Raw genomic sequence first — 115,062 nt, 5'->3', positions numbered from 1 at the left:
TACGGAGCTCAGCAGGTGGGCGGACCTGTCGAACCGCTGGAGCAGGAACTCCGGTACGGAGCGGACCTTGGAGCGGTAGTAGAACGGCATCATCACCAGGCCGAGGAAGACCATGGCGGGGATGGCGCCGATCCAGTACCAGTGGACCACCGCCACGCCGTACTGCGCGCCGGTCGCCGCCATGCCGAGGATCTCGGTGGCCCCGAGATTCGCCGCGACGAAGGCGAGACCGGTCACCCAGGCGGGCAGCGACCGTCCGGAGAGGAAGAAGTCGAGGCTCGTCCTCACACTCGCCCGGGCCATGAACCCGATGCCGAGAACGACGACGAAGTAGATCGCCAGGATGGCGTAGTCGAGCCCGTTCGTGGGGAGACGGAGCCCTTCGGCCAGTGTCTGCATGGGGGGTACTCGCTTCGTTGCGCGAACTGAACCCGACGGAACCTACGCCTCTGCGTTCGTTAAATGAACAGTTTCGTTGAGGTTCTTTGTTTGATCGTGATCGAGCGCGGGGAAATATTCAGGTATGCCCGTATGTGGTGCGCGCCGGGCGCCCCGCGTCGCGCGCGGCCATTGACGGGGATGTTTGCTCGTGATTTGTTATGTGCGCTTATGTTGGCTGGGGGAACGGGTGGAGGATCCTGGTGAAGAAGACGGTTACGCGCCTGGCCGACGGACGTGAGCTGATCTACTACGACTCCGTCGACAGCACCGTCCGGAACGCGGTCGACCGCCGCCCGCTCGACGCCGTCGCCACCTCCTCGGAGATCCGCCACGACCCGCTGCTCGGGGACGCGGTCGCCGTCGCCTCGCACCGCCAGGCCCGCACCTACCACCCGCCCGCCGACGCCTGCCCGCTCTGCCCCACCCGGGACGACCGCCTCAGCGAGATCCCCGACAGCCACTACGACGTCGCCGTCTTCGAGAACCGCTTCCCCTCCCTCGCCGGCGACTCCGGCCGCTGCGAGGTCGTCTGCTTCACCTCCGACCACGACGCGTCCTTCGCCGACCTCACCGAGGAGCAGGCCGCGCTCGTCCTCGCGGCCTGGACCGACCGCACCGCCGCCCTGGGCGCCCTCGACCAGGTCACCCAGGTCTTCTGCTTCGAGAACCGGGGCGCCGAGATCGGTGTCACCCTCGGCCACCCGCACGGCCAGATCTACGGCTACCCCTTCGTCACCCCGCGCACCGAGCTGATGCTCCGCTCCGCCGCCCGCCACCGCGCGGAGCACGGCGGCAACCTCTTCGACGACGTGGTCGCCCGCGAGGAGAAGGACGGCAGCCGGATCGTCCTCGCCACCGACGACTGGATCGCCCATGTCCCGTACGCCGCGCACTGGCCCTACGAGGTCCACCTCCACCCCCGCCGCCGCGTCCCCGATCTGATCGCGCTCGACGAGGCCGCGCGGGCCGAGTTCCCCCGGGTCTACCTGGAACTGCTGCGCCGCTTCGACCGGATCTTCGGCCCCGGCGAGCCGCCGACCCCGTACATCTCCGCCTGGCACCAGGCACCGTTCGGGATCGCGGACCGGGAGGAGTTCGCGCTGCATCTGGAGCTTTTCACCATCCGCCGCACATCCGGCAGACTGAAGTTCCTGGCGGGCTCCGAATCGGGCATGGGCGTGTTCATCAACGACGTGCCTCCGGAGGCCGCTGCCAGTCGTCTGCGAGAGGTAGCGAGCACGTGAGCAACCCGAAGAAGAAGTACCTGGTCACCGGCGGCGCCGGCTACGTCGGCAGCGTGGTCGCCCAGCACCTGCTGGAGGCCGGGCACGCGGTGACCGTCCTGGACGACCTCTCGACCGGTTTCCGCGAGGGCGTCCCGGCGGGTGCCACCTTCATCGAGGGCCGCATCCAGGACGCCGCCCGCCACCTCGACCCCTCCTTCGACGGCGTCCTGCACTTCGCCGCCTTCTCCCAGGTCGGGGAGTCCGTCGCGGACCCCGAGAAGTACTGGGTCAACAACGTCGGCGGCACCACCGCCCTCCTCGCCGCCATGCGCGAGCACGGGGTGCGCACGCTCGTCTTCTCCTCCACCGCCGCCACCTACGGCGAGCCGGTCTCCAGCCCCATCACCGAGACCGACCCCACCGCCCCCACCAGCCCCTACGGCGCATCCAAGCTCGCCGTCGACCACATGATCAGCGGCGAGGCCACCGCCCACGGCCTGGCCGCCGTCTCGCTGCGCTACTTCAACGTGGCCGGGGCGTACGGCAGCTGTGGCGAGCGCCACACCCCCGAGTCCCACCTCATCCCGCTCGTCCTCCAGGTCGCCCTCGGCCGGCGCGAGTCGATCTCCGTCTTCGGCGACGACTACCCCACCCCCGACGGCACCTGCGTCCGCGACTACATCCACGTCGCGGACCTCGCCGAGGCCCACCTCCTCGCCCTGGACGCCGCCGCCCCCGGCGAGCACCTGATCTGCAACCTCGGCAACGGCAACGGCTTCTCCGTGCGCGAGGTCATCGAGACCGTCCGCAAGGTCACCGGCCACCCGATCCCCGAGACCCCGGCCCCGCGCCGCGGCGGCGACCCCGCCGTCCTCGTCGCCTCCGCCGCCACCGCCATCGAACGCCTGGGCTGGCAGCCCTCCCGCGCCGACCTGGCCGGAATCGTCGCCGACGCCTGGGAGTTCGCCCGCCGACAGGAGACCACCACCGCATGACCGCAACCGCCGGACCGTCGAACGAGTACGGGCACGGGACCGAGCCGTCCGCCACCTTCACCACGCTGTACGGGGCCGAGCCCCACGGGGTGTGGGCGGCACCGGGGCGGGTCAACCTCATCGGTGAGTACACCGACTTCAACGACGGCTTCGTCATGCCGCTCGCCCTCCCGCACACCGCCCGCGCCGCCGTCGCCCCGCGCACGGACGGCGTGCTGCGGCTGTACTCCACCGACGTGCCCGGCGGTGTCGTCTCGCTCCGCGTCGACGCACTCGCCCCCCGCTCCGGCCACGGCTGGGCCGCCTACCCGGCGGGCGTGGTCTGGGCGCTGCGCGAGGCCGGCCACCCGGTGACCGGCGCGGACATCGCCCTGACCTCCACCGTCCCCACCGGCGCCGGGCTCTCCTCCTCCGCCGCCCTGGAGACCGTCACCGCGCTCGCGCTCAACGACCTCTTCCACCTCGGCCTGAGCGCACCCGAACTGGCCGTCATCGGGCGCCGCGCCGAGAACGACTTCGTCGGCGTGCCCTGCGGGATCATGGACCAGATGGCGTCGGCCTGCTGCACCGAGGGCCACGCCCTCCATCTGGACACCCGTGACCTCACCCTGCGCCAGGTCCCCTTCGACCTGGCCGCCCAGGGCCTCACCCTCCTGGTCGTCGACACCCGGGTGAAGCACGCGCTCGGGGACGGGGCGTACGCGGAGCGCCGGGCGGGCTGCGAGGAGGGCGCCCGGCTCCTCGGGATACCCACCCTGCGCGACCTCCCGTACGACGGTCTCGACGCGGCCCTGACCGTCCTCGCGGACGCCGGGGCGGACGAGTCCGTCCTCCGCTGCGTACGCCATGTCGTCGGCGACAACCGCCGGGTCGAGCAGGTCATCGCCCTGCTCGACGCGGGCGAGGCGCGGGCGGCGGGCCCGGTCCTGAACGAGGGCCACCGCTCGCTCCGGGACGATCTGCGGGTCTCCTGCCCCGAGTTGGACCTGGCGGTCGCGGCGGCCCAGGAGGCGGGGGCGCTCGGCGCACGGATGACCGGGGGCGGCTTCGGCGGCTCCGCGATCGTGCTGGCGGAGGCCGCGGAGGCCGACGCGGTGGCCGGGGCCGTCACCAAGGCGTTCGCCGCGGCGGGCCACGCGGCACCGGGCGTCTTCGCCGCCGTCCCGTCGGCCGGAGCCCGCCGCCTGAGCTGAACTCCCTTACGGGTGGGCTGAGTTCAGACGAGCTGCTTGACGAGGATGAACTCCGTGACGCCCGGCGGATAGTCCTCGACCCGGCCGATCACCTCGTACCCCTGCTTCCGGTAGAACTCCGGGGCCTGGAAGTCCCAGGTCTCCAACCGGGAGCGGGTGCAGGCCCGTTCGGCGCGGGCCGTCCGCTCGGCCTCGGCCAGCAGCCGCGAACCGAGGCCGGAGCCGCGGTGGCGGGCGTCCACCCAGAGCAGGTCGACATGGAGCCAGTACGCCCAGGTCCGCCCGGTCAGCCCGCCCGCCAGCGCGCCGTCCCGGTCCAACGCCCACACCTCCAGCGGGACTTCGTGCTCGGCGGGGGTGGCGAGCAGGGCCCGCAGGCCGGCCGAGGCCGCGATGTTGTCCTCCTGGAGCCGCTTGCTCAGCAGTCGGTGACGTTCTTTGTCCACTTCTGTCTCAAGACGGAACATGCACCCCACCCTAAACACGAGGGGAACCGCCCCGGTCCATCAGTTCCGCCAATTCCCCTCCGCCCGGGGCCCCCGCCCGTACGCTGATCCCAGCACCGGTGGGGGCCGGTGCCGAATCAGGGGGCGAGAGAGTCGGGTGCGGCGCCCGGGACGGGGTGGCAGGCGGTGCGGACGACGGCGGTCGGCGCACCCGGGTCCACCGGCAGCGACGGCCAGGGGGCCGTCACCAAGGTTCCGGGCGCCGTACCCGCGGCTGTCCGCCCCGTCGATGGGGGTCTCGCTGTGGCTCGAATCCGGGTTCTGGTGGTCGACGACCACCGCATCTTCGCCGAATCGCTCGCGGCGGCCCTCGCGGCCGAACCGGATGTGGAGGTGGCGGCGGCGGGCAGCGGCCCGGCCGCCCTGCGCGCGCTGGAGCGGGCCGCCGCCGAGGCGCGCCCGTACGACGTGATCCTGGTCGACGCCGAGCTGGGCGCCCTCGCCCCCGGCGGCGGCGCTCCGGCCCTCCCGCTGCCCCGGCAGGAGGAGCCCGGCGCGGTCGACGGGATCGCGCTGGTCGCCCAGGTCCGCGCCGCCCGGCCGGGCGTCCGCTCGGTGGTGCTCGCGGAGAAGGACGACCCCCGGTGCGCCGCCCGCGCCCTCCAGGCGGGGGCCTCGGGGTGGGTGGCCAAGGACTGCTCGCTGCAGCGGCTGCTCACGGTGGTCCGGGGAGTGCTGCGGGACGAGACGCATCTGCCGCCGGCCCTGCTGACGGGGGTGCTGCGGGAGCTGACGGCGACCCGTAAGCACCGCACCGAGAGCCAGCAGCTGGTGGAGTCGCTGACCCCGCGCGAGCGCGAGGTGCTGCGCTGCATGGTGGCCGGGCTCGGCCGGAAGGCGGTGGCCGAGCGGCTCTTCCTCTCCCCGCACACGGTCCGCACCCATATGCAGAACGTGCTGGGCAAGCTCGGGGTGCACTCGACGCTGGCCGCCGTGGCGCTGGCCCGGCGTGCGGGGGTCGGCCCCGCGGAGCCGGTGGCGACGGCCCGGCTAGCCGGGGATGTTGTCGAACGGGGCAGTCAACTGGCGTAGCAGCCCGGCCAGTTCGCCGCGCTGGTGGCGGGACAGCTCGCCGAGGATGGCCCGCTCCTGGTCGAGCAGCCCGGCCAGCGACTGGTCGGCCTTGTCGCGCCCCTCGGCGGTCAGCCGCACGAGCACCCCGCGCCGGTCGCTGGGATCGGGCAGCCGCTCGACCAGGTTCTTCTTGGTGAGCCGGTCGATGCGGTTGGTCATGGTGCCCGAGGTGACCAGGGTCTGGGTGAGCAGCTGGCCGGGGGAGAGCTGGTACGGGGGGCCGGCCCGGCGCAGCGAGGTGAGGACGTCGAACTCCCACGGCTCCAGATGATGCTCCGCGAACGCTATGCGGCGGGCCCGGTCGAGGTGGCGTGCCAGGCGGGAGACGCGGCTGAGCACCTCGAGTGGTTCCACGTCGAGGTCGGGGCGCTCGCGGCGCCATGCAGCGACCAGTCGGTCGACCTCGTCCTCCATGTCGATCAGTGTAGAGGGTCTGTCGACATGAAGTCTCTTGAATTCAAGTGTCTTGACATCAAGATATTGTGCGGGGCACCCTGTCCCCCATGACGCCCCCTCCCGAACCCACCTGGGATCCGCGGCAGTACCTGCGCCACGCGGACCACCGCACCCGCCCCTTCCAGGACCTGCTGGCCCGGATCGGGGACCTTCCCGGCCACCCCGCACCCCGGATCGCGGACCTCGGCTGCGGCGCCGGAAACGTCACCGCACTCCTCGCCGACCGCTGGCCGCAGGCCCGTATCACCGGCTACGACAGCTCCCCGCAGATGCTCGCCGAGGCCGCCGCCCACGCCCGCCCGCCCCTGCTCGACTTCGTCGAGGCCGACGCGGCGACCTGGACGCCCACCGGGACGTACGGCCTGATCGTCTCCACCTCCGCGCTCCAGTGGATCCCCGGCCACACCGCGTACTTCCCCCGCTGGATCGACGCCCTCGCCCCCGGCGGCACCTTCGCCTTCCAGGTCCCCGGCAACTTCACCGCCCCCAGCCACACCCTCCTGGCCCGCCTCCGCGCATCCGACCGCTGGCGCCCCCGCCTCCACTCCGCGGGCGACCGCACCGCCGCCGTCCTGGACCCCGCCGACTACCTCACCCGCCTCCGCGACCTCGGCTGCACGGCGGACGTCTGGGAGACCACCTACCTCCAGACCCTGCACGGCGAGGACGCGGTCCTGGACTGGGTCAAGGGCACCGCGCTGCGCCCCGTCCTCACCGCCCTGGCCGACGACCCCGAGGCCCGCGACGCCTTCCTCACCGACTACCGCGACCTGCTGCGCGAGGCGTACCCGCCCGGCCCGTACGGCACGGTCTTCCCGTTCCGCCGCATCTTCGCGGTAGCCCGCAAGGAGCGGCCATGACCGGACGGGTGGGCCTCGCTGCCGTCGACCACGTCCAGCTCGCCGCCCCGCCCGGCTCCGAGGACGCCCTGCGCGCCTTCTACGGGGACGCCCTGGGCATGACCGAGATCCCGAAACCCCCGGTGCTCGCCGCCCGCGGCGGCTGCTGGTTCGCCGCCGGACCCGTCCAGCTCCACCTCGGCATCGAGGACGACTTCCACCCCGCGAAGAAGGCCCACCCGGGCCTCCGCGTCACCGGCATCGTGGAGTACGCCGCCCGCCTGGAGGCCCACGGCGTCCCCACCGCATGGGACGCGGACCTCCCCGGCCACCGCCGCTTCTACGCCCACGACCCGGTGGGCAACCGGCTGGAGTTCCTGGAACCGGAGCCTCCGGCGGGGTGAGCCCGGGCACCGCCTGCGGGGCGGGCCCGGCGCCCGCTCCTCAGCTCTTCCGGTGCCCTATCAGCCGCGGCTTCGCCTCCAGGTTCTCCAGCCCGTGCCAGCACAGGTTCACCAGGTGGGCGGCGACCTCCGCCTTCTTCGGCTTGCGGACGTCCAGCCACCACTGGCCCGTCAGCGCCACCATGCCCACCAGCGCCTGCGCGTACAGCGGGGCCAGCTTCGGGTCGAAGCCGCGGGCCTTGAACTCCAGGCCGAGGATGTCCTCCACCTGCGTGGCGATATCGCTGATCAGCGACGCGAACGTGCCCGTCGACTGGGCCACCGGAGAATCCCGGACCAGGATCCGGAAACCGTCCGTGTACGACTCGATGTAATCCAGCAGCGCGAACGCCGCCTGCTCCAGCAGCTCGCGCGGATGACCCGCCGTGAGCGCACCCGTCACCATGTCCAGCAACTGGCGCATCTCGCGGTCGACCACCACCGCGTACAGGCCCTCCTTGCCGCCGAAGTGCTCGTACACCACCGGCTTGGAGACCCCGGCGCGCGAGGCGATCTCCTCCACCGACGTGCCCTCGAACCCCTTGTCGGCGAAGAGGGCCCGGCCGATGTCCAGCAGCTGCTCCCGACGCTCCTTGCCCGTCATCCGGACCCGCCGGGCCCGCCGGGAGGACGGAGGTCTGCTCTTCTCGCTGCTGGAGTCGGTCGCCACGTCGTCAATCATGCCGGGTCGGCCGGTACGGGCGTGCGCCGGGAGGCGATGCGGTCCGCGTCGGGCCAGCGCACGTCGTACGCCCACCCCAGCTTCTCGAACCAGCGGATCAGCCGGGCGCTGGAGTCGATCTGCCCCCGCATCACCCCGTGCCGCGCGCTCGTCGGGTCCGCGTGGTGCAGGTTGTGCCACGACTCGCCGCACGAGAGCACCGCCAGCCACCACACGTTCCCCGAACGGTCACGGGACTTGAACGGACGCTTGCCCACCGCGTGGCAGATCGAGTTGATCGACCACGTCACGTGGTGCAGCAGCGCCACCCGCACCAGCGAGCCCCAGAAGAACGCCGTCGCCGCACCCCACCACGACATCGTCACCAGGCCGCCCACCAGCGGCGGGATCGCCAGCGACACGATCGTGAAGGTCAGGAAGTGGCGCGAGATCCCCCGGATCGCCGGGTCCTTGATCAGGTCGGGGGCGTACTTCTGCTGCGGGGTCTGCTCCTCGTCGAACATCCACGCGATGTGCGCCCACCACAGCCCCTTCATCAGGGCCGGCAGGCTCTCCCCGAACCGCCACGGCGAATGCGGGTCGCCCTCCGCGTCCGAGAACTTGTGGTGCTTGCGGTGATCGGCCACCCACCGCACCAGGGGCCCCTCCACCGCCAGCGACCCCATCACGGCCAGCGCGATCCGCAGCGGGCGCTTCGCCTTGAACGAACCGTGCGTGAAGTACCGGTGGAAACCGATCGTGATCCCGTGGCAGCCGATGAAGTACATCGCCACCAGCAGCCCGACGTCGAGCCAGCTCACCCCCCACCCCCAGGCCAGCGGCACCGCCGCCAGCAGGGCGATGAACGGCACCACGATGAACGCCAGCAGCGCGAACTGCTCGATCGACCGCTTCTGGTCCCCGCCCAGCGTGGCGGCGGGAAGGACCGGAGGGCCGGACGGTGCGGGGGAGGGCGAGGGGATGGGGCCCGTCTCGTCGAGGACATCGGGAGAGGACGGCATGAAGGGATACCTCGGAGGGTGAGGAAGCAGTTCCGGACGGCCGTGGCTACGGTTCCGTAACCTACGGCTTGGTAAGTATGGCAGTGACGGGGCCCACAACACGAGAGGCCGGTCCAGCCCGTCACCCGCGGTACCCCACGCCTCCCACGGGGTAGGGCACCCATGGCCGACGGCATCCGCCCGCACCCCGCCAGGGCAGCGGACACGCCGAAGGCGACGACACCTATCCTGGGAGGGTCGGACAGCGCGGTCCGCACCCGCTCGTCGGGGCGTGGCACCAGCACCCGCTGCCGTGCCACAGGGCCCCGATACCCCGCCACGCGCTCTCCCACCGCCACCGCCACCGGGAGACGCCGAAGCGACGCACCTCCTCATTCACTGCAAGGAGCCGCACACTGTGAGCAGTGCCGACCAGACCCCCGCCGCCACCACCGAGCTGCGCGCCGACATCCGCCGCCTCGGCGACCTCCTCGGCGAGACCCTCGTCCGCCAGGAAGGCCAGGAACTCCTCGACCTCGTCGAGCGGGTACGCGCCCTGACCCGCACCGACGGCGAAGCGGCCGCCGACCTCCTCGGCGACACCGCCCTGGAGACCGCCGCACAGCTCGTGCGCGCCTTCTCCACCTACTTCCACCTCGCCAACGTCACCGAACAGGTCCACCGCGCCCGCGAGATGCGCGAACGCCGCTCGGCCGAGGGCGGCCTGCTGGCCCGCACCGCCGACCGGCTCAAGGACGCCGACCCCGAGCACCTGCGCGAGACGGTCAAGAACCTCAACGTCCGGCCCGTCTTCACCGCCCACCCCACCGAGGCCGCCCGCCGCTCCGTCCTCAACAAGCTCCGCCGCATCGCGGAACTGCTGGAGACCCCGGTCATCGAGGCCGACCGCCGCCGCCACGACCTCCGGCTCGCCGAGAACATCGACCTCATCTGGCAGACCGACGAACTCCGCGTCGTCCGCCCGGAGCCCGCCGACGAGGCCCGCAACGCCATCTACTACCTCGACGAGCTGCACACAGGCGCCGTCGGCGACGTCCTCGAAGACCTCGCCGCCGAACTGGAGCGCGTCGGCGTCGAACTCCCCGCCGGCACCCGCCCCCTCACCTTCGGCACCTGGATCGGCGGCGACCGCGACGGCAACCCCAACGTGACCCCCGCCGTCACCTGGGACGTCCTCATCCTCCAGCACGAGCACGGCATCACCGACGCCCTCGAACTCATCGACTACCTGCGCGGCCTGCTCTCCAACTCCATCCGCTACACGGGCGCCACCGACGAGCTGCTCACCTCCCTCCAGGCCGACCTGGAACGCCTCCCCGAGATCAGCCCCCGCTACAAGCGGCTGAACGCCGAGGAGCCCTACCGCCTCAAGGCCACCTGCATCCGCCAGAAGCTCGTCAACACCCGCGAACGCCTCGCCCAGGGCACCCCCCACCGCCCCGGCTGCGACTACCTCGGCACCTCCGAGCTCCTCGCGGACCTGGCCCTCATCCAGACCTCCCTGCGCGAGCACCGCGGCGGCCTCTTCGCCGACGGCCGCATGGACCGCACCATCCGCACCCTGGCCGCCTTCGGCCTCCAGCTCGCCACCATGGACGTACGCGAACACGCCGACGCCCACCACCACGCGCTCGGCCAGCTCTTCGACCGCCTCGGCGAGGAGTCCTGGCGCTACGCCGACATGCCCCGCGACTACCGGCAGAAGCTCCTCGCCAAGGAACTGCGCTCGCGCCGGCCGCTCGCCCCCACCCCCGCCCCGCTCGACGAGGCAGGCGAGAAGACCCTCGGCGTCTTCCACACCATCAAGGAAGCCTTCGAGCGCTTCGGCCCCGAAGTCATCGAGTCCTACATCATCTCCATGTGCCAGGGCGCCGACGACGTCTTCGCCGCCACCGTCCTCGCCCGCGAGGCCGGACTCATCGACCTCCACGCCGGCTGGGCCAAGATCGGCATCGTCCCGCTCCTGGAGACCACCGACGAGCTCAAGGCCGCCGACGTCATCCTCGACGAGATGCTCGCCGACCCCTCCTACCGCCGCCTCGTCTCGCTGCGCGGCGACGTCCAGGAGGTCATGCTCGGCTACAGCGACTCCTCCAAGTTCGGCGGCATCACCACCAGCCAGTGGGAGATCCACCGCGCCCAGCGCCGCCTCCGCGACGTCGCCCACCGCTACGGCGTACGCCTGCGCCTCTTCCACGGCCGCGGCGGCACCGTCGGCCGCGGCGGCGGCCCCTCCCACGACGCGATCCTCGCCCAGCCCTGGGGCACCCTGGAGGGCGAGATCAAGGTCACCGAGCAGGGCGAGGTCATCTCCGACAAGTACCTCATCCCCGCCCTCGCCCGCGAGAACCTGGAACTGACCGTCGCGGCCACCCTCCAGGCCTCCGCCCTGCACACGGCGCCCCGCCAGTCCGACGAGGCCCTCGCCCGCTGGGACGCGGCCATGGACACCGTCTCCGACGCCGCCCACAGCGCCTACCGCAAGCTCGTCGAGGACCCCGACCTCCCGGCCTACTTCCTCGCCTCCACCCCGGTCGACCAGCTCGCCGACCTCCACCTGGGCTCACGGCCCTCCCGCCGCCCCGGCTCCGGCGTCTCCCTCGACGGCCTCCGCGCCATCCCGTGGGTCTTCGGCTGGACCCAGTCCCGCCAGATCGTCCCCGGCTGGTTCGGCGTCGGCTCCGGCCTCAAGGCCCTGCGCGAGGCCGGACTCGACACGGTCCTCGAAGAGATGCACGAGCAGTGGCACTTCTTCCGCAACTTCCTCTCCAACGTGGAGATGACGCTCGCCAAGACCGACCTGCGCATCGCCCGCCACTACGTCGACACCCTCGTCCCCGACGAGCTGAAGCACGTCTTCGAGGCCATCGAGGCCGAACACGCCCTGACGGTGAAGGAAGTCCTCAAGGTCACCGGCTCCACCGAACTCCTCGGCACCAGCCCGGCGCTCCAGCAGACCTTCGCCATCCGCGACGCCTACCTGGACCCGATCTCCTACCTCCAGGTCTCCCTGCTCGCCCGCCAGCGCCAGGCCGCCGAACGCGGCGAAGAGCCCGACCCGCTCCTCGCCCGCGCCCTGCTGCTCACCGTGAACGGGGTCGCGGCGGGCCTGCGCAACACCGGCTGACCACCGCGTAGCACCGCGTACGGAAAAGGGGCGGCCCTGCTACAGCGCGACGAACGTCGCCACCAGCAGGGCCGCCCCGGCCGTTCCCACGATCCACGCCGTACGGGGCATCCGCATCCCGCCGCCGATCACGAACCCGGCCAGCACCATCGCCCCGCCGAACGGCATCCAGGCATGCAGAAGGCCCGGCACCCCCGTGCGGACCACCGCATCGGTACCGGGCCTCACCACCACCGGGAAACGGTCCCCCACCTCGGCGGCGACCGACCGCTCCACCGTCACCCGCGCCCGCGCGGCCGACGTCGCATCCGGCTCGTACCGCCCGGTGCAGGTCCGAGCACCGCACTCCGTCACCGTCAGCGTGCCGTGCTCACGCCCCTGGGCCAGCACGATGTGGTGCGCGGCGTCCCAGGACGACCACACGCCCGCCACCACCAGCACCAGGGCCACCAGCCCCATGACGGCCCGAAGGCCCACCACGGCCGCACGCCGCGAACCGCTCCGCTTCATGGGGGCAGATCCTTGGCCAGAGCACGGCCCCCGGTCAACTCATGGCCGGAGAACGCCCCACGAGAGAAGGGAATGTCAGGAGTTGTACGCGCTCTGCGCCCGCTCCAGCCCCTCCGCCAGCAGACACTCCACCGAGTCCGCCGCCCGGTCCACCAGATACGCCAGCTCCTTGCGCTCCGCCGAACCGAAATCCTTCAGCACGAAGTCCGCCACCTGCATCCGCCCCGGCGGCCGCCCGATCCCGAACCGCACCCGGTGGTAGTCCGGCCCCATCGCCTTCGTCATCGACTTCAGCCCGTTGTGACCGTTGTCCCCGCCACCCAGCTTCAGCCGCAGCATCCCGTAGTCGATGTCCAACTCGTCATGGACCGCCACCACATGGTCCGTCGGCACCTTGTAGAAGTCCCGCAACGCCGTCACGGGACCACCCGACAGATTCATGTACGACATCGGCTTCACCAGCACCACCCGCCGGCTCCCCGGACCCGGCGGACCGATCCGCCCCTCCACCACCTGCGCCTGCGCCTTCTGCGCGCGCTTGAACTTCCCGCCGATCCGCGACGCCAGCAGATCGGCCACCATGAACCCGACGTTGTGCCGGTTCGCCGCGTACTCGGGCCCGGGGTTGCCGAGGCCCACGATGAGCCAGGGGTCGGTGGCTTCGGACATCAGCGCTCGGTCTCCTCGTACGGGTACAGGTGATGGCAGGCGAACGGGGCGGCGGCTCCCCGGAAGGGAACCACCACCCCGTCAGTCAAGCAGGTGCAGCGGGTGCGCCAGGTGAAACGGTGAGGGGCGAGGCTCAGGCCTCGGCGCCCTCGGCCTCGCCCTCGCCGGCCTCGTCCGCGGCCGGCTCCTCGGCCTGCGCGGCGACGACCTGGATCACGATGGCGTCCTCGTCACCGGCCAGCGTGGCGCCCTTGGGCAGCGTGATGTCCTTGGCGACGATCGAGTCACCGGCGTCCAGACCCGCGACCGAGACCGTGACGGACTCGGGGATGTGGGTGGCCTCGGCCTCGACCAGCAGGGTGTTCTGCACGAACTCCAGCAGGTTGGCGCCCGGCGCCAGGTCGCCCTCGGCCTGCACCGCGATCTCGACCTGGACCTTCTCGCCGCGCTTCACGGTGAGCAGGTCGACGTGCTCGATGGTGCCCTTGAGGGGGTGACGCTGCACGGCCTTCGGGATGACCAGCGCGTCCTTGCCGTCGATCTCCAGACCGATCAGCACGTTGGCCGTACGCAGCGCCAGCAGCACCTCGTGACCCGGCAGCGTGACGTGGACCGGCTCGGCGCCGTGGCCGTAGACGACCGCGGGAACCTTGTCGGCACGACGGATACGGCGGGCGGCGCCCTTGCCGAACTCGGTACGGACCTCGGTGGCGAGCTTGATCTCAGCCATGGTTGCACTCCTCGTCAGGTACGGAGAGCCGTCGGGGGTGACGGAACTCGAACGGTCACCCGGCCCACGACAGGCCTGCTACGAAGAGCGCGTCGATAACGGACCGCCGTACACACAGGTACGGCCTCCCTCGCCGAGCAACTCGCTGAGTCTACCCGGCGGGGAGGCCGCACCCCAAAGTGGATCAGTACAGCATGATCGTCAGTGGATCAGCACAGGACGACCGTCACTGCTGTCAGCCCTGCTCCTCGAAGAGGCTCGTCACCGAACCGTCCTCGAACACCTCACGCACCGCACGCGCGATCGTCGGCGCGATCGACAGCACCGTGATCTTGTCCAGCTCCAGCTCACCCGGGGTCGGCAGCGTGTCCGTGAACACGAACTCGCTCACCTTCGAGTTCTTCAGCCGGTCCGCCGCCGGACCCGACAGCACACCGTGCGTCGCCGTCACGATGACGTCCTCCGCACCGTGCGCGAACAGCGCGTCCGCCGCGGCACAGATCGTGCCACCCGTGTCGATCATGTCGTCGACCAGCACACACACCCGGCCCTCGACGTTGCCCACGACCTCGTGGACCGAGACCTGGTTCGGCACGTCCTTGTCACGGCGCTTGTGCACGATCGCCAGCGGCGCGTCCAGCCGGTCGCACCAGCGGTCCGCGACCCGGACCCGGCCCGCGTCCGGCGACACGATCGTCAGCTTGGACCGGTCCACCTTCGCACCCACGTAGTCCGCCAGGATCGGCAGCGCGAACAGGTGGTCCACCGGACCGTCGAAGAAGCCCTGGATCTGGTCCGTGTGCAGATCGACCGTGAGGATCCGGTCCGCACCCGCCGTCTTCATCAGGTCCGCGATCAGCCGCGCCGAGATCGGCTCACGGCCCTTGTGCTTCTTGTCCTGGCGGGCGTACCCGTAGAACGGCACGATCACCGTGATCGAGCGGGCCGACGCGCGCTTCAGCGCGTCCAGCATGATCAGCTGCTCCATGATCCACTTGTTGATCGGAGCCGTGTGGCTCTGGATCAGGAAGCAGTCCGCGCCACGCGCCGACTCCTGGAAGCGGACGTAGATCTCACCGTTGGCGAAATCGAAGGCCTTCGTCGGCACGAGACCGACACCCAGCTGGTGTGCGACCTCCTCGGCCAGCTCGGGGTGGGCGCGGCCGGAGAAGAGCATCAGTTTCTTCTCGCCGGTCGTCTTGATCCCGGTCACAGCACAGTCTCCTCAGACGTGTATCTGGCGCTGCACGCATAGGTCCCGATGTGCAACGAGCCAGCCGAAATGGGTGAGCATCTATCACGGTACGCCGTCACCGGCGCACCTGTTTCCGGTCAGCTTTCGCCGTCGGCTCCCTGCGACGACGCCTGAGCAGCCTGGGCGGCGGCGCTACCCGGACGCTTCCGGGCCACCCAACCCTCGATATTCCGCTGCTGGCCCCGGGCCACGGCCAGCGAACCGGACGGCACATCCTTCGTGATCACCGACCCGGCGGCGGTGTAGACCCCGTCCCCGACCGTGACCGGTGCCACAAACATATTGTCCGAACCGGTACGGCAGTGGGAGCCGATCGTCGTGTGGTGCTTGGCCACCCCGTCGTAGTTCACGAAGACGCTCGCCGCACCGATGTTGGTGTGGTCCCCGATGGTCGCGTCCCCGACGTAACTCAGGTGCGGGACCTTCGTCCCCTCCCCGATCGTGGCGTTCTTCATCTCCACGTACGTACCGGCCTTGGCCTTGACCCCCAGCCGCGTCCCCGGCCGCAGATACGCGTACGGACCCACGGTCGCCCCCGGCCCGATCTCGGCCGAGAGCGTCACGGTGTTGTCGATGCGGGCGCCGGCACCGACGAGGGTGTCCTCGATCCGCGAGTTCGGCCCCACCTCCGCGTCCTCCGCGAGATGCGTGCTCCCCAGCAACTGCGTCCCCGGGTGCACGAGGGCGTCGCGCTCGTACGTGACGGTCGCGTCGATCAGCGTGGACGCCGGGTCGACGATCGTCACGCCCGCGAGCATCGCCCGCTCCAGCAGCCGCTCGTTCAGCAGACGGCGCGCCTCGGCCAGCTGGAGCCGGTTGTTGATCCCGAGGATCTCGCGGTGGTCATCCGCCACGGACGCCCCGACCCGGTGCCCCGCCTCGCGCAGGATCGACAGCACGTCGGTGAGGTACTCCTCGCCCTGGCTGTTGTCGGTCCGCACCTTGCCCAGCGCGTCGGCCAGCAGCGACCCGTCGAACGCGAACACCCCGGAGTTGATCTCACGGATGGCCCGCTGCTCGTCGGTCGCGTCCTTGTGCTCGACGATCCCGGTGACCGCCCCGGTGGCCGCGTCGCGCACGATCCGCCCGTAGCCGGTCGAGTCCGGGACCTCGGCGGTCAGGACGGTGACCGCGTTGGCGTCGGCGGCGTGGGTGGCGGCGAGCGCGCCGAGCGTCTCGCCGGAGAGCAGCGGCGTGTCGCCGCACACGACGATCACGGTCCCGTCGACGGTCCCGCCGAGCTCGTCGAGCCCCATCCGGACGGCGTGCCCGGTCCCGTTCTGCTCGGCCTGGAAGGCGGTGCGCACGGGGGCGTCGCCGGCGTTCAGATGCGCGGTGACCTGCTCACTGGCGTGCCCGACGACCACGACGAGGTGCTGGGGCTCCAGCTCACGGGCGGCGGCGACGACATGTCCGACGAGCGAGCGCCCGGAGATCTCGTGCAGAACCTTGGGGGTCTTCGACTTCATACGGGTGCCCTCACCCGCTGCGAGGACGACGACGGCTGCCGGGCTGGTTGCGCTCACGGATGTGCCCTTCGGCTTCGGGTGGTGGTCATCCGCAGGATACCGGGGGTGTTTCGGCGGGGAATGAGGGCGGGCCCCGACCGGTGTGGTCGGGGCCCGCGCATTAAGGCTCCCGGGGAAGGAATCGAACCCTCATTCAATGGACCAAAACCATTTGTCCTGCCATTAGACGACCCGGGATGGAACGCCACTTATGTCCGATTCTGATGATCGGTTCGTGCTGCAGCCCCTACTATGCCGCACCAGCAGCCTTCAATGCGACGGTACAGATCGGCGCCTTTCAGGATGCGCACCACGAGGCAGCCGCGGTAGTTCTCGCCGACATTCTTGCGGTTCGTCTTCGGCGAGTGCTTCTTGAGCGACGTCTTGCCGAAGGCGGAAGGTTCTGCGCCGGTGAGTTCGGCCCAGAACTGCTCGGCAGCCGCGACGTCTGCTGTCTCATGGATGAGGATGTGGAAGCGGAGGTGTTCCTCCTCCACTCCCACGAGGCGCAGCCAGGCGAGGAAGACCTCGATCATGCCGGGGTCGCTGTTGACGAAAGTGACTCGCTCCTGTGTGCGGTACGGCTTGGACTTGGAGCCCTCCGCCCAGTAAAGGCCGACGCCCAGCAGGAAGAGTTCGCGGTCGCTCAGGGTGCCGACCTCCGCCGCCGCCCTCTGCTTGGCCGCCTGGCGCTCGGCGTCCCGCCGCTGGAGCGTCGCCTCCCAGCCGCGGCGCCCGATGGCGGACGACTGCTCGCGGGTGCGTCTGCGCTCCGGCTTCGGCAGATCCCGTACCCAGAGGGAGATGGACCCCTTCGAGCACCCCAGCTCCACCTGGATCTGGTCGTACGTCATGCCCTGGAGGCGCAGCTCCCGGGCCTTCGCTCGCAGGTCGTCCTTGGCGCGGGGGCGCTTCGTCCACTCCGGGGCCGGTTCGCCCTGGAGGAGGCGGTTGAGGAGGTCGTTGTTGTCGACGTGGAGGCGGTCGCGGATCTGGCGGCGGCTGAGGCCTTCCCTGCGCAGCGCCACCGCCCGGGCGCGCAGGCCCTCGAAGTCGGCGTACTTGCCGGTGGTTTCCGTCATACGGTGATCGTCGTCCGGAATGCGAACGTCCAGGTCGAAAGCGTGGTCGATTCGCCATTTCGGGCGATCGGTGTGCGTTTCGTGCACGTTCGAATGCGGAACGTGCTGTTGCCGGTCACAGGAAATGGGGATGCGTCCGCCCGTAGGGTGGATGCCATGACCGCAACGGGGGCAGACCAGGAGGCGGCGGGATCGACCACCCGCGGCTACTGGTGGTGGGGGCGGCGGCGCAGTGTCGCCCTGGACGTGGGACTGGCGCTGGTCTCGGCGCTGGAGTGTGGCCTGGAGGGGGTGGAGTTCGCCGGGAACACCGGGCTGCCGGTGCCGGTGGGTGTGGTGTTCGGGCTGCTGGCGGGTTCGGTGCTGGTGGTGCGGCGGCGGTGGCCGATCGTCGTGGTGCTGGTGTCGATCGCGATGACGCCCGCCGAGATGGGCTTCCTGATGGCCCTGGTGGGTCTGTACACGCTGGCCGCGTCGGAGGTGCCGCGCCGGATCACCGTCGTGCTGGCGGGGATGGCGCTGGTGGGGACGTTCATCGTCACCTACGTACGGCTGCGCCAGACGGTGGCGGAGGATGCCGACTTCGGTCCGGGGGACTGGTATGTGCCGCTGGTGTCGGTGTTCATGGCGGTGGGGCTGACGGCTCCCGCCGTGCTGTTCGGCCTGTACATAGGGGCCCGGCGCCGCCTGATGGAGAGCCTGCGGGAGCGGGCGGACTCGCTGGAGCGGGAGTTGTCGCTGCTGGCGGACCGGGCGGAGGAGCGGGCCGAGTGGGCGCGTACGGAGGAGCGGACCCGGATCGCGCGGGAGATGCATGACGTGGTGGCCCATCGAGTGAGCCTGATGGTGGTCCATGCCGCGGCGCTTCAGGCCGTCGCTCCGAAGGACCCGGCGAAGGCGGTGCGGAACGCCGCTCTGGTGGGGGAGATGGGGCGGCAGGCGCTGACGGAGCTGCGGGAGATGCTGGGCGTGCTGCGGAGTGGTGACGCGCTGGTGGCGCCCGCGGCTGCCGGTGAGGGCGGGCGCGCGGTTCCGCTGGCCGCGGTGGGGCAGGCGGCTGCCGCCGCCGCTGCCGCCGCTGCGGCTTCGGAGGACGGGCCCCGGCTGAGCGAGCTGGAGGCGCTGGTGGCGCAGTCGCGGCAGGCGGGGATGGTGGTGGAGCTGTCGGTCGACGGCGAGCTGCGCCCGTACGCGCCGGAGGTCGAGCAGACGGCGTTCCGGGTGGTGCAGGAGGCGCTGACGAACGTCCACAAGCATGCGGCGGGGGCGAAGGCGTGGGTGCGGTTGGCGCACCGGGGTGCCGAGGTCGCGATGCAGGTGGAGAACGGCCCGTCGGACGCGGCGGTGGCGGATGCGGGGCTGCCGAGCGGGGGGAACGGGCTGGTGGGGATGCGGGAGCGGGTGCTGGCGCTGGGGGGTGTGTTCGTGTCCGGTCCTACGGACGCGGGGGGCTTCCGGGTGTCGGCGGTGCTGCCGGACACGTCCGCCTCTCCGGGGGCCTGACGGGTCACCCCCCCCACCCTGGCCGCCGGGCGGGCTGGAAGGCGCCCGGCGGGCGGGCGGGAAGGCGCCCTACGGCCCGGACTGCGGCGGGCTCGACAGGCGGGCCGGCTGGGCGCCCGTGACCAGGGTGGTCAGGGCCTCGTCGATGTCCTGGCCCAGGAACCAGTCGCCCGTGTGGTCGATGCTGAACACCCGTCCCTCGGTGTCGATCGCCAGTACGGCCTGCTCGTCGCCCTCCACGCCCAGCGGGGCCACCTCCGTCTCCAGGGCCCGGCCCAGGTCGCCCAGGGTGCGGGCGAGGTGCAGCCCGTGCAGCGGGTCGATGCGGATGGCGACGGGGGCGATCTGCCGGCCGGGTGCGGACGCGGTGATGTGGAGGGCGCCGAACTCCGCCCAGGCCTCGACCGCCGCCGGGAAGACCGCGTGGCGGTGCCCGGCGGGGGAGGTGTGGGCGCGCAGGGCGTCGGCCCACTCCTCGGCCTGCCGGATGTCCCAGCGGCCGGGCTGCCATCCGGCCCCGCGCAGGGCGGCGTCGACGGGTACGGCGAAGCGGGTGGAGCTGTGCTGCCGGGGGAGCCGCGCCGGGGGCGCGGGGTGCGCCGGCGCACCCGGAGGGCCGGAGGGCGCGGTGGGCGGCGGGGGTGGGAGGTGGTCGTGCATCGGTGGGCGGTCAGCCCTTCTCGGCGGTGGTCGCGGCGCCGGTGGTGGTGAGGTCGACGGGGCGTACGCCGAAGTGGGAGAGGAGTGCCGAACAGGACCGGCACGGTGGTGCGTAGCTGCCGTGCAGCGGGTCGCCGTCCTCGCGGATGCGGCGGGCGGTGATGCGGGAGTGTTTGAGCGCGCGCCGGGCTTCCCCGTTGGTCAGGGGTTTCCGCTGGGCGCGTTTGGAGCGGCCGCTCTCGGCGGCGGTGAGCTGGCGGGAGAGCAGTATGGCTTCGGGGCAGCGGCCGGTGAACCGTTCGCGCTGGCCGCTGGTGAGGGTGTCGAGGAAGTCCTGGACGAGCGGGTGCAGCACCGGTGGCAGGTCGCCCTTGCCGGCGGTGCAGGTGAGCGTCTCTCCGCGTACGGACAGGGCGGCGGCCACGGCGGGGAGGATCCCGTCGCGGCGGTGGAGCAGGTGGGGCGTGCGGCTGGTATCGGTGCTGCTCCAGTGGAGCCGCGGGTCCCCTGACGTTCCCGACGGCCCCGGGGCTCCTGATAGCCCCGTCGTACCGGATGTCCCGGATGCCCCCGTTGTCGCTGTTCGTGCCGAATGCATGGTGCTGTCGTCCCTCCCTGCAATCCCCCGAGTTGCGGGGACAGCCTGCCAAATGTGCGGCGAGGTGGGGAAGCTGGGTGGGGGAAACGTGTGTGCGTGTCGCCCGAAGGTGCGAGACTGTCGCCTCACCGTCACGCGAATGTGACGCTCGGTCACGGAACCGGCGGGACGGGACCCCCTGTCGCCCCACCGCTTAGGCTGTGCGGAACCACCAGACGCAGCAGGGGGCATCCGCCATGACGACAGGTCGGCTCGGGCAGCAAGCCGCGCCACCGAACGCGGCCTATGCCGGGCAGGTCGTGCACTTCCCGGACCCGGTCCGGGCGTCCCGTCACCCCAGGGGTGTACGTGTGGACGGCAGCGGCTACCCGGACTTCTCGCCGTACGCGCGTGCCGCCGCCGAGATCGCCGACCCCCCGCCGGGGTTCGGTGTGGACGAGCTGCGGCTGACGGACTACGTGTCGGCGAACGCGGCGATGGCGGCCTCCGGTCATGAGCTGTGGGACACGATTCCCGCGGTGGCGACGCCGCACGGCTGGACCTGGCACCACGTGGCGGGCGGCCGGCGGGTGGAGCTGGTGCCGGTCGAGGTGAAGGCGCTGCTGCGCCATCACGGCGGTCTGGTGACGACCGAGGTGGACCAGGACCGGCGGGGCACCCGTCCGTTGCAGGAGACCCGCCCGGCCCACTTCCGGCTGCCCAAGGGTGCGGTCGCGGTGAGCGAGCAGCAGGTCCAGGGCGTCGAGGAGGACCTCGGTTACCGGCTGCCCGGCGCCTACCGCTCCTTCCTGAAGGCGGCGGGCGGTTCGGCCCCGGTGGGGGCCGCGCTCGACGCCGAGCTGGGGCTCCTGGTGGACCAGCCGTTCTTCACGGTGCGTGACCAGGCCGGGGTCAACGACCTGGTGTACGTGAACAAGTGTTTGCGGGACCACTTCACCAAGGACTATCTGGGTGTCGCCTTCGTGCAGGGCGGGATCCTGGCCGTGAAGGTGCGCGGGCAGGACGTCGGTTCGGTGTGGTTCTGCCCGTACGACGACGCCCGGGACCAGGACGGCTGGAGCGTGCAGGAGCGGGTGGAGCGGCTGCTGCTGCCCTGCGGCGAGGACTTCGACGCCTTCCTCCAGCGGCTCGCGGGCAACCCGCCGGAGCTGGAGACGGTGGCGAACCTGATGGTGGACGGTGGCTTCGCGCGCACCGTCCCGGTGGAGGGGTGAGCGCGGTGGTGACTTTCGCGCAGGCGCAGGAGCGGGCGGACGAGTGGGTCAACGGTGACGTGCCCGCGTACCAGCACCGTGAGGTCCGGGTCCGTGAGTTCGAACTGGGTTTCGTGGTGTGGGCCGAGGACCGGGCGGAGGGCCCGGTCTCGGACGGTGGCCGTCAGCGGCTGGTGATCGCCCGGGACAGCGGCGAGGCGACGTTGTGGCCGGGGCTGCCGGTGGGTGAGGTGATCCGGCGGTACGAGGAGGAGTACGGGGCTCCGGCCGGTGAGCCGGTCGCCGCGCCTGAGCCGCCGCAGCGGGTGGACCTGAACCAGACGTCGTTCCTGCTGACGCCGCCGGAGTGGCTCCAGGAGGCGGCGGACAAGCTGGGCATCCCGGACCACCGGGCGGAGCGGCGGGCCGCGGCGGCGGATGCGGGCGAGGGCGAGCAGGGAACGGGATCGGCAGAGCCGGCGGCAGCGGGAGCTGCGGACGAGCCGGCCGACTCCTCCGTTTCCACGCCGTCCCCTTCTTCTGCTCCCTCCCCTTCCTCCGCCGCTTCTGTCTCCTCCGCCGCCGCGGCGGACGCGTCCGCCGGGCCCGGTCCCGGCGGCTCCGCGCCCTCTTCGCCCGCGTGGCCCGCCGCGGGCGGCAGCGCGGGCGGGGCCTACGAGCCCACCGAGTCCGACGGCGTGCCCGCCGGGGCGACGCCGTGGGCCGGTACGGACACCAACTCCACGGACTCCGACGACGGGGCCGTTCCCCTGCCCGCGACGGTGTTCGCGCCGCCGCTCTCGGGGACCGACGACGAGGAGGCCCCGCCGCCGGTGGTGCCGGACGAGGCGCCGACCGCGCTGATGTCGGGGGGCAGCCAGCTGCCGCGTACGCAGGTGGCCCCCAGGCTCCAGCCCGCCGACGAGGGTTCGCCGGACGCGCCGGGCTCCCCGGGCGCCGGGGACATCGCGGACGCGGCCACCAGCAAGGCCGTGGTCCCGCCGCGCGGTACGCGCGGGGGCGGTCCGACGACTCCGCCGCCGCCCGGCGCGCCCGGGATCCCCGGCGTACGCCCCGGCGCGACCCCGCCTCCCCCGGGCCCGGGTGCGCCCGACGCCCCGGCGGGCGGGTACATCCCGACGCAGCTCGTCTCCCAGCTCGGCCCGCCCCCGCCGCCCGGCTCGACCCCGCCGCCCACCGGTCCGCCCGGCGCCCCGCAGCCGCCCAACCCGCCCGCTCCCCCCGGTCCGCCGGGTGCCACGCCGCCTCCGGGCGGCGGGGTCCACCACGCGGCGACGATGCTCGCCGACGGGAGCAGCATCGGCGCGGGTGTTCCGGGCGCGCCCCGTCCGCCGGGCCCGCCCGGTGCCCCGGGCGCCCCGCAGCCTCCGGGCCCGCCCGGCGTACCCGGTGCCGGAGCCGGTGCCGGTCCCGGCGCACCCCAGCCTCCCGGCCCGCCCGGTCCTCCCGGGCCGCCGCCGGGTGCGACGCCGCCTCCGGGTGGCGGGGTCCACCACGCCGAGACGATGTTCGCGAACTCCGGGCCGATCCCGGTGCCCGGTCCGCCGGGTCCCCCCGGCCCGCCCGGCGCGCCCCAGGGCGGCACCCCGCCCCACGGCCCCGGGCCCGTACCGCACCACACCCCGCCGCCCCCGGCGTACGGCTATCCGCAGCAGCCCACCGGTCTGCCGACCGTGGGTCCCGGCTACCAGGCCGTGCTGCGGTTCCGGGCGCCGGACGGCAGTGAGCAGCAGCTGATCCGGCGTTCGGCGCCGGGCACCCCGCACCCCGAGTGGCAGATGCTGCACGAGCTGCGGGCGATGAACGTCTCCCCGCAGCAGGTGATCGAGCTGCACACGGAGCTGGAGTCGTGCGAGCTGCCGGGCGGGTACTGCGCCCGGATGATCCGGGAGACCTGGCCGCAGGTGCGGATCACGAGCGTGGCTCCGTACGGCACCGATCACGCCAGCCGGCAGCAGGGCATGCGCCATCTGCTGACCCACCAGGGCGAGCTGCACCAGGTGGCGGACGGTCCGGCGCGGCCGGCCCCGGTGCGGGCGCCGCTGCCGCAGATGCCGCCCGCGCCCGCGCTGCCGCCGGAGGCGGTGGCCGAGGAGCTGCTCCAGGCGTTCGGTCCGCAGGGAATCCTCCGGTTCGACCAGCGTGCGGTCTCCCGCCAGGGGGTGCCGGACGTGGTCGCGCGGACCCTGGTGTGGGCGGGGCTGCCCGCCGACTTCGGGCCGTTCTTCTGGGCGCAGCCGGGGCAGCCGGTGGTGCCGACGCTGGGCGAGCTGGCGGCGCAGCGGCAGGTGCAGGCCGCGCCGGACGCGGGGTCGTACCTGGTGATGGGGACGGACTTCGGGCGGGCGGTCTGTGTCCAGTACGGGACGGCGAACATCGTGGCCGTGCCGGTGGAGGCGGGTCCGGGCGGTCAGCCGGTGCCGCCGCAGTTCGTCAACACGGGGCTGCCGGAGTTCGTGCGGTCGATGGCGCTGCTGGGCCGGATGTGGCGGCTGCGGTACGGGCTGACGCCGGAGCAGGCGGGGCGGTGGACCGTCGATTTCCAGGCACAGCTGGTGGCGCTGGATCCGGCGGCGCTGGCCTCGCCGGAGAGCTGGTGGTCGGTGCTGCTGGAGCAGATGTGGGACGGTCTGCTCTGATCCGTACCCCTGGCCGATAAGTGGTGTAGGAGGCACCCGCTCCGGGACGGATCGGGTGCCTCGCCACGTTACGGGCGTGTGACGCCCGTCGCTTTCCGTCCTGAAAGCATCTGATCGATTCCGACTTCCGGCCCCATTTGCCGCATCCTTGGCTTATCACGGGAGACCCGTGTGCGTCCGCGTGTCCGTAAGTCGTAGAGGGGCTTCAGGCTATGAGTGCTGGACCGGTGTCCGCGTTCGACGTGGTCGGCATGCGGGGGCGTGGTTACCGCCCGGACCAGGTCGACCGTGCCGTGGCCGAGCGCACCGCCGAGCGGGAGCGGGCGCTGGCCGAGGTCGTACGGCTGGAGGGGGCCGCCCGGGAGCTGGCGGCGGAGGCGGCCCGGCTGGCGGAGACCGCGGCGGCGCTGCCCGAGCAGGACTACGCGGAGCTGGGGGAGCGGGCCCAGCACATTCTGGCGCTGGTCCGTGAGCAGGCCGAGGCGCTGCGGGCGGACGCGGAGACGGCGGGCCAGGAGCTGGCCGACGCGGCCGACGCGGCGGGCCGGGCGGCCGTGGACGAGGCCCGGGGGGCGGCCGACGCGGTGCGGGCCGCGGCCGTGGAGGCGGCCGAGGAGCGGGTCGCGGAGGCGGTCCGGGAGGCGGACGGGGTGCTGGTGGCGGCCCGCGATGAGGCCGGGGAGGTGCGCGGGGCGGCGGAGGCCGCGATGGCGCAGACCCGCAACCGTACGGCGAGCGTGCTGGCCCACCAGGAGCAGGAGCACGCCGAGCGCCACAAGGCCGCCGAGGCCGGGATCGCCGCCGCCGAGGCCGAGGCGGAGGCCCGGGAGGCGGCGCTGGCCGAGCGGGCGGAGGCCCGGCTCGCGGAGGCGGCCCGCACGCTGGCGGAGGCCCAGGAGGCGGCCCGCCACGGTCAGGAGGACGCGGAGGCGCGGGCGGCGGAGCTGCTGGCGGAGGCCCGGGTCCGCGAGGAGCGGGTCGTCCGGGAGACCGAGCGGGTGCTGCGGGAGCACGAGGAGGCCCGCGAGGAGGTCCAGGCCCACATGGCGCACGTCCGCAGCTCGCTCGCTGCCCTGACGGGCCGGGTGACGGCGGGCGCGGAGGACTGAGCTCCGGCGCGGGCCGGGTCTCCGGGCATCCGGCGCGGGTCCGGGGGCGCGAGGGACCCGGCGTGGGGCGCCGGTGCGGGCCGGGCCCGAGGTGATCACCGGCGCGGGTCCGGGGTCGTGAGGGACGCGGCGCGGGCCCAGGGTGTCCGGCGCAGGGCCGAGGTTCTCCGGCGGGCTCAGCGGTCCCACCGGGCCCAGGGTCTCCGGCCGGCCCAGTGGTCCCCGGCGGGCTCGGTGGCTCCCACCGGACTCAGTGGTCCCACCGGGCCCGGCGGCTCCAGCCGGACGAGCGGCTCCCGTGGCTGAACTCGCCCCGTCTCGCGGCGGATTCGGCCATCGTGGCAGAAGGCCGATCCCGGCCGGGTCGCCCGGGATGAGGGCAATCCGGGCATGGCGGATATCGTCTACCTCAGGGTCTTTCTTGTGTGACCTGGATCACTCCTCGGTGGGCGGGTGCATGTGCCTCATGGGGGTGGGGTACCCGGGCGCGTCCCGTCCTCGCGCGGACGGTGCGGCGCCCTTCCGGAATGTCTCATTCCCCCTGGCCGCTCCTTCCGTCCGCCCCTCCGTCCCCTAGGGTTTCGGCAGTACCCGAGAGCAACAGAAAGTTCGCACCGTTCCGGTTCCTCGGATTTCCGGTCTCCGATCTCTGATCCGCGATCTCCGATCTCCGATCCGGCGGGCGAATCCATGTCTGATCCGGGAGGGCTGCTTGTCCGAGCACCATGTGCATTCCGGCGAATCCGAGTCCGTCGGGGCGGAAATACAAGGAATTCCCTACACCGCCATCGCGGAAGAGCACGGAACCCCGTTCTTCGTCTACGACGCCCACATCCTGTCCACCACCCTGAGAGAGCTGCGGGACGTGCTCCCGGCCGGCGTCGACGTCCTCTACTCGCTCAAGGCCAATCCCAACATCAGCGTCTGCGCCGTGCTGCACCGCGCCGGGGCGGGCGCCGAAGTCTCCTCCGCCGCCGAACTCACCACCGCGCTGCGCGCCGGAGTCGACCCCGGGGACATCGTCTTCCTCGGCCCCGGCAAGACCCGCGCCGACCTGGTCGCCTGCCTGGAGGCCGGGATCCACGCCGTGGTCTGCGAGTCCTTCGCCGAGCTGCGGCTGCTCGACCGGATCGCGGACGGGCACGGAGGCACGGCCCCCGTCCGTGCGCTGCTGCGGGTCAACCCGGCCTTCGCCAGCAAGGGTTCCGGGCTGGCGATGGGCGGCAAACCCCGCCAGTTCGGCATCGACGAGGAGCAGGTCAGGGCGTGCCGCCCGCTGCTCGACACCCTCCGCCGGGTCGAGGTGGTGGGATTCCACGCCTATATGGGAACGCGTTTCCTGCACCACGAGGACATCGTGGCGAACACCGAGAACATTCTCGCCATGGCGGAGAGCCTCGCCGCCGATCTGCGGATCCGTCTCGACACGGTGGATTTCGGCGGCGGTCTCGGAGTCGCCTACTTCGAGAACGAGGAGGATCTCGACGCCGACGCCCTGGGAAAGGGGCTGACCGGCCCCGTCACGGAATTCCGTGAACGCCACCCCGGCTGCCGTCTCATCATGGAACTCGGCCGCTATCTCACCGCCCGCGCCGGCACCTATGTGACCCGCGCGCTGTACGTGAAGGAGTCGTCCGGCGAGTCGTTCGTCGTCGCGGACGGGGGCACCCACCACCACATGGCTGCCGTCGGCATCGGGAGCTTCGTCAAGCGGAACTTTCCCGTACGCCACCTGGGCCGCCCCCACGCCCCGGCCGACCGCACCTACACGGTCACCGGCCCCCTCTGCACCCCCAACGACACCGTGGTGAAGCGGGCAGCCCTTCCCGAGGTGGTCCCCGGTGACCTGCTCGGCGTCGAGCGGTCCGGCGCCTACGGACCCACCGCCTCGCCCGGTCTCTTCCTCAGCCACGGCTATCCGGCCGAGGTCCTGGTCCACGCGGGCCGCGCCCACCTCGTACGCGACCGGGACACCCCCGAGGACCTGCTAGCCCGTCAGCACCTGGTCGGACTCGACCCGCCGGCCGCAGGGTGAACGGCGGGTCCGGCCCGACGGGCGTGGGCCTCGATCTGCTCGACCGCACCGAACTGGACCGGCTCACCACCCGCCGCTGGTTCCTGCGGTACTGCTACGCCCCCGAGGAGATCGAGCGGGCCCACCGGCTGACCGGACGGCGGCGCCAGGAGTATCTGGCCGGGCGGTTCGCCGCCAAGGAGGCCGTGCTCAAGGCGCTCGGCCGGGGGCTGTTCCAGGGCGTCGCCCCGCGCGACATCCTCGTGGGCCGCGCCGCGGGTGGAGCCCCGCACGTGGAGCTGCGCGGCTCGGCGGCGGAGGCCGCACCCGGCACCACCGTCCTGATCTCGATCACCCACAAGGGCGACGCGGTCGCGGCCGTGGCGCTCACCGTCCCCCGCGACGACATCCCCCGCGACGACATCCCCCGCACCCACGACGAAGAGGAAAGGAGGGGCTCGTGACCCCCACGAACGACGTCGAACGGACCGGTGGCGAACCCGGACCCGAACCGCTCACGGTCGGCCTGCGCGTCAGGATCGGCCAGGAGGAGGCGCACTACGGCGGCGGGCTCGTCGACGGAGCCCGCATCCTGCGGCTGTTCGGCGATCTGGTCACCGAGGTCACCATCCGCAGCGACGGCGACGAGGGGCTCCTCACCGAGTACGCCGACATCCGCTTCACCGCCCCGGTCCACCCCGGCGACTACATCGAGGCGACCGGACGCGTCGTCCGCTCCACCAAGCTGCGGCGGTTCGTGGAGCTGACGGCCCGCAAGGTGATCGCCGCCACCGACGACGGCCCCAGCTCCGCCGCCGTACTCCCGGAGCCGGTCACGGTCTGCACGGCCCGCGCCACGACCGTCGTCCCCCGGAAGACCCCCACGGCGAAGGGAGTCCGCTGATGTCCGGCACCGACGTCCTGCACACCCTGCTCGACGAGGCCGCGGCGGCCGTGCCCGGCGACCGGGTCGCCCTCACGTCCGCCACCGGCTCACTGACGTACGGCGAACTGGCGGCGGCCACCGTCACCGCCGCGCACCGGCTGCGCCGCGAGGGGGTGCGCCGGGGCGGCCGGGTGGTGGTCTCCACGCCCGACCCGCTCGCCGCCGCCGTCGCCGTACACGCCGTGTCCCGGACGGGCGCCCTCTTCAGCGTCCTGCACGAGCAGGTCCGCGGCCGGCCGCTGGAACACGTGCTGACCGACTGCGAACCGGCCGTGATGGTCACCGACGACCCGGAAGCGGCCGCGACGGCGGCGGCCCACGGTGTACGGGTCCTGGCACCGCGGTCCCTGAACGAACCAGCGCCGGACCCGGGCGAGTCGGGAGACGGGCCGCTCCCCGGAGACGGGCCGCTCCCCGGAGACGGGCCGCTCCGCGCGGACGGGCCGCTGCCCGTGGACGGGGCCTGCCTCATCTACACCTCCGGAACGACCTCGCTCCCCAAGGCCGTCGTCTGCACCCACCAGCAGATGCTCTTCGCCGCCCGCGCCATCCACAGCAGCCTCGGCTACCGCGCGGACGACGTCGTCCACAGCCCGCTGCCGCTCTCCTTCGACTACGGCCTCTACCAGGTGTTCCTGACGTTCCTCGCCCGGGCCCGGCTGCACCTGGGCAGCGTCGCCGAGGCCGGGCCGCCGCTGCTGCGGAGCCTGGAGCGGAGCGGGGCCACGGTGCTGGCCTCCGTTCCGTCCGTCACCGACCGGCTGGCGTGGCTGGTGCGCCGGGCCCGGCGGCCGCCCCGGCTGCGGCTGCTCACCAACACCGGGGCCGCCCTGGACCCGGGCACGGTCGCCGCGCTGCGGGAGGCGATTCCCACGCTGAGGGTCCAGCTCATGTACGGGCTGACCGAGTGCAAGCGGACCACGATCATGCCGCCCGACGGGGATCTGGAGCGGCCCGGTTCGTCGGGGCGGGCCCTGCCCGGCACCGAGGTCGTCGCCGTCGACGAGGACGGGACGCGGCTGCCGCCGGGCGAGGTCGGCCAGTTCGTGGTGCGCGGCCCGCACGTCATGGCCGGGTACTGGCGGCGGCCGGAGCTGACCGCCGAGCGGTTCCCCCGCGCCGACGGCCTCTTCCCCGAGCTGCGTACGGGGGACTACGGGTGGCTCGACGAGGACGGCTACCTGTACTTCTCCGGGCGCCGCGACGACCTCTACAAGGAGCGCGGCTTCCGGGTCAGCGCCACCGAGGTGGAGGCCGCCGCCCGGCGCGTGGCCGAGGTGGCCGAGGCGGCGGTGCTGACACCGGGGCCCCGGACCGGCGGCCGGGCCGTGCTCGTCGCGGTGACCCCGCTGGACCCGGCCGACCTCCTGGACCGGATGCGCGGGTTCATCGAGGAGTACAAGATCCCGCGCCGCTGCGTCCCCGTGGCGGCGCTGCCCACCAACGGCAACGGCAAGGTCGACCGGCGCGCGCTCGCCGACCTTGTGGATGCCGGTGCCGGTGCCGGTGCCGGTGCCGGTGGCCGGGACGGCACCCGTGCCCGTACCCGTACAGAAGCCGGAGCCGACGACTCCGTAACGACCGACCGGAAGGGATGAACACGTATGGACCGCACCGATGTGACCACCGCTCTGGAGACCGCGCTCAGCACGGTGCTCGACCGGCCCGTGACCGAACTGCGGGGCGGGACACGGCTCTTCGACGATCTGCACCTCGACTCCACCACGATGCTGGAGATGCTGATGGAGCTGGAGGACTCGCTCGGCCTGGAGGTCGATCCCGAGGAGCTGGACGCCGACGACTTCGAGACCGTCGACACCTTCACCGACTTCGCGCTCGCCCAGCTCGCGGGCGAGCAGGCGGGGCGGCGGGGTTCCGGGCAGGCCGCCTGACCACCGCGTCGTAGCCGTTCCATCAGCCGAGGGAAGGAAGAAACCGTCATGATCGTCCGCTCCTTCAAGGACATCGAGAACACCGACCGGCACGTCAGGTCCAGGTCCGGCACCTGGGAGAGCAAGCGCATCGTGCTCGCCCGGGAGGGTGTCGGGTTCTCGCTCCACGAGACCACGGTGTACGCGGGTACGGAGACGTCCATGTGGTACGCCAACCACATCGAGGCCGTCCTCTGTGTCGAGGGCGAGAGCGAGCTGACGAACGACGAGACCGGGGAGACGCACGTGATCACCCCGGGCACCATGTATCTGCTCGACGGGCACGAGAAGCACACGCTGCGGCCCCGGACCGACTCCCGCTTCGTCTGCGTGTTCAACCCGCCGGTCACCGGGCGCGAGGACCACGACGCCGACGGGGTCTACCCGCTGCTCACGGAGGAGGCCGTATGACCGCCCCCGCCGCTTCCTCCACCGGAACTCCCGCTTCCTCCGCCGGAACCACCGCCTCCGCCGCCCGTGTCCGGCCGGAGTTCCGGACCCCGCGCGTCGAGGACGCGCCCGCGCTCTGGGAACTGGTCGACGGGGCCGACGAGCTGGACAACAACAGCCCGTACTACTACGCGCTCTGGTGCCGGGACTTCGCCGCCACCTCGCTCGTGGCCACCGTGGACGACGAGGTCATCGGCTTCCTCACCGGGTACGTCCGGCCCGACGAACCGGACACCTATCTGGTGTGGCAGGAGGCGGTACGGCCCCGGCACGGCATCCCGATGCTCGGTGTGCAGCTCTTCGAACGGGCCGCCGACCGGGCCGTGGAGCAGGGGGCGCGCTTCATCGAGGCCACCGTCTCCGCCGACAACAAGGCCATCATCATGGTGCTGAAGAAGGTCGCGAAGCGGTACGCGGCCGAGGTGGAGACCCGGGTCCTCTTCCCCGGCGACCTCTTCCCGGGCGAGCACCACGACGAGGTGCTGTACCGGATCGGCCCGCTCGCCCCACGGGCGGGGTGAGCGGGCCGGGCCGAGGGCCGGCCCGGCGTCGCGTACCGCGTCACCCCGCTCCGGTCTCCGCCGCCGTCCCCGTTCCGGTCTCCTCCCCGGTCCCGCGGAAGGTGGTGCGGTACGCGCGCGGCGAGACCCCGAGGGCCTCGCGGAAGTGGAGGCGCATCGCCGTGCCCGTACCGAAGCCGGCCGCCGCGGCGATCCGGTCCACCGGCTGGTCCGTCCGCTCCAGGAGGTGCCGGGCGTGGTGCAGCCGCTGGGCGGCCAGCCAGCGCATCGGGGTCTGGCCGGTCTCCTGGAGGAAGCGGCGGCTGAGCGTCCGTACGCTGACCGCCGCCTCCCGGGCCAGGTCCTCCAGTGCCAGCGGCTCGCCCAGGTGGCGCAGGGCGTAGGTGCGGGCGGCGGCCGTCGGGCTGGCACCGGGTTCGGGGACGGGCTGCTCGATGTACTGGGCCTGGCCGCCGTCCCGGTGCGGGGGGACGACGGTGCGCCGGGCGACGGCGTTGGCGGTCTCGCTGCCGTGGTCGCTGCGGATCATGTGCAGACAGAGGTCGATTCCGGCGGCGACGCCCGCCGACGTGAGGACGTCGCGGTCGTCCGTGTAGAGGACGTCCGGGTCGACGTCGACCTCCGGGTAGAGCGTGCGCAGTTCGTCGCAGGACTTCCAGTGCGTCGTCGCCCGCCGCCCCGCGAGCAGCCCGGCCGCGGCCAGGACGAACGTGCCCGTGCAGATCGACGCCACCCGGGCCCCTGCCGGGATCCGGGCGAGTGCCCGGCGCACCGGTTCCGGGACCCGGCCGCGCTCCTGGGGTCCGTAGTCCTCCACGGCCGCCGGTACGAGCACGGTGTCGGCGCTCTCCAGCGCCTCGGGACCGTGGCGCACGTTCACCGTGAAGTCCGCGTCCGTGGGGATCTCGCCGGGTTCGACGGCACAGGTCACCACCGAGTACAGCGGGCGGCCGGTGGCGTCGAGCGCCGTGCCGAACAGCCGGTGGACGATGCCCAGCTCCATCGGCAGCAGCCCCGGACGGACCAGCGTGACCACCCGGTGCACCGGGTGGTCGGATTGCGCTTCCTGTCCCGGTCGCTCCTGCTTTCCGCTCCCTGTCGCCATGGCCAGATTGTTTCACTCCATGTCCAGCTGGCCAGTGGTGGATGATCGCCGACCTGCCGAGGATGAGGAACATGGACGAAGAAACGACCGGAAACACCGAGGCGCCCCGGCCCCGGGGGATCCACCGCGCGTGGTGGGTGGCCGGTGCCGCCGCGCTCGCCATCGTCGTCGCGGGCGCCTTCTCCACGATGCCCGGCATCCTCATGAACCCGCTCCAGCAGGAGTTCCACTGGTCGCGCGGGACGATCGGGGTCGCCTCGGCGGTGAACATGGTCCTCTACGGGCTCACCGCGCCGTTCGCCGCCGCCCTGATGGACCGCTTCGGCATCCGCCGGGTGGTCGTCGCCGCGCTCGGCACCGTCGCCGCCGGGTCGCTCCTCACCACCGTGATGACCGCACCCTGGCAGTTCACCCTCTTCTGGGGTTTCCTCGTCGGCCTGGGCACCGGCTCCATGGCCATGGCCTTCGGCGCCACGGTCACCAACCGCTGGTTCACCACCCGGCGCGGCCTGGTCACCGGGATCCTCTCCTCGGGCAGCGTCTTCGGGCAGATGGTGTTCCTGCCCGCGCTCGCCTGGACCATCGACCACTACGACTGGCGGCCGGCCCTCGTCACCCTCGCGCTCGTCGCGCTGGCCGTCACGCCCGTCATCTGGCTGGTGCTGCGCGACCACCCGGCCGACATCGGCCGGAGCCCGTACGGCAGCACGGAGTTCGTCCCGAAGCCACCGCCCGTCGGCGGGGTCGCCCGGCGCACCCTCGCCGTGCTGCGCGACGCGGCCCGCACCAAACCGTTCTGGCTGCTCGCGGGAGCCTTCGCGATCTGCGGGGCCACCACCAACGGCATCATGTGGACGCACTTCACCCCGGCCGCCCACGACCACGGCATGGCCATCACCACCGCGTCGACCCTGCTCGCCCTCATCGGCGTCTTCAACGTCTTCGGCACCATCGCCTCCGGCTGGCTCACCGACCGCAAGGACGCCCGCAGGCTGCTCGCCGTCTACTTCGCCCTGCGCGGGGTGCTGCTGGTGCTGCTCCCGCTGATGATGGCCGCAACCGTCAACCCGGCGATGATGGTCTTCGTGGTCGCCTTCGGCCTCCTCGACCTGGCCACCGTCCCGCCGGTCATCGCGCTCTGCCGCACCTTCTACGGGGACGACAGCGCCATCGTCTTCGGCTGGGTCAACGCGGCCCACCAGGTCGGCGCGGCCCTGGCCGCCTTCCTCGGCGGCGCGGCCCGGGACGCCTTCGGCAGCTACGACCCGGTCTGGCTGCTCCTCGGCGCCGCGTGCGCGCTCGCGGCCCTGGTCTCGCTGACCATCCGCCGCGCCCCCGCGCACGGCTACCGGACCCCGTCCCCCTCCCCGTCGGACGCCTCGGCCGGGGACCGGGACCGGGCCCCCGCGCAGGTGCCCCCCGGCAGGCGTCAGCCGTAGACGCCCGTGGAGCGGTTCGGCCGTCGTCCCCGGCCGCGGATCGTGGGTGCCGGGGACGACGGCCGGGCGGAGGCGGCGGCCGGGGTCACCCGCCCTGGACGACCTGGATCAGGTTGCCGCACGTGTCGTCCAGGACGGCGGTGGTGACGGGCCCCATCGCCAGGGGCTCCTGGGTGAAGCGCACGCCGAGCGCGCGCAGCCGGTCGAACTCCGCCGGTACGTCGTCCACGGCGAAGGAGGCGGCCGGGATGCCGTCCTCGGCCAGCGCGCTCGTGTACGGCTTCACGGCGGGGTGCTTGTCGGGTTCCAGCAGCAGTTCGGTGCCGTCGGGGTCCTCCGGCGAGACCACGGTCAGCCACCGGTCCTCGCCGCCCATCGGGATGTCGTGCTTCTTCTCGAAGCCCAGGACATCCGTGTAGAACCGCAGGGCCTTCTCCTGGTCGTCGACGAAGACGCTGGTCAGATGGATTCTCATGGGGTGCTCTCCGGTGTCTCGGGTCTCAGCCATCGGTCGGCGATGTGCTGGAGGGGGCCGGTGTCGAGGTCGTGGAACTTGTAGCGGCCCTGGCGCCGGGTGGCGACCAGGCCCGCCGACTCCAGCACGGCCAGGTGCTGGCTGACCGCCTGACGGGACAGTCCCAGGCCGTGCCTGGTCACCAGGCGCGCGCATATCTCGAACAGGGTCTGGCCGTCGCGTTCGGCCAGCTCGTCGAGAATGCGCCGACGCGTGGGGTCGGCCAGTGCCCTGAAGACGTCATCCTCCGCCATGACGCCACCATAGGCAAGTGTTCACTTGCCTATCAAGGGCTCTCGCCCCCCGCCCGGCGAAACCGGGGCGAGCCGGGCGGGCGTGCGCCCGCATTCCGCCGTGGGCGATGCCCGGGGATTTCCTGACCGGTGGCTCTTGCATATACCTGCCGGTGCGAGCTGAATGGGGGCTGCACCTCGCGATACCCGTTCTCCGCGCAAAGGAGTGGTCATGACGGTCCGAACACCGGACATTCTGTCGCCAGAGTTCGAGAGGGACCCTTATCGGGCGTATCGGCGGATGCGTGATGACGAGCCACTCATCTGGCACGAAGCCACGAACAGCTACATCATCTCGCGTTATGAGGACGTCGAGCGCGTCTTCAAGGACAAAAAAGGCGAGTTCAGTACGGAAAACTACGACTGGCAGATCGAGCCGGTGCACGGCCGGACGATTCTCCAGCTCAGCGGGCGCGAGCACGCCGTGCGGCGGGCCCTGGTCGCCCCCGCCTTCCGGGGCAGCGATCTCCGGGACACCTTTTTACCGGTCATCGAGCGCAATTCGCGCGAGCTGATCGACCGGTTCCGTACCACCGGGTCCGTCGACCTGGTCACCGACTACGCCAGCCGATTCCCGGTGAACGTCATCGCGGACATGCTGGGGCTCGACAAGTCCGACTACGACCGGTTCCACGGCTGGTACACCGCCGTCATCGCCTTTCTCGGCAATCTCTCGGGCGACCAGGAAGTCATCCGGGCGGGCGAACGCACGCGGGTGGAGTTCGCCGAGTACATGCTGCCGATCATCCGTGAGCGGCGCGAGGCTCCGGGGAACGACCTGCTGTCCGTCCTGTGCACGGCGGAGGTCGACGGCGTGCGGATGAGCGACGAGGACATCAAGGCGTTCTGCAGCCTGCTCCTGGCGGCCGGGGGCGAGACCACCGACAAGGCCATCGCGGCCATCTTCGCCAACCTGCTCCGCCACCCGGACCAGCTGGCGGCCGTCCGGGCCGACCGCGAGCTGATATCGCGGGCCTTCGCGGAGACCCTGCGCTACACGCCACCGGTCCACATGATCATGCGGCAGTCGACCACCGAGGTCGCCCTGAGCGGCGGCACCGTACCGGCGGGCGCCACGGTCACCTGTCTCATCGGCGCCGCCAACCGGGACGGGAATCGCTACCGGGACCCCGACTCCTTCGACATCTTCCGCGAGGACCTGGCCGCGACCAACGCCTTCTCGGCGGCGGCCGACCATCTGGCCTTCGCCCTGGGCCGCCACTTCTGCGTCGGCGCTCTGCTGGCCAAGGCCGAGGTGGAGATCGGGGTCGGCCAACTGCTGGACGCCATGCCCGACATCCGCCTGGCCGACGGCTTCGACCCGGTCGAGCACGGGGTCTTCACCCGGGGGCCGCAGAGCCTGCCGGTCCGGTTCACCCCGATCTCCGGCTGACCGGGAGGGGTGCGGGCGGCCGGAACACGCCTCCGGCCGCCCGCACCCCTCAGATCCGCCTGTGCCCGGAGCGCGTACGGTCGGCCGCCTGCACCCCTCAGGTCCGTCGGTTCCCGGAGCGCGTACGTCGGCTGCCCGCACGCCTCAGGTCCGCCGTGCCCGGAGCGCGTGCGTCGGCCGCCCGAGGCCCTCAAGCCTCGGGCCCCTCAAGCCCAAGATCCCTACTGCGAAACCGGGCTGAAGACCACCGGCAGCTCCGACAGCCCCCGCATCCAGACCGACGGCCGCCAGCGCAGCGCCTCCGGCTCCACCGCGAGCATCAGGTCCGGCAGCCGTTCCAGCAGCGTCTCCACCGCCGTACGGGCCATCACGTCCGCCAGCAGCGGCGCCGGGTAGGGGCAGCGGTGCTCGCCGTTACTGAAGGACAGGTGCGCCGCGTTCTCGGCGCCGACGTACGACTCCGGCCAGATCTCGGGGTCGGTGTTGGCGGCGGCGATCCCCAGCACCAGGCAGTCACCGGCCCGGATGTGCCGTCCGCCGAGCTGGATGTCCCGGACGGCCCAGCGGCCGATGAAGTTCTGCGTCGGGGTGTCCAGCCACAGCACCTCGTTGAGCGCCTCACCGACGCTGAGCCGGCCGCCGGAGACGTTCAGCGCGAACCGCTCGTCCGTCAGCAGCAGCCGGAGCGTGTTGCAGATCCAGTTGGCCGTGGGCTGCTGGGCGGCGGCGATCACCGAGATCAGGTCCTGGACGATCTGCTCGTCCGTCAGCCCCTCCGGATGGGTGACCAGCCGGGAGGCGACATCGGGGCCGGGGGCCGCGCGCCGCTCCTGGACCAGCTGCCGCAGCCGGTCGCCCACCCGCCCGTAGGCGGCCACCGGGTCCTCGCCCTCACCGGCGTCCAGGGAGACGCGCAGGTCGTCGACGAGCTGCGCGGTGTCGTCGCCCGAGAGGGGCATGCCGCACAGCTGGACCACCGCCCGCATCGGCAGCGCGTGCACGTACTGGCTCATCAGCTCGGTACGGCCGCTCCCGGCGAAGGCCGAGATGAGCTGGTCGGCGATGTGCCGGCAGTCGCGGGCCAGCTCGAACTGGTCCACCGTCTCCAGCGCCTCGGTGATCACCCCGGCCCGGCGCCGGTGCTCGTCGCCCTCGGTGAAGAGCACCGACGGCTGGTAGCCGACGTAGGGGAGCAGCGGCCAGTCGGCGGGGATGTTCTCCCACTGGTTCCAGCGGCGGGAGTCCCGGGCGAACAGCTCGTCGTGCTCGGTGACGTAGGACAGCTCCGCGTAGCCGAGCACCAGCCAGGCGGGGATGTCCGCGTCCAGCAGCACCGGGGCCACCGCGCCGTGTTCCGACCGCAGCGAGCGGTACAGCTCGGTGGGCGTCTGCTGGTAGGAGGTGCCGGAGAGCCGCACCGCGCCCCGGCCGGCCGGGCAGCCGGGGGCGGTGGCGGGATCGAAGGCGGGGCTGGACGTGCTCATGCGGTCGCCTCCCGGGCGAGGGCCATGGTGCGCAGATGGTCGACGAGGGTGATCAGCACGTTCTTGCTGGAGGTCCGGACCCGGGCGTCGCAGTCGACCATGGGGACGTGCGGGGGCAGGGCCAGGGCCTGGCGGATCTCGTCGAGGGAGTACGTGGTGTCGTGGTCGAACCGGTTGACCGCCACCACGAACGGGGTCCCGTGGTGCTCCAGCCGGTCGATCGCGTACCAGGAGTCGTCCATCCGGCGGGTGTCCACCAGGACCACGGCCCCCAGGGTGCCGGAGAACAGCCGGTCCCACAGGAACCAGAACCGCTTCTGGCCCGGGGCGCCGAAGAGGTAGAGCACCATCCGCTCGTTGAGGCTGATGCGCCCGAAGTCGAACGCCACCGTGGTGGTCGTCTTCCCGTCGACCCCACTGGTCTCGTCGACCCCGACGCCGGCCTGCGTCATCAGCTCCTCGGTGTTGAGCGGGCGGATCTCGCTCACCGAGTGGACGAGGGTGGTCTTGCCCACACCGAACCCTCCGACGACGACTATCTTCAGTCCGGTCTCCGCCGCGTCCGGCAGCGGTGTGCGCTGAGCGGGCAGTTCAGAGCCTACGGAGTCCATGGAGCACCTCCATCAGCAGCTCGGAATCGGGCAGTGCGGCGGCGGCCGCGGTCCGGGGGTGGCGGGCGGTGATCCGGCCCGCGGTGTGCAGGTCGTCGAGGAGGATGCGCACCACGGTGACGGGGAGGGAGAGCTCCGCGGCGATCTCGACGACGGCCGTGGGGTGCCGGCAGAGTTCGAGGATGCGGACGTGCTCCGACTGCATGCCCGTGGTGGGCCGGGACTCGGCGACGACGAGGGTCACCAGGTCGAAGGAGTCCACGGCCCGGCTGCGTCCCCCGGTGACCGTGTAGAGCCGGTCGGGGGACCCGGTGTCGACGGGCCGGAGGGTCATGACCGGCCCCCGGGCGCCCCGCCCCGTGGCGCGGCCCGCAGATGGTCGCCGATCTGCTCGACCATCTGCGTCATCTGGTGGCCCACCACGCTCGGGTCCGCCTCCTCGGAGGCGACCACGGCGAGATGGGCGCCCTCGCCGGCCTCGACGATGAAGAGCAGACCGCCGTGGAACTCGGTCATGGAGTGCCGCACGCCCCCGGTGCTGTCCCCGAACTCGATCGATGCCCCCTGGGCCAGGGCCTGCATGCCGGAGCAGATGGCGGCGAGCTGGTCCGCCTGGTCCAGGGTGAGGTGTTCGGTCCAGCAGAGCTTCAGCCCGTCCCGTGACAGGGCCAGGGCGTGACGCGTTCCGGGGGTCTGCTCCAGCAGCCTCTGCAGGAGCCAGGTGAGGCTGGTGTCTGTGGTCTGCATGATGTGGCGGGACCGTGCGGGCCGGTAGGCCGGCTGTCGGCCCGTACCTCCAATCTCGGACGGTTCGAGCGGGGGCGTCCGGTGCGCCGGACACGGGGGAGTGGCGCTACGGGGCGCCGGGGGGCGGTGCGGCCGGGCCGTCCGGGGCGGCGGGGTCCGCCTGGGGGCGGCGGCCGCGCTGGAAGGCGCCGAACTGCTGGGCCGCGGTGCGCGGCGGGGCCTTCGGGGCGCCGCCGTCCGCCGGGGACGGGGAGGCGGGGGCGGCCCGGTGGCGGCCGCGCTCCCGCTCGGCCTCGCCCATGGTCCGGCCGGGGGTGCGCACGGGGAGGCCGTTGGGCGTGGACGGGGCCGCGGAGCGGACCGGCGGCGCCACCGGCTCCACCGGGCGGGCCGGCTCCCGCACGTACTCCGGGAGGTGGTCCGCGGGCCCGTGCGCGGCCGGTGCGTGGTCCGGGTGAGTCAGGGGTACGGGGGTGAGGTCCGGGGGCGTCGCGGGCGCGGGGAGGGACCGCAGGGCCGTGCCGGCGGGGGGTGTCACCGAGGTGGCGGGCGGCGGCACGGAGGCGGCCGCGGCCGGGGGACGGTTCGGAAGCGTCGCCGCTGTGGTCGGCAGGCCCGGGCTCTGGTGGTCCTCGAGGTTCTGCTGGGCGATGAGCTGACGGGGCAGCAGGACGACCACGCCCGTGCCGCCGCGGGAGGACGGGCGGTAGTTGACGCTGATCCGGTGCTTCAGCGCCAGCTGTCCGACGACGGCCAGGCCGAGCCGGGTGCCCTGGAGGGTGGCGAGGTCGGTCAGCCGTCCGGAGACGGAGTCCGCCGCCCGGCGCATGGCGGCGTCGGCCATCTTCAGACCGCTGTCCTCGATGGTGACGACGATGCCGGTGCCGCGTTCCTCGACGTAGACGTGGACCTCGTCGATGGGCGGCGAGAAGTTGGCGGCGTTGTCCATCAGTTCGGCCAGGAGGTGCATGACGCTCTCGGCGGCGAAGCCGGAGATGGCGGCGGTGGACGAGCAGTGCAGCCGAACCCGCTGGTAGGCGGCGATGCGGCCGACCGCGCCGCGCAGGATGCTCTCCATGACGATCGGCCTGTTCCAGGCGCGGCTGGGCCGTCCGCCCATCAGCAGGGCCAGCCGGTCCGTCATCAGGCCGAGCTGCGAGGTGCTGTGGTCCAGTTTCAGCAGGTCGCCGAAGACCTCCTCGCCGTGACGTTCCTGCATGGAGCGCAGGTCGGCGAGCATGCTCACGGCCTTCGCCTGGACGCGGCTGAGGGCCTTGGCGGAGGCGGTCTGGGCGGCCAGGGCGCGGCGTTCGCTGAGCGCGAGTTCGCGGACCACCGACTCGGCCGACGTCCTCAGCAGCGGGTGGTCGGGCAGCACGGTCTCGGCCCGCACCGAGGCGCCGGTCTCCCCCGCGCGGAGCCGGGCGGTCACCGACGGCAGTGTCTCCCTGGTGAACCGTTCCACCTGCGCGGTCATGGCCTCCAGCTCCTCGCGGAGCCGCGCGATCTCCGTTCCCAGCTCCTCGCGCAGCTGGGCGTTGGCGGCCTGGAACGACGCGGCCTGCTGGCCCTGTTCCTCGACGGTGGCGGCGACGATGTGCAGCAGCTTGCGGTGGCGCTGGCTGCGCGGCGGGGGCACCTGGTCGAGGGCGGCGGCGGTGTTCCAGCCGCCGCGCACCAGCCTGACCACGGCGGGCAGCGCCACGTCGGACGTGTGGGCCGCGTCCGCTTCGAGGGCGGCCGTCGACGCCTTGAGCCGGTCGGCCTCGACGATCCGCTCGGTGGCCGTCCGCTGCGCCTGCCGGACGAGCCGGTGCGCCGTGGCGAGGGCCGCGGCCAGGATCACCCAGGCGGTGACGGTGACGGCCGCGGTCCAGCCGCGCGTGCCCTGCGGTGCCAGCACGAGGGCCACGAGCCCTGCCACCGCGCTCAGCGCCGGCAGGGCCCAGACCGGGGCGGGGACGGCCCTCGGTGCCTTCATCGGTCGCCGCGGTGTGGGGGGTTCTGGTTTGGGCATCGGTGCGGGTCCCTCAGTTCATGCCGAGCAGAAGGTGTGAGCCGCCCCGGGAGCCCTGACCACGGAGATGGGGGGAGTGAGGTGAGGCGGGAGAGGCCCCTGTCCGGCGGGCAGCGACCTCATCGTAGCCATCCTGGAGCACGCAGTGATCTGCTGAGCGGCATAGTCCGGGGGCAGGACAAGATTGTCGTGAACTGTGCACCGCAGCGCGTTCGTTGCGCGATGAGTGGTACACCCTGCGGAGAAGGCCGAAATGCAAGGACAAGTGCGCTTCGGCAGGTCCGGCGGTGCGTGCGGGAAGGGCGTAACGGCCGCCCGAGTATTCGGGCGAAAGCGCGATATGCGCGGGGCGTTGACTCTTACGAGGGTTGTCTTTTCAGTCAATCTGCAAGAAATTCACGGGCTATTGGTCCCCCTCTGCTGACTCGTGTAAATGCCGGGAGGGTGCCGCCCCGGACAGCCGTGGAGCGCCGCCCCGGGCGGGCCTCAGGACCGCCGGTCCTCCGGCTCCGTGATGACCGGGAAGCGGCGCGGGGCGAGGACGACGAGGGCGAGCAGGGCGAGGGCCGCCGCACCCGCCGCGCCGATGTAGACGTGGTCCACCGCCGCGTCCACCGCCCGCCGCAGATGGTCCGTGGCCGCCGCCGGGAGCGCGCCCGGGTCCTCCAGGGCGCGGGCGACCGCGTCCAGGTCGTCGGGGAGGCCGGGGGCGGGGGCGTCGAGGAGCCGGGCGGCCAGCACACCGTTGGCGACGGCGCCGAAGAGGGCCGCTCCGACGCTCTGGCCGACCTGGCGGCAGAAGAGGACGGACGCCGTCGTCGTACCCCGCTCCGCCCACCCCACGGTCGACTGCACGCCCACGATCAGAGGGAGTTGGAAGAGGCCGAGGGCCGCGCCGAGGAGCAGCATGATCAGGGCGGGCTGCCAGGGTTCGCCGGGGTAGGGGAGGAGGGGGAAGGCCAGCAGGACCAGCAGGGCGGCGCTCATGCCGATGATGGCGGTCAGGCGGAAGCCGATGCGGTTGTAGACCCGGTCGGAGAGGGCCGCCGAGACCGGCCAGCTCAGGGTCATCACGGAGAGCACGAAGCCGGCGGCGATCGGGCCGAGGCCGAGCACCGACTGCGCGTACGTGGGGAGGAAGACGGTCGGCGCCACCATCAGCAGCCCCATCGCGCCGAGCGCCAGGTTGACCGAGGCGATGGTGCGGCGGCGCCAGACCCACCCCGGGATGATCGGTTCGGCCGCGCGCCGTTCGATGGCCACGGTCAGGGCGGCCAGCGCCGCGCTCGCCGCGAACAGGCCGAGCGAGGGCGCCGAGAGCCAGGGCCAGGCGACCCCGCCCTGCACGAGGGCGGTGAGCAGCAGGGTCCCGGTGGCGAAGACGCCGAGGGCGCCCGCCCAGTCGATACGGGGCCGGGCCGTCGGCCGGGGGCGTGCGGGCTCGTGGAGGTGGCGCACGACCAGCCAGAGGGCGAGTGCGCCGACCGGCAGGTTGATCAGGAAGATCCACCGCCAGTCGGCGTACCCGGCGAGCAGCCCGCCGACCACGGGCCCGGCGACCGCCGAAGTGGCCCAGACCGTGGACAACTTGGCCTGGATGCGGGGGCGTTCCTTCAGCGGGTAGAGGTCGGCGGCGATGGTCTGGACGGTGCCCTGGAGGGCGCCGCCGCCGAGCCCCTGGACGATGCGGAAGGCGATGAGCGCGCCCATGTTCCAGGCGAGGGCGCAGAGCAGGGAGCCGACGAGGAAGAGGACGATCCCGGCGATGAGGACCGGCTTGCGGCCGAAGGTGTCGGAGAGCTTCCCGTACACCGGGAGCGTGACGGTGACGGCGAGCAGATAGCCGGAGAAGAGCCAGGAGAAGACGGCGAACCCGCCGAGGTCCCCGACGATCTGCGGGACGGCGGTCGAGACGATGGTGCCGTCGATGGCGGCCAGCGCCATGCCGAGCATGAGGGCGGCGACGACGGGGCGGCGGCCGCGGGGGGTGGTGAGGGCGGCGGGTGCGGATGGCGGCGGCCCGGACGTGGTGAGGGCGGTGGCGGGCGCTGCCGGTGGCGGCTCGGATCCGGACGCGGTTATGGGGGCGTCGCCCGGGGCGGCGGGGTCGTCGGGGCCGTCCGGGGTGCGGGGGGCGGTGGGACCGCCGGGGTCGTTGGGGCCGTCCGTGGTGCTGCGGCTGCCGGGGCCGTCCGTGGTACCGGGGCTGCCCGGGCCGGCCGTTCCGTGCGTCCTGTGCTCGCCGTCCGTGCCGCCCACCGGTTTTCCTTCCCTATGCACGTATCTCCGGGGGCACTGTCTCATCCCGGCGGCGGGAGCGGGGGCTTTCGCGGGATTCCCGGGCCGCCGGGGGGCTGCGATCTGCTGGGGCCTCGCGCCCAAGGGGCCTCGGCTCCCCGGCTCTTGTGCCTCCTGGCGGTCGGATGCGCAGCTCGGGCGGGGAGCCGGTCCGGGGCGGGACGGCGGGGAGGCGGCGCACGCCGCTGGGCAGCGGGACGGGGGCGGCGCACGCCGTCGGGCAGCGGGACGGGGGGCGACCCTGACCCCGTCTCCGCCCGGAGAACGACTCCCCCTAGGGGGCACCCCCTCATAGTGGCCAGGGCCCCTTCCTCCCGGCGGAGGACGTGGCGTGCGAGGCCGTTTCCTTAACCTGTTCTTACGTCGCACCTGCGGAGCACAGCAGGGGGGAGGGTGGGGAAAACCCCACCTCAAGACTGCGCTGGGCACCATCGCGCCGGACGGTCACCTGAATCCAGACTGAGAAACGTAAAGCAGCGACGTCCAGTCATCGTTCGACATAGGAGACATACCGTGACATCGGCTGTAACCATTCCCAGGCACGGGGGCACTGGAGGGCGTACGGCCGTCGCGGCGCGAGCGCGGCAGGTCGTCAAGGCGTACGGCAGCGGGGAGACCCGGGTCGTCGCGCTCGACCATGTCGATGTGGACATCGCCCGCGGGCAGTTCACGGCGATCATGGGCCCGTCCGGCTCCGGCAAGTCGACGCTGATGCACTGCCTGGCCGGTCTCGACACGGTGACGTCGGGCGAGATCTTCCTCGACGAGACCGAGATCACCAAGCTCAAGGACAAGAAGCTCACCCAGCTCCGGCGCGACCGGATCGGCTTCATCTTCCAGGCGTTCAACCTGCTCCCGACGCTCAACGCGATCGAGAACATCACGCTGCCCATGGACATCGCGGGCCGCAAGCCGGACGCCGAGTGGCTGCGCCAGGTCGTGGAGACCGTCGGGCTCGCGGAGCGCCTCAAGCACCGCCCCACCCAGCTCTCCGGCGGCCAGCAGCAGCGCGTGGCGGTCGCCCGGGCGCTCGCCGCCAAGCCGGACATCATCTTCGGTGACGAGCCCACCGGAAACCTCGACTCCCGGGCCGGCGCCGAAGTCCTCTCCTTCCTCCGCAGATCGGTCGACGAGCTGGGCCAGACCATCGTCATGGTCACCCACGACCCCGTCGCCGCCTCCTACGCGGACCGGGTCCTCTATCTCGCCGACGGCTCCATCGTCGACGAGATGTACGACCCGACGGCGGACCAGGTCCTCGACCGCATGAAGCACTTCGACGCCCGTGGGCGGACGTCATGACCGTCTGGAAGACCTCCCTGCGCAACTTCTTCGCGCACAAGGGCCGCATGGCCCTCTCCGCGGTGGCGGTGCTGCTCTCCGTGGCGTTCGTCTGCGGCACGCTCGTCTTCACCGACACGATGAACACCACCTTCGACAAGCTCTTCACCATCTCCTCCCCGGACGTGACGGTCAGCCCGAAGAACGCCGGGGAGAGCGACGAGCAGCCCATCGACGGCAAGCCCGCCACCCTGCCCGCCTCGCTGGTCCAGCAGGTCGGGAAGGCCGAGGGGGTGAAGCGGGCCGAGGGCGCCGCCTTCTCCATGGCGGTCACCGTCGTCGACAGCGACAACAAGAACATGGGCTCCGAGACCGGCGCCCCCACCATCGCGAGCAACTGGACGCAGAACGACCTGCGTTCGATGGAGATCACCTCCGGACACGCGCCCCGTGGCCCCACCGAGGTGATGGTCGACGCCGACACCGCGAAGAAGCACCGGCTCACGATCGGTGACGAGCTGCGCACCATCGCCGTCACCGGTGACATCAGGGCGAAGATCAGCGGCATCGCCTCCTTCACCGTCACCAACCCGGGCGCGGCCATCGTCTACCTCGACACGGCCACCGCCCAGAAGCACCTGCTGGGCGCCCCCGACGTCTTCACCCAGATCCTGGTGACCGCCGAGAGCGGCGTCAGCGACACCCAGCTCAAGAAGAACGTGGCCGCGGCCCTCGACGGCTCCGCCGCGTACAGGCTCCAGACCCAGCAGGAGGCCGCCGACGCCAACAAGGACGACATGGGCGCCTTCCTGGACGTCATGAAGTACGCGATGCTCGGCTTCGCCGGGATCGCCTTCCTCGTCGGCATCTTCCTCATCGTCAACACCTTCTCGATGCTGGTCGCCCAGCGGACCCGCGAGATCGGTCTGATGCGGGCCATCGGCTCTAGCCGCAAGCAGGTCAACCGGTCCGTGCTGCTGGAGGCGGTCCTCCTCGGCATCGTCGGCTCGGTCCTCGGGGTCGCCGCCGGTATCGGGCTCGCCGTCGGGCTGATGAAGCTGATGAGCGCCGTGGGCATGGAGCTGTCCACCCGGGACCTCACCATCGCCTGGACGACCCCCGTCACCGGCCTCGTGCTCGGTGTCGTCGTCACCGTCCTCGCCGCCTACATCCCGGCCCGCCGGGCCGGCAAGGTCTCCCCGATGGCCGCCCTCCGCGACGCCGGGACCCCCGCCGACGGCAGCTCCGGCCGGGTCCGCGCCGGGATCGGGCTGCTCCTCACCGCGGCCGGCGGTGCCGCCCTGTGGGCGACCGCGCAGGCCGACAAGGCCACCGAGGGCTCGGGGCTCCTCGCCATCGGGGTGCTGCTGACGCTCATCGGCTTCGTCGTGATCGGCCCGCTGCTGGCCGGAGTCGTCGTCCGCGCCCTCAGCGTGGTCGTCCTGCGGCTCTTCGGCCCGGTCGGCCGGCTGGCCGAGCGCAACGCGCTGCGCAACCCCCGGCGCACGGGGGCGACCGGCGCGGCCCTGATGATCGGGCTCGCCCTGGTGGCCTGCCTCTCCGTCGTCGGCTCCTCCATGGTGGCCTCGGCCACCGAGGAGCTGGACAAGTCGGTCGGCGCCGACTTCATCGTCCAGGACAGCGGCGCGGGACGGCCGATCGTGCCCCAGGCCGCCGAGGCCCTGCGCGCCGTGCCCGGCCTGGAGCACATGACGGACTACACCTACCTCAAGGCGAAGGTCACCACGCCCGACGGCAGGACGGCCGACGAGGGCATCACCGCCACCGACCCCACCTATCAGAAGGACGTCCGCCGCACCGCGCTCTCCGGCGACCTCGCCCAGGCGTACGGGAAGAACGCCATGTCCGTCGGCGAGGACTACGCGGAGAAGCACGGCGTCAAGGTCGGGGACACCCTCACGGTCGCCTTCGCCGCCGGGGAGACCGCGCGGCTGAAGGTCGCGGCCATCACCTCCGACGACACCAACATCGACCGCGGCGCGATGTACACCGACATCACCACGGCCACCTCCTACATGCCCGCCGACAAGATGCCGCAGAACGTGGCGATGTTCGGCAAGGCCGAGGAGGGCAAGGAGAAGGAGGCGTACGCGGCCCTCAAGAGCGCCCTCGCGGAGTACCCGGTCTACAAGGTGCAGAACCAGGCCGACTTCAAGGAGGACCTGAAGAACCAGATCGGCCAGCTGCTGAACATCGTCTACGGCCTGCTCGCCCTCGCGATCATCGTCGCGGTGCTCGGTGTGGTGAACACGCTCGCCCTCTCCGTGGTCGAGCGGACTCGGGAGATCGGCCTCATGCGGGCCATCGGCCTCTCCCGCCGCCAGCTCCGCCGCATGATCCGGCTGGAGTCCGTGGTCATCGCCCTCTTCGGCGCCCTGCTCGGACTGGGCCTGGGGATGGGCTGGGGCACGGCGGCCCAGAAGCTGCTGGCCCTGGAGGGGCTGGAGGTCCTGGAGATCCCGTGGCCGACGATCCTCACGGTCTTCGCCTGCTCGGCGCTGGTCGGACTCTTCGCCGCCCTCGTCCCGGCCTTCCGGGCCGGCCGGATGAACGTCCTCAACGCCATCGCGACGGACGGCTGAGACCCGGCCGGGACGGAGCCGGCGCGGCCGGGCGGGCCGGGGTTCCGCGCGGCCGTGCCGGTGGACGCCCGAGGCGCTCGCCGCCACGGCCGCGACGGACGGCCGGGGCCCCGGTAGCCGACGCGGCGACCGGTAGGGTCACCGTCGCTCGGACTCCCAACTGGCCTCTGGTCAGCCGGTGTTCACCGTAGGATGGCCGACAGGTCCCGGGGTGTTCCTCCAAACGCCCCGGGGCCGAACACGTTCCCCCGACAGCGCTCTCCCAGACCGGTGAGCGCTGTCAGCTTGTTGCACGCGCGGTCGCCGCCGTGTGCAGCAAGCTGACACGACTACGCCTCTGCGTCCCCGCCCCGCGCTGGCATCGTCGTCCGTGCCGGGACCCACCCCGGCCCGGACGCCAACGCCGAAAGGGGACAACGTGTTCAGGACTTCGCCCCACCCGAAGCCGCGCCGCTCGCCCCGTACCGCCGCCGCCCTCACCGCCGGGACCGCCCTCGCCGCCGTCACCTTCCTGGCCGGACCCGCGGCGGCCGCCGCGCCCCAGCAGACCGCACCCGCCGCCCCGGTCGCCTCCGCCGCCCCGACCTCGCCGGCCGGTGAGCACGAGCCCGTCACCCGGCTGGTCTGTACGGAGTCCGGTGCCATCGGCCAGCTGCCGCCGGAATCCGTGCCCGGCCAGGTGTGCAAGCTGGTCAACGGCTGGGACTAGGGCCGGACCGATCGTGATGCGGTTTCAGCTCCTGGGCCCGCTGGCCCTCGCGGACGGCCCCGATGTCGTCGTCCTCCAGCCCTCCAAGCCCGTCATCCTGCTCGCCGCGCTCCTCCTGAACGCCAACTCCACCGTCTCCGCGGAGTACTTGCAGCGGGCGGTGTGGGGCGAGGACCAGCCCGCCACCGCCAAGGCCGCACTCCAGACCTGCGTCCTGCGGCTGCGCCGGCTCTTCACCAAGCACGGGGTCACCGGCACCTCCATCGAGGCGGTCCCCGGCGGCTACCGGATCACCGCCGGACCTCCCACCCTGGATCTCCTCGGCTTCCGCGACCAGGTGCGCCGGGCCACCGCCCTCGCCCGGGACCCGGAGGCGGAGCTGTACACGCTGAAGGACGCCCTCTCCCTCTGGCAGGGCTCGCTGCTCGCCAACGTACGGTCCGACGTCCTGCACCGGGACGAGGTGCCCCGGCTCTCCGAGGAGCGGCTGCGGGCGGTCGAGCGGGTCTGCGACCTGCTGCTGGGGCTCGGGCGCTGCGGCGAGGCGCTGGTCGACCTGTGGACCGCTACGCGCGTATATCCGGGGCACGAGCGGTTCCACGAACAGCTCATCGAGGCCCTCTACCGCACCGGCCGCCAGTCCCAGGCCCTCGCTGAGTACCGCAGGGTCAAGGGCTTCCTCCTGGACGAGTTGGGCGTGGACCCCTCGCCGTCCCTGCGGCAGCTGGAGCTGTCCATCCTGCGCGGCGAGGACCTGGGCGCCGCCGCCCCCACCGTGCCCGCCGCCCCCACCGGGACCGTGACCCCCACCGGGACCGTGGCCTCCGTGACCGCCGCCTCCTTGCCCGGTGTGCCCGTGCCCGGTGTGCCCGCCCTGGAGGCCGGTGCGCCGGAACCGGGGCCGTATCCGGCGCCCGCCCCCCGGGTCGTCCAGGGCGCGGCCGTTCCGCCCCCGGCCGCCGCCCCCGTGGTCGGGCCCGTCGCCGCCGTACCGCACTTCACCGGCCGGGCGGCGGAGGCCGAGGCCATGGCCGCCCGCCTCACCGCCGAGCCGCCCCCCGGCACCGACGGCCAACGCCCCCTCGCCGTCCTGGTCTCCGGCGCCCCCGGCATCGGCAAGACCGCCCTCGCCCAGCACGTGGCCCACCTGGTGCGGGACAGCTTCCCGGCCGGACGGCTGCTCGTCCGGATGACCCGCGCGGACGGCCACCCCCGTACGGCGGACGAGGTCGCCGCCGACGTGGCCGCCGCGCTCGGCCCCGGCGGAACGGGCGGAACGGGCACGGCGGTCGGGCGGGCGCTGCTGATCCTGGACGACGTGGTCGACGCCGACCAGGTCCGCCCACTGCTCACCCCCGGGGCACGCGCCACCCCCGGCACCCACCCCGGAGCCCCCGACCTGGCCGTCGTCGTCACCAGCCGGATGGGGCTCGGCGGCCTCATCGCCACCCACGGCGGCTGGGTGCACCGGCTGACCGCCTTCACGGAGGCGGAGTCGTACGCGTTCCTGCTCGCCGCCCTCGGCACGGAACGGGTCGAGGCCGAACAGCGCGCCGCCCGCCGGCTCACCGCCCTCTGCGGCCACTTCCCGGCCGCCCTGCGCATCCTCGCCGCCCGGCTGCTCACCCGCCCTGGGCTGCGGCTCGGGGACGCCGTCGACTGGCTGGGCGGCGACCCGCTGGCCCGGCTCACCCTGACCGACTCCCCGGACCACTCGGTGAGCGGCCTCTTCGACCGCGCGCTCGGCCGCCTCGACCCCCGGCTCTCCGAAGCCCTCCTCCGCATCGGCACCGGGCCGCCGGACCTCCTGCGCGAGGACGCCGGCCCGGACGGCACGGAGGAGCACGACCACCCGTCCGTTCCCGAGGACGTCCTGGAACAGCTCGCCGACGCCGGGCTCCTGGAGGACGGGCCGCCGGGCCCGTACCGCGTCCACGATCTGCTCCGCGCCCACCTGCGAAGAACCGTCCGGATCCGCAACCGCCGCACAGAGAAGGTGTGATCCCCATGGCCGAGAGCGCCGCCCCCGCACCCGCCGCACCCGCCACCGGGTCCGCACCCAGCGCCCCCACCGGGTCCGCCCCCGCCCCCACCGGCGCCTTCGACGCGCTCGCGGCGACCCGCCCGCGCATCCGCCGGGACGTCCTGTTCACCGAGACCCCCGGTGGCGTGCTGTTCCACAACGCCGACGGCGGCTTCCACCTCACCGGCCGCACCGCCTACCGCTTCGCCTCCCTCGTCGTCCCCCACCTCACCGGCCACCACCGGCTGGACGAACTGTGCGCCGGATTCGGCCCGGCCCAGCGGGCGATGGCCGCCGAGCTGGTCAAGACGCTGTACGCGCGCGGCTTCGCCCGCGACATCCCGGCCGGCGAGACCACGGCGAGCACGGCCGGAGCCGACGGGACCACCGCGACCGCCGGGGACGACGGCCTCCCCGAGGACATCGCCGAGCGCTTCGCCGCCCAGATCGCCTACGTCGACCACTACACCGACGGGGCCCCCGCCCGCTTCGCCCGCTACCGCGCCACCCGCGTCGCCGTACTCGGCGACGACGAGACCGCCCGCTGGTGCGCGCTGAGCCTGGTGCGGAACGGCTGCGCCCGGATCGGCACCACCACCGCCCACGACGACGTGACCGCCGAGGCCGCCGGGGCCGGAGCGCGGATCGAGACGGTCACCGCCCCGGCCGGGGCGGAAGCGGACTGGGCCGGGCTGGCCGGGTACGACGTCGTCGTGGTCACCGGCGCCGGGGCCGGGGCGCGCACCCACGCCCTGCTGGCCGCCGGGGTCCCCGAGGGCGTCACGGTCATCCCCGCCTGGATCTTCGGCCGCCGCCTGATCGTCGGCCCGCTCGCCACCGCCACCTCCACCGGCTGCTGGTCCTGCGCGCTCCTGCGCCTCGGAGCCAACGTCGACGCGGGCACGGCCGCCGCGCTGTGGAGCGAGGCGGCCGGAGCCGTACCGGTCCCCGGCGACGCCCTGACCGGGCCGGTCGCGGCGATGGTCGGCAACCTCGTCGGCTACGAGATCTTCCGCCTCACCACCGGCGCCCTCCCCGCCGAGACGTCCGGCCAGCTCCTCGTCCAGGACCTCGCATCGCTCGACGTGATGGCCGAACCGGTCCACCCGCATCCCCGCTGCACCCGCTGCGCCGCCCTGGCGGCCGACCAGGCCCCGGCCCCCGCCGCGCTGCCGGACGCCCTCGCGCTGCCCGCCACCCCGACCGTGGAGACCGCCCGGGACGCGGAGGCGCTGGTCGAGGAGTTGAACCGGATCAGCACGGCGCTGGTGCGCCCGTACACCGGGATCTTCAGCCGGTACGACGACGAGGAGCTGACCCAGACCCCGCTGAAGCTCAGCCGGGTGGAGGTGGCGCTCGGCGGCGGGGTGCGCCGGCGGATCGCCGCGTTCGACGTGCACCATCTGGCGGGGGCGCGGCTGCGGGCGCTGTACGCGGCGGCGGAGGCGTACGTCGAGCACGTCGTGCCGCTCGTGGAGGCCCGGCAGGACGGTCGGGGGGAGGCGGTACGCACCCTCGTTCCCGCCGACCTCACGACCGGCGGCGGCACCGGGGCCGAGCCCACCGCCTGGGCGGCGGCGGCCTCGCTGATCACCAAGGAGCCGGTACGGGTTCCGGCGGCGGCCCTGCGCCCCTTCGGCCCGTACAACCGGGACCGGGCGCAGCTGGCGAGCCGGGCCGGTTCCGGGGCGGGCGGCAGCGCGGCGGAGGCGGCCGGGCAGGGGCTGCTCTCGGCCCTCGCGCACGACGCGCTGGTCCGGGCGGTGCGGGGGGCCACCACGGTGAGCCCGGTCGCGGCCGACGGCGACGATCCGGAGCTGGTGTTCCTGCTGAAGTCGGCGGCCAACCTGGACATCGCGGTGGAGCTGCTGGACCTGGGGGAGGAGGGGCGCACCTCGGCCCACGCGGTCCTGGCCCGCGAGGCGAACGGCCCCTCCGTCCAAGGGGGTTCGGACGGTGAGCCGTCCGACGCCTCCGCGCAGGGCCGCTGGGCGGTCGGGGCCGGGCTCTCCCGGCGCGCGGCGGCCGCCTCGGCCCTGCGCGACCTCCTCGGGCAGGTCCAGCTGGCCGCCGAGGACCCGGGGGCGGTGGTCGACCTCGGTGACCCGCTGCTGGGGGACCTCGCCCCGGCGGCGATCGCGGTCGGCGGGGAGTCGGTGGCGGTGAAGGGGGCGGAGACGACGTTCGACGCGGTGCTGGACCGGCTGCGTGCCACCGGGCGCGACGCGCTGTACGCGGACACCACCCCGGCCGACCTCCCGGCGGGCTCCATCGCCACGGCCCGGGTCCTGGTCACGGTGGACTCCCTCATCCCGGGTGGCCCCGATGCCCGTTGAGACACCCGTGGCCGCCGCCCCACCCGTCCTGGGGGAGTCCACCGCCCTGTTCACCGAGCTGGTACGGGCCGGGCTCGCCCCGCACGCCGAGGCCGGGACTCCCCTCCTGGACGTCCAACCCCTCGGAGTGCAGGACGCGTTCAGGGCGGAGGCGGTCCCCGCCGACGCTGCCGTCCCGGTCCGCTACTACGGCCGCCACGCCGTCATCGGCCCCTTCCCGGCAGCGGACCCCGCAGGTCCCGCCGGGCCCCGGCTCCCCTGCTCCCGCTGCCTGGAGCGGCGCTGGCAGGCCGTCCGCCCGGTCTCCCTGCGCGAGGCGCTGGAGCTGGGCGAGGGGACCCGGGCGGCGGGCCCGTCCCCGTATCTCACACCCTTCGCCGCGGAGGCGGTGGCCGGGCTGATCGCCGCCCGGCTGACCGGCGGCGGACCGGAGACCGGGGCCTTCCCCGCCGTCCACCTGATCGACCTCCAGACCCTGACCGTCCGCCACTACCCGCTGGTCCCGGACCCCGAGTGCCCTCACTGCGCCACCCCCGAGCCCGACACCGACGCGGCCGCCACGATCACCCTGAAGCCCGCGCCCGAGCTGCGCCCCGGCAGCTTCCGGGTCCGGGACATCGGGACGTACGAGCTGCCGATCGAGCCGTACGCCAACCCGGTCTGCGGCTCCCTCGGCCCCTCCGTGGTCCAGGACGTCTCCTCCACCTCCACCTCGGCCACCATCGGCTGCTTCTCGATGCGTTCGGGCCCCTATCTGCGCGAGACGTTCTGGGGCGGGCACGCCGACACCTTCGCCGAGAGCGTGCGGATCGGGGTGCTGGAGGGGCTTGAGCGGTACGCGGGGATGCGGTCGCGGGCCAAGCGCGCCCAGGTGCGCGCGAGCCTGGACGATCTGCGGGCGGACGGCCGCGCGGTGGTCGACCCCCGGACCGTCGGGCTCTACTCCGACGCCTTCCACGCCGCCAACCCCCGTGTCCTGCCGTTCACTCCGGACCGGGAGATCCCGTGGGTGCGGGGCTGGTCGCTGCGGGACGAGCGGACGGTCCTGGTGCCGGAGGTGCTCACGTACTACCACGCGCCGGGCCTGGAGAACCGGTTCGTGCAGGAGAGCTCCAACGGCTGTGCTTCGGGCGGGGCGTTGGAGGAGGCCGTCTTCTTCGGGCTGATGGAGGTCGTGGAGCGGGACGCGTTCCTGCTCTCCTGGTACGGGCGGGCCGCGCTGCCCGAGATCGACCCGCGCACCAGCCGCCGCCCGGCCACCCGCCAGATGGTGGACCGGCTGGAGATGTACGGCTACGAGGCCCGGTTCTTCGACACCCGGATCTCCTTCCCGATCCCCGTCGTCACCGGGGTCGCCGTCCGCCCCGACGGCGGTCTCGGCCGGATGTGCTTCGGCGCGGGCGCCGGACTCGACCCGGAGGCCGCCCTCACCGGGGCCCTCTGCGAGATCGCCACGGACGCCGTCAACCTCCAGGGCCGCACCGAGCGCGACGAGGAGCGGCTGCGGGCGATGGCGTACGACTTCGACAAGGTGGCCGCCCTCCACGACCACCCCCTCGCCTACGGCATCCCGGAGATGGGCGACCACGCGGACTTCCTGCTCGGCGCCCCCGGCTCCGTACGGCAACCGCCACTCTCCTTCGAGGAGTTGTACGGAGACGGGCCCGGCGCCCGGCCGGTCCTCCCGGTCTCCGGTGATCTGCGCGAGGACCTCCGGAGCTGCGTGGACGCCGTCACGGCCGCCGGGTTCGACGTGGTCGTGGTCGACCAGACCATGCCCGAGCAGCGGGCCCTGGGGCTGACCACGGTGAGCGTCCTCGTGCCCGGTCTGCTGCCGATCGACTTCGGCTGGACCCGGCAGCGCGCCCTGCGCATGCCCCGGCTGCGGACCGCGCTGCGCGAGGCGGGGCTGCGGACGACGGACCTCACCGACGCCGACCTCAACCCGGCCCCGCACCCGTTCCCATGACCGTCCCCTCCTCCCGCCCCCTCTCCCGTCCCTCCTTCTGCCTTCCTGCCGTGACCAAGGAGCCCGCCATGGGATACGCCCATGAATACGCCGACGCGATCATGCACCGCGGCCGGGTCCCGATGGACCCCGCCGATTTCGTACCGAACTGGCAGGACGGGCCCCGGAAGGCCAAGTTCTACCCGGGCGCCGACGGCTTCCCGCTGCCCGACGCCCCGTACCCCGCCGACGCCACGCTCGACCGGGGCCTGTTCGCCGAGGGCGCCCCGGGTGAACGGAGCACGGAGGGAGGGGAGTTCGACCTGGTGACCCTCTCCGGGATGCTCCGCGACTCCTACGGGCTCACCGGCCGCCGCCTGGGCGTCCAGGCCAACACCGACCTGAGCGCCCTGCCCTTCTACCCGCTGGCCAACTGGTCGCGCGGCTCGGCCTCCGGCGGCGGGCTCTACCCGGTCGCCGTCCACTGGGTCTCCGGCCCGAGCGGCCCCGTGCCGCCCGGGGTGCACTACTACTCCACCCGGCACCACACCATGCAGCGGCTGCTCACCGGCGATGTGACCGGCCGGGTGCGCGCAGCCCTGGGGGAGGGGGCGCCGGGGCCGGAGACGGACCAGTATCTGGTGCTCTCCATCAAGTACTGGCAGAACGCCTTCAAGTACAACAGCTTCTCCTTCCACGCCGTCTCCATGGACCTCGGCGCCTGCGTCCAGACCTGGCGGATGTGGGCGGCGGCCCGGGGGCTGGCCGTCGAGCCCGCGCTCTGGTTCGACGAGGAGCGGCTCGCGGAGCTGCTGGGGGTGGACCCGAAGGCGGAGGGGATCTTCGCGGTCGTGCCGTTGAAGTGGGCCGGATACGAAGGGAGTCCGGGGCACCCGCCCGCCGCGCCGGTCTCCGTGCGCCGCAAGGACGTCGAGCGCTCCCGTACCGTCCTCACCTTCGACACCCTCCTGCGGATGCAGGCCGCCACCTCCGCCGACGCCACCGCCCGCCCGGCCCCCGGAGCGCTCGCCCCGGCCGCCGCGCACCCGGTCGACCCGGCGGCGGAGGAGGTCGAACTGCCGCCCGCCCGGCCCCTGGAGACCGACGTCCGCACCGCGCTGCGCGACCGCCGCTCCAGCTTCGGCCGGTTCGACGCCCAGCAGCCGGTCACCCGGCCCCAGTTGGCGGCCTGCCTCGCCGCCGCGGCGGCCGGATCGCGGCTCGGCGGGGACACCGGTGACGTACGGCTGGCGAAGCTGTACGTGTTCGTCAGCCATGTGGAGGGGGTGGAGCCGGGGTCGTACGCCTACGACCCCGAGCGGGGCAGCCTGCGGCGGGTGAAGGAGGGGCGGCCGGGGGAGTTCCTCCAGCGGAACTACTTCCTGGCCAACTACAACCTGGAGCAGGCCGGGGCCGTCCTGGTGCCGACCGTCCGGACCACCGCCGTGCTGGACGCCGTGGGGGACCGGGGATACCGCCTGGTCAACGCCACCATCGGGGCCGTCGCCCAGTCCCTCTACACCGCCGCGTCCGCCGTCGACCTGGGCTGCGGGGTGGCCCTCGGCTTCGACAACATCTCCTACATCGAGGAGCTGGGACTCGACGGGACGGGCGAGGCGCCGCTGCTCATCATGATGATCGGCAACGAACGGCCCGCGCCGGCCGACTTCCGCTACGAGATCGCCTGAGCGGGGGAGCGGACATGAGTTTCGAGACGAACCCCTCGGGCCTGCGGCCCGCCTTCATGGTCCGGGTCGCCGGGCTGCCGGTCGAGAGCGTGCACGCGCTGCGCTGCCCGGACAGCCGCCGCTGGGCCGACGAAGTCCTGGACGAGTCGGCGCAGTTGACGCTGGTCGCGGAGAAGGCCGGGGACCGGCTCCACGACCTGATCGGCGGCAGCGACGACGAACCGCTCCGCCGCGCCCTGCTCAAGCTGCGCCGGGACATCTTCAACAACCGGCTGCCCGCCGCCGACGCGGCCGACGCCCTGCTCACCCGGGTCCGCGCCCTGGACCCCGCCGCGGCCGCCACCCTCACCGACTGGCTGACCGGCCGCCGCGCCCTGGACGAGCGGCGCGGGGAGGGGGCCGCGCTGCTGGCCGCCGAGACCGGCCGCAGCCGCGCGGCGCTGCGTGGGCTGGCCGGCCACGAGCGGCTGCGCCGGGCCCTGCTGCTCGCCTCCCCGGCCCTGGACGCCCAGCTGGACGCGTACCGGCGGACGGCCCCGGCGGACGGCGACCGGCCCGGCAAGAAGCAGCGCAAGATCGAGCGCTCGCTGCTGAGCTACGTGTACCGGACCGCGTGCAAGACGAGCCCCTTCTCCACCTTCACCGGCGTCGCGCTCGGCTCGCTCACCGGATCCGACGGGCTGCGGCTGCGGGTGGACGAGGAGTGGCGGGCGCAGGCCCGGCTCAACGTCGTGGCGCTCGGCCGCCTCGCCGACGCCGTGATCGCGGACCCGGCCCGCCGCGCCGATCTGCCGGTCGCCCCCGCCTCCGGGTGGGGCCGCGACGACGACCGGGTGCGGTACGTGCGGCGGTGGGTGACGGCGGGCGACGACGACACGGCCGTCACGTTCGACGCGGTGAAGGACCGGCTGTTCTTCCTGCGCCGCAGCGGCACCCTGGACCGGCTGCTCGGCCTCTTCGAGGAGCGGCGGGGGAGCGTGCTGCGGTACGGCGAGCTGGTCGAGTGGCTGGCCCGGGACCAGGGGGCCGCCCGCGAGGAGTGCGAGCAGTACCTCGGGGCGCTGCTGGACGTGGGCATGGTCCAGGTGCCGTGCCTGCGGACCGAGGTGCACGACACCGACCCGCTGCGGGCGTTCCAGGGGGCGCTGGGGGGGCTGGAGCGCCCGTGGGCCGACCGGCTGGCGGACCGGCTGGAGGGGCCCGCCCGGTGCGTCGAGTGGTTCGCGGACGCCTCGCCGGAGGAGCGGCGCGTGCTGCTGGACACCCTGCGGGCCCAACTGCGGGCGGTCCAGGAGGAGGAGCTGGGCGCGGAGCGGGCGAAGGTGCCGCAGACGCTGCTGTACGAGGACGCGGCGGCGGGCGGCCGGGGGCCGGTGGCCGGCGTTCCGGGAAGTGCCGCGGGCAGCTCGGGCGCTTCGGGCGCCGCGGACGGACCGGGAGGCGCTGTCGGTGGCTTGGACGGACCGAGCGGCTCGGGCGGCTCGGGCACACCGGGCGCAACGGACGGCTCGGGCGCACCGGACGGCTCGGGCGCGCCGGGAGGTGGCTCGGGTGCTGCGGGCGGCTCCCCGGCGGGTGTGCGGACGGAGCTGGATCCCGCCGCCTGGGCCGAGCTGGCCGCCCGGCCGCTGGCCGCCGTCGAGCGGGTGCTGCCCGCCTTCGACCTCACCCTGCCGCAGCGCATCACCTTCGAGGGGTTCTTCCTCGCGCGGTACGGGCACGGGGGCCGGTGCGACGACCTGCTGAAGCTGGTCCACGACTTCCACGAGGACTTCTTCGACCAGTACATGACGTTCACCGCCACCCGCACCCCGTACGACGCCGACGGCACCTACGTCCCCGAGATCAACTGGCTGGGCCTGGAACGGCTGCGCGCCCTCGACACCGCCCGGCGCACCTTCACCGCCCGGATGACCGCCCTGTCGGAGGCGGCCGGGCCGGAGGCGGCCGAGGTGCGGGTGGACGACGGATTCCTCGCCGAGGTCGCCGGGCAACTGGAGGGACTGGCACCGGACTTCGCGCCGATGAGCCACCACCTCCAGATCGCCGACCGCCCCGGCGACCCGCTCGTGGTCCTCAACCGGTCCTACGGAGGGGTCTCGTTCCCCTTCAGCCGGTTCACCCAGCTCTTCGACGGGCTCGACGAGCGGCTCCTGGCCGGCGCGGAGACCCTGGTGCCCGAGGGCGCCGTCCTGGCCGAGGTCACCGGCGGCCCGGTCACCAGCAACCTCAACCTGCACGGCAGGCTCGTCCCGTACGAGATCGTCTGCCCGGGCGAACGCGGCACGCTGGAAGCCGAGTTCAGGATCACCCTGGACGACCTCTTCCTGGTCCACGACCCCGAGGACGGCCGGCTGGTCCTGCGCTCGGCCCGGCTGGGCCGCGAGGTGATCCCCGTCTACCTCGGCTACCTGGTCCCCCTCGCCCTCCCCGAACTGCCCCGCACCCTGCTCCTCCTCTCCCCGACCTCCATGGCCCCGCTCAACGTCTGGGGCGGGGTCCCCGAGGGCGCGCCGGACGCGGGCGGGATCACCACCCGGCCCCGGGTCCGGCACGGCTCGCTGGTCCTCAGCCGGCGCAGCTGGAGCGCCCCGGCCACCGCCCTGCCGCTGCACCGGGCCGGGGTGCCGGAGGACGGCTGGTTCCTGGACTGGCACGCCTTCCGGCGCGGACACGGCCTGCCCGACCGGGTCTTCGCCACCGTCTCCGACACCGGGGCCCGGGGCGCGACCGGGGCCAAGCCGCAGTACCTGGACTTCGACAGCCCGCTCTCCCTGGCGGCCTTCGAGGCCCTGATCAGGACCCCGGAGGCCCGGGTGGTGTTCCGCGAGGCGCTCCCCGACGAGGACGCCCTGCACACCGTCTCCGGCCACGGCCGCCATGTCGCCGAACTGGCCGTGGAGACGGCCGTACCCGCCCGCAGGAGGACCCCGTGACACTCCCCACCGCCCCCACCGCCACGCCCGACGGCACCACCGGCGCCTGGCAGGCCACCCATGTCTTCTACGCCGCCAACCCCCGCCCCTTCCTCCTGCACTGCGTCCGCCCGCTGGTCGCGGAGCTGGAGGCGGACGGGCTGCTCGCCGGGTACTTCTTCATCAACTACTGGCTGGAGGGCCCCCACGTACGCCTGCGCCTGAAGCCGTCGTCGCCCGGCGCCGAGGCCGAGGTGGCCCGCCGCACCGAGCAGGCCGTGGACGCGTTCCTCGCGGAGCGCCCCGCGCTCTACGAGGTCGACTCCGGGTTCCTCAACGACTTCTACAACACCCTCTTCGAGATCGAGTTCCCCGGCAGCGAGCGCGGCCACTACACGGACGACCAGGGCCGGATGAACCTGCGCCCCAACAACTCCCGCCACCGCGAGCCCTACGAGCCGGAGTTCGGGAAGTACGGCGGCCCGGCCGGGATCGAACTGGCCGAGTGGCACTTCCGCCACTCCAGCGACCTGGTCATCGACGCGCTCGCCACCAAGAACCTCCATCTGCGCACGGTCCTGCTCGGCACCGCGGCCCAGCTGATGATGGTGATGTCGTCGACGTTCCTCCCGGACCGCGACGAACTGACCCAGTACCTGGACAGCTACTACGAGTTCTGGCACCGCGCCTTCCCCGGCACGGGTTTCATCGGCACCGACGAGTACGACCGCAACTACGCCCGTACGGCGGACGGGCTGCGCGACCGGTTCGCCCGCGTCCGGGCCGCCACCGCCCCGCCCGGGAGCCCCCGCTCGCTGCCCGGCTCGCTGGCCGGCTGGGCCGAGCACTGCGCCGAACTCCGGGACCGGGCACGGAAGCTGGCCGTCGACGGGGACCTGGTCTTCCGGTCCTGGGACGGCGAGCGGGACGAGCGGATCACCGACCCGGAGATGGCGCTGCCGCTGCTGCTCTCCCCGTACCTGCACATGACCAACAACCGGCTGCACGTGACGATCCGGGACGAGGCGTATCTCAGCCATGTTCTGGGCCGGGTCCTCAAGGAGTCCGCGTGAGCGCATCCGGGGCACCCGGGGTGTCCGGAGCGCCCGGCGGGCCCGGGGCCGCCACCGGGCTCGCCGCCTACCGGCCCGAGCTGCGCCCCCGCGTCCTGCTCAGCGACCCGCTGCTCGACGGGGCCGCCACGGTCCACCTGATCAAGGACACCGGCAGCGGCAACTCCTTCAAGGTCGGGCCGAAGGAGCACTTCCTGATCGCCCGCATGGACGGGGAGCGCAGCCTCGCGGAGATCGGTGAGGAGTACGCGGGGGAGTACGGGCGGCGGCTCGGCGACGCCCACTGGCAGCAGATCCTCACCATGCTCGGGACCAAGGGGCTGCTGGCCGGAACGCCCGCGCAGGCCGCACCGGTCACCCCGCCCGAGCCGCGCACCCTCCTGCGCGGCACCCTCCCCCTGGTCGCCGACGCCGACGCCACCACCGCCCGCCTCCACCGGGTCCTCGGCTTCCTGCTCACCCCCTGGGCGATGGGGCCGCTGCTGGTGCTGGTGGTGGCCATGGAGGCGCTCGTCATCGCCCGTTCCGGCGAACTGCTCACCGCCGTCGGGGAACTGTTCACCAACCCCGTCCTGCTGACCGGCACCGCGATCCTGCTCTGGGTGAGCACCGCCCTCCACGAACTGGCCCACGGCGTGGTGGCCCGGCACTACGGCGGCCGGGTCGCGGAGATCGGGCTGCGATGGCGGCTCCCGGCCGTGATCATGTACTGCACGGTCGACAACTACCTCTATTTGAAGGGTCGTTGGCCCCGTATCGCCACCGCCCTGGCGGGCGCGGTGATGAACCTCCTCTTCCTGCTCCCCTTCTGCGTGCTGTGGCTCCTCGCCCCGCTCGACGACGCCACGCACGAGGCGATCTCCGCGCTCCTGCTCCTCGGCAGCGTCCAGGCGTTCGCGATGCTCGTGCCGCTGCCCCCGCTCGACGGGTACAAGATCGCCGGTCAGCTCGCCGGGGCCACCGGACTCGCCGCCTCCACCGGCCCCTACCTGCGGCTCGCCCTGCGCCGCGCCCCGGAGGCGGCCGCCTACCCCCGCCGGGCCCGAATCGCCTACCCGGCCTACGCGTTGAGCACGGTGCTGGTTCTCGCCGCTCTGGTCGCGGCGGCCGTCGCTGGCGTCCATCATCTGCTGACGGCCTGATCCCCCTCCGGGCCCCGAAGCCCCCTGTTCCACCCCAAGGAGAGTTCCATGACGTCCACCGCCCCCCGCACCCCGCACGACCCCCCGGTGGAACCGGCCGCCGGGTCCGCCGCCGTCGCGCTGACCGGCGTCCACAAGACGTACGGCACCACCCGGGCCGTCGACGGGGTCTCGCTGACCGTCGAACGCGGGGAGTTCTTCGGGCTGCTCGGGCCCAACGGGGCGGGCAAGACCACGCTCGTGGAGATCATGGAGGGCCAGCGGCGCGCCGACTCCGGGACGGTGGCGGTCCTGGGCGAGAGCCCCTGGCCCCGCAACACCGCCCTGCTGCCCCGGCTCGGCGTGCAGACCCAGACCTCGTCGTTCTTCGTCCGGCTGACCGCCCGCGAGCACCTGGTCACCATGGCCGCCCTCTACCGGTGCGACGCGTCCGCCGCCGAACGGGCCCTCGCCTCCGTCGGCCTCACCGAGCAGGGCTCCACCCGGGTCGACGACCTCTCCGGCGGACAGCGGCAGCGGCTCGCCATCGCCTCCGCCCTGGTCCACGAGCCCGAGCTGATCTTCCTGGACGAGCCGACCGCCGCCCTCGACCCGCAGGCCCGCCGCTCGCTCTGGCAGGTGCTCCGGGACCTCAAGGGCGCGGGCCGCACCATCGTCTACACCACCCACCACCTGGACGAGGCCGAGGCGCTCTGCGACCGGGTGGCGATCATGGTCGACGGCAAGGTCGCCGCGCTCGACAGCCCCGGCCGGCTCATCGCCGCCTCCAGCCCCACCACCCGGCTGCTCGTCCCGGCCGACCGGCTCAGCGTGGAGCGGGCCCGGGCCATCCCGGGCGTGGACCGGGTCACCGTGGAGGGCGGCTCGGTCGTCCTGGAGACCCTCACCTCGGGCCCGGTGCTCGCGGCCGTGGACGGGATCGCGGGACTCCAGGGCGTACAGACCAGGACGGCGAGCCTGGAGGACGTCTACCTGTCGCTGACCGGCGCCGAGGCGCCCGGGCAGCAGCAGCCGCAGGCCTAGCCCTCCCGCCCCGCCGGCGCCCCCGGCCCACCTGCTGACGCCCCCTCGCGAACCACCGATACGGAGACACCCCCATGAGCGCCTACACCGCGCTGAGCCAGGCCGGATACCGGGCCTACACCCGCGACCGCACCACCCTCTTCTTCACCTTCGCCTTCCCGCTGATCTTCCTGGTCGTCTTCGGGCTGATCTTCCACGGCCAGACCGTCGAGGAGAGCGGCAAGCCCTACATCAACTACATCGCGCCCGGCGTCCTCTCCTGGGGCGTCGGCAACGCCGCCGTCTTCGGCGTCGGCTTCGTCCTCATGCAGTGGCGGCGCGACGACATCCTCCGGCTGATCCGGATGACGCCCACACCCGTCTCCGCCGTCCTCGCCTCGCGCTACGTGCTGGCGCTCGGCATCGGGGCCGTCCAGGCGGTGCTCTTCGTCGCCGTGGCCCTGCTGCCCTCCTTCGGGCTCCAGCTGGACGGCCGCTGGCCGCTCGCCGTGCCCGTCCTGGTGCTCGGCATCACCGCGTTCCTCGCGCTCGGCGTCATCGTCGGCAGCTACGCGAAGACCCCGGAGGCGGTCGCCGCGATCGCCAACTGCCTGATGATTCCCATGGCGTTCCTCTCCGGTTCGTTCTTCCCGCTCGACGCCATGCCCGGCTGGATGCAGAGCCTCTCCCGGGTCCTGCCGCTGCGCTACCTCAACGACGGGGTCTCCGGCGCGCTGACCGGCGGCGGCACCCTGTCGGACATCGGCGTCGCCTGCGCGGTGCTCGCCGGATTCGCCCTCGTCCTCGGCGCGGTGGCGCTGAAGACCTTCCGCTGGAGCGACAAGTCATGACGACGGTCACCGCCACGACCCCGCTGGACCGGGCGCGCGTCCGGCTCCAGGACGCCCTGGCCGCCCGCCACGCCCGCACGGGCTCCGGCAGCGGCCTGCCCGCGCCGTACGTCGTCCCGCTCGGGGCCGCCGACACCCTCGGCTTCGGCCACCCGGACCCGTACGCCGACACCCGCCCGGCCGCCAACGTCCAGCTCACCTCCCGGGCCGTGCTGATCGGCCCCTGGGGCGGCGGGCCCTCGGACGCCGCGTGCGGGCAGTGCCTGGCGATGCGGTGGCAGCGGCTGCGCAGCCGGTCGGAGCGGGAGGCGCTGGAGCTGGGCCACGAGCCGCGGGGCGCGGAGCGGTGGCCGGTGCTCACGGAGTACGCGGTGGACGCGGTCTGGGCGGCGTACGGCGCGGTGCTGCGGGGCGCGGCCGGGGGAAGCGGCCCCGGTGGGCCCGACGGCCGGGTCTCCCACCCCGACGCCACCCCCGCCGACCGGGCGCTCCCGCAGGTCACCCGCATCGACCTGGTCACCCTCGCCACGGCCACCTTCCCGCTGCTCCCCGAACCCCTCTGCCCCGCCTGCGTCTCCGAGGTCCCCGACACGGCGCAGGCCGCCCGGATGGCGCTCGCCGCCACCCCCAAGCCGGCCCCCGGCACCTACCGCGTCCGCACCCTCGACTCCTACCCCCTGCCGACCGCCGCGCTCGCCAACCCCGTCTGCGGGGCGCTCGGTTCGGACATCTGGATCAACCCCGCCTCCACCACCACCGCACCCGTCGCCGGATCCCACTTCGTGCGCGGCTACGCGGGCCTCAACGACGTCACCTGGAGCGGCCAGGCCAACCGGTACGCCACCAGCCGCACCCTCGCCTACCTGGAGGGCCTGGAGCGGTACGCGGGCACCCACCGCAGGCGCGGCACCTCCCCGGTCACCGAGAGCCACACCGTCCTCGCCGCGCAGCCCGGCACCCGGGTCCTGAACCCCGCCGACTGCGGTCTCTACGCCCCCGAGACCTACGCCTCCGACCGCCTGGTCAGCCCCTTCGACCCGGACCGGGCCATCCCCTGGGTCTGGGCCCACTCCCTGCGCGACGACGCCCCGATCCTGGTCCCGGCCCGGCTCGCCCACTACAGCGCCGGGGTCGACGCCGACAACTTCGTCTTCGAGTGCTCCAACGGCTGCGCCACCGGCGGGAGTCTGGAGGAGGCGATCCTCTTCGGCCTCCTCGAACTGGTCGAGCGGGACGCCTTCCTCCTCGCCTGGTACGGCCGCGCCCGCCTCGCCGCCATCGACCTCGCCACGGCCACCACGCCCGCCGTCCGCTCGATGCTCGACCGGGCCGCCCTGCACGGCTACGACGTGCACGCCTTCGATACGCGGATGGACCTGGCCGCCCCCGTCGTCACCGCCCTCGCGGTCCGGCGCGACGGCGGCCCCGGCACGCTCTCCTTCAGCGCGGCGGCGGGCTTCGACCCGGCCGAGACGGTGGAGTCGGCTCTCTCCGAAGTCCTCACCTACATCCCGCACCTGCCCTACCAGGTGACCGAGCGCCGCACCGAACTGGAGGCGATGGAGCGGGACTTCACCAAGGTGCTGCACCTCAAGGACCACGCCCAGCTCTACGGGCTGCCGTCGATGGCCCGGCACGCGGCGGAGTACCTGGAGCCCGTCGCCGTACTCCCGCTGGAGGAGGCGTTCGCCGACTGGGAGCCGCTGCGCCCGCGCACCGGCGACCTGCTGGACGATCTGCGGTGTCTGCGCGACCAGCTGACGGCGGCCGGGTACGACGTCATCGCCGTCGACCAGACCACCCCCGAGCAGCGCCGGATGGGCCTGCACACCGTCTCCGCCATCGTCCCGGGCCTGCTCCCGCTCGACTTCGGCTGGAGCAGGCAGCGGGCGCTGCGCATGCCCCGGCTGCGGACCGCGCTGCGGGCGGCCGGGCGGCGGGCCGACGACCTGCCGGAGGCGGAGATCAAGGCCGCCCCGCACCCGTTCCCATGACCGCACCCGCGCCCCGGACCGGGCCCGCGCCGCACCACGTACGGCAGCCCCCTCCGACCGACGGAGGGGGCTGGCGTGCGCGCGCCGGGAAGAGGGTGTCAGGCGCTGCAGGAGGTGGTGCTGGTGGTGCTGGAGCAGGTGGAGGTCGAGGAGCAGGACGTGGAACCGGCCAGCACGACCTCGGACGCGTCGGAGTAGTCCGAGATCTCGAAGGTCTCCGACTCCAGCTCCAGGATCTCGTCGGCGAGGGTGGTCAGCTCGGTCTTGGGGGCCATGGTGTTCTCCCTGGTCTCGTGGGGACCGGCCGGCCACTCCGGCCCGGTGTCCCCGTCCTGGACCCATTGGAGCGGCGGCCGCTGTCAGATCGGCCGCGCTTTCGCTGTCACTTCGCTGGCACCCGGTGACAGCGGGACGGCAGGGCCCCTGACAGCCCGACGGATCAAGCTCGTTGAGCAGAGATGAGGTGCGAAGTGGTCGCAGCGGCGAGAACGGCGAAGGACACGGACGGCGCGAACGGCGAGGGGCGTGCGGGCGCGGGCGGCGACGGGCGCGCGGGTCCGGGAGGCATGCCTCCGCCGCGCCCCCTGCTCCACGCCGCCCTGGCGCTCTACCTCGACCTGCACGCCCACCCCGAACTCTCCGGCCACGAGCACCGCACCGCCGGCCTCCTCGCCGCCCGGCTGGCCGAACTCGGTCTCACGGTCACCAGGGCCGTCGGCGGCGGCCACGGCCTCGTCGGCGTCCTGCGCAACGGCCCCGGCCCCACCCTGCTCCTGCGCACCGAACTCGACGCGCTCCCCGTCACCGAGGCCACCGGCCTGCCGTACGCGAGCACCACCCCCGGGGTCATGCACGCCTGCGGCCACGACCTGCACATCGCGGCCCTCACCGGGGCGGTGGCCCTCCTCGCCGCCGACCGGGAGAGCTGGCGCGGCACCCTGCTCGTGGTGGGCCAGCCCGCCGAGGAGACGCTGAGCGGGGCCCGGTCGATGCTGGTGGAAGGGCGGCTGTACGAGCGGTTCGGCACCCCGGACGCGGCCCTCGCCCAGCACACCGCCCCGCTCCCCGCCGGGACCGTCGCCCACGCTCCGGCCGGGGCGCCCCTGATGGCGGGCAGCATCGCGGCCGACGTCACCCTCTACGGCCGGGGCGGCCACGCGGCGACCCCGCACCTCACCGTCGACCCGGTCCTGATGGCCGCCGCCACCGTGCTCGGGCTCCAGCCGGTGGTGGCCCACGCGACCGCCCCCGCCGAGCACGCCGTGCTGACCGTGGGCTCGGTGCAGGCGGGCGAGCGCGGGAACGTCACGCCCGAGACCGCCGAACTCTCCCTCACGGCCAGGGCGTTCACCGACTCCGCCCTCGACCGCCTGCTGGCCGCGGCGACACGCGTCGTACGGGGCCAGGCCGCCGCCGCGGGCGCCCCGCGCGACCCGGACCTCACGGTGACCGTCCGCTCGCCCGCCCTGCACCCCGACCCGGCGCTCACGGCGGCGGTCCGCCGCGCCCACGAGGAGGCGTTCGGCGCGGACCGGGTCCTGGACACCGCCCCCGCGACGGCCACCGAGGACTTCCCGCACTTCGCGGCGGGCGGGGTGGCGACGGCGTACTGGCTGCTCGGCACCACCGGCGTACGGGAGTGGCGCGCGGCCCGCTCCGGGGGCGCCCCCGTGGAACCGAACCACGCCCCCGGCTTCGCCCCCGACGTCCGGACGGCGCTCCCGGCGGGCATCACGGCGCTGGCGACCGCCGCCCGGCAGGTGCTGGCCCCGGGACCGGACGGCGGCGGGGAGGACCCGTGGAGCCCCGTAGCCCACGGTCACGTCCGGGAGGCGGGCTCATGACGCCCGCGCGGGGCGGGGTCGCCGCTGTCGTCCTCGTACGCCGGGACCGGGCCGCCCCGACCGGCTGGACCACCGTCGTACGGCTCCTGGGGCTGCTCCCCGGCCACTGGTCCTGCCACTCGGAGGTGGGCCAGGACCGGGTGGTGCTGCGGGTCGAGCTGGCGGGGGCGACGGACGCCCCGGCGGTGCGGCGGGCGGTCTCCTGCGTCCTGGCGGACACGGCACTGCGGGGGTGGACGGAGGAGTTCTGACGGCGCCGCTCCGAGGGCCGTCGGACCCACTCCCGTAACAGGACCTGCCCCGGCAGCGGCCCCGCTCCCGTGCAGGACCTGCCCCGGCAGCGGACCCGCTCCCGTGCAGGACCTGCCCCGGCAGCGGACCCATTCCCGTAAGGACCTGCCCCCGCAGAGCACCCGACCCCGTAAGGACCCGCCCCCGCAGAGCACCCGCCCCGGTAGCAGGCCCCCGTGATCGGGCCCCGTACCGGACGCGTCAGATCCAGCCCCGCTCCCGGGCGAGCAGCGCGGCCTGGGCGCGGCTGGCGGCGCCCAGGGTCTGCATCAGCTCGGCGACATGGCGGCGGTAGGTCCGCACCGACACGCCCAGCTCCCGGGCCCCGGCCTCGTCCTTGCCGACCGTGCACATCGCCACCAGGACCCGCCGCTCCATGGCGGAGAGCCCGTCGCGCGCCGGCCCGCCCCCGCCGTCGGCCGTGGGCAGCTCGTGGGCCTGGTCCCAGATCCGTTCGAAGAGCGCGATGATGTTGGAGACGAGACCGCTGCGGTGGGCCAGCAGCGCGCCCCGGGAGGTGTCGCGGGGGTCCAGCGGGACGAGGGCGGCCCGGCGGTCGTAGACGAGGAGCCGTTCGGTGGTGTCGGCGGTGACCCGGATGCACGCCCCGTGCTCGGACAGCTCCCGCAGATAGGCGGCGGTGGGCGGGTCCTGGAGGGCGACGGCGGAGACGACGTTGCGGATCTTGACCCCCCGTCTCAGACAGCGCAGGTCCAGCGGTCTGGAGCGGGCGATGTTCTCCGGGGAGAGCCGGGTGTACGGCTCCACGGAGAGGATCTCGTCCCGGGCGAAGAAGGCGAGGTCGTCGATCCGGTTGCGGATCTGGGCCAGCCCCTCCAGCTGCTCGATGCCCTGCGGAGGCGGTGTGCGGGCCCCCTGCTCCGCGCGTAGACCATCAATGACGTGCCGCGACCTGGTGACGCGCTGCAGCTCCTGGTGGAGTGCGTGGAGCCGCAGGTCGATCAGACGGGAGAGGGCGGTCTCGGGGTCCTCGGGGGCGATCCGGCGGCCGTCGTCCTCCACGCGCAGCAGCCCCAGCTCCCGCAGCCGGTCGATCCGGACGCGGGCCTGGCCGGGCTCGGTGTGCAGGAGGAGGTGGAGGTCGTCGGCGGCGGTGGAGGGGTTGCGCAGGAAGTGGCGGTAGATCTCCTCCTCGGCGCCGGAGACTCCGAAAACCGCCATCTCGTTCTCGCCCACGTACGCCCCCGATACCCGATACCTGGTGTCCGCTTGAGTCCGTGCACCGCGGGGGATCGCCCTGCGGTTGCCGGTCGCCGCCCGCTGTGGCGGCCGGTGGAACTGTTCGTGCGCCGGTGGATCCTTCGGAAACCGTTCGTGCCATGGTCGGCCACAGACTAGACGCTGGGATCACTCCTGTGAGGACCCCGGACGGAACTGTGTGCCGTACGGAGATGAACGGTGGGCGACTGGCGACGAGCGGTGCTGGTGGAGCGACGGACGGACGGGGAGGGGTACCGCGGGTACCCGAGAGGGGCGGCCTTCCGGACGGCGTGAACCGGTCATGGACGGACGCCCCGCACCCGACACCCGTAGAGACTCCCCACGCCTCCGCCCCGGTATGCGTCCTGGACGACGCCCCGCCACCCGCCGCCCCCGCCGGGGACCACCGCCCGCGCGGGCCCGCATACCGGCCACCCTCCGGCTTGCGGGAGCGACTGTCACCACCGGGTCGTAGTCTGGAACCCCCGGCTCGTCCCACGTGTCGGGCTCTTCGCGTTGCCCCCCGGCCGCGGCAGCCGGCTGCCGCGGCCCCACCCGAACACCTCGTGCACACCTGAACACCTCAAGACCCGGACGGATGCCCCTATGAGCCTGCACGGTCTGCTGGATGTCGTCGTGACGGACCCGGCGATCGCCGAGGCGGTCAAGGCCGCCGCCGACGGCCACCGTACGCATGTCGACCTGGTGGGTCCGCCCGGCGCCCGGCCCTTCGCCGTGGCCGCGCTGGCCCGGCAGACCGGCCGGACCGTGCTGGCCGTCACCGCGACCGGCCGGGAGGCCGAGGACCTGGCCGCCGCCCTGCGGACGCTGCTGCCGCCGGACACGGTGGCGGAGTTCCCGTCCTGGGAGACCCTGCCGCACGAGCGCCTCTCGCCGCGCTCGGACACCGTGGGCCGCCGCCTCGCCGTGCTGCGCAGGCTGGCGCACCCGCGCGAGGACGACCCGGAGACGGGCCCGGTCTCCGTCGTCGTGGCGCCGATCCGTTCCGTACTGCAACCGCAGGTCAAGGGGCTGGGGGAGCTGGAGCCGGTCTCGCTGACCAGCGGGCAGAGCGCGGACCTGGGCGAGGTGGTGGAGGCGCTGGCGGCCGCCGCGTACTCCCGGGTGGAGCTGGTGGAGAAGCGGGGCGAGTTCGCCGTACGGGGCGGGATCCTGGACGTCTTCCCGCCGACCGAGGAGCACCCCCTTCGGGTGGAGTTCTGGGGCGACGACGTGGAGGAGATCCGGTACTTCAAGATCGCCGACCAGCGGTCCCTGGAAGTCGCCGCGCACGGACTGTGGGCGCCCCCCTGCCGTGAGCTGCTGCTGACCGACGGAGTACGGGAGCGGGCCGCCGCCCTCGCCGAGGAGCACCCGGAGCTGGGCGAGCTGCTCGGCAAGATCGCGGAGGGCATCGCGGTCGAGGGCATGGAGTCGCTGGCCCCGGTGCTGGTGGACGACATGGAGCTGCTGCTCGACGTGCTGCCGAAGGGCGCGATGGCGCTGGTCTGCGACCCGGAGCGGGTGCGGACGCGGGCGGCGGACCTGGTGGCGACGAGCCAGGAGTTCCTGACGGCGTCGTGGGCGGCGAGCGCGGGCGGGGGCGAGGCCCCGATCGACGTGGGCGCGGCCTCGCTGCGGAGCATCGCGGACGTCCGGGACCGGGCCCGTGAGCTGGGGATGATGTGGTGGTCGACCTCCCCGTTCGCGGCGGAGGACGCCGACCTGGACGAGGACACCCTCAAGCTGTCGATGCACGCCCCCGAGGCGTACCGGGGCGACACCGCCCGCGCCCTGGCCGACACCAAGGGGTGGCTGGCCGAGGGCTGGCGCACGGTGTACGTGACGGAGGGCCAGGGGCTCGCCTCCCGTACGGTCGAGGTGCTCGGCGGCGAGGGCATCGCGGCCCGCTTCGTCCCGGACCTGGCCGAGATCGCCCCGTCCGTCGTCCACGTCTCCTGCGGCGCGCTCGACCAGGGTTTCGTGGACCCGGCTCTGAAGCTGGCGGTGCTCACCGAGACCGACCTGACCGGCCAGCGCACGGCCACCAAGGACCTCGGCCGGATGCCGGCCCGGCGCCGGAAGACGATCGACCCGCTGACGCTGGAGGCGGGCGACTACATCGTCCACGAGCAGCACGGCGTGGGCCGGTACGTGGAGATGGTGCAGCGCACGGTCCAGGGCGCGACCCGCGAATACCTGCTGGTCGAGTACGCCCCCGCCAAGCGCGGCCAGCCCGGCGACCGGCTCTACATCCCGACCGACCAGCTGGAGCAGGTCACCAAGTACGTCGGCGGCGAGGCCCCGACCCTGCACCGGCTCGGCGGCGCCGACTGGACGAAGACCAAGCAGCGGGCGAAGAAGGCGGTCAAGGAGATCGCCGCCGACCTGATCAAGCTGTACTCGGCCCGGATGGCGGCCCCCGGCCACTCCTTCGCCCCCGACACCCCGTGGCAGCGGGAGCTGGAGGACGCGTTCCCGTACGCGGAGACGCCCGACCAGCTCTCCACCATCGCCGAGGTCAAGGAGGACATGGAGAAGACGGTCCCGATGGACCGGCTGATCTGCGGTGACGTCGGCTACGGCAAGACGGAGATCGCGGTGCGGGCCGCGTTCAAGGCGGTCCAGGACGGCAAGCAGGTGGCGGTGCTCGTCCCCACCACGCTCCTGGTCCAGCAGCACTACGGCACGTTCACCGAGCGCTACTCCCAATTCCCGGTCAACGTCCGCGCGCTGAGCCGCTTCCAGTCCGAAACGGAATCAAAAGCGACCCTCGAAGGCCTGCGGGACGGCTCGGTCGACCTGGTCATCGGCACGCACCGCCTCTTCTCCTCCGAGACGAAGTTCAAGGACCTCGGCCTGGTCATCGTGGACGAGGAGCAGCGGTTCGGCGTCGAGCACAAGGAGCAGCTGAAGAAGCTCCGCGCCAACGTGGACGTCCTCACCATGTCCGCGACGCCCATCCCCCGTACGCTCGAAATGGCGGTCACCGGCATCCGCGAGATGTCCACGATCACCACCCCGCCGGAGGAGCGCCACCCGGTGCTCACCTTCGTCGGCCCGTACGAGGAGAAGCAGATCGGCGCGGCGATCCGCCGTGAACTCCTGCGCGAGGGCCAGGCGTTCTACATCCACAACCGGGTCGAGTCGATCGACCGGGCCGCCGCCCGGCTGCGCGAGATCGTCCCCGAGGCGCGGATCGCGACGGCCCACGGGCAGATGTCCGAACAGGCCCTGGAACAGGTGGTGGTGGACTTCTGGGAGAAGAAGTTCGACGTCCTGGTCTCCACGACGATCGTCGAGTCCGGCATCGACATCTCCAACGCCAACACCCTGATCGTGGAGCGCGGCGACAACTTCGGTCTCTCCCAGCTCCACCAGCTGCGCGGCCGGGTGGGCCGAGGCCGGGACCGGGGCTATGCCTACTTCCTCTACCCGCCCGAGAAGCCCCTGACGGAGACCGCCCACGAGCGCCTGGCGACGATCGCCCAGCACACGGAGATGGGCGCGGGCATGTACGTGGCGATGAAGGACCTGGAGATCCGGGGCGCGGGCAACCTGCTGGGCGGCGAGCAGTCCGGCCACATCGCGGGCGTCGGCTTCGACCTGTACATCCGCATGGTGGGCGAGGCAGTCGCCGACTACCGGGCCCAGATGGACGGCTCGGTCGAGGAGGAGCCCCCGCTGGAGGTCAAGATCGAGCTCCCGGTCGACGCGCACGTCCCGCACGACTACGCCCCCGGCGAGCGCCTCCGCCTCCAGGCGTACCGCGCGATCGCCCAGGCCACCTCGGAGGACGACATCCGAGCGGTCCGCGAGGAACTCACCGACCGCTACGGCCCGTTGCCCGAACCGGTCGAGAACCTCCTCCTGGTCGCCGGCCTCCGCATGCTGGCCCGCGCCTGCGGAGTGGGCGAGATCGTCCTCCAGGGCTCCAACATCCGCTTCGCCCCCGTGGAGCTGCGCGAGTCCCAGGAACTCCGCCTCAAGCGCCTCCACCCCAAGACGGTCATCAAGCCCGCCGCCCACCAGATCCTGGTCCCGCGCCCGACCACGGGCAGGATCGGCGGCAAGCCGGTGGTGGGCCGCGAACTGCTGTCGTGGACGGGCGAGTTCCTGGCGACGATCCTGGGGTCGTAGGGCCGGTGGAGTTCCGGTCCACCGCGCCCCGCCGGGCTGAACCGGCGGGGTGCGGTGCGTTTCCGTCTCCGTCGCTAGGGCACTGCGGGCCGCTTGAACGCGGCCCAGACCGTTTTGCCCACGGTGTGGTCGTCGATGCCGAAGTCCGAGGCGAGTTCACTGACGAGGAACAGGCCGCGCCCGGAGCAACTGCTCTCGTCGGCATCCTGGACAACCGGTCGGCCGTCACCGCTGTCGCGGACCTCCAGCCGCACGAAGTCGTCAGTCAGTTCGAGCCGAACGGCGAATTCCCGTCTCGGTGGGGCGCCGTGGAGCAGGGCGTTGGTGGCCGGCTCGGAGACGCAGAGCTGTATGTCATCGATCAGGGCGGTGAGCTGCCACCCGGTGAGGGCGTTGGCGACGAATTCCCGGGAGGCGTGGACGGAGGGGCGCCGTCGAGGAAAGAGCCGTAACTGAGAGAGACACGGTGGTTCACCGCCTTGCTCGTGGATGACAACGAGAGGGCCGTACTGCTATTCGCGAAAGCAGGCAAGGTGCTCTCTGGGGTGTTCGACGGAGTCGCCTACCGTGTGCAGCGGCGTGGTCCGAACGGTGAAGGAGGAGCCATGGGTGAGGGCGAGATGGTCAGTGCGTCCGCTCGCTACCTGGCGCCGTCCGCCCCAGGCGATGCCTGGGGCGCCGAGGCGGCGGCGGCAGGACGGCGGGGTACACAGAAGGTGGTGCGCGCCGGTGAAGTGGCCGCCCCGGACCGGGTGGCCGACCTGCTCGGAGTGGAGCGGGGCGGGCAGGTCGTCGAGCGGTGCCGGATCATGTATCTCGACGGTGAGCCCTGCGAGTTGACCGACACCTACTACCCCGTGGGCATCGCCCGGGGCACAGGGCTGGCGGGCACGGCGAAGATCCGTGGCGGAGCCGTCCGGCTGCTCGCGGAACTCGGTCACGTCGGCACCCTGGCGCAGGAGGACGTGGTGGCCCGCACGCCGTCCGGGAGCGAGCGGGCGGCCCTGTCGCTGAAGGACGGCGAGCCGGTCCTCGAACTGACCCGGCTCACCCTGGACGCGGCCGGCCGGCCGATCCAGGCCGACGTGATGGTGATGCCTTCCCGGGGCCAGAGACTGCGGTACGAGATCAGGATCGGATGACGGTGCGCGGACCCGAGACGGAAGAGGCGGACGGCCGCCCGCTGCACGAGCGGATCGCGGCCGATCTGCGGGACGACATCATGTCCGGGGAACTGGCTCCGGGGGACAGTCTTCCCTCCACCGCACAGCTGAAGGAGAGGTTCGGCGCGGCGAACGCCACGGTCCAGAAGGCTGTGCAGCGCCTCAAGAGCGAGCAGTTGGTGGTCGGACGGGCAGGCTCTTCGGTGACCGTACGCGAACACCGCCAGCGCACGATACGGCCCGCCGCGTACATGGCGCCGTCACCATCGGGCGAGCCCTACCGCTGGCTGACCGAGGCGGCGAACTCCGGCGCCCGTGCCCGCAGCACACTGCTGGACGTCACCGAGGCAGTCCCTCCGGCGGATGTGGCCGACGCGCTCGGGCTCCGGCCGGGCGGTACGGCCATCCTCCGTCGCCAACTGCTGTCGATCGACGACGAGCCCGCCGAACTCGTGTCGTCCTACTACCCGCTGGACATCGCCGAAGGTACGGCCATCACCGAGCGCCGCCGGATCCCGGGAGGCACGCCCACCCTCCTGGCCTCCCTGGGCCACCCGCCCCGGCTCAGCGTGGACCGGGTCTCGGCGCGTGTCGCCACCCAGGAGCAGTACAGCCTCCTCCGCCTCCCCGGCGACCTGCCGGTCCTGCGCACCCTGCGCGTGGTGTTCAGCGACCACGACCGGCCCATCGAGGCCACGGTGATGGTCAAGGCGGGGCATCTGTACGAGGTGCAGTACGAGTTCACCCCGGGGTGACCAGCACCCTCACGGATCCGCCGGCCGGAGGTGTCGGTACGGGCCGGCGGAGTGTCCGAAGGCTGAAGGCGAAGCGGCGAACGGGACAACGGGCCCGAGCCTTCCTGACCCTGGGTCCATCCGGCCCGTTCGCCGGTGGGCTGCCGGAGGGGGTCACCCCTCCGCGGCGGTCTCCCGGATCAGCGGTTCGAACTCCCGCCGTACGTAGACGTCGAACGGGGCCGACAGGGCGCCGTCGATCACCCGCCGCACCCGGTGCCGCGCCGCGAGTTCCTTGATCGTGGCGCGGGAGTCCGGACCCACACCCCCGCCGATGATCAGCACCCCGAACTCCTCGGTCTCCAGCAGCTTCCGGGTCTCCTCGTCGGTGCTCACCCCCTCCGCGTCGAAACCGTCCTCGCGCAGCGTGGCCAGCACAGCTGCCACCCTGGCGGGCGTCCTTCCCAGCACCAGCGTCCTCATGGCCGTTCCTTCCGGGGGTACGTCCCAACACGTCGACAGGGGCACCCCGACCCTAGAAGCTCAACCCGACTTGAGGTCAACCATAGGATTCGCGTGTCCGGTTCTCGCCCCCGTCAGGACGGCTTCTCGTGCTCCCTCCCCGTACGCCCCGGGCCCTGGCCCTGTCCGCCCTCGGCGCCCTCGCCGCGCTCGCCCTGGCCGGGTGCGGGCCCGACGGGCGTGCGGGCGGGAGCGGTGGCGGGGAGTCCGTCGACGGGTTCGGGGTCAGCCCGCTGGGGAATCCCGACGGTACGGGGCCGGGGCTCGCGCCCATCGTGTCGGAGGGGGAGCGGGCCGCCGCGCGGGCGGTCATCGAGAAGGTCGCCACCAAGGGGCGCGGCCCGAAGACCGGGTACGGGCGGAGCAGGTTCGGCCCGGCGTGGAAGGACGAGGTCGACGGGGTCCCGTACGCCCAGAACGGCTGCGACACCCGCAACGACCTCCTCGCCCGCGACGGCCGGGACATCGAGCACCGCTCGGGCTCCCGCTGCGTTGTCGTCGCGATGAAGCTCAAGGACCCCTACACGGGCGAGTCCATCGACTGGCGCAAACGGCGGGCGGACCGGGTGCAGATCGACCATGTGGTGCCGCTGTCGTACAACTGGCAGCTGGGCGCCGCCCATTGGAGCGCCGCCAAACGGCAGCGGATCGCCAACGACCCGCTCAACCTCCTGCCGGTGGACGGCCCGGCCAACAACGCCAAGGGCGACTCCGGCCCGGCCTCCTGGCTGCCGCCGTACAAGCCGGTCCGCTGCTCGTACGCGGTGCGCTTCGCCCAGGTGGCGCTGAAGTACGAACTCCCCGTCACCCCGCCGGACAAGCGGGCCATGCTCGCCCAGTGCGGGGGATGAACCGGCCGTCCGGCCGCCCGGCGGGACCACGGTCCATGGTCCCGCCGGCTGACGCCTGGACCTTGCCGCCGCAGATCACGTCGTACGGGCGGGCGGAGTCGTCGACTCGGTGGCCCCGGTGCCGATGACGGTGAGCGGGACGCCGGAGCAGTGGCGATCCTGGACCGGGCTGCCGTTCTACACCGAGGGCCCGGTGGAGGTGCCGGGCGCCCTGGTGCCGGTGCACTGCTCGCCCGTACACGGGTACGCCGTCTACACGGAGCCCAATGTGTGGGTGCGGCACCGGGTGTGAGGGGCGCGCACCCTCCCGTCAGCTCATGAGGCGCGCCCGCGGCGCCGCGTGCGCAGTTCCATCAGGCCCAGGACCATGAGCACGCTCACGATGGTCGCGCCCAGTCCCGCGGCCCCGCAGACGACGGCGAACCACCATTGCGCGTCGAGCGCGGCCAGGGCGCCCACGAACAGCCCTCCCGGCCCGATGATGAACAGAGAGAGGCCAAGGCGGTGCTCCATGTAGGACACCGGAATCCGCTCGCCGTTCGGCTCGAAGGGCAGCAGGCTGCAGGCAGTACGCAGGGAGAGGCTGTCGCGTGCCCCGGTGTCGCGGCGGTCTTCTTCTGACTTTTCGGTCATGCTGTTCCTCTGGTCAGGACGGGTGCCCAGGGTGGTTGACCCTGGGCACCCGTGTGACTATCGGTAATCGGTGGTGGCGTGCGCGAACGCGAGGCCAGGTAGATCGGTCAGCCCGGTCTGCACGACCTTCTGGTGCGTCTCGGAGTAGGTTCGGCCCGTCATACCGGTGAACGCGTTGGTGCTCATCGCCCTCCCTACCACTCGTCCCGCACCGAAGCCGATGCCGCCCAGGGCAGTTCCGATCGCGGCGTTGCGCGCACCGTCCCAGTCCTTGTTTGCGGCGTACACGGCGGTGCTTGCCACCCCTGTGCCGATGGACACCAGCGCCAGCGCCGCCGCCGCTCCCTGCCCGCCGGGGATGATCGCCGCGATCGACGCGGCCGAGCCCGCCAGGGAGCTTACGCGCCCGAGCAGGTCGGCGACGCCGCCGCCCGATGACTGGCCTGTCACCAGGGCGCCGCCGATGGACAGGGCGGCTCCGACCCCGCCGATGATGCCGCCGCGGTGCTTGCTCGCGGCCTTGCCGACGCTGGAGGCGGCCTTGCCTGCGCTGGAGGCAGCCGCCTTGGCTCCGCTGGACACCTTCTGACCGGCGGTCTTGGCCGCCTTCTTGGTGGAACTCCAGGTGTTGCTCGCCCATTTCTTGGCGCTGTTGGCCTTGTTCTTCACATACTTGGAGGTCTTCGCCGCATACTTCTTGACGACTCTGACGGTCTTCTTGACCACCTTCTTGACGACTTTGGCGGCCTTCTTGACCACCTTCTTGACGGTCTTGGCCACCTTCTTGACGACCTTCTTGACCGTGGCTACGGCCTTCTTGGTCGCCTTGACCGCCTTCTTGACGACCTTCGTGGCCTTCTTGACCGCCTTCTTGGTGACCTTCTTGACCTTGGCCCCGACCTTCTTCGCCGCTTGCTTGATCTTTCCGAAGAAGAGGCCGTCCGGGTCGGAGAAGGTGACCGGGTTGTTGTTGGCGTAGGCGTACGCGTTCATGCGCTGCGAATCGCCGAAGTCAGCCAACGGGTCGACGCTCAGGAACCGGCCCAGCTTCGGATCGTAGGCGCGGGCGCCCAACTGGGTCAGCCCCGTGTCGTCCATGACGCCGTTGACGAAGCCCCGGTCCACCGGCCAGATACCGGAAGAGGTTCCGCGCTCCGCCCCGAACGGGTCGAGAGAGCGCTGGAAGACATCCTGTGTCGTGGCGTCGATCGCTGTCGTCCCCGTGCCGTGATGGTCACTGAAGAGGAACTGGATCGCGCCGTCCGTACGAGCCGCGACGGTCTCGCCGTCGAAGTCGTAGTAGCGGGTGCCCGCCTTCTTGCCGTCGGGCTTGAGCAGGAGTTCGTTGCCGCCGGGAAGATAGAGCGTCGTGCCGGTGGCGTCCTTCCTGAGGAGGCGGTTGCCCTCGGCGTCGTAGGTGTACTCGGTGCTGACCTTGCCCTGCTCCTCGACCTTGGTGAGCTGGTTCTCGGCGTCCCAGGTCAGCTTCTGGTCCCGGCCGTCGGACTTGCGGGTGACGGTGTTGCCGGCCTCGTCATAGGTGAACGAGTCCGTCGTGGCCGTCGTGCCGCCCTTGGTGGTCTCGACCGAGTCCAGCGCGGTCGGCTTCGAGCCCGCCTGCTTGTCGTAGGAGTAGCCGCGCACCGTGTCGTCGGCGGTGTTGCCGCCGATGTCGTGACGGGTCTCCTTGGTGCGGTTGCCGAGCGCGTCGTAGCTGTAGGACAGCCAGTACGGCTTCGGGCCACCGACGTTCGCCGCGGACGGGCCCGCGGCGCAGTCGTCGGTCGCGGTCCAGGCCTGCGTCATCCGCTCCAGGGAGTCGGTGACGAAGCACTGGGTGTCCGTCTGCTTCGCCTGATCCTCGCCTGTCTCAGTGGTGATGCTGGTGATGTTGCCGGCCAGGTCGTACCGGTAGCGCGTGTCGTCGACCCGGTGCGGTGCCTGCGTCCGGTCGGTGGTGACCCGGAGCAGCTCTCCGGTGTGCTCGTCGTAGGACCAGCTGCGGAAGAGGCGGCGTGCCTGGTCGTTGTACTCGGTGCGCTGGGCCCGCCCGAAGACGTCGTACGCCGTCGAGTTGACCAGGATGCGGCCGCCCGCGGTCAGGCCCTGGGCCTTGTCGTCCGCGTCGTACCGGGTAGCCACACGTTCCGCGGGCAGGTCACCGATGGCGGGCTGGTTGATCTGGGTCAGCAGCCCGGTGTCCTTGTTGTAGCCGAAGCCCCACTTGTACGTGCCCGCCAGCTCGCCCGCCGAGGCGGGGATGGTGACATCCAGACCGGTGATCTGGTACTCGTCGTTGTAGCCGGTGACCTTCTGAGTGAAGGGGCTGCCGTCCACGTACCTGCGGGACTCGCTGATCTCACCCTTGGCGACCGCGTCGTAGACCCACTCCGACAGGACCTTGGAGCCCTGCTTGACCGCGGTCGCGCGGCCCAGCGCGTCGTAGACGGTGGTCAGGGTGGTGCCGCGGGCGTCGGTGCTGGTGACCGGACGGTCCATGACGTCGTACGTCACGGTGTTGACGCCCTGGTCGGGGTCCTCGGCCCGGATCTGCCGCCCGCGCGTGTCGTAGGCGAACGTCCGCTCGTTGCCCGCCGGGTCGATGACCCGGGAGAGCTGACCGCGCTTGTCGTACTCGTACTTGATGGACTGGGACGTGGTGCGGGCGGCGTTGGTGTACTCGACGATCTCCGTGGTCCGGCCCAGCGCGTCGGCGACGGTGGTCGACGCCTTGCCTCCCTCGGGCGGGATGACCGTGGTGTGGTTGCCGTCGTGGACCGTCTTGGTGCGGTGGGTCTCCGTCCCGTACTTCATGGCGATGGACTCGGTGGTCCGCCCGGCGCCGTCGAAGACGGAGCGGAGGACGGCCGGGGACTTGGTGTCGTCACCCGTCACCAGCTTCGCCTCCGGGTCACCGGTCGCGAAGTAGTCGTCGAACGTCTTCCACTCGAGGCCACGCGAGTCGTACTGCGACTCCGTCAGCAGGCGGCCGCTGCCGCTGGCCGTCAGGCTCTGGGTCTGCCGCTCGCGCAGCAGGCCGTCATAGAGGACGTAGCTGGTCTCCGTGGAGCCGTCGCCGCGGACCTCGCGCGTGGTGATGGCGGCGGGCTCGGTGCGGGAGATCCGGTACTCATACGCGGCGCTGGGCGACGCGGGGTACTGGCCCTTGCTCCGGCCCGGTTCCCATACCTTGGCGACGCGGCCGAGCGCGTCGTAGGCGATGTCCGACCGCTTGCCGTTGGTGTCGGTCTCGGAGACCGCCACGTTGCGCCGCGGGTCGAACTCCGTCGTGAGGGTGTGGCCCAGCGGATTGGTCACCACGGTCTTGGTCGTGGGACCCGTGACCGGGGTGTAGGCGGTCTTGACCTCGCGGTTCTCGGCGTCCTTGACCGACACCGGGCGGCCGTACGCGTCATACGACGTCGTGGCCGCGGTGACGAAGCCGGTGCCCTTGCCGTCGGTCTCGTCCACGCGGGTGGGGTTGCCCTTGGTGGGGGCGGCGCCCAGCGTGCCCGAACCGTCGTAGTACGTGCGCTCCTCGGTCATCACCTCGGCGGGCGAGGCGCACGTGCCCACCGACGTCTTCTCCGAGGCCTCCAGTTCCAGGATGTTGGCGGAGGTGTTGCGGGCGTAGGTGGTGACGGTGCAGGACTCGTCGCCGGTCCTGGCGATGTCGCCGTGGTCCGTCTCGGTGGCCTCCATGCCGTACGCGTCGAAGGTGCGCTCGGTCTTGGTGCGCTGCCAGCCGCCGCCCTTGGCCTGGCTGCGTTCCGTCTCCTCCCGCACGTCCGTCATGTGCGCGGTGAGCGCGGGCAGGCCGGGCCGGGCGCGGGTGGCCGTGGGGCCCTTGCGCCAGGGGGTGCTGGTCTCCTCCTCTATCAGCGTGCCGCCGTCGTAGGTGGCCTCGGCGCGCTCGATGCCCGCGAAGGCCGGGTGGTCGGCGACCTCGTTGCCCTCGAAGTCGGCGACCTTGGCGCCCTCGATACCGCGGAAGTAGCGCGTCCTGCTGTCCAGCCTGGTGCCGTCGATGCCGTTACCGACCTGGGTGCGGACCTCGCCGTAACCGCGGAAGTCGCTGTAGGTGCGGTGTGCGGCCTTGGTGAACTGGTCCTCGCTCTTGGCCCAGGCCGCGCCGCCCACGTAGGTGTAGTCGGTCTGCTGGGTGGGCGAGCCACCGACGAGGTCGTTCTCCAGGACCCGGGTGACCACGTACTTGTGGAACCAGTCCTTGACCGGCTTGTAGTCGGCGGCCGGGGAATCGGCGGATGACCAGTAGACGGGGTAGCAGCGCTTGGTGTTGGACGCCTCGGCGGGCAGGCTGCCCGGCTGGCAGTCCGGGGCCGAGTAGGTGACACCGGTGGTGCCGCCGGTCTCGGTGTTCACCTGGCGCACCCGGTAGCGGACGATGGGCGGAATACCGTCGCCCGTGGAGTCCACGCGGTTGGCCAGCTGCTGGCCCATGAAGGTGACCTCGGGCAGCTTCTGGGGAGCGTCGCCCGTGTGGCCGGTGCGGGTGATGCCCGCGAGCCACAGGGCAGGGGTCGAACCGTCACCGGGGTCGGGGAACTGGTGGCGGAGGTCCCAGGTGTCCACCGTCTGGTAGCCGGAGCCGACCAGCGCCTTGGTGGCGATCTGGGTCAGCCGCTTGGTGGTCCAGAAGGTGGGGGCGATCTTGTTCTTGCAGTCCTCGCCGGCCTTGCAGTGCTGGTCCACCGGGACGTCGGGCCAGCGCTTGGCGTTGGCCGTGGTCATCTTGGCGGGGGCGCAGTCGAAGCCGGCGTCGGGGAGACAGCGCTCGGCAACCGTGAACTCGACCTTCGCGGCGGCGGCGTTGGAGCCGTAGATGTCGTCGGCGCGCAGGCCGTACTCGATGCGCAGCGGGTGGCCGCCACGCGTGTACTCGGTGACGGTGCCCAGGCCGGTGGCCGGGTTGGCGCCACGCGCGTAGCGGTTGGTCTCGGCCGCGTAGTAGTACGCGGTGGCGTTGGCGTTGGTGTCCTTGACGTAGTCGAGGTTCCAGCGCCAGGCCTGCTGGCAGGAGGAGTCGGCGAACGCGGACTTGTAGCAGGGCTCGCCCGGCTGGTTGCCGTAGACCGGCACGGTCCAGGTCGAGCGGGTCTCGGGCTTCCCGGCGGACCAGCCAGGCAGCCGGTTGTAGCCGAAGTGGTACTGGGTGCCGTCGGTGGTGGTGATCCGCCAGTACTCGCCATCGTTGTCACCGTTGGCGCGGGCGGTGTCCGTCAGCCGCTCGATCCTGGTGCCGTCGTCGTCCTTGAGCTTCCAGGTGCCGGATTCGTCGTCCTTGACCAGCTCGTGCGACTGACCGTTCAGCGACATCGTGGCGTTGTCGGTGAACCAGCACTGGTCACCGTTCTTCGCCTTGTTGTTGCCGCCTGTCATGTCGTCGTTGCACGACGTGTAGCGGCGCTCGATGTAGTTCTCGGTCAGCGACCAGCCGTCACCCGCCCAGTTGGACTGGTTGTTCGTGGCGGCGGTGAGGCCGTCCAGCGCCTGCGACGAGTAGCCGAGCGCCAGCTCCGGCTCCAGGCTGCCCGGCGTCTCGGGGATCTGGATGTCGTAGCCCCAGCTGAACCCGCCGCTGGAGGAACCCGCCGCCCAGTGGCCCGAAGGCGCCAGGGGCGTGGCCTTGTAGTCGCCGCCGCCGCCTGACGGGGCGGCGGTCGCGGCGAGCACGGTCATCCCGGAAGAAGCCGCGGACCTGGCCTGCGGACGGGCGCCGGTCGCGTCCTCGACGGGCTTCCCGGACTCCTCCGGCGCGGCGTCCACCGGCACATCGGCGCTCAGGGTCTTCGCGTCGGCGTCGTTGTCCGTCGCGAGCTGCTCGCTCGCCGCGCAGCCCTTCGCGTTCGGGGACTCAAGGGCGCACTCCGGCAGCTGCACCAGGCGGAGCCGGGAGGCCCAGTCCGCACCGTAGGCGCGCTCGAAGTCGGAGTAGTCGAGTGTGACGCGGACCTTGGCATCCGTATCGCCGCCAGAGCCGGCGGCCGGGCTGATCGCGACGATCGGACCGTCCACGCCCAGCTTGTCACTGGTCGCGCGGTCGAGGATCTGGACCTGGGCACGCGCCGGCGCCTTGGTCTCGCCGCCGGCGCGGTCCTTCGTGCCGTTCCCGGCGTCGTCTGACGCGGGGCCGACGGATACGGGCAGGTCGCCCGCCTGGTTCGCGTCCCCCCGCTTGCCGGGGATGTCGACCTGGGCCGCTCCCTTTCGCGGCCACTCCGCCTTGGGCGCGGACTTCAGCGCGTCCCGTGCGGCGTCGTCCCGGCCGCCGGGCCGCTTGGCCAGAACCGGGGACACCGGTACGGGCTTGGTTTCGTCGAGCCCGGGAAGCGATGGCTTGGTAGCCGCTACCGCGAAGTCGGTGCCGAGGAATCCGCTCGCCATGAATACCACGGTGGCGGCGGCTGTAACTCTTGCCCACCCCCGATTGCGTATTGGCGGTCTACTGCGCCGCCGGCCTCCGGCGCGAGTCAAAGGAAAGTTCATTCCCACCCCTGTGAAGAACAGATAAACGGAGGGAACGCTACGATCTTTCCGCTCGTCGCAAATGCGGACAAGTTGCCTATATCGCCCCGTTTAGGTGAGCATTCGGGAGATCGTTGGCAAAATGTGATTAAAATTCAGCCCGGTGTGGGTCGATTCGGGCAGGGCCATTACCCTCCTTCGGGTTCTGTCGATTAACCGCATCCCCCTTGCCGGTGGCGGGATGTCGGCGCGCCTTCTGGCACCTGTTTACCGACAGTGCGTCAAAGGCCTGGGGAGGGAAGAGTTTTGGGAATTCAATCGCTACGTCACCGCAGACGCGGAGGGTCGCGCCCCGTGGTCGCTGCCGCTGTCGCGGTCGGTCTGGCCGCCGCCGCGGTACCGGCCCTCGCGTCGCCGTCCGTCGCCGTGGACAGCGAGACGGGGATCGAGCGGCCGGAGACCGAGCGAGCCGCCCTGCGCGCGGCCGAGACCGGTAAGCGCGTCGAGGTGACCTCGGGCCGAACGGAGTTCTCCAGCACGTTCGCCAACCCCTCGGGGACCTTCACCGAGGAGATCCACGCCGTCCCGATCCGCGTGCGGCAGAACGGGGCACTGGTCGCCGCCGACCCGACGCTGGTCCGGGGCAAGGACGGGACGGTCCACCCGAAGGCCACAGCCGTCGGCATCGGGTTCTCCGGCGGCGGGGACGCGAACATGGCCACCATCACCCGCGACGGTCGGAGCATGTCGCTGGGCTGGCGAGGCGAGCTCCCCGAGCCCGAACTCGACGGCGACACCGCCACGTACGCCGAGGTGCTGCCCGGTGTCGACCTCAAGCTGCGGGCGAGCGTCACCGGATTCCAGCAGCTCCTCGTGGTGAAGAGCCGCAAGGCCGCCGCCCACCCTCAGCTCAAGCGGCTCAGTTACCCGCTGGACGCCGAAGGGGTCGAGGCGAAGACCGACCGGGCGGGAAACCTCACCGCGGTCAACCCGGCGGGCCAGGAGGTCTTCACCTCGCCGACGCCGGTCATGTGGGACAGCTCCGGTGTCGCCGCGGAACCGGCCCCCATGGGGCTGCGCTCAGCGAGTGCGGCGCTCGCGGCACCCGCCGCGTCCGCCGAACCGGCCGTCGAGGAAGACGGCTTCGTCTCGGCCGTGGGGGCCAAGGAAGCCGCGATGCCCGCGGTCGTCGAGGGCGGCGAACTGAAGCTGACCCCTGACGAGGAGCTGCTCACCGCCGCGGACACGGTGTACCCGGTCCACATCGACCCGTATGTCTCCGGGGCGCGCAACAACTGGGCCGCGGTCGCCAAGAAGTACCCGACGACGGCGTACTGGAACAAGACCGACAACGTCTCCCGTGTCGGCTACGAGTCGGACACCGGCGGCACCTGGCGCTCGTTCTACACCATGGACACCCGTAACCTGCACGGCAAGACGATCGTGAAGTCCACCTTCCGGATCAAGAACACCCACTCCTGGTCCTGCACCAAGAAGCCGGTCGACCTCTACCTGACGGGGAAGATCAGCTCCACCACCACGTGGAACAACCAGCCGAGTTGGAGCACCAAGCAGCAGACGGTGACCGACTCGAAGGGCTGGTCGTCCGGCTGCCCGGCCGGAAACCTGGAGTTCTCCACGCTCGACGCGGCCAAGAAGGCCGCGGCAGGCAAATTGAACACCATCACCCTGGGCCTCCGGGCGAGCGAGACCGACACGTTCGGCTGGAAGAAGTTCGACGCCAAGACCGCGGTGATCTCCACGGAGTACAACTCGCCGCCCGCCGCGCCGTCCGACCTGGACACCGTCCCCAGTACGAAGAACAGCACGGCGTGCAACGTCGCCCCGTACGGCGCCATCGGGGACACCGACGTGTATCTGACGGCCAAGGGCAGTGACCCCGACGGCGGCACCGTCAACGTCAAGTTCCACCTCTGGGCGACCGGTCACCACCCCAATGACGACCCCGACGGCGTCATGATCGTCGACAAGACCGTGGCCATCACCTCCGGAGCCGTGGCCAAGCTGAAGGTCGACAAGACGACGCTGAAGCCGCACATCGCCACGGCCAAGGGCAACTTCTCGTGGAAGGCTCAGGCCAACGACGGCAGCCTGTTCTCCGGCTGGGTACCCGCCGCGGGAACTCCGGGCTGCCGCTTCGTCTTCGTCCCCGAGCGCCCGAGCACTCCACCAGGTGTCAGCTCCATCCAGTTCCCCGACGGTGACGCGGGCTGGCCCGCGAACACCAGCCCGGTGCGCACCAAGGGCCGGTTCACCCTCACCGCCGGCGGCGCCAAGGACATCGAGTCGTACGAGTACTGGTCCACCGTGGACCCGACCGTCCGCACTCTCACCCCCGCGGCGACCAACGGCAGCGTGACCGCCGAGCTCACTCCGGTCAAGGCGGGCGCACACTACCTGTACGCGCGCAGCCTCGACAGAGCGAAGAACAAGTCCGACGTCCAGGCGTACCTGTTCTACGTCAACGGCGCGGCCGTCCCCGACAAGGCGGGCGACCTGAACGGTGACGGCCACCCCGACCTGTGGGGTGTGGACAGCGCCGGAACCCTGCAGCGCTTCTTCGGTGACGGCACCGGAAGGGCCGTCCGCGCGAGCGAGCCCGCCTCCGCGCCGGGCCGCTACCAGGGCAGCAAGACCACCCGGCGCGGCGACTGGACCGACGACGGCTTCGAGGACCTGCTGGTCAAGACCCAGGACACCACCGAGCGGCGGGACCGCCTGTGGGTCCACGCCAACGACGGCGCCGGTGGGATCGACACGGCCGACACGCGTGAGCTGAACGTCTGGGAGCCGGAGAACGACCACTGGCAGGGCGCGGACCAGATCCTGGCCATCGGCGATGTCGACGGCCCGCTGGACCTCGACGGAGACGGCACGATCGGTCCTGACGACCGGCCGGCCTACCCCGACCTGCTCGTCAAGAAGGGCGACCACCTCTGGCTGTACTTCGGCTCGCCCTCCGGCTACCTCGACGAGTACCTGGAGCAGCCGCCGGTGCTCATCGGCGACGGCGGCTGGTCGGGCTACGAGATCATGGCTCCCGGCGACACCACCGGAAACGGCCATGTGGACCTGCTCGCCCGCAAGACGGCGACCGGCGAGCTCTACCTCTACACCGGCACCGGACCGCAGGGCGAAGGCCTGGCCTCGGGCGACCGTACCCAGATCGGCACCGGCTGGACCACGACCGCCCGTCCGCTGGTCACCTCGGTACCGGATGTGCTGGGTGACGGCAAGCGTTCGGTCTGGGCTGCCAACTCCGCCGGAAGCCTGCTCTTCTACCCGAACATCCAGGGCGGCGGCAACGCTGTCGGTTCCGGCCTGACGGGATTCCGTGCCCTGAACTGACCAGCACCGCCTGAGCGGTGAGCCCGCGGCACCCCGCGATCCGTACGCCCCGGAGCACCCCGCTCCGGGGCGTACGGGGTACCGGGAGGCGTTGCGTGCCCGGGACTTGTCCGAATCGTTGGTCGAATCAGTGGCACCGATCACATCCACTGCCTAACATCGATCACCGCAAGGCTTGTGCACCGATGCACAAACTCTCCCCGGGAGGCTCCTTTGCACCGCCGTCGTCGCACCGCGCTCGCCGTCTCCGCCGCCGTACTGCTCGCGGCCCCACTCCTGGCCGCCTGCGGCAACGAGGCCCACCCCGGGGCCGCGGCCGTCGTGGGCGGCGAGCGGATCGAGGTCTCGGCGGTCCAGGCCCAGGCGGCCGACGTCCGCGCCGCCCAGGAGAGTTCGCCCGAGGCGGCCCAGCTGGTCAACAAGTCCGGCCAGCTCAACCGGGCCAAGCTGCACGGGCTGATCTTCGGCCGCATCCTGGACAAGGCCGCCGAGGACGCCGGGGTCACCGTCACCCGCAAGGAGATCCAGGAGGCCCGGACGGCCAGCCGCGCCCAGGCGGGCGGCGAGGAGCAGCTGCGGGCGATGATGCTCCAGCAGCGGTGGGTCGCCCCGGAGCAGATCGACAACGACATGCGCCAGGAGGTGCTGCTGCCGAAGCTCGCCAAGGCGCTCGGCGCGGACCTCGGCACCCCCGCCGGACAGCAGGTCGTCGGCGAGGCGCTGACCAAGGCGTCGAAGGCGCTGGACATCGACGTCAACCCGCGCTTCGGCGCCTGGGACGACCAGAAGATGCAGCTCGGCAACTACCAGGCCCCGTGGATCACCCAGGTCACCGAGTTCGCCCCGCAGGACCCGCAGGCGGGCGCCTGAGCGGGGACCCCGGCCGGGGCGGCGGGCCGAGGGGTAGGTTCGACGGGGTGAACGCTGAAGCCCCCGGCACTCCCGACACCTCCGGTACGCCCGGCAGCCCCGGTGCGTCCGGTATCCCCGGCACCCCCGGCGCGTCCGACACCTCCGGCACGCCCGGCCACCCCGACAGCCCCGGCCGTATCGTCCTGCTCACCGCCAGCCACCGGGTCGCGCCCGGCCTGCTCTCCTGGCCGGCCTGGCAGACGCTGCACGCCGCCGACCGGGTCCTGTGCGCCGACCCGGACCACCCGCAGCTGCCCTACCTCCGCGAGGCGGGCGTCCACGTCGAGCACGCGGCCCCGTCGGCCGGTGAACTGGTGGACGCCTGCGCGGGGGGCCGCACGGTGGTGGTCCTGACCGGCGGCGAGGGGAACCAGCCCCTCACCGACGGCCTGGCCCGGCTCGGCGGCTCGGGCCGGGTGGCCATGCCGGACCTGGAACTGCTCCCCGGCTCGTACGACCTCCCCGGCGCCCGCCTCCTGGACCTGGTCCAGGTCATGGACCGGATCCGCCGCGTGTGCCCGTGGACCTCGCGGCGGACGCACCGGGGCCTCGCGAAGTACGCCATCGAGGAGGCGTACGAACTGGTCGAGGCGATCGAGGACGGCGACCGGACCGAGCTGCGCGAGGAACTGGGAGACGTACTCCTCCAGGTCGTCTTCCACGCGCGCATCGCGGAGGAGGACCCCGAGGAGCCCTTCGACGTGGACGACGTGGCGGGCGGCCTCGTCGAGAAGCTGATCCACCGCCACCCGCACGTCTTCGGCGACGAGACCGCCGAGACCCCGGAGGACGTCCACGCCCACTGGCTCCGCACCAAGGCCATCGAGAAGCAGCGCACCTCGGTCACCGAGGGCGTCCCCCTCGGCCAGCCCGGCCTGGCCCTCGCCGCCAAGCTCGGCAGCCGCGCCCGCACGGCCGGTCTCGACGTCCCCCTCCCCACGGGCGACACCATCGGCTACGAACTCCTCGCCCTGGCCGTCGCCGCCGAGGCGACCGGCACCGACCCGGAGGCCGCCCTCCGTGCGGCGGCCCGCGCCTACCGGGACGCGATCGTGGCGGCGGAGGGCGGGGCGGGTTAGTACGGCCCCATCAGGGGCGTCGTGAAGGGCGGGGACGGGCGGGCCCGACGGACGGGAGGTGCCGAAGGACACGGCGGTCGGCGTGGACAACTGCCGCCGTACGGTGGCTGGACGGCCTGGAAGGCCACGGGGGCGAGCACGGGCTGACCCCGGGGATCCTCGCGGACCTCCCACGGCCGCGCGTGCCGGTGCCGGCCACGACGGACGGAGGCCTTCCCCCGCTCCGCGCGGCCACCGCCACCCCGCCCGATACGGTCGTGGAGTGAACGACACCCCCGCCTGCCCCCGCACCGCAGCCCCCGAAAGCGCCCCCGAACTCTTCACCTGGGAGTTCGCCACCGACCCCTACCCCGCCTACGCCTGGCTCCGGGAGCACAGCCCCGTGCACCGCACCGCGCTGCCCAGCGGGGTCGAGGCCTGGCTCGTGACGCGGTACGGGGATGCCAAGCAGGCGCTCGCGGACGCGCGGCTCTCCAAGGATCCGGCGAACCACGCGGGGTCCGCGGCCGCCAAGGGGAAGACGGGGATCCCGGGGGAGCGCAAGGCGGAGTTGATGACGCATCTCCTCAACATCGACCCGCCGGACCACACCCGGCTGCGCCGGCTCGTATCCAAGGCGTTCACCCCGCGCCGGGTCGCGGAGTTCGCGCCCCGGGTGCAGGAGCTGACCGACCGGCTGATCGACGACTTCGTCGAGAAGGGGGAGGCGGACCTCATCCACGACTTCGCCTTCCCGCTCCCCATCTACGCCATCTGCGATCTGCTCGGCGTCCCGCGCGAGGACCAGGACGACTTCCGGGACTGGGCGGGCATGATGATCCGCCACGGCGGCGGCCCGCGCGGCGGGGTGGCGCGGTCGGTGAAGAAGATGCGCGGCTATCTCGCCGAACTCATCCACCGGAAGCGGGAGAACCCCGGCGACGACCTGATCTCCGGGCTGATCCGGGCCAGCGACCACGGCGAGCACCTCACCGAGAACGAGGCCGCGGCGATGGCGTTCATCCTGCTCTTCGCCGGGTTCGAGACGACGGTCAATCTGATCGGGAACGGTACGTACGCCCTGCTGCGCCATCCCGAACAGCGCGCCCGGCTCGAAGAGTCGCTGGCAGCCGGCGAGAGTGCGCTGCTGGCCACCGGGATCGAGGAGCTGCTCCGGTTCGACGGGCCGGTGGAGCTGGCGACCTGGCGGTACGCCACCGAGGCGCTGACGCTCGGCGGGCAGGAGATCGCGGCCGGGGATCCGGTGTTGGTGGTGCTGGCGGCGGCGGACCGGGACCCGGAGCGGTTCACGGATCCGGACACGCTCGATCTGTCACGGAGTGACAATCAGCATCTCGGCTACGGTCACGGAATCCATTACTGCCTGGGAGCGCCGCTGGCCCGGCTGGAGGGCCAGGCGGCGGTCGCGACGCTGCTGAAACGCCTTCCTGGCCTGCGACTTGCGGCAGAACCTGCCGATTTGCGCTGGCGCGGCGGGCTCATCATGCGTGGACTGCGCACGCTGCCGGTGCAGTTCGAGCCGGGACGCCGGCTCGGGGAAGGTGACACGCTGTCACCTCTGTGACTTTCACGTGATCTGCGCTGCACCGACTTGTGACATGCGTTCGAGTCCCGCTAGGTTCACGGTTCGACGCGTCGGCCGGCCGTTCACCGTTGGCCCGTCCGTCACTTGCGCAACCTGCGCCACGCGCACGCGCAACGGCTCCACGCCCACGCGCATCAGCTTCATGCTCCTCAGTTCCTGCTTGTCAGTCGCACGGAAGGCAAACTCCATGGGCTCCGCGAACGGCAGACACCGCCGCCCTCGTCAGGCACCCGCCATCGTCGTCGCCGCAGGGGTGACCGGATCGGCCATCGCTCTTCCGCTCCTCGGCGCGACCGGCGCACACGCGGCCGACGCCACCACCTGGGACCGGGTCGCGGAGTGCGAGAGCGGCGGCATGTGGAGTGCCGACCTCGGCAACGGCTACTACGGCGGGCTCCAGTTCTCGCAGGAGACCTGGTCGGCGTACGGAGGCACCGCCTACGCGGAGCGGGCCGACCTCGCCAGCCGCTCGCAGCAGATAGCCGTCGCGGAGAAGGTCCTGGCGGACAAGGGTCCGCAGGCGTGGCCGAGCTGCGCGGTCATCTCGGGCCTCGCGGTGGACGGCAGCCTGCCCGGCGTCGACCCCGGTACGACGCCCTCCGCCGACCCCACCCAGGACCCGACGACCGCTCCGGCGGACGAAGCGGATGAAAAGGGTGAAGCGGGAGAGTCCGGTGAAAAGGATTCAACTGGCGTGGGCGGTAAGCCCGGCAGCACCGGCACGGGCGAGAAGGGGGACGGGACGGGCGGCGGCAGCGATGCGCTCGACCCCTCCGGTGAGTCTTCCGCCCCGCCCGCCACCGGGAAGACCGGGAAGGCCGGTGAGGCCGGTTCCCCCGACGCCTCCCGGCCCTCCATCCCCGACCGCTCCGGCGGCGGCAAGCACCGGGGCGCCCCGGCTCCCGAGGAGACCGGGGCGGTGGGCGAGGACGGCCCCCGTGAGTCCGGCCGGCACGCCTCGCGGGGTGCGGGCGACGCGCGGGACGGCGGCGCGGTCGCCGGGGGCGGGTACACCGTGCAGCCCGGCGACAACCTCTGGGCCATCGCTGACGCACAGGAACTTCCCCAGGGGTGGACCGGCCTGTACGAGGCCAACAAGGACATTCTGGGCTCCGACCCGGACCTGATCCTTCCCGGCCAGAGCCTGGACCTGGGGCTGGGCGAGGACGCTGCGGAAGGTGCCGGTGCGGCGGCCGGCGAGACCGCCGACGAGGCCGCCGAGGCGCCTGCCGCCAACTGATCGAACCCGGCGAAACACCTCAAAATCGAGGGCAGTTCAGAGGCCTATGTCCACTTATGCGTAAGTGAGACATGGGTCTCTTTGCTTCAACTGGCACGTCATGGCCGCCCGCTCGGCGGAGATCCCCTCCGACCTGCGGAAACGGCCCGTCAAGGTCAGGCGGTAAGCCTCGATTGGGGCGCTATGTCCGTCTTTGAATGTCGGGGTTGCCTGTGTTTACGGTCGGAGCCGCTCGCACCGCGGGCCCCGTCGACCGTCACGCCGAATCCTGCCGTCGGTCGGAGGGAACAGACGCGTAAAGCGCCGTAGGCAGGAGCGGGGGACCCAGGTAGGCCGCCGGGTCCGCACGGCCTCGTCGACGTCCAGGACGGAGACGGGAACGTACGGGACCGGCTTGGGGTGAAGCCGCGCGCAAGGTCGCGCGGCCGGGCAACTCATCAGTCCGAACCCGACAGCTCACCTCGTAGGCGTCGGTGAGGAGATTCGTTCCATGCTGCTGAACAGCAAGGGCAAGCACCGCCGCCCGTCCAAGGCCACCCGTCTCGCCACCCTGGTCGGCGTCACCGGTGCCGCCGTGGCCGTCCCGCTGATGGGCGCCACCAACGCCTCCGCCGCCTCCGTCTCCACCTGGGACGCCGTCGCCCAGTGCGAGTCCGGTGGCAACTGGTCCATCAACACCGGCAACGGCTACTACGGCGGGCTGCAGTTCTCGCAGTCCAGCTGGGCCGCCGCCGGCGGTACGCAGTACGCCCCGCGCGCCGACCTGGCCACCAAGGGCCAGCAGATAGCCACCGCCGAGCGCCTGCTCGACATGCAGGGTCCGGGCGCCTGGGCCTGCGCCGGTGCCGGCGGTCTCACCAACGACGGCGTGGACCCGGGCGTGAGCACCGGCTCCGGCCAGTCCACCGCCAAGACGCAGAAGGCGCAGCCCGAGCGCAAGGCCGAGCAGCCCACCACGCGCAGCGAGCAGCGCACCGCCCCGGCCGCCCCCAAGGCCGAGAGCTCCAAGAAGACCGTCACCACGCCGACCGGCAAGAAGGTCAAGAAGGGCGACGGCGAGTACAAGGTCGTGGCCGGTGACACCCTGAGCAAGATCGCTCAGAAGGAAGGCGTCAAGGGCGGCTGGAGCAAGCTCTTCAAGCTCAACGACGACATCGTCCAGGACGCGGACCTGATCTACCCGGGTCAGCAGCTGCACCTGAAGTAACCGCAGCGTCTCCTCCCCGGAGGGAGGGGGTCCGGCGGCACCCTCCCTCGCACGGCTCCCCGGCCCGGCGCGCTACTCCCCCCGTGCGCGCCGGGCCGGGGCATGTCCGTGTGGGGGGCCCGCGTTCCCGGGGTCCGAGGGGCTCCTCCGGCCGGGGATGCGTTCACCTCTTGTCGGCAGCGCTTATTACCGGCCAGTAGATTTCTGGAGTTTTGTCCCGTCATGCGGGTCCTTGGGTCCTTTTTCGTCCCAGGAGGCGGGCGGTCGGCCGACTGACGCGGCCGGGCCGGTTAGGCTCGTGTCGCAAGGCCACAGTGACCCTGCACAACCAGTGTCATATCCCAGAAGGAGATGCCTCGTGCCGTCCATCGACGTCGTCGTAGCCAGGGAAATCCTCGACTCCCGGGGCAACCCCACGGTCGAGGTCGAGGTCGGCCTCGACGACGGCAGCACCGGCCGTGCTGCTGTTCCGTCCGGCGCCTCCACCGGTGCGTTCGAGGCCATCGAGCTTCGCGACGGTGACCCCAACCGCTACCTGGGCAAGGGTGTCGAGAAGGCCGTCCTCGCCGTCATCGAGCAGATCGGCCCGGAGCTGGTCGGCTACGACGCCACCGAGCAGCGCCTCATCGACCAGGCGATGTTCGACCTGGACGCCACCGAGAACAAGGCCTCGCTCGGCGCGAACGCCATCCTCGGCGTCTCGCTCGCCGTCGCCCACGCCGCCTCCGAGGCATCCGACCTGCCGCTCTTCCGCTACCTCGGCGGCCCGAACGCGCACCTGCTGCCCGTTCCGATGATGAACATCCTGAACGGCGGCTCGCACGCCGACTCCAACGTGGACATCCAGGAGTTCATGATCGCGCCGATCGGCGCGGAGTCCTTCTCCGAGGCCCTGCGCTGGGGCGCGGAGGTCTACCACACGCTGAAGAAGGTCCTCAAGACCAAGGGCCTGTCCACCGGACTCGGTGACGAGGGCGGCTTCGCCCCGAACCTGGAGTCCAACCGCGCCGCCCTGGACCTCATCGTCGAGGCCATCAAGGAGGCCGGTTACGTCCCGGGCCGCGACATCGCGCTCGCGCTCGACGTCGCCGCGTCCGAGTTCTACAAGGACGGCGTCTACGAGTTCGAGGGCAAGTCCCGCTCGGCCGCCGAGATGACCGAGTACTACGAGGAGCTGGTCTCCGCGTACCCGCTGGTCTCCATCGAGGACCCCCTGTACGAGGACGACTGGGCCGGCTGGAAGGTCATCACCGACCGCATCGGCGCCAAGGTGCAGATCGTCGGCGACGACCTCTTCGTCACCAACCCGGAGCGGCTGGCCCGCGGCATCGAGGAGGGCTCCGCCAACGCCCTGCTCGTCAAGGTCAACCAGATCGGTTCGCTGACCGAGACCCTGGACGCCGTCGAGCTGGCCCAGCGCAACGGCTTCAAGTGCATGATGTCGCACCGCTCCGGCGAGACCGAGGACGTCACCATCGCGGACCTCGCCGTCGCCGTGAACTGCGGCCAGATCAAGACCGGCGCCCCGGCCCGCTCGGACCGCGTCGCCAAGTACAACCAGCTGCTGCGCATCGAGGAGATCCTCGACGACGCCGCCGTGTACGCGGGCCGCTCCGCCTTCCCGCGCTTCAAGGGCTGACCGGCCCCCGGGGCTGACCCGTAGCCGTAAGACGGTAGCCTCCGTCCGTCCCCGCACCCGGTCCCGTACCGTGTGCGGGGACGGACGTGCGTAACGGGGAGGCGGGAGACATGGCCGGGAAGGACCGCGACCGGTTCTCCACCGCGACCAGGCTGCGGGTGCTCGGCGAGCAGACCGCCGCCCGCGTCTACCGCTCCCAGAACCGCCGTCAGGCCCGCCGCTCCCGGCTGACCGGCCGGGCCGCCTTCCTGGCGCTGGTGGTCTGCTCCCTGGTGGTCGCGCTCGCCTACCCGATGCGCCAGTACGTCTCCCAGCGCGACGAGATCGCCGAGCAGGAGCGGCTCGCTCAGGAGGCGAAGGTGCGCACCGAGGAGCTGCGGGACGAGAAGGCGCGGCTCCAGGACGACGCGTACATCGTGCGGCTGGCCCGCCAGCACCTCCATTACGTCCTCCCCGGGGAGACCGGTTTCACGGTCGCCGATCCCGACGCGGCCGAGGACCGCCGGGGGGAGCCGGGCTCCGGCCACCGCCCCTGGCACTCCAACCTCTGGGACGGTGTGGACAACGCCGACCGTGAGGACGGCGACTGACCCCACGTACCGACGCACCGGCCGGTCCGCACACCGGCCCACGCGCCACCGCACCCCGCACCGCCCCCTTCCCCGACGAGCTTCCGAGCAGAACCAAGGCAGGCATGGAAACGCCCCCTCCGCAGACCGAGTCCACCAAGCCCACCGACGCGGACATCGCCGCGTTCGAGCAGCAGCTCGGCCGCCCGCCGCGCGGCCTGCGCGCCATCGCGCACCGCTGCCCGTGCGGCAACCCGGACGTGGTGGAGACCCAGCCCCGTCTGGAGGACGGCACGCCGTTCCCGACGACGTACTACCTGACCTGCCCCCGGGCGGCCTCGGCGATCGGCACGCTGGAGGCGAACGGGGTCATGAAGGAGATGACGGCCCGTCTGGAGACCGACCCGGAGCTGGCCGACGCCTACCGGGCCGCGCACGAGGACTACATCACCCGCCGGGACGCCATCGAGGTGCTGGAGGGCTTCCCCAGCGCGGGCGGCATGCCGGACCGGGTGAAGTGCCTGCACGTCCTGGTCGGCCACTCGCTGGCCGCCGGGCCCGGGGTGAACCCGCTGGGCGACGAGGCCATCGCGATGCTGCCGGAGTGGTGGGCCAAGGGCCCGTGCGTCACGTCGTGCGCGCCGAAGGCCGAGGACGGCTGGACGGTGGACGAGGGCGACGGGGGCCACTTCGCCTTCCGCCCGGTCGACGGCCCCGCCGAAGGGCAGGGCGCGTGACCCGGGTCGCCGCCGTCGACTGCGGTACGAACTCGATCCGGCTCCTCGTCGCCGACGCGGACCCCGCCACCGGCTCCTTCACCGAGCTGGACCGGCGGATGACGATCGTCCGCCTCGGCCAGGGCGTCGACCGGACCGGCCGGCTCGCCCCCGAGGCGCTGGAGCGCACCTTCGCGGCCTGCCGCGAGTACGCCGCCGTGATCGGGGAGCTGGGCGCCGAACGCGTCCGCTTCGTCGCCACCTCCGCCTCCCGCGACGCCGAGAACAGCGCCGACTTCGTGGCCGGGGTCCGGGACATCCTGGGCGTCGAGCCCGAGGTGATCACCGGTGACCAGGAGGCGCAGCTCTCCTTCGACGGCGCCACCAAGGAGCTGACCGGCGGCGACCATCTGGCGAAGCCGTACCTGGTGGTCGACATCGGCGGCGGCTCCACCGAGTTCGTGCTCGGCTCGGACGAGGTGGCGGCGGCGCGGTCCGTCGACATCGGCTGCGTACGGATGACCGAGCGCCACCTCACCGAGGACGGCGCCGTCGTGGACCCGCCCACCCACGACCGGGTCGCCGCCGTCCGCAGGGACGTCGAAGCCGCCCTGGACGTGGCCGCTCAGTCCGTGCCGCTCACCGAGGCGGCCACGCTGGTCGGTCTGGCGGGCACGGTCACCACGATCGCCGGGATCGCCCTGGAGCTGACGGCGTACGACTCCGAGGCCATCCACCACTCCCGTGTCACCCGCGGCCAGGTCCGCGCGATCACCGAGCGCCTCCTGCGGTCCACCCACGAGGAACGCGCCGCGATCCCCGTGATGCACCCCGGCCGCGTCGACGTGATCGCCGCGGGCGCCCTCGTCCTGCTCGCCGTGATGGAACGGACGGGCGCCCACGAGGTCGTCGTCAGCGAGCACGACATCCTGGACGGGATCGCCTGGAGCGCCGCGTAACCGTCCGGCAGGGCGGCGGGTGCGGGAGCGGGGGAGGGGCGTACGACATGGGGGACGGTGTGCCGCGTGGGGCCGTCGAGCGGATGGAACACCATCAGGTGGCCGTCTATCTCGCCGCGATGGCCCTCGGTGCCCTGCTCGGTCTCGCGGTCCCCTCTCTCGGGCCGGGTCTCGAGCGGCTGATCAACCCCGTCCTCGGGGCGCTGCTGTTCGTCACCTTCCTTCAGGTCCCGGCGGCCGAGCTGCTGCGGTCGCTGCGGGACGGGCGGTTCCTCTCCGCCGCGCTGGTGGTGAACTTCCTCGTGGTGCCGCTCGTGGTCGCCGCGATGTTCACGTTCCTGCCCGCCGACCGGGCGGTGCGGCTCGGGGTGCTGCTCGTGCTGCTCTGCCCGTGCGTCGACTACGTGATCGTCTTCAGCGGTCTCGCCGGGGGGTCGGCCCGCCGGCTGCTCGCCGCGACCCCGCTGCTGCTGGTCGCGCAGATGGCGCTGCTGCCGGTGTTCCTGTACGCGTTCTTCGGGCCGGGGCTGGGCGACATCGTGGAGGCGGGGCCGTTCCTGGAGGCGTTCGCCTTCCTGATCGTCATCCCGCTCGCGCTGGCCTGGGGGCTCCAGGCCTGGGCGGGGCGCGGGGGGAGCGGGCTGCGGGTGTCGGAGGCGGCCACCACGACGATGGTCCCGCTGATGGCCGCGACCCTGCTGGTGGTCGTCGCCTCCCAGGTGCCGAAGCTGGGCGGGAACCTCACCGACGTCGCCGCCGTCATCCCCTTCTACGCCGCCTTCCTGGTGGTGACGGCGTTCGCCGGGAAGGCGGTGGCCCGGGCCTTCCGGCTGGACGTGCCCGGCGGGCGGGCGGTGGTCTTCAGCGGGGCGACGCGCAACTCCCTCGTCGTGCTGCCCCTCGCGCTCTCGCTGCCCGACGCCTACGCGATCGCCGCCGTCGTCGTGGTCACGCAGACCCTCGTCGAGGTCATCGGCATGGTGGTCTACGTGCGGGCCGTTCCCCGGCTGCTGCCGTCCGTTCCGAGGGCCTGAACCCCGCGGTCGCCAGGCTGCTCAGAAGCGTCCCCGACCGCACCTTTGAGCTGGGAAAAGGCCTCCGGGAGGGGGCTTTGGGCACCGCGCCACGCCGAACTTCGTGAACTTCTTCACAAGGAATTCGGCCCTCTTGGGCGCAGTTCCGGCGCGCAAGGGCCGTCCGGGCCGTACAGAGGGCCCCGCGGCAGGCGTACGGGCGCGTTCCAAGGGTGTTGCGCGGGTGTGAAGAGGGGCGGGCGTGCGGCCCTCCGGGAGGGCCAAGGGCCAGCTCACAGGGGGTCAGGAACGATTCCCGGGCCGACGGGGTTCCCTTTCCGGCCCATGACCTGGGTCACGCGGGCGGCGAAGTGTAGCAGAGGGTGGCTCAATCCTTGTGAAGGGGCTCACGAGCACCCCCCTGGGGCGGGGTGGATACTCGATGGCATGAGCACCACGGAGCGTCCCAGGATCCTCGTTGTAGGCGGTGGGTACGTAGGCCTGTACGCAGCTCGTCGCATTCTGAAGAAGATGCGGTACGGGGAGGCGACCGTCACGGTCGTCGACCCGCGGTCGTACATGACGTACCAGCCCTTCCTCCCCGAAGCTGCCGCAGGCAGCATCTCGCCTCGGCATGTCGTCGTCCCGCTGCGACGCGTGCTGCCCAAGGCTGAGGTTCTCACCGGTCGTGTCACGACCATCGACCAGGACCGCAAGGTCGCCACGGTCGCGCCGCTCGTCGGCGAGGCCTACGAGCTGCCCTTCGACTACCTGGTCATCGCGATGGGCGCGGTCTCCCGTACCTTCCCGATCCCCGGCCTCGCCGAGCAGGGCATCGGCATGAAGGGCATCGAGGAGGCCATCGGCCTGCGCAACCACGTCCTGGAGCAGCTGGACAAGGCTGACTCCACGACCGACGAGGACGTCCGCCGCAGGGCGCTGACGTTCGTCTTCGTGGGCGGCGGCTTCGCCGGCGCGGAGACCATCGGCGAGGTCGAGGACATGGCCCGCGACGCGGCGAAGTACTACACCAACGTGAAGCGCGAGGACATGCGCTTCATCCTGGTCGACGCCGCCGACAAGATCCTTCCCGAGGTCGGCCCGAAGCTGGGCTCCTACGGCAGGGAGCACCTGGAGAGCCGTGGTGTGGAGGTCTACCTCTCCACCTCCATGGACTCCTGCGTCGACGGCCACGTGGTGCTCAAGAACGGTCTGGAGGTCGACTCCAACACCATCGTGTGGACCGCCGGTGTGAAGCCGAACCCGGCGCTCTCCCGCTTCGGTCTGCCGCTCGGCCCCCGCGGCCACGTCGACACCACCGAGAAGCTCCAGGTGCAGGGCACCGACTACATCTGGGCCGCGGGCGACAACGCCCAGGTGCCGGACATGGTCGGCCGCCGCGCGGGCAACCCGAACGCCTGGTGCCCGCCCAACGCCCAGCACGCGCTGCGGCAGGCGAAGGTCCTCGGCGACAACGTGATCTCCGGCATGCGGGGCTTCCCGCAGAAGGAGTACAGCCACGCCAACAAGGGTGCGGTCGCCGGTCTCGGCCTGCACAAGGGCGTCGCGATGATCGTCATGGGCAAGGTGAAGATCAAGCTCAAGGGCCGTCTCGCCTGGTACATGCACCGCGGCTACCACGGTCTGGCCATGCCGACCTGGAACCGTAAGATCCGGATCTTCGCCGACTGGACGCTGGCGATGTTCCTCAAGCGCGAGGTCGTCTCGCTCGGCGCCATGGAGACGCCGCGCGAGGAGTTCTACGAGGCCGCCAAGCCGGCCCCGGCTCCGGTCGCCGCCGCGAAGCCCGAGGGCGAGAAGGCCAAGGCCTCCTGACCCCCGGGTGACCGCTCCGCGAGGAGCACCCCGTACGACGCCCGAAGGGGCCGTCCGCCATCCGTGGTGCGGACGGCCCCTTCGGCGTGTCCACGGCTCGCCGCCGCGCGCTTTGCCCATTCGTTGCCCGCTGGCGGGATGACGGAGCGTGGCGGAAGAGTTGACGGAGAAGTACGGCGTACTGGCACCGCGGCACATGACGGCGAACCATGAGTGCGTACGTACGCAGTGAGCTTGTTGTGTTTGTCGGGGAAACACCACCACGGAGGTGTGCGCCATGGCACGCGCCGCATCGCGGCTGACCGCTCTCGCCGAAGAGCTGCTCTCGGAACCCCTGCCGGTCCGCATCAGGGCCTGGGACGGCAGCGAATCGGGTCCGCCCGGCGCCCCCGTTCTCGTGATCCGCCACCGCCGTGCCCTGCGCAGGCTCCTGTGGAAGCCGGGAGAGCTGGGCCTGGCCCGCGCTTGGGTGGCCGGGGAGATCGACGTCGAGGGCGATCTGTACGAACTCCTCGACCGGCTGTCCGGGTTCCTGTGGGACCGGGGCGCGGATGCCGAGGACGCGGTCCACCCGGTCCGCGACCCCGCCGTGCGCGCCTTCGCCGCCGGCCTCCTCAAGCTGGCCGGACCCTGGCCGCCGCCCGCCCCGCCCGTCGAGGAGGTCCGCCGCCGCACCGGGCCGCTGCACACCAGGCGCCGCGACAAGGAGGCCATCAGCCACCACTACGACGTGGGCAACGACTTCTACGCCCTCGTCCTCGGCCCCTCCATGGTCTACTCCTGCGCCTACTGGGAGGACGGCGGCACCCTGGAGGAGGCCCAGCGCGACAAGCTCGACCTGGTCTGCCGCAAGCTCGCCCTGAAGGAGGGCGACCGCCTGCTGGACGTCGGCTGCGGCTGGGGCTCCATGGCCATCCACGCCGCCCGCGAGTACGGGGCACAGGTCACCGGCATCACCCTCTCCCGGGAGCAGGCCGCCCACGCCCGCAAACGCATCGCGGAGGAGGGGCTCACCGACCGGATCGAGATCCGCGTCCAGGACTACCGGGACGTCGCCGACGGACCGTACGACGCGATCTCCTCGATCGGGATGGCCGAACACGTCGGCTCCGTCCGCTACCGCGAGTACGCCGACGTCCTCTTCGCCCTCCTCAGACCCGGCGGACGGCTGCTCAACCACCAGATCGCCCGGCGCCCCGAGAAGGACGAGGACGCCTACCGCATCGACGAGTTCATCGACTCCTACGTCTTCCCCGACGGCGAACTCGCCCCGGTCGGCCGCACCCTCTCGCTTCTGGAGGAGGCCGGGTTCGAGGCCCGGGACGTCCAGGCGCTGCGCGAGCACTACGCGCTGACCCTGCGCCACTGGGTGGCCAACCTGGAGCGCCGCTGGGAGGAGGCCGTACGGGCCACCTCACCGGGCCGGGCCCGGGTCTGGCGGCTCTACATGGCCGCCTCCGCGCTCTCCTTCGAGCGCAACAGCATCGGCGTCAACCAGATCCTCGCGGTGCGCCCCCAGGACGGCGGGTCCGCCCGCCTGCCGCTGCGCTCCCGGGCCTGGACGGAGCAGCCGGGGGAGACGGTGCAGGCAGCGGAGGCGGAGCAGCCGGGCGGCTGACCCGTACGCCCGACGCGCGCGGGGCCGACCTCCGTACGCCTCGGGTACGGGCGAGGGGCCGGTGCACCGCTCTCCAGCGGTGCACCGGCCCCTCGTCGTCCCTGCGTCCCGGCCTCCCCGGGTCCCGGCTACTCCGTCTTGATCGCCGTCAGCATGTTGAGCCGGGCGGCGCTGCGTGCGGGCCACAGCGAGGCGAGGACGCCCACCAGGCCGGCCAGGGCCAGGAAGACCGCGAGGCGGTCCCACGGGATGACCAGGGCGTAGCCGGGGATGTCGTCGGCCAGGGTCTGGCCGATCGCCCAGCCGAGGAAGACCCCGAGGCCGACCCCGATCACCGCGCCGAAGACCGAGATGACGACGGCCTCCAGACGGATCATCCGCTTCACCCGGCGGCGGTCGAGCCCGATCGCCCGCAGCATGCCGATCTCCTGCTGGCGCTCGAACACGGACATCGCGAGGGTGTTGACGACCCCGAGGACCGCGATCAGCAGGGCCATGGCGAGCAGCCCGTACATGATGTTCAGCGCGGTGTTGACGAAGCCGCCGAACATGTCACGGATGTCCTGCCGGTCCATGACGCTCATCGCCGGGTTGTCGCCGAGCGCGTCCACGATGGACTGCTCGTTGGCCTTGCCGGCGCCGCCGTCGGCCTTGATCCAGATCTCGCGGATCTCGGGGCGGGAGGCGGCGCTGTGCCGGTCGGCCAGCTCCTTGGGGATCACGAAGGTCGACAGGAAGTCGTTCTCCTTGTAGACCGCTCCGATCGTGATCTCGCCCTTCTTGTCGTCGTCGAACTTCACCGGGAGGGTGTCGCCGGTCTTCCAGCCGTTCGACTTCGCGGTCTTGGCGCCGACCGCGACCTGGCCGTCCTTCAGCGAGGCGAGCGAGCCGGAGACGGTGTCCAGCGAGAAGATCTTCTCCACATCGCCCGGGTTGACGCCGGAGGCGGACTGGTACTCCCCGTCGACCTCGAACCAGGCCGCCTGCTGCGGCGAGATCGCGGCGACGCCGTCGGCCTTCGACAGGGCGGTGAGCGCCGACTCGTCGAGCGAGTCCCCGCTGGCCATCGTGACCATGTAGTCGGCCTTGATGTTGTCCGTGGTCATCTTGTCGATGGCCTGGCCGAGGGTGACACCGAGGACCGAGATGCCGGTGACCAGGGTCAGCCCGATCGCCAGGGCGGAGGCGGTGGCTCCGGTACGCCGCGGGTTACGGACCGCGTTCTGCGAGGCCAGCTTCCCCGAGACGCCGAACAGCTTCTTCAGCAGCGGCCGCACCAGGGCGATGACCGGGCGGGAGAGCAGCGGGATCAGGATGATGATGCCGATCAGGGCGAGGAAGGCGCCCGCCGCGACCAGGTAGCGGCCGTTCGTCCCGCCGGCGCCCGCACCGGCGACGATGCCCACGGCACCGGCCAGGGCGATGAAGCCGCCGATCGAGTTCCGTACGACGAGGGACTTGACGGTGGCGGTGGCGTGCACGCTGCTCATCGCCGCGACCGGGGCGATCCTCGCGGCCCGGCGGGCGGGCAGCCAGGCGGCCAGGACGGTGATCAGGACGCCGACGGCGAAGGCGGAGACGACCGCCGTGGTCGAGACGACCAGCGGACCGGCCGGGATCTTGCCGCCGAGGAGCCCCATCGCGGAGCGCAGCCCGGTGGCGAGGCCGAGGCCGAGGAGGAAGCCGATGACCGAGGCGAGCAGCCCGACGACGGCGGCCTCGATCAGCACGGAGCGCTTGACCTGGCGGCGGGAGGCGCCGATGGCGCGCATCAGGGCCAGCTCACGGGTGCGCTGGGCGACCAGCATGGTGAAGGTGTTGGCGATGAGGAAGATGCCGACGAAGAGGGCGATGCCCGCGAAGGCCAGCAGCATGGTGTTCAGGCTGGTCAGCCCGGACTCGATCTGCTTGGCCTGCTCGTCCGCGAGGGCCTTGCCGGTCTGGGCGGTGGCCTCCTCCGGCAGCAGCGGGGTGATCGCGTCCAGCAGCTTCCGGTCCGAGGCGCCCGCGTCGGCGGCCACGGTGGCGTTCTGGAAGACCCCGGGCTTCAGGTAGAGGTCCTGGGCGGTCGCGGTGTCGAACAGCACCAGGCTGCCGCCCGCGTTGACCGCGCCGTCCTCGGTGGTGAAGACACCGGAGAGGGTGTACTCCTTCACCGGGCCGTTGGTGGCGACCCGCACCGGGTCGCCCACGCGGTACTTGCCCTTGGAGGCGGTGTCCTGGTCAAGCGCGATCTGACCGGCCTTCACCGGACCGCCGCCCTGGGTGAAGTCGTACGCGGAGTCCTTGCCGTCCTCGCCGGGGGCGAAGTTGCCGCCGGTGTTGGACCAGCCGTTGCCGATGAGCTTGCCGTCGGGGTCGGCCACCCCGGCGAAGCCGCTGACCCGGCCGGTGACCGAGGCCACGCCGTCCACGGCGCGGATCTTGTCCAGGGTCGCGGCGTCGAGGCCGGGGGTCTTGTCGTCGCGCCCGCCGGCGTGGGTCTCCACGGCGACGGCGACGTCGTCGTAGCTCTTGGCGGACTGGTTGCGGAAGGCGTTGCCGAGGGTGTCGGTGAAGACGAGGGTGCCGGAGACGAACGCTACGCCGAGCATGACGGCGAGCACGGTCATCAGCAGCCTGGCCTTGTGCGCGAGCACATTGCGCAGGGCGGTACGGAACATGTCTGTGTGTCCTGGGATGGGTGCCGGAAGGGGGACGTGGAGCACGGCGGGCGGGTCTCGGTGCGGCGGGCCGTCGGACGGCGGCCGCTCCGGCCGACCGCGGGGGTCAGCTCGTGCGGCCCTTCGCGTCGAACGCCTTCATCCGGTCGAGGACCCGGTCGGCGGTCGGCTGGATCATCTGGTCGACGACCGCGCCGTCCGCGAGGAAGATCACCCGGTCCGCGTAGGAGGCGGCCACCGGGTCGTGGGTCACCATCACCACGGTCTGGCCCAGCTCGCGCACGGAATTGCGCAGGAAGCCCAGGACCTCGGCGCCGGAGCGGGAGTCCAGGTTCCCGGTCGGCTCGTCCCCGAAGATGATCTCGGGCTGCGAGGCCAGGGCGCGGGCCACGGCGACGCGCTGCTGCTGGCCGCCGGAGAGCTCGGTGGGCCGGTGCTTGAGCCGCTCCGAGAGCCCCACCATGTCGATGACCTTCTGGAGCCACGCGGCGTCGGGCTTCCGGCCCGCGATGTCCATCGGCAGGGTGATGTTCTCCAGGGCGGTCAGCGTCGGCAGCAGGTTGAAGGCCTGGAAGATGAAGCCGATCTTGTCCCGGCGCAACTGCGTGAGCTGCTTGTCCTTCAGCGTGGACAGCTCGGTCTCGCCGATGCGCACCGAACCGCTGCTGAAGCTGTCGAGACCGGCCACGCAGTGCATCAGCGTCGACTTGCCGGAGCCCGAGGGGCCCATGATCGCGGTGAACTCGCCCTGCGGGAAGTCCACGGTCACCCGGTCCAGGGCGACGACCTGGGTCTCACCCTCGCCGTAGACCTTCGACAGCTCCGTGGCGCGGGCGGCCACCGTGGTGGCGCGGTGAACGGTGGGGGTGGTGGTCACAGGGACGCTCCTGGTTCGGGGGGATGCGGATGCATACGGGGACGCGGCCCGCGCTGACGGCGGTGCCTCGGGGACTACTCCATCGTCACGTCCCGACGGCCCCGGGTCGTCACTCCCTATGCCCGTTCCCGTGGCCCCCTTGAGTCGCATCACCGGGGTGAAGGGGTCCTCCTCGGGTATGACACCGACCCCGAGGCTTCATCCGAGGGGCGGTCCGATGACTCAGGGTGATCTCCGTCGGCGGGCCGCGCGGACGCCCGCGGGCGCGGAGCGGACGGTCTCCCGGCCGGGCCGGAACCCGAGGGTGGCGAACCCCCTGGCGAACCGTGGCGCGCGCCTGGCGCATTGGGCCGTACGGGTGCGGCGACTTTCCGTCAATCCTGTACAGCCTGTTGCCGACCGGTAACCGGTGTGGGTGCGTGGTGAGACCGCGCGTATGTGCTGACGGTCCCTCAGGCGGTCAATAAAATAGGACAACATCGCGCCACTGTTCCGCTGATCGGGGGACGCCCCCGGATAGGGTCAGTTGCCAACGCGGAGCCGCGCGGCACGCCCGGATGGTGGAACGTAGACACGGCGAGCTTAAACCTCGCTGCCCCTCGGGGGCGTGCCGGTTCGAGTCCGGCTCCGGGCACCACGATTCTCACAGGGTGTGACCAGGTGTGACGGCGCGCGGACGGAGCGGTGTCTCCCGGGCCGGGAACGCGTCCGTACCGCCCCCGGACGGCCTACCGTGATAAAGATCCTCCCCTGGCACTAGGGTGCTTCTTTTGCCTACCCATTACTCTTGTCGCAAGGCCACGCAGTGTGGCCATGGAGGAGTGAGATGAGGAGCAGCAACCCGGTCTTCTCGCGACGGGGGTTCAGCCGCGACAACGGCCACGCGGGCTTCAACGCGGCGCCGCAGGCCGGGGCCGCCACGGCGGGGACCAACCCGTTCGCGCAGGGCACCGCCGCAAACCCGTACGCCACCAACCCTTACGCCCAGGGCGTCCAGCCCGGCGCCCCGGCGCCCGCGCGGACCGACGCGATGACCATCGACGACGTGGTGACGCGTACGGCGATGACGCTCGGACTGGTCGTCGTGGCCGCCGCCGTCGCCTGGTGGGCCATGCCGGTCGACCAGGCGAACCTGGGCACCGCCTACGGTGTCGCCATCGGCGCCGCGATCATCGGCTTCGTGCTGTCGCTGGTGAACTCGTTCAAGCGCCGGCCCTCGCCGCCGCTGATCCTGCTGTACGCCGCCTTCGAGGGTGTCTTCCTCGGCATCGTCAGCAACATCGTCAGCGTCTACGTCGCCCCCGGCGCCGCGATGCAGGCGGTGCTCGGCACGATGGCGGTCTTCGCCGGTGTGCTGATCGCCTACCGCACCGGTCTGATCCGGGTCACGCGCCGTTTCTACGGCTTCGTGATGGCCGCCGCCATCGGCTTCATGCTGCTGATGATGGTCAACATGCTGTTCGCCGTCTTCGGCGGCGGTGACGGCCTCGGCTTCCGCAGCGGCACGCTCGGCATCATCTTCGGCATCGTGGCCATCGTGATCGGCGCCTGCATCCTCGCCCTCAACTTCAAGCAGGTCGAGGACGGCATCGCGTACGGCGCCCCGCGCGAGGAGGCATGGCTGGCCGCCTTCGGCCTCACCGTGACCCTGGTGTGGATCTACATCGAGATGCTGCGCCTGGTCGCCATCCTCAGCGGCGACGACTGACCGACCGCTCGGGACCCGCACCACTCGTCGTATCCGCGGTACCGGAAGGGCCCGCAGGCATCGCGCCTGCGGGCCCTTCGGCGTTGCCGGGGAGTCGGGTGTGCCGGGAGGGGCGTCGGTGTTCACCGCCCTCGTCCGGTCCGCCTGCTTTCGCCGGTCAGCTTGTCCCCGCCGGTCTGGTCGTCCCTGCCGGTCTGGTCGTCCCTGCCGGTCTGCTCGCCCCGTCCGGTCCGCCTGGCATCGCGGTGGGAGGGGCGCGTAGGGTCCGGTGCGTGCTCGATACGACGCCTCTCATCCTGGCCGTGGACCGATTCGCCGACCGGCTGCGCTCGGCCCCGCAGAGCCGCCTCCAGCGCGGTGCGGCCGCCGAGGCGCTGGCCGCCGCCCGCGAACTCGCCGTACGGGCCCAGCGCGTCGAGAGCCCCGGCACGGAGCCTCGGGAGCTGCCGGACGCGGGGATGTTCGCCGTGGGCGACCAGCTCGCCGTCGCCGGGCGGGATCTGGCGGTGGCACTGGTGACGGCCCCGCCCGGAGAGCTGGACGAGGCCGTGCGCTATGTCGAGGGGGCGGCTGCGCGGGCTTTCGCGTGACCGCCGGGGGGGCGGGCGGGTGCCCGCAGGGTCGCGGAGCCGCGAGCCGGAACGGGTGCCCACCGGTCGGGCGGGACGGGTGCTTGCGGGTCGGGTGCCCACTGGTCGGGCGGGGACGGGTCAGAACGAGGCGATGACGCGGTCCGCGAGGATGTAGACGTTCTCCTCGCCGCAGGAGAAGGTCAGGGCGTAGGCGCCCGAGACGCCCGAACCGCCCAGCAGCACCGGCTGCCGGCCCGCCCGCAGCGCGTCCGCGAGCCGCTCGGCCGTCTCGCGGTGGCCGGGGGTCATGCAGAGCGTGGTGCCGTCGGCGAAGACGTACACATCGAGCGTCCCCAGCGGGCCCGGCCGCACATCGGTCAGCTCGGTGGCCAGGTCGGCCAGTTCCTCCAGCCGGCTCACGGTGCGCTCGTGGTCGGTGACCACCGGCGTCTGCACGGGGACGAAGTCCGGGTGCGAGGGGTGGCGGCGGCGTGCCGCGGCCAGCTCGGGGGAGTCCTCGGGGTGGTCCGCGATCTCCGTCAGGTCCGTGAACTCACCGGCGAACTCGCCCGCGAACTCGCCCGTGATGTCGGCCGTCTCGTGCTCCGCGAGGGTCCGCTCGCTCAGCTCCTCCATCGCCTCGGCCGCCTCGATGTCCAGCGACTCCAGACCCGCGAAGTCGGACTGGCGCGGAAGGTAGAAGGGGGTCTCCTCGCCGAGCACGGGCACCCCGCCCAGCAGCGAGGGGGTGTCCGCCGCGTCACGGGCCTCCTGGGCGGCCCAGAAGGCGCGCGCCTCGGCCAGCTCGCGCTCGCGCTCCTCGGCCAGCGCGTCGGCCACGGCCGCGCGTATCTCCTCCGCCGGGGTGGCGGCGTGACGGCTCTGCGGGGGCACCGACGCACCGAGAGCGCGTCCCTCGGCCAGCTCCGTGCGCAGGCCCGCGACCTGCTTGCGCAGCCCGTGAGCGGCATGCAGCGCGGCGGCGCCGACGGCCGTGGCAGCGGCGGTGGTCAGCAACAGGGCAAATGACATGGCGCTCACTGACAACTCCCGGTTTCAATCGATACCCCCGACTTCCTACATCAGCTTGGCCTGTAGTCGTACCGCCTGTCAGTGCATTACGTCACGAAATGGACAGGTCTTTCGGTCCTGTGTTTAGCCCCAAAAGCCCGTGACCTGGGGAAATGGCTCTCCCCCGGGACGCAGATCACATCCTGGGGGAGATTCGGTCACGGTCGGGGCTCGGCCGGATTCGGACACCCGGTGAGAAGGGAAGCCTGGGGCCGGTGCGAGCCCGTACGGGGCCTGCGGGGCTCGGCCCGGGCGCTCGTGCCGAGCCTCGTCTCCGCTGCGGGCACGCGCCGCACCCGTTCCCCGTGCGACCCCCGCCCTCCGCCGCGGCTCAGCTCAGGCGCTCGATCACCATCGCCATGCCCTGGCCGCCGCCCACGCACATCGTCTCCAGGCCGAACTGCTTGTCGTGGAACTGGAGGCTGTTGATCAGCGTGCCGGTGATGCGGGCGCCGGTCATGCCGAAGGGGTGGCCGACCGCGATCGCGCCGCCGTTGACGTTGACCTTCTCCAGCGGCAGGCCGAGGTCCCGGTAGGAGGGGATGACCTGGGCGGCGAACGCCTCGTTGATCTCGGCGAGGTCGATGTCGTCGATCGTCAGGCCGGCCCGCTTCAGCGCCTGCTTGCTGGCCTCGACCGGGCCGTAACCCATGATCTCGGGGGAGAGGCCGGAGACGCCGGTGGAGACGATCCGGGCCAGCGGGGTCAGGCCCAGCTCCCGCGCCTTGGTGTCGGACATGATCACCAGGGCGGCGGCGCCGTCGTTGAGCGGGCAGCAGTTGCCCGCGGTGACCAGGCCGTCGGGGCGGAAGACCGGCTTCAGGCCCTGCACGCCCTCCAGGGTGACGCCCGCGCGCGGGCCGTCGTCCTTGGCGACGACCGTGCCGTCCGGGGTGGTGACGGGGGTGATCTCCCGCTCCCAGAAGCCGTTCTTCAGGGCCTCCTCGGCGAGGTTCTGCGACCGCACGCCGAACTCGTCCATCTCCTGGCGGCTGACGCCCTTGAACCGGGCCAGGTTCTCCGCCGTCTGCCCCATCGAGATGTACGCGTCCGGGACGAGGCCGTCCTCACGCGGGTCGTGCCAGCTCGCGCCGGACTCCTCGGCGCGGGCGGCGGTGCGGGCCTCGGCGTCGGCGAAGAGCGGGTTGTGCGTGTCCGGGAGGCTGTCGGAGTTGCCCTTGGTGAAGCGGGACACCATCTCGACGCCCGCCGAGATGAAGACGTCGCCCTCGCCCGCCTTGATCGCGTGCAGCGCCATCCGGCTGGTCTGCAGCGAGGAGGAGCAGTAGCGGGTGACCGTACAGCCGGGAAGGTGGTCCATCCCCATCTGTACGGCGATGATGCGGCCCAGGTTGTTGCCCTGCTCGCCCCCGGGCAGGCCGCAGCCCAGCATCAGGTCGTCGATGTCCTTCGGGTCCAGCTCGGGGACCTTGGCCAGCGCGGTCTGGATGATCGTGGCGGTCAGATCGTCCGCGCGCAGGTCCTTGAGGGACCCCTTGAAGGCGCGGCCGATCGGCGAACGGGCGGCAGAGACGATCACGGCTTCGGGCATCACGCGGCTCCATGAGGGCTGGAAAGCTGGGTGGACGAGAGAACTCCCCTGGAAGCTACCCGGGCGTATCGCCCGGGTCACCCGGCAGGCCATGTGATGAGTGACTCTTTTCTAAGCGCTTGCTCAGGGTGGCCCGCCGGGGCTGGGGCCGGGGTCCGACGGACCCGCGCGGCCCGGGGATCCGGGACCGGCAGCCCCGGGCCGGGGGAGGCCGGGGTCCGGCGGTCCCGGGCCGTGGGAGGTCCGCGGTGGCCGGGCCGCCGGGCCCGGCCCCTACGTGTGGCCGTGTGCCGCGTCCGGGTGCGAGGACGGTGCCGGTTCCGTCTGGGCGGAGGCGGGGAGGCGCCGCCGCCTGCGGTGCTTGAGGAGGGCCCAGGGGGCGCGGGCCCCCGTGACCTCCGTACCGGCCTCGCGGGCCGCCTGGGAGGCCGCCTTGGCCACCGGGAGGATGTCCTCGCGGCGCGAGCCGTCCAGCCGGTCCGACTCCGGCCACAGGCCCAGCACCGCGCACAGGGTGGGCAGCACCGCCATCGCCGCCGTGGCGTACCCCTCGGCGGAGGGGTGGTAGTTGTCCGGCCCGAACAGCTCGCGCGGGTTCGCCGCGAACTCGGGGCCCAGCAGGTCGCCCAGCGAGACCGTGCGCCCGCCCTGCTCCACCGTCCCGATCGTCTGCGCGGCCGCCAGCTGCCGGCTCACCCGCCGGGCCAGCCAGCGCAGCGGCTGGTAGACCGGCTCGATCGTGCCCAGGTCCGGGCAGGTCCCCACGACCACCTCCGCCCCCGCCGTCCGCAGCCTGCGCACCGCCGTCGTCAGGCAGCGCACCGACTGGGTGGCGGGCATCCGGTGGGTGACGTCGTTCGCCCCGATCATGATCACGCAGACGTCCGGGGTGCGGGCCGGGTCCGCCAGCAGCAGTGAGACCTGCCGCTCCAGATCGTCCGACCTGGCCCCCGGCAGGGCCACGTTCCGCAGGTCCACCGGCCGCTCGGCCACCGCCGCGAGCCCCGAGGCGAGCAGCGCCCCCGGGGTCTGCCCGGCCCGCCGCACCCCCTGGCCCGCCGCCGTCGAGTCCCCGAGCATCCCGAGCCGCAACGGGTCGTTCGGGCCGGCGAACGCCACCCCGTACCGACCGTCCGCGCTGGGTGGGACCGGCGCCGTACCGCCGCCCACCTGCCTCTTCGCGAGCTGGACCTCCGCCAGGAACACGCCGACGGCCGCCGCACCGATCAGTCCGATGCTGCCGCCGCCGTAGGCCGCGCCCGCCGCGATCCGCCGTGCCACCCTTGCTCTCGACACAGTCCGGTCCACCTCCTCCTCGCCGTACCGCCCTACAACTACCTACCTGCCCCGCGAGGGGCGCCGCCCAATCGCACGGTCCGTCCGGGTATCCGTACGCTCCGTGTCCGACCGTCCTTTCCAGCCTGCTTTTCCGGGGGTGCTGGGCTTCCGTGCGCATCGTGCGGCCCGTACGCATACTCTGGGCCGGACCATCTCGGAGATCCCGGAGTACACGGTGCAATTCCACGATTCGCTGATCACTCTTGTCGGCAACACCCCGCTGGTGAGGCTGCGCAACGTCACGGCAGGCATCCAGGCGACCGTCCTGGCCAAGGTCGAGTACTTCAACCCCGGCGGGTCGGTGAAGGACCGTATCGCCCTGCGGATGATCGAGGCGGCCGAGCAGAGCGGCGAGCTCCAGCCCGGCGGCACGATCATCGAGCCGACCAGTGGCAACACGGGCGTCGGCCTGGCGATCGTCGCCCAGCAGAAGGGCTACAAGTGCATCTTCGTCTGCCCGGACAAGGTGTCCACTGACAAGATCAACGTGCTGCGCGCGTACGGCGCCGAGGTCGTCGTCTGCCCCAGCGCGGTCGACCCGGAGCACCCGGACTCGTACTACAACGTCTCCGACCGGCTGGTCGCCGAGACGCCGGGCTCCTGGAAGCCCGACCAGTACTCCAACCCGAACAACCCGCGTTCGCACTACGAGACCACCGGTCCCGAGCTGTGGGAGCAGACGGAGGGGAAGATCACCCACTTCGTTGCGGGCGTCGGCACCGGCGGCACGATCACCGGCACCGGGCGCTACCTCAAGGAGATCAGCAACGGCGCCGTCAAGGTCATCGGCACCGACCCGGAGGGCTCGGTCTACTCCGGCGGCTCGGGCCGCCCGTATCTGGTCGAGGGCGTCGGTGAGGACTTCTGGCCCTCCGCCTACGACGCGGAGGTCACCGACGAGATCGTCGCGGTCTCCGACAAGGACACCTTCCAGATGACCCGCCGCCTGGCCAAGGAGGAGGGCCTGCTCGTCGGCGGCTCCTGCGGCATGGCGGTCGTCGGGGCCCTGGAGGTCGCCAGGCGGCTCGGCCCGGACGACGTGGTCGTGGTGCTGCTGCCCGACAGCGGCCGCGGCTACCTCAGCAAGATCTTCAACGACGAGTGGATGGCCGACTACGGCTTCCTGGAGGACACCAGCTCCTCCCCGCAGGTCAGCGCCGTGCTGAACTTCAAGGAGGGCCCGCTGCCCTCGCTGGTCCACATGCACCCGGACGAGACGGTCGGCCAGGCGATCGACGTCCTGCGGGAGTACGGCGTCTCCCAGATGCCGATCGTGAAGCCGGGCGCCGGACACCCCGACGTGATGGCCGCCGAGGTCATCGGCTCCGTCGTGGAACGGCAGCTGCTGGACGCCCTGTTCACCCAGCGCGCCTCCCTGACCGACCCGCTGGAGAAGCACATGTCGGCCCCGCTGCCGCAGGTCGGCTCCGGCGAGCCGGTCGAGGACCTGATGGCCGCGCTCAGCGGTGCCGATGGTGCCGACGCGGCGATCGTGCTCGTCGAGGGCAAGCCGAAGGGCGTCGTCAGCAGGCAGGACGTGCTCGCGTTCCTCGCGAAGGACGCGGGCACCGCGAAGGCCTGACCGGCCGACGGCGCGTGGACCTGGCCGGTCGGTGTCCAGCCTGGCAGGTCCGACCGGCCGTCGGTGCCCTGACCCGGTCGGCCGTCGTCGGCGCGTGGATGCGGTCGCCGGTTTACGGCCGTCGGTTCGCGGACCGGACCTGGACCGGCCGGGCGTGCGGACCTGACCTGGATCGGCCGACGGCGCGTGGACCTGGCCGGTCGGTGCCCGGCCCCGCAGATCCGGTCCGGCGTCGGTGCGTGGACCTGACCGGCTGGCGGCGCGTGGACCCGGTCCGCCGCCGTCGGGCCCCCGCGGGTCCGGCCGGCGCGGCCCGCGCGGACCGGGTATCCGCGCGGGGTGGCCCGGGCTTCGCGAAAACGGTACGAGCACGTCACGTCGGCGCAGCACCCGCTTAACACGGCTCCGGCAGATTAGTGGGTGTCGGCAGGGAGACCAGCCGGCACCCAGAACGGCGACACCGGACTACGGAGCGGCTCCCGGACCTCCACCGTCGCCCGGACGCGGCCATCCGGCCCTGACCCGGACCGCGTCCCTCGCGGGGACCGCCGTCGTCCCGCCCCCCGGGCCACCGGGGGTGCGGCGGCCCCCGCGATATACCTCACCGTGCGGCCGGACCCCTCGTGGGCCCGGCCGCACGGGCGTTCCCGCACGGGCGTTCCCGCTCGCCCGTTCCCGCTCGCCCGCGCCCGCGCTCACGCCCATGGTCCCGGAGGATCCCCTCCCGCCCCTGCGGCTCATTCCCCCCTGTAGCCCATTGCCCCCTGCGGCTCATTCCTCCCCTGCTCTCCTGCTCCCCTCCGCCCACTCCTCTCCTCGCCCGCTCACTCCTGCCACTCCGGGACCGCGCGGCGCCGCTCCCGCTCCCGCTGTCTGAACAGCCCCCCGTAATGCGCCGCGTGCACCGCGTTCACCCCCACGATCCCCAGCCAGGCCACCACCAGCCCCTCGATGCCCGCGTTGACGACTCCGATCGCGGAGAGCGGCACGGCCAGGACGAGCGAGACGACCGCGAAACCGAACCGCTCCCCGAAACCGGCCGCCGCACCCGCCGTCCCCACCCCCGCGGCGGACGGCGGACGAGCGGCCCCGGGACCCCGGGCGGCCGTCACCTGCTGCTCGGCGAGATGGCGCCGGACCCGGCGGTCCATGGTCGAGTCGAGACGCTGTTCGACCTTCTCCAGGAAGGAGTCGACGAGCGCCGACTCGTACTCCGGCCCCAGCTCGCCGCGCGCCTGGAGCGTGGCGGCCAGCTCCCTCTTCAGCTCGTGGTCCCGTGCTTCCATACCCGTTACGTTACGAGCGCCGACGGCCCCGAACACGGGGGCTAACCCCCGTATTTCCCGGGGAGGAAGCCGCCCCTCCACCGCTGCATATGGACATGCAGGAGCCTTCCTGGCTGAATGGATCCGTCGGCGCCGATCAGGGCGCGACGGATCCGGCCACGGGATCCGGCAACGGACCCGGCGGCCTATCCGGCAGGAGAACGCCCAGCAAGGGGACAGCATGAGTGGGAGCAGCCCCGCCGCGCGGTTGCAGCGGCTCTTCGAAGGGCACCGGCTCACGCCCACCCAGCGGCGTATCGCGCACTGCATGGTGCGCCGGGCGTCCGACGCCCCGTTCCTCTCCAGCGTCGAGCTGGCCGAGCTGGCCGGGGTCAGCCAGCCCTCCGTCACCCGCTTCGCCGTCGCCCTCGGCTTCGACGGCTACCCGGCGCTCCGCCGCCACCTCCGCGAGGTCGCCCCCGCGGACGCGGAGCAGGAGGAGGCGGGGGAGACGTACAACGAGTACCAGCAGGCCGTCCGCGCCGAGATCGAGAACCTCCAGCACCTCTCCGAGCTGCTCGCCGACCCCGGACCCGTGGAGCGGGCGGGACGGCTGCTCGCCGGATCCCGGCCGCTGCCCGTGCTGGGGCTGCGCGCGGCCTCCTCGCAGGCGCGCGGCTTCGGGTACTTCGCGGCCAAGGTCCACCCCGACGTCCGGGTCCTCGACGAGGGCGGCTCCATGCTCCTGGACCGCATCGACTCCGCCCGCCGGGCCGGTGCCACCGCCCTCATGTGCTTCGCGCTGCCCCGCCACCCCAAGGAGTCCGTGGAGGCGCTGGCGTACGCCGGAGCGCAGGGGCTCACCGTCATCACCGTCGCGGACTCCGCCTTCGCCCCGGTCGCGAAGCACAGCGATCTCCTCCTCCCGGCGGCCATCGGCTCCGGCCTCTCCTTCGACACCGTCTGCGCCCCGATGCTGCTGGGCCGGGTGCTGCTGGAGGCGATGTGCGACGAACTCCCCGACGCCCAGGCGAGGCTCGAGGAGTTCGACGTACGGGCGGCGGCGCGCGGCCTGTTCGTGGAGTGACCGTTTCTCACGGGCCCCTCATCCGGGGCCGCTAATCTCCGCCCCCGGAACGGAGACCGGGCCGGACGGGCCCGTCGTGCGAGAGGGGTGCGGACGTGGGACGTGGAGGTCAGTCGCTGGCGAGGGTGGCCGTGATCGTACGGGCCGGGGCGGCACCGCTGTGGTGGGCCGGGCTGGTGGCCGCCGCCGCGGGGGCGTTCGTCCCGGGGCCGGCCGGGCGCCGGATCGGGCTGCTGGCCGGGGCCGCGCTCTTCATCGTCACGGCGGCGGCCGTGGCCCTGGCGCGCGGCGGACGGTACGCGGAGCTGGCCCGGGGGGCCTCACGGGCCGGGCGCGGCGACTTCCTCCAGGACCGGGCCGTGACCGTACGGGCGTGGCGGCGCGGGCACCGGTGGTGGCTGCTGGGGGCGTTCGTCGTGGCCGTGGCCTCCTCGTTCGCGCTGCCGGGCGCCGGTGGGCTGGTCCTCGCGGGCGCGGGGGCCGGCCTCTGGGCGAAGGCCGTACGGATCGGGCAGCGGGAGCGCCGGGACGACGTCCTGTACTGGGTGCGCACCGACTGGGCCGGGAACGGCAGCCCGGTCGCCAAGGGCGTGCACGGGCACCGGACGACCGGTCCGGCGGCGGGCGACGCCGCGCCGGGCGGGGCGCGGCGTCGCCACCGGTGAGCGGAGCCGGAGGGGCTCAGACCTCCAGCTCGGCCTCGATCTTCTTCAGCTGGTGGCGGGCCATCGCCAGGTTCGCGCGGCTCGCGTCCAGCACCAGGTAGAGGAAGAGGCCGTTGCTGCCACGGGTCTTGAGCAGCCGGATCAGGTGGTACTGGGTGCCCAGCGTGATGAGGATGTCCTCGATCTCCTCCTTGAGGCCCAGGTGCTCCATGGTGCGGAGCTTGGCGCGGATCACATCGGTGTTGCCCGCGGCCGCGACCTCCAGGT

At 72.4% G+C, this 115,062-nt stretch carries 93 protein-coding genes, 2 tRNA genes, 1 pseudogene and 1 riboswitch (2 of these 97 running past the window's edge); of the genes and pseudogenes, 59 read left to right on the top strand and 37 right to left on the bottom strand.

The annotated features are described in order from the left end of the window. Positions 1-399, bottom strand: partial view of a sodium:solute symporter family protein gene (locus tag ACQ9ZG_RS12580; protein ID WP_028417561.1) — the 5' end (the start) only. 1,272 nt of this gene lie to the left of the window's left edge; the window shows 399 of its 1,671 coding nt (coding positions 1-399); its start codon is at positions 397-399; the stop codon falls past the left edge of the window. A 242-nt stretch (positions 400-641) separates the two neighbouring features. Here ACQ9ZG_RS12580 and galT point away from each other — a divergent pair, with 242 nt between their 5' ends. Genes galT through galK form a run of 3 tightly spaced genes read left to right on the top strand, consistent with a single transcriptional unit; the run spans position 642 to position 3,855 of the window. After that, entirely contained in the window at positions 642-1,685 is a 1,044-nt protein-coding gene (gene galT, locus ACQ9ZG_RS12575; protein ID WP_109914924.1) for a galactose-1-phosphate uridylyltransferase, read from the top strand. Continuing rightward, positions 1,682-2,662, top strand: a complete 981-nt coding sequence (gene galE / locus ACQ9ZG_RS12570) for a UDP-glucose 4-epimerase GalE (protein WP_018492764.1) — start codon at positions 1,682-1,684, stop codon at positions 2,660-2,662. The genes galT and galE overlap by 4 nt, the downstream gene beginning before the upstream one ends. After that, on the top strand, positions 2,659-3,855 hold the full coding sequence (gene galK, locus ACQ9ZG_RS12565; protein WP_499280490.1) for a galactokinase: 1,197 nt from the start codon (positions 2,659-2,661) through the stop codon (positions 3,853-3,855). The genes galE and galK overlap by 4 nt, the downstream gene beginning before the upstream one ends. A gap of 23 nt (positions 3,856-3,878) precedes the next feature. Here galK and ACQ9ZG_RS12560 read toward each other — a convergent pair whose 3' ends face one another. Continuing rightward, positions 3,879-4,322 (bottom strand): GNAT family N-acetyltransferase, encoded by a 444-nt coding sequence (locus tag ACQ9ZG_RS12560; protein WP_109914753.1) that lies wholly within the window; start codon positions 4,320-4,322, stop codon positions 3,879-3,881. 282 nt (positions 4,323-4,604) lie between these two features. On the opposite strand from ACQ9ZG_RS12560, the gene ACQ9ZG_RS12555 reads away from it, so the two are divergent. Further along, entirely contained in the window at positions 4,605-5,393 is a 789-nt protein-coding gene (locus tag ACQ9ZG_RS12555) for a response regulator transcription factor (RefSeq protein WP_026238363.1), read from the top strand. On the opposite strand, the gene ACQ9ZG_RS12550 is transcribed toward ACQ9ZG_RS12555, so the two are convergent. After that, complete coding sequence (locus tag ACQ9ZG_RS12550; RefSeq protein ID WP_028417566.1) at positions 5,352-5,849, bottom strand: MarR family winged helix-turn-helix transcriptional regulator; 498 nt, start codon at positions 5,847-5,849, stop codon at positions 5,352-5,354. The genes ACQ9ZG_RS12555 and ACQ9ZG_RS12550 overlap by 42 nt on opposite strands. An 89-nt stretch (positions 5,850-5,938) precedes the next feature. On the opposite strand from ACQ9ZG_RS12550, the gene ACQ9ZG_RS12545 reads away from it, so the two are divergent. Together ACQ9ZG_RS12545 and ACQ9ZG_RS12540 are read left to right on the top strand one after the other, a co-directional pair. Continuing rightward, on the top strand, positions 5,939-6,751 hold the full coding sequence (locus ACQ9ZG_RS12545; protein WP_109914343.1) for a trans-aconitate 2-methyltransferase: 813 nt from the start codon (positions 5,939-5,941) through the stop codon (positions 6,749-6,751). Continuing rightward, the gene (locus ACQ9ZG_RS12540) at positions 6,748-7,134 is read left to right on the top strand and encodes a VOC family protein (protein WP_109914337.1); all 387 of its coding nucleotides are present in this window, start codon (positions 6,748-6,750) and stop codon (positions 7,132-7,134) included. Before ACQ9ZG_RS12545 ends, ACQ9ZG_RS12540 begins: the two co-directional genes overlap by 4 nt. Positions 7,135-7,174: 40 nt before the next feature. Here ACQ9ZG_RS12540 and ACQ9ZG_RS12535 read toward each other — a convergent pair whose 3' ends face one another. Together ACQ9ZG_RS12535 and ACQ9ZG_RS12530 are read right to left on the bottom strand one after the other, a co-directional pair. Then, a complete protein-coding gene (locus ACQ9ZG_RS12535; protein WP_019763438.1) occupies positions 7,175-7,855 on the bottom strand; it encodes a TetR/AcrR family transcriptional regulator in 681 nt (226 codons plus the stop codon). Then, positions 7,852-8,856, bottom strand: a complete 1,005-nt coding sequence (locus ACQ9ZG_RS12530; RefSeq protein WP_084994901.1) for an acyl-CoA desaturase — start codon at positions 8,854-8,856, stop codon at positions 7,852-7,854. Before ACQ9ZG_RS12530 ends, ACQ9ZG_RS12535 begins: the two co-directional genes overlap by 4 nt. 397 nt (positions 8,857-9,253) lie before the next feature. Between ACQ9ZG_RS12530 and ppc the strand changes: the two genes are divergently transcribed. Further along, on the top strand, positions 9,254-11,983 hold the full coding sequence (ppc, locus tag ACQ9ZG_RS12525) for a phosphoenolpyruvate carboxylase (protein ID WP_109914338.1): 2,730 nt from the start codon (positions 9,254-9,256) through the stop codon (positions 11,981-11,983). A gap of 39 nt (positions 11,984-12,022) precedes the next feature. Here the strand turns inward: ppc and ACQ9ZG_RS12520 are convergent, their stop codons facing one another. The 7 genes from ACQ9ZG_RS12520 to ACQ9ZG_RS12490 form a co-directional block, all read right to left on the bottom strand. After that, positions 12,023-12,493, bottom strand: coding sequence for a hypothetical protein (locus tag ACQ9ZG_RS12520; RefSeq protein ID WP_109914339.1), 471 nt, complete (start codon positions 12,491-12,493; stop codon positions 12,023-12,025). A gap of 75 nt (positions 12,494-12,568) precedes the next feature. Beyond that, entirely contained in the window at positions 12,569-13,162 is a 594-nt protein-coding gene (gene pth / locus ACQ9ZG_RS12515; RefSeq protein ID WP_018492776.1) for an aminoacyl-tRNA hydrolase, read from the bottom strand. Between the two features lie 133 nt (positions 13,163-13,295). After that, a complete protein-coding gene (locus tag ACQ9ZG_RS12510) occupies positions 13,296-13,892 on the bottom strand; it encodes a 50S ribosomal protein L25/general stress protein Ctc (protein WP_028417572.1) in 597 nt (198 codons plus the stop codon). A 235-nt stretch (positions 13,893-14,127) separates the two neighbouring features. Next, positions 14,128-15,105 (bottom strand): ribose-phosphate diphosphokinase, encoded by a 978-nt coding sequence (locus ACQ9ZG_RS12505; protein WP_018515674.1) that lies wholly within the window; start codon positions 15,103-15,105, stop codon positions 14,128-14,130. Positions 15,106-15,224: 119 nt separating this feature from the next. Then, on the bottom strand, positions 15,225-16,673 hold the full coding sequence (glmU, locus tag ACQ9ZG_RS12500) for a bifunctional UDP-N-acetylglucosamine diphosphorylase/glucosamine-1-phosphate N-acetyltransferase GlmU (protein WP_109914340.1): 1,449 nt from the start codon (positions 16,671-16,673) through the stop codon (positions 15,225-15,227). Between the two features lie 109 nt (positions 16,674-16,782). Then, positions 16,783-16,853, bottom strand: a tRNA-Gln gene (locus ACQ9ZG_RS12495). Between the two features lie 11 nt (positions 16,854-16,864). Continuing rightward, positions 16,865-17,737, bottom strand: a complete 873-nt coding sequence (locus ACQ9ZG_RS12490) for a hypothetical protein (protein WP_109914341.1) — start codon at positions 17,735-17,737, stop codon at positions 16,865-16,867. 156 nt (positions 17,738-17,893) lie between these two features. On the opposite strand from ACQ9ZG_RS12490, the gene ACQ9ZG_RS12485 reads away from it, so the two are divergent. Beyond that, positions 17,894-19,240 carry a sensor histidine kinase gene (locus ACQ9ZG_RS12485; protein ID WP_028417575.1) on the top strand — a complete coding sequence of 449 codons (1,347 nt, stop codon included), beginning with the start codon at positions 17,894-17,896 and terminating at the stop codon, positions 19,238-19,240. Positions 19,241-19,309: 69 nt separating this feature from the next. Here ACQ9ZG_RS12485 and ACQ9ZG_RS12480 read toward each other — a convergent pair whose 3' ends face one another. Both ACQ9ZG_RS12480 and ACQ9ZG_RS12475 read right to left on the bottom strand, forming a co-directional pair. Next, positions 19,310-19,900, bottom strand: a complete 591-nt coding sequence (locus ACQ9ZG_RS12480; RefSeq protein WP_028417576.1) for an SUKH-3 domain-containing protein — start codon at positions 19,898-19,900, stop codon at positions 19,310-19,312. 10 nt (positions 19,901-19,910) lie between these two features. Beyond that, positions 19,911-20,498, bottom strand: coding sequence for a YwqJ-related putative deaminase (locus ACQ9ZG_RS12475; protein WP_499280489.1), 588 nt, complete (start codon positions 20,496-20,498; stop codon positions 19,911-19,913). Between the two features lie 236 nt (positions 20,499-20,734). On the opposite strand from ACQ9ZG_RS12475, the gene ACQ9ZG_RS12470 reads away from it, so the two are divergent. From ACQ9ZG_RS12470 to ectA, 10 genes are all read left to right on the top strand, one after another. Next, entirely contained in the window at positions 20,735-21,712 is a 978-nt protein-coding gene (locus ACQ9ZG_RS12470; RefSeq protein ID WP_109917599.1) for an SMI1/KNR4 family protein, read from the top strand. Positions 21,713-21,717: 5 nt separating this feature from the next. Continuing rightward, positions 21,718-24,351, top strand: coding sequence for an SUKH-4 family immunity protein (locus tag ACQ9ZG_RS12465; RefSeq protein ID WP_499280488.1), 2,634 nt, complete (start codon positions 21,718-21,720; stop codon positions 24,349-24,351). Positions 24,352-24,563: 212 nt separating this feature from the next. After that, the gene (locus ACQ9ZG_RS12460; RefSeq protein WP_078562591.1) at positions 24,564-25,460 is read left to right on the top strand and encodes a cellulose-binding protein; all 897 of its coding nucleotides are present in this window, start codon (positions 24,564-24,566) and stop codon (positions 25,458-25,460) included. 712 nt (positions 25,461-26,172) lie between these two features. Next, positions 26,173-27,495, top strand: coding sequence for a type III PLP-dependent enzyme (locus tag ACQ9ZG_RS12455; protein WP_258312408.1), 1,323 nt, complete (start codon positions 26,173-26,175; stop codon positions 27,493-27,495). Positions 27,496-27,518: 23 nt separating this feature from the next. Then, on the top strand, positions 27,519-27,938 hold the full coding sequence (locus ACQ9ZG_RS12450) for a holo-ACP synthase (protein ID WP_499280486.1): 420 nt from the start codon (positions 27,519-27,521) through the stop codon (positions 27,936-27,938). Then, on the top strand, positions 27,935-28,378 hold the full coding sequence (locus ACQ9ZG_RS12445) for a hotdog fold domain-containing protein (RefSeq protein ID WP_109917278.1): 444 nt from the start codon (positions 27,935-27,937) through the stop codon (positions 28,376-28,378). The genes ACQ9ZG_RS12450 and ACQ9ZG_RS12445 overlap by 4 nt, the downstream gene beginning before the upstream one ends. Then, complete coding sequence (locus ACQ9ZG_RS12440; protein ID WP_499280485.1) at positions 28,378-30,018, top strand: AMP-binding protein; 1,641 nt, start codon at positions 28,378-28,380, stop codon at positions 30,016-30,018. Before ACQ9ZG_RS12445 ends, ACQ9ZG_RS12440 begins: the two co-directional genes overlap by 1 nt. Positions 30,019-30,024: 6 nt before the next feature. Beyond that, positions 30,025-30,312: an acyl carrier protein gene (locus ACQ9ZG_RS12435; protein ID WP_028417583.1), complete on the top strand. Its 288-nt coding sequence runs from the start codon at positions 30,025-30,027 to the stop codon at positions 30,310-30,312. 48 nt (positions 30,313-30,360) lie between these two features. Further along, positions 30,361-30,762, top strand: a complete 402-nt coding sequence (locus ACQ9ZG_RS12430) for an ectoine synthase (RefSeq protein WP_028417584.1) — start codon at positions 30,361-30,363, stop codon at positions 30,760-30,762. Continuing rightward, a complete protein-coding gene (ectA, locus tag ACQ9ZG_RS12425; RefSeq protein ID WP_109916530.1) occupies positions 30,759-31,322 on the top strand; it encodes a diaminobutyrate acetyltransferase in 564 nt (187 codons plus the stop codon). The genes ACQ9ZG_RS12430 and ectA overlap by 4 nt, the downstream gene beginning before the upstream one ends. Before the next feature lie 40 nt (positions 31,323-31,362). Here the strand turns inward: ectA and ACQ9ZG_RS12420 are convergent, their stop codons facing one another. Next, positions 31,363-32,427: a GlxA family transcriptional regulator gene (locus ACQ9ZG_RS12420; protein ID WP_258312289.1), complete on the bottom strand. Its 1,065-nt coding sequence runs from the start codon at positions 32,425-32,427 to the stop codon at positions 31,363-31,365. A 71-nt stretch (positions 32,428-32,498) separates the two neighbouring features. On the opposite strand from ACQ9ZG_RS12420, the gene ACQ9ZG_RS12415 reads away from it, so the two are divergent. Beyond that, positions 32,499-33,866, top strand: a complete 1,368-nt coding sequence (locus ACQ9ZG_RS12415) for an MFS transporter (RefSeq protein WP_499280483.1) — start codon at positions 32,499-32,501, stop codon at positions 33,864-33,866. An 85-nt stretch (positions 33,867-33,951) separates the two neighbouring features. Here ACQ9ZG_RS12415 and ACQ9ZG_RS12410 read toward each other — a convergent pair whose 3' ends face one another. Together ACQ9ZG_RS12410 and ACQ9ZG_RS12405 are read right to left on the bottom strand one after the other, a co-directional pair. Then, complete coding sequence (locus ACQ9ZG_RS12410) at positions 33,952-34,341, bottom strand: VOC family protein (protein ID WP_028417587.1); 390 nt, start codon at positions 34,339-34,341, stop codon at positions 33,952-33,954. After that, entirely contained in the window at positions 34,338-34,634 is a 297-nt protein-coding gene (locus ACQ9ZG_RS12405) for an ArsR/SmtB family transcription factor (RefSeq protein ID WP_028417588.1), read from the bottom strand. Before ACQ9ZG_RS12405 ends, ACQ9ZG_RS12410 begins: the two co-directional genes overlap by 4 nt. Before the next feature lie 280 nt (positions 34,635-34,914). Here ACQ9ZG_RS12405 and ACQ9ZG_RS12400 point away from each other — a divergent pair, with 280 nt between their 5' ends. Beyond that, positions 34,915-36,066 (top strand): cytochrome P450, encoded by a 1,152-nt coding sequence (locus ACQ9ZG_RS12400; protein ID WP_018492798.1) that lies wholly within the window; start codon positions 34,915-34,917, stop codon positions 36,064-36,066. A gap of 221 nt (positions 36,067-36,287) precedes the next feature. Here the strand turns inward: ACQ9ZG_RS12400 and ACQ9ZG_RS12395 are convergent, their stop codons facing one another. The 6 genes from ACQ9ZG_RS12395 to ACQ9ZG_RS12370 all read right to left on the bottom strand — a co-directional run bounded on the left by ACQ9ZG_RS12395 (position 36,288) and on the right by ACQ9ZG_RS12370 (position 43,007). Continuing rightward, positions 36,288-37,550 carry a cytochrome P450 gene (locus tag ACQ9ZG_RS12395; protein ID WP_109916253.1) on the bottom strand — a complete coding sequence of 421 codons (1,263 nt, stop codon included), beginning with the start codon at positions 37,548-37,550 and terminating at the stop codon, positions 36,288-36,290. Continuing rightward, positions 37,547-38,161, bottom strand: a complete 615-nt coding sequence (locus ACQ9ZG_RS12390) for a GTP-binding protein (protein WP_026238371.1) — start codon at positions 38,159-38,161, stop codon at positions 37,547-37,549. Before ACQ9ZG_RS12390 ends, ACQ9ZG_RS12395 begins: the two co-directional genes overlap by 4 nt. Next, positions 38,142-38,495: a DUF742 domain-containing protein gene (locus ACQ9ZG_RS12385; RefSeq protein ID WP_053560921.1), complete on the bottom strand. Its 354-nt coding sequence runs from the start codon at positions 38,493-38,495 to the stop codon at positions 38,142-38,144. The genes ACQ9ZG_RS12390 and ACQ9ZG_RS12385 overlap by 20 nt, the downstream gene beginning before the upstream one ends. Further along, on the bottom strand, positions 38,492-38,908 hold the full coding sequence (locus ACQ9ZG_RS12380; RefSeq protein WP_018492802.1) for a roadblock/LC7 domain-containing protein: 417 nt from the start codon (positions 38,906-38,908) through the stop codon (positions 38,492-38,494). Before ACQ9ZG_RS12380 ends, ACQ9ZG_RS12385 begins: the two co-directional genes overlap by 4 nt. A 106-nt stretch (positions 38,909-39,014) precedes the next feature. After that, complete coding sequence (locus ACQ9ZG_RS12375) at positions 39,015-40,889, bottom strand: ATP-binding protein (protein ID WP_499280481.1); 1,875 nt, start codon at positions 40,887-40,889, stop codon at positions 39,015-39,017. Positions 40,890-41,411: 522 nt separating this feature from the next. Beyond that, entirely contained in the window at positions 41,412-43,007 is a 1,596-nt protein-coding gene (locus ACQ9ZG_RS12370; protein WP_078562600.1) for an MFS transporter, read from the bottom strand. A gap of 729 nt (positions 43,008-43,736) precedes the next feature. Here ACQ9ZG_RS12370 and ACQ9ZG_RS12365 point away from each other — a divergent pair. The 13 genes from ACQ9ZG_RS12365 (at position 43,737) to ACQ9ZG_RS12305 (ending at position 64,788) form a co-directional block, all read left to right on the top strand. After that, complete coding sequence (locus ACQ9ZG_RS12365) at positions 43,737-44,525, top strand: ABC transporter ATP-binding protein (protein WP_032780862.1); 789 nt, start codon at positions 43,737-43,739, stop codon at positions 44,523-44,525. Beyond that, positions 44,522-47,107 carry an ABC transporter permease gene (locus ACQ9ZG_RS12360; RefSeq protein ID WP_499280480.1) on the top strand — a complete coding sequence of 862 codons (2,586 nt, stop codon included), beginning with the start codon at positions 44,522-44,524 and terminating at the stop codon, positions 47,105-47,107. The genes ACQ9ZG_RS12365 and ACQ9ZG_RS12360 overlap by 4 nt, the downstream gene beginning before the upstream one ends. 418 nt (positions 47,108-47,525) lie before the next feature. Then, positions 47,526-47,816, top strand: coding sequence for a hypothetical protein (locus tag ACQ9ZG_RS12355; RefSeq protein WP_499280479.1), 291 nt, complete (start codon positions 47,526-47,528; stop codon positions 47,814-47,816). 16 nt (positions 47,817-47,832) lie between these two features. Beyond that, a complete protein-coding gene (locus ACQ9ZG_RS12350) occupies positions 47,833-49,818 on the top strand; it encodes an AfsR/SARP family transcriptional regulator (protein ID WP_499280478.1) in 1,986 nt (661 codons plus the stop codon). A gap of 5 nt (positions 49,819-49,823) precedes the next feature. Next, the gene (locus tag ACQ9ZG_RS12345) at positions 49,824-52,175 is read left to right on the top strand and encodes a TOMM precursor leader peptide-binding protein (protein ID WP_499280477.1); all 2,352 of its coding nucleotides are present in this window, start codon (positions 49,824-49,826) and stop codon (positions 52,173-52,175) included. Then, positions 52,165-54,144: a TOMM precursor leader peptide-binding protein gene (locus ACQ9ZG_RS12340; protein WP_499280476.1), complete on the top strand. Its 1,980-nt coding sequence runs from the start codon at positions 52,165-52,167 to the stop codon at positions 54,142-54,144. The genes ACQ9ZG_RS12345 and ACQ9ZG_RS12340 overlap by 11 nt, the downstream gene beginning before the upstream one ends. A gap of 68 nt (positions 54,145-54,212) precedes the next feature. Then, a complete protein-coding gene (locus ACQ9ZG_RS12335; protein WP_499280475.1) occupies positions 54,213-55,811 on the top strand; it encodes a nitroreductase family protein in 1,599 nt (532 codons plus the stop codon). Between the two features lie 14 nt (positions 55,812-55,825). After that, a complete protein-coding gene (locus ACQ9ZG_RS12330; RefSeq protein WP_499280474.1) occupies positions 55,826-58,747 on the top strand; it encodes a lantibiotic dehydratase in 2,922 nt (973 codons plus the stop codon). Next, a complete protein-coding gene (locus ACQ9ZG_RS12325) occupies positions 58,744-59,799 on the top strand; it encodes a lantibiotic dehydratase C-terminal domain-containing protein (RefSeq protein WP_084994964.1) in 1,056 nt (351 codons plus the stop codon). Before ACQ9ZG_RS12330 ends, ACQ9ZG_RS12325 begins: the two co-directional genes overlap by 4 nt. Next, positions 59,796-60,941 (top strand): site-2 protease family protein, encoded by a 1,146-nt coding sequence (locus tag ACQ9ZG_RS12320; protein WP_375138370.1) that lies wholly within the window; start codon positions 59,796-59,798, stop codon positions 60,939-60,941. The genes ACQ9ZG_RS12325 and ACQ9ZG_RS12320 overlap by 4 nt, the downstream gene beginning before the upstream one ends. A 48-nt stretch (positions 60,942-60,989) precedes the next feature. Then, entirely contained in the window at positions 60,990-61,964 is a 975-nt protein-coding gene (locus ACQ9ZG_RS12315) for an ABC transporter ATP-binding protein (RefSeq protein WP_499280472.1), read from the top strand. 74 nt (positions 61,965-62,038) lie between these two features. Then, positions 62,039-62,794 (top strand): ABC transporter permease, encoded by a 756-nt coding sequence (locus ACQ9ZG_RS12310; RefSeq protein WP_028417604.1) that lies wholly within the window; start codon positions 62,039-62,041, stop codon positions 62,792-62,794. Beyond that, positions 62,791-64,788 carry a TOMM precursor leader peptide-binding protein gene (locus ACQ9ZG_RS12305; RefSeq protein WP_499280471.1) on the top strand — a complete coding sequence of 666 codons (1,998 nt, stop codon included), beginning with the start codon at positions 62,791-62,793 and terminating at the stop codon, positions 64,786-64,788. The genes ACQ9ZG_RS12310 and ACQ9ZG_RS12305 overlap by 4 nt, the downstream gene beginning before the upstream one ends. A gap of 98 nt (positions 64,789-64,886) precedes the next feature. On the opposite strand, the gene ACQ9ZG_RS12300 is transcribed toward ACQ9ZG_RS12305, so the two are convergent. After that, positions 64,887-65,063, bottom strand: coding sequence for a thiazolylpeptide-type bacteriocin (locus ACQ9ZG_RS12300; RefSeq protein ID WP_018492818.1), 177 nt, complete (start codon positions 65,061-65,063; stop codon positions 64,887-64,889). A gap of 291 nt (positions 65,064-65,354) precedes the next feature. On the opposite strand from ACQ9ZG_RS12300, the gene ACQ9ZG_RS12295 reads away from it, so the two are divergent. Together ACQ9ZG_RS12295 and ACQ9ZG_RS12290 are read left to right on the top strand one after the other, a co-directional pair. After that, the gene (locus tag ACQ9ZG_RS12295; protein WP_499280469.1) at positions 65,355-66,632 is read left to right on the top strand and encodes an amidohydrolase; all 1,278 of its coding nucleotides are present in this window, start codon (positions 65,355-65,357) and stop codon (positions 66,630-66,632) included. Beyond that, complete coding sequence (locus ACQ9ZG_RS12290) at positions 66,629-66,883, top strand: hypothetical protein (RefSeq protein WP_018492820.1); 255 nt, start codon at positions 66,629-66,631, stop codon at positions 66,881-66,883. Before ACQ9ZG_RS12295 ends, ACQ9ZG_RS12290 begins: the two co-directional genes overlap by 4 nt. A 241-nt stretch (positions 66,884-67,124) precedes the next feature. Here ACQ9ZG_RS12290 and ACQ9ZG_RS12285 read toward each other — a convergent pair whose 3' ends face one another. Further along, the gene (locus tag ACQ9ZG_RS12285; RefSeq protein WP_028417606.1) at positions 67,125-68,120 is read right to left on the bottom strand and encodes a helix-turn-helix transcriptional regulator; all 996 of its coding nucleotides are present in this window, start codon (positions 68,118-68,120) and stop codon (positions 67,125-67,127) included. A 630-nt stretch (positions 68,121-68,750) separates the two neighbouring features. Here ACQ9ZG_RS12285 and mfd point away from each other — a divergent pair. Next, positions 68,751-72,284 (top strand): transcription-repair coupling factor, encoded by a 3,534-nt coding sequence (gene mfd / locus ACQ9ZG_RS12280; protein ID WP_499280467.1) that lies wholly within the window; start codon positions 68,751-68,753, stop codon positions 72,282-72,284. A 74-nt stretch (positions 72,285-72,358) separates the two neighbouring features. On the opposite strand, the gene ACQ9ZG_RS12275 is transcribed toward mfd, so the two are convergent. Further along, entirely contained in the window at positions 72,359-72,775 is a 417-nt protein-coding gene (locus ACQ9ZG_RS12275) for an ATP-binding protein (protein WP_109914951.1), read from the bottom strand. A gap of 114 nt (positions 72,776-72,889) precedes the next feature. Between ACQ9ZG_RS12275 and ACQ9ZG_RS12270 the strand changes: the two genes are divergently transcribed. Continuing rightward, the gene (locus ACQ9ZG_RS12270; RefSeq protein ID WP_109914952.1) at positions 72,890-73,426 is read left to right on the top strand and encodes a GntR family transcriptional regulator; all 537 of its coding nucleotides are present in this window, start codon (positions 72,890-72,892) and stop codon (positions 73,424-73,426) included. Beyond that, positions 73,423-74,202 carry a GntR family transcriptional regulator gene (locus ACQ9ZG_RS12265; protein WP_109914953.1) on the top strand — a complete coding sequence of 260 codons (780 nt, stop codon included), beginning with the start codon at positions 73,423-73,425 and terminating at the stop codon, positions 74,200-74,202. The genes ACQ9ZG_RS12270 and ACQ9ZG_RS12265 overlap by 4 nt, the downstream gene beginning before the upstream one ends. A gap of 153 nt (positions 74,203-74,355) precedes the next feature. Here the strand turns inward: ACQ9ZG_RS12265 and ACQ9ZG_RS12260 are convergent, their stop codons facing one another. Beyond that, the gene (locus ACQ9ZG_RS12260; protein ID WP_026238377.1) at positions 74,356-74,664 is read right to left on the bottom strand and encodes a hypothetical protein; all 309 of its coding nucleotides are present in this window, start codon (positions 74,662-74,664) and stop codon (positions 74,356-74,358) included. Positions 74,665-74,792: 128 nt separating this feature from the next. Here ACQ9ZG_RS12260 and ACQ9ZG_RS12255 point away from each other — a divergent pair, with 128 nt between their 5' ends. Beyond that, positions 74,793-75,554 carry an HNH endonuclease family protein gene (locus tag ACQ9ZG_RS12255; protein ID WP_109914954.1) on the top strand — a complete coding sequence of 254 codons (762 nt, stop codon included), beginning with the start codon at positions 74,793-74,795 and terminating at the stop codon, positions 75,552-75,554. Positions 75,555-75,636: 82 nt separating this feature from the next. Next, positions 75,637-75,846 (top strand): annotated as a pseudogene (locus ACQ9ZG_RS12250) (N-acetyltransferase); the annotation flags it as partial. 23 nt (positions 75,847-75,869) lie between these two features. On the opposite strand, the gene ACQ9ZG_RS12245 reads toward ACQ9ZG_RS12250, so the two are convergent. Beyond that, positions 75,870-76,187: an MYXO-CTERM sorting domain-containing protein gene (locus ACQ9ZG_RS12245; protein ID WP_109914955.1), complete on the bottom strand. Its 318-nt coding sequence runs from the start codon at positions 76,185-76,187 to the stop codon at positions 75,870-75,872. Positions 76,188-76,244: 57 nt separating this feature from the next. Then, positions 76,245-82,592, bottom strand: coding sequence for an RHS repeat domain-containing protein (locus ACQ9ZG_RS12240; RefSeq protein WP_109914956.1), 6,348 nt, complete (start codon positions 82,590-82,592; stop codon positions 76,245-76,247). A 435-nt stretch (positions 82,593-83,027) separates the two neighbouring features. Here ACQ9ZG_RS12240 and ACQ9ZG_RS12235 point away from each other — a divergent pair, with 435 nt between their 5' ends. The 4 genes from ACQ9ZG_RS12235 (at position 83,028) to ACQ9ZG_RS12220 (ending at position 89,597) form a co-directional block, all read left to right on the top strand. Beyond that, a complete protein-coding gene (locus ACQ9ZG_RS12235; protein WP_109914957.1) occupies positions 83,028-86,042 on the top strand; it encodes an FG-GAP-like repeat-containing protein in 3,015 nt (1,004 codons plus the stop codon). A gap of 213 nt (positions 86,043-86,255) precedes the next feature. Next, positions 86,256-86,912: a SurA N-terminal domain-containing protein gene (locus ACQ9ZG_RS12230; protein WP_109914958.1), complete on the top strand. Its 657-nt coding sequence runs from the start codon at positions 86,256-86,258 to the stop codon at positions 86,910-86,912. A gap of 113 nt (positions 86,913-87,025) precedes the next feature. Beyond that, a complete protein-coding gene (locus ACQ9ZG_RS12225; RefSeq protein ID WP_109914962.1) occupies positions 87,026-88,033 on the top strand; it encodes a nucleoside triphosphate pyrophosphohydrolase in 1,008 nt (335 codons plus the stop codon). A 262-nt stretch (positions 88,034-88,295) separates the two neighbouring features. Continuing rightward, on the top strand, positions 88,296-89,597 hold the full coding sequence (locus ACQ9ZG_RS12220) for a cytochrome P450 family protein (RefSeq protein ID WP_109914959.1): 1,302 nt from the start codon (positions 88,296-88,298) through the stop codon (positions 89,595-89,597). Positions 89,598-89,600: 3 nt separating this feature from the next. Here ACQ9ZG_RS12220 and ACQ9ZG_RS12215 read toward each other — a convergent pair whose 3' ends face one another. Beyond that, positions 89,601-89,762 (bottom strand): hypothetical protein, encoded by a 162-nt coding sequence (locus tag ACQ9ZG_RS12215; protein ID WP_499280465.1) that lies wholly within the window; start codon positions 89,760-89,762, stop codon positions 89,601-89,603. A gap of 43 nt (positions 89,763-89,805) precedes the next feature. Here ACQ9ZG_RS12215 and ACQ9ZG_RS12210 point away from each other — a divergent pair, with 43 nt between their 5' ends. The 9 genes from ACQ9ZG_RS12210 to ACQ9ZG_RS12170 all read left to right on the top strand — a co-directional run bounded on the left by ACQ9ZG_RS12210 (position 89,806) and on the right by ACQ9ZG_RS12170 (position 100,415). Beyond that, positions 89,806-90,858: a transglycosylase family protein gene (locus ACQ9ZG_RS12210; RefSeq protein ID WP_499280464.1), complete on the top strand. Its 1,053-nt coding sequence runs from the start codon at positions 89,806-89,808 to the stop codon at positions 90,856-90,858. Positions 90,859-91,149: 291 nt separating this feature from the next. Next, positions 91,150-91,343, top strand: a riboswitch (cyclic di-AMP (ydaO/yuaA leader). 5 nt (positions 91,344-91,348) lie between these two features. Beyond that, entirely contained in the window at positions 91,349-92,065 is a 717-nt protein-coding gene (locus tag ACQ9ZG_RS12205; RefSeq protein WP_028417623.1) for a transglycosylase family protein, read from the top strand. A 358-nt stretch (positions 92,066-92,423) separates the two neighbouring features. Then, entirely contained in the window at positions 92,424-93,704 is a 1,281-nt protein-coding gene (gene eno / locus ACQ9ZG_RS12200) for a phosphopyruvate hydratase (RefSeq protein WP_018492839.1), read from the top strand. Positions 93,705-93,814: 110 nt separating this feature from the next. Next, complete coding sequence (locus tag ACQ9ZG_RS12195) at positions 93,815-94,294, top strand: FtsB family cell division protein (RefSeq protein ID WP_084995012.1); 480 nt, start codon at positions 93,815-93,817, stop codon at positions 94,292-94,294. A 104-nt stretch (positions 94,295-94,398) separates the two neighbouring features. Further along, positions 94,399-95,010 (top strand): DUF501 domain-containing protein, encoded by a 612-nt coding sequence (locus tag ACQ9ZG_RS12190; protein WP_109916545.1) that lies wholly within the window; start codon positions 94,399-94,401, stop codon positions 95,008-95,010. After that, positions 95,007-95,948, top strand: coding sequence for a Ppx/GppA phosphatase family protein (locus tag ACQ9ZG_RS12185; protein WP_109916544.1), 942 nt, complete (start codon positions 95,007-95,009; stop codon positions 95,946-95,948). The genes ACQ9ZG_RS12190 and ACQ9ZG_RS12185 overlap by 4 nt, the downstream gene beginning before the upstream one ends. Positions 95,949-96,031: 83 nt before the next feature. Then, on the top strand, positions 96,032-96,982 hold the full coding sequence (locus ACQ9ZG_RS12180; protein ID WP_258312291.1) for an arsenic resistance protein: 951 nt from the start codon (positions 96,032-96,034) through the stop codon (positions 96,980-96,982). Between the two features lie 426 nt (positions 96,983-97,408). Further along, positions 97,409-98,797 (top strand): NAD(P)/FAD-dependent oxidoreductase, encoded by a 1,389-nt coding sequence (locus ACQ9ZG_RS12175; protein ID WP_109916542.1) that lies wholly within the window; start codon positions 97,409-97,411, stop codon positions 98,795-98,797. A gap of 277 nt (positions 98,798-99,074) precedes the next feature. Next, a complete protein-coding gene (locus ACQ9ZG_RS12170) occupies positions 99,075-100,415 on the top strand; it encodes a class I SAM-dependent methyltransferase (RefSeq protein ID WP_099219456.1) in 1,341 nt (446 codons plus the stop codon). Positions 100,416-100,543: 128 nt separating this feature from the next. Here the strand turns inward: ACQ9ZG_RS12170 and ACQ9ZG_RS12165 are convergent, their stop codons facing one another. Continuing rightward, positions 100,544-103,078 carry an ABC transporter permease gene (locus ACQ9ZG_RS12165; RefSeq protein WP_109916541.1) on the bottom strand — a complete coding sequence of 845 codons (2,535 nt, stop codon included), beginning with the start codon at positions 103,076-103,078 and terminating at the stop codon, positions 100,544-100,546. Positions 103,079-103,184: 106 nt separating this feature from the next. Next, a complete protein-coding gene (locus tag ACQ9ZG_RS12160) occupies positions 103,185-103,955 on the bottom strand; it encodes an ABC transporter ATP-binding protein (protein ID WP_028417631.1) in 771 nt (256 codons plus the stop codon). Between the two features lie 551 nt (positions 103,956-104,506). Between ACQ9ZG_RS12160 and ACQ9ZG_RS12155 the strand changes: the two genes are divergently transcribed. The 3 genes from ACQ9ZG_RS12155 to ACQ9ZG_RS12145 all read left to right on the top strand — a co-directional run bounded on the left by ACQ9ZG_RS12155 (position 104,507) and on the right by ACQ9ZG_RS12145 (position 106,253). Continuing rightward, positions 104,507-104,592: transfer RNA gene (locus tag ACQ9ZG_RS12155), tRNA-Leu, on the top strand. Positions 104,593-104,781: 189 nt separating this feature from the next. After that, on the top strand, positions 104,782-105,663 hold the full coding sequence (locus ACQ9ZG_RS12150; protein WP_109916540.1) for a Bax inhibitor-1/YccA family protein: 882 nt from the start codon (positions 104,782-104,784) through the stop codon (positions 105,661-105,663). A 272-nt stretch (positions 105,664-105,935) separates the two neighbouring features. Further along, positions 105,936-106,253, top strand: a complete 318-nt coding sequence (locus tag ACQ9ZG_RS12145; RefSeq protein WP_028417633.1) for a hypothetical protein — start codon at positions 105,936-105,938, stop codon at positions 106,251-106,253. A 120-nt stretch (positions 106,254-106,373) separates the two neighbouring features. Here the strand turns inward: ACQ9ZG_RS12145 and ACQ9ZG_RS12140 are convergent, their stop codons facing one another. From ACQ9ZG_RS12140 to ACQ9ZG_RS12130, 3 genes are all read right to left on the bottom strand, one after another. Next, positions 106,374-107,267 (bottom strand): hypothetical protein, encoded by an 894-nt coding sequence (locus tag ACQ9ZG_RS12140; RefSeq protein ID WP_499280462.1) that lies wholly within the window; start codon positions 107,265-107,267, stop codon positions 106,374-106,376. Between the two features lie 370 nt (positions 107,268-107,637). After that, complete coding sequence (locus tag ACQ9ZG_RS12135) at positions 107,638-108,858, bottom strand: acetyl-CoA C-acetyltransferase (protein ID WP_028417635.1); 1,221 nt, start codon at positions 108,856-108,858, stop codon at positions 107,638-107,640. 273 nt (positions 108,859-109,131) lie between these two features. Then, positions 109,132-110,139, bottom strand: coding sequence for an SGNH/GDSL hydrolase family protein (locus tag ACQ9ZG_RS12130; protein WP_018492852.1), 1,008 nt, complete (start codon positions 110,137-110,139; stop codon positions 109,132-109,134). Between the two features lie 232 nt (positions 110,140-110,371). Here ACQ9ZG_RS12130 and ACQ9ZG_RS12125 point away from each other — a divergent pair, with 232 nt between their 5' ends. Beyond that, positions 110,372-111,778: a cystathionine beta-synthase gene (locus ACQ9ZG_RS12125; protein WP_018492853.1), complete on the top strand. Its 1,407-nt coding sequence runs from the start codon at positions 110,372-110,374 to the stop codon at positions 111,776-111,778. An 824-nt stretch (positions 111,779-112,602) separates the two neighbouring features. Here the strand turns inward: ACQ9ZG_RS12125 and ACQ9ZG_RS12120 are convergent. Next, complete coding sequence (locus ACQ9ZG_RS12120; protein WP_099219453.1) at positions 112,603-113,064, bottom strand: hypothetical protein; 462 nt, start codon at positions 113,062-113,064, stop codon at positions 112,603-112,605. 220 nt (positions 113,065-113,284) lie between these two features. Here ACQ9ZG_RS12120 and ACQ9ZG_RS12115 point away from each other — a divergent pair, with 220 nt between their 5' ends. Next, positions 113,285-114,130, top strand: coding sequence for a MurR/RpiR family transcriptional regulator (locus ACQ9ZG_RS12115; RefSeq protein ID WP_258312514.1), 846 nt, complete (start codon positions 113,285-113,287; stop codon positions 114,128-114,130). Between the two features lie 125 nt (positions 114,131-114,255). Next, entirely contained in the window at positions 114,256-114,795 is a 540-nt protein-coding gene (locus ACQ9ZG_RS12110; protein ID WP_028417639.1) for a hypothetical protein, read from the top strand. Between the two features lie 16 nt (positions 114,796-114,811). Here ACQ9ZG_RS12110 and ACQ9ZG_RS12105 read toward each other — a convergent pair whose 3' ends face one another. Further along, positions 114,812-115,062, bottom strand: partial view of a hypothetical protein gene (locus tag ACQ9ZG_RS12105; protein ID WP_018492857.1) — the 3' portion only. The gene runs 124 nt beyond the window's last position; 251 of the gene's 375 nt are visible here — the last part of the coding sequence; the start codon falls outside the window, past its right edge; its stop codon occupies positions 114,812-114,814.

This window comes from Streptomyces araujoniae, from assembly GCF_050871195.1.
Taxonomy (GTDB): domain Bacteria; phylum Actinomycetota; class Actinomycetes; order Streptomycetales; family Streptomycetaceae; genus Streptomyces; species Streptomyces bacillaris.
This window is presented reverse-complemented; position numbering and strand designations above follow the sequence as displayed.

What these genes read in the sequence shown, in the direction of transcription:
- galK (WP_499280490.1), top strand. Translation starts at nt 2,659, where the DNA reads ATGACCGCAACCGCCGGACCGTCGAACGAGTACGGGCACGGGACCGAG.
- ACQ9ZG_RS12560 (WP_109914753.1), bottom strand. Translation starts at nt 4,322, where the DNA reads ATGTTCCGTCTTGAGACAGAAGTGGACAAAGAACGTCACCGACTGCTG.
- ACQ9ZG_RS12550 (WP_028417566.1), bottom strand. Translation starts at nt 5,849, where the DNA reads ATGGAGGACGAGGTCGACCGACTGGTCGCTGCATGGCGCCGCGAGCGC.
- ACQ9ZG_RS12545 (WP_109914343.1), top strand. Translation starts at nt 5,939, where the DNA reads ATGACGCCCCCTCCCGAACCCACCTGGGATCCGCGGCAGTACCTGCGC.
- ACQ9ZG_RS12540 (WP_109914337.1), top strand. Translation starts at nt 6,748, where the DNA reads ATGACCGGACGGGTGGGCCTCGCTGCCGTCGACCACGTCCAGCTCGCC.
- ACQ9ZG_RS12535 (WP_019763438.1), bottom strand. Translation starts at nt 7,855, where the DNA reads ATGATTGACGACGTGGCGACCGACTCCAGCAGCGAGAAGAGCAGACCT.
- ACQ9ZG_RS12530 (WP_084994901.1), bottom strand. Translation starts at nt 8,856, where the DNA reads ATGCCGTCCTCTCCCGATGTCCTCGACGAGACGGGCCCCATCCCCTCG.
- ACQ9ZG_RS12520 (WP_109914339.1), bottom strand. Translation starts at nt 12,493, where the DNA reads ATGAAGCGGAGCGGTTCGCGGCGTGCGGCCGTGGTGGGCCTTCGGGCC.
- pth (WP_018492776.1), bottom strand. Translation starts at nt 13,162, where the DNA reads ATGTCCGAAGCCACCGACCCCTGGCTCATCGTGGGCCTCGGCAACCCC.
- ACQ9ZG_RS12510 (WP_028417572.1), bottom strand. Translation starts at nt 13,892, where the DNA reads ATGGCTGAGATCAAGCTCGCCACCGAGGTCCGTACCGAGTTCGGCAAG.
- ACQ9ZG_RS12490 (WP_109914341.1), bottom strand. Translation starts at nt 17,737, where the DNA reads ATGACGGAAACCACCGGCAAGTACGCCGACTTCGAGGGCCTGCGCGCC.
- ACQ9ZG_RS12485 (WP_028417575.1), top strand. Translation starts at nt 17,894, where the DNA reads ATGACCGCAACGGGGGCAGACCAGGAGGCGGCGGGATCGACCACCCGC.
- ACQ9ZG_RS12480 (WP_028417576.1), bottom strand. Translation starts at nt 19,900, where the DNA reads ATGCACGACCACCTCCCACCCCCGCCGCCCACCGCGCCCTCCGGCCCT.
- ACQ9ZG_RS12475 (WP_499280489.1), bottom strand. Translation starts at nt 20,498, where the DNA reads ATGCATTCGGCACGAACAGCGACAACGGGGGCATCCGGGACATCCGGT.
- ACQ9ZG_RS12470 (WP_109917599.1), top strand. Translation starts at nt 20,735, where the DNA reads ATGACGACAGGTCGGCTCGGGCAGCAAGCCGCGCCACCGAACGCGGCC.
- ACQ9ZG_RS12460 (WP_078562591.1), top strand. Translation starts at nt 24,564, where the DNA reads ATGAGTGCTGGACCGGTGTCCGCGTTCGACGTGGTCGGCATGCGGGGG.
- ACQ9ZG_RS12440 (WP_499280485.1), top strand. Translation starts at nt 28,378, where the DNA reads ATGTCCGGCACCGACGTCCTGCACACCCTGCTCGACGAGGCCGCGGCG.
- ACQ9ZG_RS12435 (WP_028417583.1), top strand. Translation starts at nt 30,025, where the DNA reads ATGGACCGCACCGATGTGACCACCGCTCTGGAGACCGCGCTCAGCACG.
- ACQ9ZG_RS12430 (WP_028417584.1), top strand. Translation starts at nt 30,361, where the DNA reads ATGATCGTCCGCTCCTTCAAGGACATCGAGAACACCGACCGGCACGTC.
- ectA (WP_109916530.1), top strand. Translation starts at nt 30,759, where the DNA reads ATGACCGCCCCCGCCGCTTCCTCCACCGGAACTCCCGCTTCCTCCGCC.
- ACQ9ZG_RS12420 (WP_258312289.1), bottom strand. Translation starts at nt 32,427, where the DNA reads ATGGCGACAGGGAGCGGAAAGCAGGAGCGACCGGGACAGGAAGCGCAA.
- ACQ9ZG_RS12415 (WP_499280483.1), top strand. Translation starts at nt 32,499, where the DNA reads ATGGACGAAGAAACGACCGGAAACACCGAGGCGCCCCGGCCCCGGGGG.
- ACQ9ZG_RS12410 (WP_028417587.1), bottom strand. Translation starts at nt 34,341, where the DNA reads ATGAGAATCCATCTGACCAGCGTCTTCGTCGACGACCAGGAGAAGGCC.
- ACQ9ZG_RS12405 (WP_028417588.1), bottom strand. Translation starts at nt 34,634, where the DNA reads ATGGCGGAGGATGACGTCTTCAGGGCACTGGCCGACCCCACGCGTCGG.
- ACQ9ZG_RS12400 (WP_018492798.1), top strand. Translation starts at nt 34,915, where the DNA reads ATGCGTGATGACGAGCCACTCATCTGGCACGAAGCCACGAACAGCTAC.
- ACQ9ZG_RS12395 (WP_109916253.1), bottom strand. Translation starts at nt 37,550, where the DNA reads ATGAGCACGTCCAGCCCCGCCTTCGATCCCGCCACCGCCCCCGGCTGC.
- ACQ9ZG_RS12390 (WP_026238371.1), bottom strand. Translation starts at nt 38,161, where the DNA reads ATGGACTCCGTAGGCTCTGAACTGCCCGCTCAGCGCACACCGCTGCCG.
- ACQ9ZG_RS12385 (WP_053560921.1), bottom strand. Translation starts at nt 38,495, where the DNA reads ATGACCCTCCGGCCCGTCGACACCGGGTCCCCCGACCGGCTCTACACG.
- ACQ9ZG_RS12380 (WP_018492802.1), bottom strand. Translation starts at nt 38,908, where the DNA reads ATGCAGACCACAGACACCAGCCTCACCTGGCTCCTGCAGAGGCTGCTG.
- ACQ9ZG_RS12375 (WP_499280481.1), bottom strand. Translation starts at nt 40,889, where the DNA reads ATGAAGGCACCGAGGGCCGTCCCCGCCCCGGTCTGGGCCCTGCCGGCG.
- ACQ9ZG_RS12360 (WP_499280480.1), top strand. Translation starts at nt 44,522, where the DNA reads ATGACCGTCTGGAAGACCTCCCTGCGCAACTTCTTCGCGCACAAGGGC.
- ACQ9ZG_RS12350 (WP_499280478.1), top strand. Translation starts at nt 47,833, where the DNA reads ATGCGGTTTCAGCTCCTGGGCCCGCTGGCCCTCGCGGACGGCCCCGAT.
- ACQ9ZG_RS12345 (WP_499280477.1), top strand. Translation starts at nt 49,824, where the DNA reads ATGGCCGAGAGCGCCGCCCCCGCACCCGCCGCACCCGCCACCGGGTCC.
- ACQ9ZG_RS12340 (WP_499280476.1), top strand. Translation starts at nt 52,165, where the DNA reads ATGCCCGTTGAGACACCCGTGGCCGCCGCCCCACCCGTCCTGGGGGAG.
- ACQ9ZG_RS12335 (WP_499280475.1), top strand. Translation starts at nt 54,213, where the DNA reads ATGGGATACGCCCATGAATACGCCGACGCGATCATGCACCGCGGCCGG.
- ACQ9ZG_RS12330 (WP_499280474.1), top strand. Translation starts at nt 55,826, where the DNA reads ATGAGTTTCGAGACGAACCCCTCGGGCCTGCGGCCCGCCTTCATGGTC.
- ACQ9ZG_RS12315 (WP_499280472.1), top strand. Translation starts at nt 60,990, where the DNA reads ATGACGTCCACCGCCCCCCGCACCCCGCACGACCCCCCGGTGGAACCG.
- ACQ9ZG_RS12310 (WP_028417604.1), top strand. Translation starts at nt 62,039, where the DNA reads ATGAGCGCCTACACCGCGCTGAGCCAGGCCGGATACCGGGCCTACACC.
- ACQ9ZG_RS12305 (WP_499280471.1), top strand. Translation starts at nt 62,791, where the DNA reads ATGACGACGGTCACCGCCACGACCCCGCTGGACCGGGCGCGCGTCCGG.
- ACQ9ZG_RS12300 (WP_018492818.1), bottom strand. Translation starts at nt 65,063, where the DNA reads ATGGCCCCCAAGACCGAGCTGACCACCCTCGCCGACGAGATCCTGGAG.
- ACQ9ZG_RS12295 (WP_499280469.1), top strand. Translation starts at nt 65,355, where the DNA reads ATGCCTCCGCCGCGCCCCCTGCTCCACGCCGCCCTGGCGCTCTACCTC.
- ACQ9ZG_RS12290 (WP_018492820.1), top strand. Translation starts at nt 66,629, where the DNA reads ATGACGCCCGCGCGGGGCGGGGTCGCCGCTGTCGTCCTCGTACGCCGG.
- mfd (WP_499280467.1), top strand. Translation starts at nt 68,751, where the DNA reads ATGAGCCTGCACGGTCTGCTGGATGTCGTCGTGACGGACCCGGCGATC.
- ACQ9ZG_RS12270 (WP_109914952.1), top strand. Translation starts at nt 72,890, where the DNA reads ATGGGTGAGGGCGAGATGGTCAGTGCGTCCGCTCGCTACCTGGCGCCG.
- ACQ9ZG_RS12265 (WP_109914953.1), top strand. Translation starts at nt 73,423, where the DNA reads ATGACGGTGCGCGGACCCGAGACGGAAGAGGCGGACGGCCGCCCGCTG.
- ACQ9ZG_RS12260 (WP_026238377.1), bottom strand. Translation starts at nt 74,664, where the DNA reads ATGAGGACGCTGGTGCTGGGAAGGACGCCCGCCAGGGTGGCAGCTGTG.
- ACQ9ZG_RS12245 (WP_109914955.1), bottom strand. Translation starts at nt 76,187, where the DNA reads ATGACCGAAAAGTCAGAAGAAGACCGCCGCGACACCGGGGCACGCGAC.
- ACQ9ZG_RS12240 (WP_109914956.1), bottom strand. Translation starts at nt 82,592, where the DNA reads ATGGCGAGCGGATTCCTCGGCACCGACTTCGCGGTAGCGGCTACCAAG.
- ACQ9ZG_RS12215 (WP_499280465.1), bottom strand. Translation starts at nt 89,762, where the DNA reads ATGAAGCTGATGCGCGTGGGCGTGGAGCCGTTGCGCGTGCGCGTGGCG.
- ACQ9ZG_RS12210 (WP_499280464.1), top strand. Translation starts at nt 89,806, where the DNA reads ATGGGCTCCGCGAACGGCAGACACCGCCGCCCTCGTCAGGCACCCGCC.
- ACQ9ZG_RS12205 (WP_028417623.1), top strand. Translation starts at nt 91,349, where the DNA reads ATGCTGCTGAACAGCAAGGGCAAGCACCGCCGCCCGTCCAAGGCCACC.
- ACQ9ZG_RS12195 (WP_084995012.1), top strand. Translation starts at nt 93,815, where the DNA reads ATGGCCGGGAAGGACCGCGACCGGTTCTCCACCGCGACCAGGCTGCGG.
- ACQ9ZG_RS12190 (WP_109916545.1), top strand. Translation starts at nt 94,399, where the DNA reads ATGGAAACGCCCCCTCCGCAGACCGAGTCCACCAAGCCCACCGACGCG.
- ACQ9ZG_RS12180 (WP_258312291.1), top strand. Translation starts at nt 96,032, where the DNA reads ATGGAACACCATCAGGTGGCCGTCTATCTCGCCGCGATGGCCCTCGGT.
- ACQ9ZG_RS12175 (WP_109916542.1), top strand. Translation starts at nt 97,409, where the DNA reads ATGAGCACCACGGAGCGTCCCAGGATCCTCGTTGTAGGCGGTGGGTAC.
- ACQ9ZG_RS12170 (WP_099219456.1), top strand. Translation starts at nt 99,075, where the DNA reads ATGGCACGCGCCGCATCGCGGCTGACCGCTCTCGCCGAAGAGCTGCTC.
- ACQ9ZG_RS12165 (WP_109916541.1), bottom strand. Translation starts at nt 103,078, where the DNA reads ATGTTCCGTACCGCCCTGCGCAATGTGCTCGCGCACAAGGCCAGGCTG.
- ACQ9ZG_RS12150 (WP_109916540.1), top strand. Translation starts at nt 104,782, where the DNA reads ATGAGGAGCAGCAACCCGGTCTTCTCGCGACGGGGGTTCAGCCGCGAC.
- ACQ9ZG_RS12140 (WP_499280462.1), bottom strand. Translation starts at nt 107,267, where the DNA reads ATGTCATTTGCCCTGTTGCTGACCACCGCCGCTGCCACGGCCGTCGGC.
- ACQ9ZG_RS12135 (WP_028417635.1), bottom strand. Translation starts at nt 108,858, where the DNA reads ATGCCCGAAGCCGTGATCGTCTCTGCCGCCCGTTCGCCGATCGGCCGC.
- ACQ9ZG_RS12120 (WP_099219453.1), bottom strand. Translation starts at nt 113,064, where the DNA reads ATGGAAGCACGGGACCACGAGCTGAAGAGGGAGCTGGCCGCCACGCTC.
- ACQ9ZG_RS12115 (WP_258312514.1), top strand. Translation starts at nt 113,285, where the DNA reads ATGAGTGGGAGCAGCCCCGCCGCGCGGTTGCAGCGGCTCTTCGAAGGG.